The organism is Amycolatopsis sp. PS_44_ISF1, assembly GCF_032335455.1.
Taxonomy (GTDB): domain Bacteria; phylum Actinomycetota; class Actinomycetes; order Mycobacteriales; family Pseudonocardiaceae; genus Amycolatopsis.
This window is the reverse complement of the sequence record NZ_JANUXO010000002.1, coordinates 2407355-2521399: the sequence shown is the minus strand read 5'-3', so window position 1 is coordinate 2521399 and position 114045 is coordinate 2407355. Positions and strand designations below refer to the sequence as shown.

104 protein-coding genes and 7 pseudogenes (2 of these 111 only partly in view) are annotated in these 114045 nt (G+C 72.0%); 72 read left to right on the top strand and 39 right to left on the bottom strand.

Annotated elements, in window-relative coordinates:
* Positions 1–85, bottom strand: partial view of a sensor histidine kinase gene (locus NYF13_RS25480; protein WP_315660164.1) — the start only. 1046 nt of this gene lie to the left of the window's left edge; only the first 85 of its 1131 coding nucleotides appear in the window; the start codon lies at positions 83–85; its stop codon lies off the left edge, out of view.
* 600 nt (positions 86–685) lie between these two features.
* Here NYF13_RS25480 and NYF13_RS25475 point away from each other — a divergent pair.
* Complete coding sequence (locus tag NYF13_RS25475; RefSeq protein WP_315660163.1) at positions 686–1729, top strand: DUF4192 domain-containing protein; 1044 nt, start codon at positions 686–688, stop codon at positions 1727–1729.
* A gap of 5 nt (positions 1730–1734) precedes the next feature.
* Here NYF13_RS25475 and galE read toward each other — a convergent pair whose 3' ends face one another.
* The 3 genes from galE to NYF13_RS25460 form a co-directional block, all read right to left on the bottom strand.
* Positions 1735–2715 (bottom strand): UDP-glucose 4-epimerase GalE, encoded by a 981-nt coding sequence (gene galE, locus NYF13_RS25470; RefSeq protein WP_315660162.1) that lies wholly within the window; start codon positions 2713–2715, stop codon positions 1735–1737.
* 363 nt (positions 2716–3078) lie between these two features.
* A complete protein-coding gene (galK, locus tag NYF13_RS25465) occupies positions 3079–4263 on the bottom strand; it encodes a galactokinase (RefSeq protein ID WP_315660161.1) in 1185 nt (394 codons plus the stop codon).
* A complete protein-coding gene (locus NYF13_RS25460) occupies positions 4260–4982 on the bottom strand; it encodes a metal-dependent transcriptional regulator (protein WP_315660160.1) in 723 nt (240 codons plus the stop codon). Before NYF13_RS25460 ends, galK begins: the two co-directional genes overlap by 4 nt.
* Before the next feature lie 109 nt (positions 4983–5091).
* On the opposite strand from NYF13_RS25460, the gene NYF13_RS25455 reads away from it, so the two are divergent.
* From NYF13_RS25455 to NYF13_RS25445, 3 genes are all read left to right on the top strand, one after another.
* Positions 5092–5931, top strand: a complete 840-nt coding sequence (locus NYF13_RS25455) for a sulfurtransferase (RefSeq protein ID WP_315660428.1) — start codon at positions 5092–5094, stop codon at positions 5929–5931.
* A gap of 296 nt (positions 5932–6227) precedes the next feature.
* A complete protein-coding gene (locus NYF13_RS25450) occupies positions 6228–7400 on the top strand; it encodes an acetoin utilization protein AcuC (RefSeq protein WP_315660159.1) in 1173 nt (390 codons plus the stop codon).
* Between the two features lie 473 nt (positions 7401–7873).
* Complete coding sequence (locus tag NYF13_RS25445; protein ID WP_315660158.1) at positions 7874–10552, top strand: GNAT family N-acetyltransferase; 2679 nt, start codon at positions 7874–7876, stop codon at positions 10550–10552.
* A gap of 133 nt (positions 10553–10685) precedes the next feature.
* Here the strand turns inward: NYF13_RS25445 and NYF13_RS25440 are convergent, their stop codons facing one another.
* The gene (locus NYF13_RS25440; RefSeq protein ID WP_315660157.1) at positions 10686–12056 is read right to left on the bottom strand and encodes an EAL domain-containing protein; all 1371 of its coding nucleotides are present in this window, start codon (positions 12054–12056) and stop codon (positions 10686–10688) included.
* Between the two features lie 112 nt (positions 12057–12168).
* Between NYF13_RS25440 and NYF13_RS25435 the strand changes: the two genes are divergently transcribed.
* Both NYF13_RS25435 and NYF13_RS25430 read left to right on the top strand, forming a co-directional pair.
* Positions 12169–12633, top strand: coding sequence for a helix-turn-helix domain-containing protein (locus NYF13_RS25435; RefSeq protein ID WP_396287710.1), 465 nt, complete (start codon positions 12169–12171; stop codon positions 12631–12633).
* A 145-nt stretch (positions 12634–12778) separates the two neighbouring features.
* Positions 12779–12919, top strand: coding sequence for a hypothetical protein (locus tag NYF13_RS25430; RefSeq protein ID WP_315660155.1), 141 nt, complete (start codon positions 12779–12781; stop codon positions 12917–12919).
* Between the two features lie 106 nt (positions 12920–13025).
* Here the strand turns inward: NYF13_RS25430 and NYF13_RS25425 are convergent, their stop codons facing one another.
* Positions 13026–13739, bottom strand: coding sequence for a hypothetical protein (locus NYF13_RS25425; RefSeq protein ID WP_315660154.1), 714 nt, complete (start codon positions 13737–13739; stop codon positions 13026–13028).
* A 104-nt stretch (positions 13740–13843) separates the two neighbouring features.
* Here NYF13_RS25425 and NYF13_RS25420 point away from each other — a divergent pair, with 104 nt between their 5' ends.
* Positions 13844–14464 carry a TetR/AcrR family transcriptional regulator C-terminal domain-containing protein gene (locus tag NYF13_RS25420; protein WP_315660153.1) on the top strand — a complete coding sequence of 207 codons (621 nt, stop codon included), beginning with the start codon at positions 13844–13846 and terminating at the stop codon, positions 14462–14464.
* On the opposite strand, the gene NYF13_RS25415 is transcribed toward NYF13_RS25420, so the two are convergent.
* Positions 14461–14943, bottom strand: coding sequence for a hypothetical protein (locus NYF13_RS25415; protein WP_315660152.1), 483 nt, complete (start codon positions 14941–14943; stop codon positions 14461–14463). The genes NYF13_RS25420 and NYF13_RS25415 overlap by 4 nt on opposite strands.
* Positions 14944–15013: 70 nt before the next feature.
* Here NYF13_RS25415 and NYF13_RS25410 point away from each other — a divergent pair, with 70 nt between their 5' ends.
* The 3 genes from NYF13_RS25410 to NYF13_RS25400 all read left to right on the top strand — a co-directional run bounded on the left by NYF13_RS25410 (position 15014) and on the right by NYF13_RS25400 (position 17976).
* Positions 15014–16261: an aminotransferase class I/II-fold pyridoxal phosphate-dependent enzyme gene (locus NYF13_RS25410; protein ID WP_315660151.1), complete on the top strand. Its 1248-nt coding sequence runs from the start codon at positions 15014–15016 to the stop codon at positions 16259–16261.
* A 67-nt stretch (positions 16262–16328) separates the two neighbouring features.
* Positions 16329–17435, top strand: coding sequence for an FAD-dependent monooxygenase (locus NYF13_RS25405; protein ID WP_315660150.1), 1107 nt, complete (start codon positions 16329–16331; stop codon positions 17433–17435).
* A gap of 40 nt (positions 17436–17475) precedes the next feature.
* Positions 17476–17976, top strand: a complete 501-nt coding sequence (locus tag NYF13_RS25400; RefSeq protein WP_315660149.1) for a YbjQ family protein — start codon at positions 17476–17478, stop codon at positions 17974–17976.
* 60 nt (positions 17977–18036) lie between these two features.
* Here NYF13_RS25400 and NYF13_RS25395 read toward each other — a convergent pair whose 3' ends face one another.
* A complete protein-coding gene (locus NYF13_RS25395; protein ID WP_315660148.1) occupies positions 18037–19833 on the bottom strand; it encodes a long-chain fatty acid--CoA ligase in 1797 nt (598 codons plus the stop codon).
* Positions 19834–19945: 112 nt separating this feature from the next.
* On the opposite strand from NYF13_RS25395, the gene NYF13_RS25390 reads away from it, so the two are divergent.
* The 7 genes from NYF13_RS25390 to NYF13_RS25360 all read left to right on the top strand — a co-directional run bounded on the left by NYF13_RS25390 (position 19946) and on the right by NYF13_RS25360 (position 25123).
* Entirely contained in the window at positions 19946–20371 is a 426-nt protein-coding gene (locus tag NYF13_RS25390) for a polyketide cyclase / dehydrase and lipid transport (protein WP_315660147.1), read from the top strand.
* A gap of 9 nt (positions 20372–20380) precedes the next feature.
* On the top strand, positions 20381–21175 hold the full coding sequence (locus tag NYF13_RS25385) for a metallophosphoesterase (protein ID WP_315660146.1): 795 nt from the start codon (positions 20381–20383) through the stop codon (positions 21173–21175).
* A 27-nt stretch (positions 21176–21202) separates the two neighbouring features.
* Positions 21203–21646: an SRPBCC family protein gene (locus NYF13_RS25380; RefSeq protein WP_315660145.1), complete on the top strand. Its 444-nt coding sequence runs from the start codon at positions 21203–21205 to the stop codon at positions 21644–21646.
* A 9-nt stretch (positions 21647–21655) separates the two neighbouring features.
* Positions 21656–22834 carry an ArsA family ATPase gene (locus NYF13_RS25375; RefSeq protein ID WP_315660144.1) on the top strand — a complete coding sequence of 393 codons (1179 nt, stop codon included), beginning with the start codon at positions 21656–21658 and terminating at the stop codon, positions 22832–22834.
* Between the two features lie 65 nt (positions 22835–22899).
* Complete coding sequence (locus NYF13_RS25370) at positions 22900–23265, top strand: hypothetical protein (protein ID WP_315660427.1); 366 nt, start codon at positions 22900–22902, stop codon at positions 23263–23265.
* A gap of 15 nt (positions 23266–23280) precedes the next feature.
* Positions 23281–24240 carry an ROK family protein gene (locus tag NYF13_RS25365; protein ID WP_315660426.1) on the top strand — a complete coding sequence of 320 codons (960 nt, stop codon included), beginning with the start codon at positions 23281–23283 and terminating at the stop codon, positions 24238–24240.
* A 4-nt stretch (positions 24241–24244) separates the two neighbouring features.
* The gene (locus tag NYF13_RS25360; RefSeq protein WP_315660143.1) at positions 24245–25123 is read left to right on the top strand and encodes an NUDIX domain-containing protein; all 879 of its coding nucleotides are present in this window, start codon (positions 24245–24247) and stop codon (positions 25121–25123) included.
* Between the two features lies 1 nt (position 25124).
* Here the strand turns inward: NYF13_RS25360 and NYF13_RS25355 are convergent, their stop codons facing one another.
* From NYF13_RS25355 to NYF13_RS25345, 3 genes are read right to left on the bottom strand one after another with little or no spacing between them, the layout of a single operon-like run.
* The gene (locus NYF13_RS25355; protein WP_315660142.1) at positions 25125–26261 is read right to left on the bottom strand and encodes a glutamate--cysteine ligase; all 1137 of its coding nucleotides are present in this window, start codon (positions 26259–26261) and stop codon (positions 25125–25127) included.
* A gap of 10 nt (positions 26262–26271) precedes the next feature.
* Positions 26272–26781, bottom strand: a complete 510-nt coding sequence (locus NYF13_RS25350) for a hypothetical protein (protein WP_315660141.1) — start codon at positions 26779–26781, stop codon at positions 26272–26274.
* Positions 26778–27545: an alpha/beta fold hydrolase gene (locus tag NYF13_RS25345; RefSeq protein ID WP_315660425.1), complete on the bottom strand. Its 768-nt coding sequence runs from the start codon at positions 27543–27545 to the stop codon at positions 26778–26780. Before NYF13_RS25345 ends, NYF13_RS25350 begins: the two co-directional genes overlap by 4 nt.
* Before the next feature lie 220 nt (positions 27546–27765).
* Here NYF13_RS25345 and NYF13_RS25340 point away from each other — a divergent pair, with 220 nt between their 5' ends.
* Together NYF13_RS25340 and NYF13_RS25335 are read left to right on the top strand one after the other, a co-directional pair.
* Positions 27766–28527, top strand: coding sequence for a lysophospholipid acyltransferase family protein (locus NYF13_RS25340; RefSeq protein WP_315660140.1), 762 nt, complete (start codon positions 27766–27768; stop codon positions 28525–28527).
* A 76-nt stretch (positions 28528–28603) separates the two neighbouring features.
* The gene (locus tag NYF13_RS25335; RefSeq protein WP_315660139.1) at positions 28604–29092 is read left to right on the top strand and encodes a polyadenylate-specific 3'-exoribonuclease AS; all 489 of its coding nucleotides are present in this window, start codon (positions 28604–28606) and stop codon (positions 29090–29092) included.
* 182 nt (positions 29093–29274) lie between these two features.
* On the opposite strand, the gene NYF13_RS25330 is transcribed toward NYF13_RS25335, so the two are convergent.
* Positions 29275–30321: a 3-deoxy-7-phosphoheptulonate synthase gene (locus tag NYF13_RS25330; protein WP_315660424.1), complete on the bottom strand. Its 1047-nt coding sequence runs from the start codon at positions 30319–30321 to the stop codon at positions 29275–29277.
* Between the two features lie 384 nt (positions 30322–30705).
* Between NYF13_RS25330 and NYF13_RS25325 the strand changes: the two genes are divergently transcribed.
* Positions 30706–31731, top strand: coding sequence for a 6-phosphofructokinase (locus NYF13_RS25325; protein WP_315660138.1), 1026 nt, complete (start codon positions 30706–30708; stop codon positions 31729–31731).
* Positions 31732–32019: 288 nt separating this feature from the next.
* On the opposite strand, the gene NYF13_RS25320 is transcribed toward NYF13_RS25325, so the two are convergent.
* On the bottom strand, positions 32020–32346 hold the full coding sequence (locus NYF13_RS25320) for a metalloregulator ArsR/SmtB family transcription factor (protein ID WP_315660423.1): 327 nt from the start codon (positions 32344–32346) through the stop codon (positions 32020–32022).
* Positions 32347–32510: 164 nt separating this feature from the next.
* Here NYF13_RS25320 and NYF13_RS25315 point away from each other — a divergent pair, with 164 nt between their 5' ends.
* The 8 genes from NYF13_RS25315 (at position 32511) to NYF13_RS25280 (ending at position 42155) form a co-directional block, all read left to right on the top strand.
* The gene (locus NYF13_RS25315; protein WP_315660137.1) at positions 32511–33746 is read left to right on the top strand and encodes a glycoside hydrolase family 18 protein; all 1236 of its coding nucleotides are present in this window, start codon (positions 32511–32513) and stop codon (positions 33744–33746) included.
* A gap of 75 nt (positions 33747–33821) precedes the next feature.
* Positions 33822–34487 (top strand): DUF2461 domain-containing protein, encoded by a 666-nt coding sequence (locus tag NYF13_RS25310; RefSeq protein WP_315660136.1) that lies wholly within the window; start codon positions 33822–33824, stop codon positions 34485–34487.
* 150 nt (positions 34488–34637) lie between these two features.
* Positions 34638–36062: a pyruvate kinase gene (gene pyk, locus NYF13_RS25305; protein ID WP_315660135.1), complete on the top strand. Its 1425-nt coding sequence runs from the start codon at positions 34638–34640 to the stop codon at positions 36060–36062.
* Positions 36063–36098: 36 nt separating this feature from the next.
* Positions 36099–36998 carry an acyl-CoA thioesterase II gene (gene tesB / locus NYF13_RS25300; RefSeq protein WP_315660134.1) on the top strand — a complete coding sequence of 300 codons (900 nt, stop codon included), beginning with the start codon at positions 36099–36101 and terminating at the stop codon, positions 36996–36998.
* 480 nt (positions 36999–37478) lie between these two features.
* On the top strand, positions 37479–38384 hold the full coding sequence (locus tag NYF13_RS25295) for a helix-turn-helix transcriptional regulator (protein WP_315660133.1): 906 nt from the start codon (positions 37479–37481) through the stop codon (positions 38382–38384).
* An 11-nt stretch (positions 38385–38395) separates the two neighbouring features.
* A complete protein-coding gene (locus tag NYF13_RS25290) occupies positions 38396–38605 on the top strand; it encodes a DUF397 domain-containing protein (RefSeq protein WP_315660132.1) in 210 nt (69 codons plus the stop codon).
* Positions 38606–38794: 189 nt separating this feature from the next.
* The gene (locus NYF13_RS25285) at positions 38795–39004 is read left to right on the top strand and encodes a hypothetical protein (RefSeq protein WP_315660131.1); all 210 of its coding nucleotides are present in this window, start codon (positions 38795–38797) and stop codon (positions 39002–39004) included.
* A 106-nt stretch (positions 39005–39110) separates the two neighbouring features.
* The gene (locus NYF13_RS25280; RefSeq protein WP_315660130.1) at positions 39111–42155 is read left to right on the top strand and encodes an AAA family ATPase; all 3045 of its coding nucleotides are present in this window, start codon (positions 39111–39113) and stop codon (positions 42153–42155) included.
* Positions 42156–42204: 49 nt separating this feature from the next.
* Here the strand turns inward: NYF13_RS25280 and NYF13_RS25275 are convergent, their stop codons facing one another.
* The 3 genes from NYF13_RS25275 to NYF13_RS25265 form a co-directional block, all read right to left on the bottom strand.
* Positions 42205–43827: a succinic semialdehyde dehydrogenase gene (locus NYF13_RS25275; RefSeq protein ID WP_315660129.1), complete on the bottom strand. Its 1623-nt coding sequence runs from the start codon at positions 43825–43827 to the stop codon at positions 42205–42207.
* Positions 43828–43905: 78 nt separating this feature from the next.
* Positions 43906–44610: a hypothetical protein gene (locus NYF13_RS25270; protein ID WP_315660128.1), complete on the bottom strand. Its 705-nt coding sequence runs from the start codon at positions 44608–44610 to the stop codon at positions 43906–43908.
* A gap of 83 nt (positions 44611–44693) precedes the next feature.
* Positions 44694–45314 carry a TetR/AcrR family transcriptional regulator gene (locus tag NYF13_RS25265; RefSeq protein ID WP_315660127.1) on the bottom strand — a complete coding sequence of 207 codons (621 nt, stop codon included), beginning with the start codon at positions 45312–45314 and terminating at the stop codon, positions 44694–44696.
* Between the two features lie 121 nt (positions 45315–45435).
* On the opposite strand from NYF13_RS25265, the gene NYF13_RS25260 reads away from it, so the two are divergent.
* Entirely contained in the window at positions 45436–46587 is a 1152-nt protein-coding gene (locus NYF13_RS25260) for an acyl-CoA dehydrogenase family protein (protein WP_315660126.1), read from the top strand.
* Between the two features lie 34 nt (positions 46588–46621).
* Complete coding sequence (locus NYF13_RS25255) at positions 46622–47764, top strand: CaiB/BaiF CoA-transferase family protein (protein ID WP_315660125.1); 1143 nt, start codon at positions 46622–46624, stop codon at positions 47762–47764.
* Between the two features lie 43 nt (positions 47765–47807).
* Here the strand turns inward: NYF13_RS25255 and NYF13_RS25250 are convergent, their stop codons facing one another.
* Positions 47808–48326 (bottom strand): GNAT family protein, encoded by a 519-nt coding sequence (locus NYF13_RS25250; RefSeq protein ID WP_315660124.1) that lies wholly within the window; start codon positions 48324–48326, stop codon positions 47808–47810.
* Between the two features lie 207 nt (positions 48327–48533).
* On the opposite strand from NYF13_RS25250, the gene NYF13_RS25245 reads away from it, so the two are divergent.
* From NYF13_RS25245 to NYF13_RS25225, 5 genes are all read left to right on the top strand, one after another.
* Entirely contained in the window at positions 48534–48701 is a 168-nt protein-coding gene (locus tag NYF13_RS25245; RefSeq protein ID WP_315660123.1) for a hypothetical protein, read from the top strand.
* 317 nt (positions 48702–49018) lie between these two features.
* Positions 49019–49501: a helix-turn-helix transcriptional regulator gene (locus NYF13_RS25240; protein ID WP_315660122.1), complete on the top strand. Its 483-nt coding sequence runs from the start codon at positions 49019–49021 to the stop codon at positions 49499–49501.
* Between the two features lie 616 nt (positions 49502–50117).
* Positions 50118–51005 carry a lytic transglycosylase domain-containing protein gene (locus NYF13_RS25235; protein ID WP_396287647.1) on the top strand — a complete coding sequence of 296 codons (888 nt, stop codon included), beginning with the start codon at positions 50118–50120 and terminating at the stop codon, positions 51003–51005.
* A 304-nt stretch (positions 51006–51309) separates the two neighbouring features.
* A complete protein-coding gene (locus NYF13_RS25230) occupies positions 51310–51657 on the top strand; it encodes a hypothetical protein (RefSeq protein WP_315660421.1) in 348 nt (115 codons plus the stop codon).
* A 25-nt stretch (positions 51658–51682) separates the two neighbouring features.
* The gene (locus tag NYF13_RS25225; protein ID WP_315660121.1) at positions 51683–52033 is read left to right on the top strand and encodes a DUF3817 domain-containing protein; all 351 of its coding nucleotides are present in this window, start codon (positions 51683–51685) and stop codon (positions 52031–52033) included.
* A 7-nt stretch (positions 52034–52040) separates the two neighbouring features.
* Here NYF13_RS25225 and NYF13_RS25220 read toward each other — a convergent pair whose 3' ends face one another.
* Positions 52041–53636, bottom strand: coding sequence for a cation acetate symporter (locus NYF13_RS25220; protein ID WP_315660120.1), 1596 nt, complete (start codon positions 53634–53636; stop codon positions 52041–52043).
* Positions 53633–54055 (bottom strand): DUF485 domain-containing protein, encoded by a 423-nt coding sequence (locus tag NYF13_RS25215; protein ID WP_315660119.1) that lies wholly within the window; start codon positions 54053–54055, stop codon positions 53633–53635. Before NYF13_RS25215 ends, NYF13_RS25220 begins: the two co-directional genes overlap by 4 nt.
* A 976-nt stretch (positions 54056–55031) precedes the next feature.
* Between NYF13_RS25215 and NYF13_RS25210 the strand changes: the two genes are divergently transcribed.
* The 4 genes from NYF13_RS25210 to NYF13_RS25195 are packed head-to-tail and all read left to right on the top strand — an operon-like array spanning position 55032 to position 60768.
* Entirely contained in the window at positions 55032–58949 is a 3918-nt protein-coding gene (locus tag NYF13_RS25210) for a nitrate- and nitrite sensing domain-containing protein (protein WP_315660118.1), read from the top strand.
* Entirely contained in the window at positions 58946–59398 is a 453-nt protein-coding gene (locus NYF13_RS25205; RefSeq protein WP_315660117.1) for a roadblock/LC7 domain-containing protein, read from the top strand. The genes NYF13_RS25210 and NYF13_RS25205 overlap by 4 nt, the downstream gene beginning before the upstream one ends.
* A gap of 7 nt (positions 59399–59405) precedes the next feature.
* On the top strand, positions 59406–60176 hold the full coding sequence (locus NYF13_RS25200; RefSeq protein ID WP_315660116.1) for a DUF742 domain-containing protein: 771 nt from the start codon (positions 59406–59408) through the stop codon (positions 60174–60176).
* Complete coding sequence (locus tag NYF13_RS25195) at positions 60157–60768, top strand: ATP/GTP-binding protein (RefSeq protein ID WP_315660115.1); 612 nt, start codon at positions 60157–60159, stop codon at positions 60766–60768. The genes NYF13_RS25200 and NYF13_RS25195 overlap by 20 nt, the downstream gene beginning before the upstream one ends.
* Before the next feature lie 41 nt (positions 60769–60809).
* Here the strand turns inward: NYF13_RS25195 and NYF13_RS25190 are convergent, their stop codons facing one another.
* Positions 60810–61373, bottom strand: a complete 564-nt coding sequence (locus tag NYF13_RS25190) for a dihydrofolate reductase family protein (protein ID WP_315660114.1) — start codon at positions 61371–61373, stop codon at positions 60810–60812.
* Between the two features lie 183 nt (positions 61374–61556).
* Here NYF13_RS25190 and icmF point away from each other — a divergent pair, with 183 nt between their 5' ends.
* Positions 61557–64823, top strand: coding sequence for a fused isobutyryl-CoA mutase/GTPase IcmF (gene icmF / locus NYF13_RS25185; protein ID WP_315660113.1), 3267 nt, complete (start codon positions 61557–61559; stop codon positions 64821–64823).
* A 13-nt stretch (positions 64824–64836) separates the two neighbouring features.
* On the opposite strand, the gene NYF13_RS25180 is transcribed toward icmF, so the two are convergent.
* A complete protein-coding gene (locus NYF13_RS25180; RefSeq protein WP_315660112.1) occupies positions 64837–65544 on the bottom strand; it encodes a class I SAM-dependent methyltransferase in 708 nt (235 codons plus the stop codon).
* Between the two features lie 105 nt (positions 65545–65649).
* On the opposite strand from NYF13_RS25180, the gene NYF13_RS25175 reads away from it, so the two are divergent.
* The 3 genes from NYF13_RS25175 to NYF13_RS25165 are packed head-to-tail and all read left to right on the top strand — an operon-like array spanning position 65650 to position 68338.
* The gene (locus NYF13_RS25175) at positions 65650–66480 is read left to right on the top strand and encodes an LLM class F420-dependent oxidoreductase (RefSeq protein WP_315660111.1); all 831 of its coding nucleotides are present in this window, start codon (positions 65650–65652) and stop codon (positions 66478–66480) included.
* Between the two features lie 19 nt (positions 66481–66499).
* Positions 66500–67330, top strand: coding sequence for an LLM class F420-dependent oxidoreductase (locus tag NYF13_RS25170; RefSeq protein ID WP_315660110.1), 831 nt, complete (start codon positions 66500–66502; stop codon positions 67328–67330).
* Positions 67331–67345: 15 nt separating this feature from the next.
* A complete protein-coding gene (locus NYF13_RS25165) occupies positions 67346–68338 on the top strand; it encodes a TIGR03557 family F420-dependent LLM class oxidoreductase (protein ID WP_315660109.1) in 993 nt (330 codons plus the stop codon).
* 37 nt (positions 68339–68375) lie between these two features.
* On the opposite strand, the gene kstR is transcribed toward NYF13_RS25165, so the two are convergent.
* Positions 68376–69002 carry a cholesterol catabolism transcriptional regulator KstR gene (gene kstR, locus NYF13_RS25160; protein ID WP_315660108.1) on the bottom strand — a complete coding sequence of 209 codons (627 nt, stop codon included), beginning with the start codon at positions 69000–69002 and terminating at the stop codon, positions 68376–68378.
* A 506-nt stretch (positions 69003–69508) separates the two neighbouring features.
* Between kstR and NYF13_RS25155 the strand changes: the two genes are divergently transcribed.
* Together NYF13_RS25155 and NYF13_RS25150 are read left to right on the top strand one after the other, a co-directional pair.
* Entirely contained in the window at positions 69509–72247 is a 2739-nt protein-coding gene (locus NYF13_RS25155) for a DEAD/DEAH box helicase (protein ID WP_396287646.1), read from the top strand.
* 184 nt (positions 72248–72431) lie between these two features.
* On the top strand, positions 72432–72842 hold the full coding sequence (locus NYF13_RS25150; RefSeq protein WP_315660106.1) for a hypothetical protein: 411 nt from the start codon (positions 72432–72434) through the stop codon (positions 72840–72842).
* Positions 72843–73901: 1059 nt separating this feature from the next.
* On the opposite strand, the gene NYF13_RS25145 is transcribed toward NYF13_RS25150, so the two are convergent.
* Positions 73902–74555 carry a transcriptional regulator gene (locus NYF13_RS25145; RefSeq protein WP_315660420.1) on the bottom strand — a complete coding sequence of 218 codons (654 nt, stop codon included), beginning with the start codon at positions 74553–74555 and terminating at the stop codon, positions 73902–73904.
* A gap of 199 nt (positions 74556–74754) precedes the next feature.
* Here NYF13_RS25145 and folE point away from each other — a divergent pair, with 199 nt between their 5' ends.
* Positions 74755–75348 (top strand): GTP cyclohydrolase I FolE, encoded by a 594-nt coding sequence (folE, locus tag NYF13_RS25140; RefSeq protein WP_315660105.1) that lies wholly within the window; start codon positions 74755–74757, stop codon positions 75346–75348.
* Here the strand turns inward: folE and NYF13_RS25135 are convergent.
* Complete coding sequence (locus tag NYF13_RS25135) at positions 75329–76588, bottom strand: alpha/beta hydrolase (RefSeq protein WP_315660104.1); 1260 nt, start codon at positions 76586–76588, stop codon at positions 75329–75331. The genes folE and NYF13_RS25135 overlap by 20 nt on opposite strands.
* 58 nt (positions 76589–76646) lie before the next feature.
* On the opposite strand from NYF13_RS25135, the pseudogene NYF13_RS25130 reads away from it, so the two are divergent.
* The 4 genes and pseudogenes from NYF13_RS25130 to NYF13_RS25115 all read left to right on the top strand — a co-directional run bounded on the left by NYF13_RS25130 (position 76647) and on the right by NYF13_RS25115 (position 80041).
* Positions 76647–78041: pseudogene (locus NYF13_RS25130) on the top strand (wax ester/triacylglycerol synthase family O-acyltransferase).
* Between the two features lie 374 nt (positions 78042–78415).
* Positions 78416–78715 (top strand): annotated as a pseudogene (locus tag NYF13_RS25125) (hypothetical protein); the annotation flags it as partial.
* 252 nt (positions 78716–78967) lie between these two features.
* Positions 78968–79267: pseudogene (locus NYF13_RS25120) on the top strand (DUF5134 domain-containing protein); the annotation flags it as partial.
* A complete protein-coding gene (locus NYF13_RS25115) occupies positions 79265–80041 on the top strand; it encodes a DUF5134 domain-containing protein (protein ID WP_315660419.1) in 777 nt (258 codons plus the stop codon). The pseudogene NYF13_RS25120 and the gene NYF13_RS25115, both read left to right, overlap by 3 nt.
* Before the next feature lie 74 nt (positions 80042–80115).
* Here NYF13_RS25115 and NYF13_RS25110 read toward each other — a convergent pair whose 3' ends face one another.
* The 9 genes and pseudogenes from NYF13_RS25110 to NYF13_RS25070 all read right to left on the bottom strand — a co-directional run bounded on the left by NYF13_RS25110 (position 80116) and on the right by NYF13_RS25070 (position 87582).
* Positions 80116–80583 (bottom strand): riboflavin kinase, encoded by a 468-nt coding sequence (locus NYF13_RS25110; protein ID WP_315660102.1) that lies wholly within the window; start codon positions 80581–80583, stop codon positions 80116–80118.
* A gap of 61 nt (positions 80584–80644) precedes the next feature.
* Positions 80645–81505: a MaoC/PaaZ C-terminal domain-containing protein gene (locus NYF13_RS25105; protein WP_315660101.1), complete on the bottom strand. Its 861-nt coding sequence runs from the start codon at positions 81503–81505 to the stop codon at positions 80645–80647.
* 9 nt (positions 81506–81514) lie between these two features.
* Positions 81515–82550 (bottom strand): annotated as a pseudogene (locus tag NYF13_RS25100) (Rieske 2Fe-2S domain-containing protein).
* A 238-nt stretch (positions 82551–82788) separates the two neighbouring features.
* Positions 82789–83043: a Smr/MutS family protein gene (locus tag NYF13_RS25090; protein ID WP_315660100.1), complete on the bottom strand. Its 255-nt coding sequence runs from the start codon at positions 83041–83043 to the stop codon at positions 82789–82791.
* A 924-nt stretch (positions 83044–83967) separates the two neighbouring features.
* A complete protein-coding gene (locus tag NYF13_RS25085; RefSeq protein WP_396287645.1) occupies positions 83968–85038 on the bottom strand; it encodes an MBL fold metallo-hydrolase in 1071 nt (356 codons plus the stop codon).
* A gap of 10 nt (positions 85039–85048) precedes the next feature.
* On the bottom strand, positions 85049–86083 hold the full coding sequence (locus NYF13_RS25080; protein WP_315660099.1) for an acyl-CoA desaturase: 1035 nt from the start codon (positions 86081–86083) through the stop codon (positions 85049–85051).
* Between the two features lie 79 nt (positions 86084–86162).
* Entirely contained in the window at positions 86163–86609 is a 447-nt protein-coding gene (locus NYF13_RS36795; RefSeq protein WP_396287644.1) for an acyl-CoA dehydrogenase family protein, read from the bottom strand.
* Positions 86606–86920, bottom strand: coding sequence for a hypothetical protein (locus NYF13_RS36790; RefSeq protein ID WP_396287642.1), 315 nt, complete (start codon positions 86918–86920; stop codon positions 86606–86608). Before NYF13_RS36790 ends, NYF13_RS36795 begins: the two co-directional genes overlap by 4 nt.
* Positions 86921–87240: 320 nt before the next feature.
* Positions 87241–87582, bottom strand: a complete 342-nt coding sequence (locus NYF13_RS25070; RefSeq protein WP_396287709.1) for an acyl-CoA dehydrogenase family protein — start codon at positions 87580–87582, stop codon at positions 87241–87243.
* A 1158-nt stretch (positions 87583–88740) separates the two neighbouring features.
* Here NYF13_RS25070 and NYF13_RS25065 point away from each other — a divergent pair.
* From NYF13_RS25065 to NYF13_RS25045, 5 genes are all read left to right on the top strand, one after another.
* A complete protein-coding gene (locus tag NYF13_RS25065) occupies positions 88741–88905 on the top strand; it encodes a hypothetical protein (protein WP_315660097.1) in 165 nt (54 codons plus the stop codon).
* A 196-nt stretch (positions 88906–89101) separates the two neighbouring features.
* Positions 89102–89302 (top strand): hypothetical protein, encoded by a 201-nt coding sequence (locus NYF13_RS25060; RefSeq protein WP_315660096.1) that lies wholly within the window; start codon positions 89102–89104, stop codon positions 89300–89302.
* Positions 89299–90732 carry a sodium:solute symporter family protein gene (locus tag NYF13_RS25055; RefSeq protein WP_315660095.1) on the top strand — a complete coding sequence of 478 codons (1434 nt, stop codon included), beginning with the start codon at positions 89299–89301 and terminating at the stop codon, positions 90730–90732. Before NYF13_RS25060 ends, NYF13_RS25055 begins: the two co-directional genes overlap by 4 nt.
* Positions 90729–91931: an amidohydrolase family protein gene (locus NYF13_RS25050; protein WP_315660094.1), complete on the top strand. Its 1203-nt coding sequence runs from the start codon at positions 90729–90731 to the stop codon at positions 91929–91931. The genes NYF13_RS25055 and NYF13_RS25050 overlap by 4 nt, the downstream gene beginning before the upstream one ends.
* Positions 91932–91988: 57 nt before the next feature.
* Entirely contained in the window at positions 91989–93209 is a 1221-nt protein-coding gene (locus NYF13_RS25045; RefSeq protein WP_315660093.1) for a low temperature requirement protein A, read from the top strand.
* A gap of 361 nt (positions 93210–93570) precedes the next feature.
* Here NYF13_RS25045 and NYF13_RS25040 read toward each other — a convergent pair whose 3' ends face one another.
* Positions 93571–94365 carry an alpha/beta hydrolase gene (locus NYF13_RS25040; RefSeq protein WP_315660092.1) on the bottom strand — a complete coding sequence of 265 codons (795 nt, stop codon included), beginning with the start codon at positions 94363–94365 and terminating at the stop codon, positions 93571–93573.
* Between the two features lie 262 nt (positions 94366–94627).
* Between NYF13_RS25040 and NYF13_RS25035 the strand changes: the two are divergent.
* The 3 genes and pseudogenes from NYF13_RS25035 to NYF13_RS25025 form a co-directional block, all read left to right on the top strand.
* Positions 94628–94957 (top strand): annotated as a pseudogene (locus NYF13_RS25035) (short-chain dehydrogenase); the annotation flags it as partial.
* 147 nt (positions 94958–95104) lie between these two features.
* Positions 95105–95788 carry a DUF2306 domain-containing protein gene (locus NYF13_RS25030; RefSeq protein ID WP_315660091.1) on the top strand — a complete coding sequence of 228 codons (684 nt, stop codon included), beginning with the start codon at positions 95105–95107 and terminating at the stop codon, positions 95786–95788.
* Positions 95789–95842: 54 nt separating this feature from the next.
* Positions 95843–96328 (top strand): pyridoxamine 5'-phosphate oxidase family protein, encoded by a 486-nt coding sequence (locus NYF13_RS25025; protein WP_315660090.1) that lies wholly within the window; start codon positions 95843–95845, stop codon positions 96326–96328.
* A gap of 456 nt (positions 96329–96784) precedes the next feature.
* Here NYF13_RS25025 and NYF13_RS25020 read toward each other — a convergent pair whose 3' ends face one another.
* Entirely contained in the window at positions 96785–97147 is a 363-nt protein-coding gene (locus tag NYF13_RS25020) for a VOC family protein (RefSeq protein ID WP_315660089.1), read from the bottom strand.
* Between the two features lie 258 nt (positions 97148–97405).
* Here NYF13_RS25020 and NYF13_RS25015 point away from each other — a divergent pair.
* A pseudogene (locus NYF13_RS25015) lies at positions 97406–98220 on the top strand (cytochrome P450); the annotation flags it as partial.
* 216 nt (positions 98221–98436) lie between these two features.
* Complete coding sequence (locus NYF13_RS25010) at positions 98437–99462, top strand: YhjD/YihY/BrkB family envelope integrity protein (RefSeq protein WP_315660088.1); 1026 nt, start codon at positions 98437–98439, stop codon at positions 99460–99462.
* Between the two features lie 75 nt (positions 99463–99537).
* Here NYF13_RS25010 and NYF13_RS25005 read toward each other — a convergent pair.
* Both NYF13_RS25005 and NYF13_RS25000 read right to left on the bottom strand, forming a co-directional pair.
* Positions 99538–99947, bottom strand: a pseudogene (locus tag NYF13_RS25005) (thiolase C-terminal domain-containing protein); the annotation flags it as partial.
* A 217-nt stretch (positions 99948–100164) separates the two neighbouring features.
* Positions 100165–100971 (bottom strand): serine protease, encoded by an 807-nt coding sequence (locus NYF13_RS25000; protein WP_315660087.1) that lies wholly within the window; start codon positions 100969–100971, stop codon positions 100165–100167.
* A gap of 259 nt (positions 100972–101230) precedes the next feature.
* Between NYF13_RS25000 and NYF13_RS24995 the strand changes: the two genes are divergently transcribed.
* The 12 genes from NYF13_RS24995 to NYF13_RS24940 all read left to right on the top strand — a co-directional run bounded on the left by NYF13_RS24995 (position 101231) and on the right by NYF13_RS24940 (position 111336).
* Positions 101231–102022 (top strand): GntR family transcriptional regulator, encoded by a 792-nt coding sequence (locus NYF13_RS24995; protein ID WP_315660086.1) that lies wholly within the window; start codon positions 101231–101233, stop codon positions 102020–102022.
* Between the two features lie 147 nt (positions 102023–102169).
* Positions 102170–103285: a TIGR03364 family FAD-dependent oxidoreductase gene (locus NYF13_RS24990; RefSeq protein WP_315660085.1), complete on the top strand. Its 1116-nt coding sequence runs from the start codon at positions 102170–102172 to the stop codon at positions 103283–103285.
* A complete protein-coding gene (locus tag NYF13_RS24985) occupies positions 103282–103950 on the top strand; it encodes a phosphonatase-like hydrolase (RefSeq protein WP_315660084.1) in 669 nt (222 codons plus the stop codon). Before NYF13_RS24990 ends, NYF13_RS24985 begins: the two co-directional genes overlap by 4 nt.
* Positions 103951–103962: 12 nt before the next feature.
* Positions 103963–104997, top strand: coding sequence for a 2-aminoethylphosphonate ABC transporter substrate-binding protein (locus tag NYF13_RS24980; RefSeq protein ID WP_315660083.1), 1035 nt, complete (start codon positions 103963–103965; stop codon positions 104995–104997).
* A complete protein-coding gene (locus NYF13_RS24975; protein WP_315660082.1) occupies positions 104994–106064 on the top strand; it encodes an ABC transporter ATP-binding protein in 1071 nt (356 codons plus the stop codon). Before NYF13_RS24980 ends, NYF13_RS24975 begins: the two co-directional genes overlap by 4 nt.
* Positions 106061–106921 carry a 2-aminoethylphosphonate ABC transporter permease subunit gene (locus NYF13_RS24970; RefSeq protein WP_396287641.1) on the top strand — a complete coding sequence of 287 codons (861 nt, stop codon included), beginning with the start codon at positions 106061–106063 and terminating at the stop codon, positions 106919–106921. Before NYF13_RS24975 ends, NYF13_RS24970 begins: the two co-directional genes overlap by 4 nt.
* Entirely contained in the window at positions 106899–107690 is a 792-nt protein-coding gene (locus NYF13_RS24965) for an ABC transporter permease subunit (protein WP_315660081.1), read from the top strand. Before NYF13_RS24970 ends, NYF13_RS24965 begins: the two co-directional genes overlap by 23 nt.
* Positions 107691–107755: 65 nt before the next feature.
* Positions 107756–108244 carry a hypothetical protein gene (locus tag NYF13_RS24960; protein ID WP_315660080.1) on the top strand — a complete coding sequence of 163 codons (489 nt, stop codon included), beginning with the start codon at positions 107756–107758 and terminating at the stop codon, positions 108242–108244.
* 41 nt (positions 108245–108285) lie between these two features.
* Entirely contained in the window at positions 108286–108753 is a 468-nt protein-coding gene (locus tag NYF13_RS24955; RefSeq protein ID WP_315660079.1) for a hypothetical protein, read from the top strand.
* Between the two features lie 130 nt (positions 108754–108883).
* Entirely contained in the window at positions 108884–109327 is a 444-nt protein-coding gene (locus NYF13_RS24950; RefSeq protein WP_315660078.1) for an SRPBCC family protein, read from the top strand.
* Between the two features lie 138 nt (positions 109328–109465).
* Positions 109466–110911 (top strand): MFS transporter, encoded by a 1446-nt coding sequence (locus NYF13_RS24945; protein ID WP_315660077.1) that lies wholly within the window; start codon positions 109466–109468, stop codon positions 110909–110911.
* The gene (locus tag NYF13_RS24940; protein ID WP_315660076.1) at positions 110908–111336 is read left to right on the top strand and encodes a MarR family transcriptional regulator; all 429 of its coding nucleotides are present in this window, start codon (positions 110908–110910) and stop codon (positions 111334–111336) included. The genes NYF13_RS24945 and NYF13_RS24940 overlap by 4 nt, the downstream gene beginning before the upstream one ends.
* On the opposite strand, the gene NYF13_RS24935 is transcribed toward NYF13_RS24940, so the two are convergent.
* Together NYF13_RS24935 and NYF13_RS24930 are read right to left on the bottom strand one after the other, a co-directional pair.
* Positions 111323–112990, bottom strand: coding sequence for a fumarate hydratase (locus NYF13_RS24935; RefSeq protein ID WP_315660075.1), 1668 nt, complete (start codon positions 112988–112990; stop codon positions 111323–111325). The genes NYF13_RS24940 and NYF13_RS24935 overlap by 14 nt on opposite strands.
* 659 nt (positions 112991–113649) lie before the next feature.
* Positions 113650–114045, bottom strand: partial view of a sigma-70 family RNA polymerase sigma factor gene (locus tag NYF13_RS24930; protein ID WP_315660074.1) — the 3' portion only. The gene runs 642 nt beyond the window's last position; the window shows 396 of its 1038 coding nt (coding positions 643–1038); its start codon lies beyond the right edge, outside the window; the stop codon is at positions 113650–113652.

The following is a 114045-nucleotide window of genomic DNA, read 5'->3' as shown; positions in this document are numbered from 1 at the left end:
GAAACGCGATCAGCCCCCACCGCAACCACCCCAGCGGCCCGATCCGCAACCGTCCCGCCGCGGCGGTGATGGTGTCCTCGTCCATGGTCCTCCCCGGGTGCCTGTAGGGGAATGTACTGGGCGGGTCCGACTACGTCGCGCAACACAACATCCACGGCTGCTCGCACCGGCCGTCGGGTGCTCGGCCCGCTTCGCTCGATCAAGCTCTCCCAGCCTGCGAATCTCCAGCCCGGTCCGCCGTTCTCGGCCGCCCGGTCACCCGGCCACCCGGCCACCTGGCCACCCAGCCGCCCGGCCACCATGCCGCCCGGCCGCCCGGCCACCTGGCCGCCCAGGCACCCGGTCGCCCCGTCCTACCGTGCAGGCCACTCACCTCACCCCGCTCAGCCCGGCCCCATTCCATCCGCACTGCCCCCGCGGATCGCCCCATCCACCGGCCATCGCCCTTAGCCCACCGCCCACCACCTGGCCACCGGCTACCAGTCACCGGCCCCCAGCCACTTGATCCCCAGCCCTTGGCTCCCGTCGCAAAGGGCCAGCCACCCTACCCCTCCCCACCGACAGAACCCCGCCCCGCCAGCGCGTCTTCCCCCAGTTGTCCACACCGCCCCTCCCCGCCCCGGACCTGTCCACAGATTCCCGGCCACCCCACATTCGCCCCGATTTCCACCGCACAGTGGAGGTCGTGACCACCTCGACCCCGCCCGGCTCGGCCCGGCCCGTTCTCACCGATCCCGCCCAGCTGATCGCCGCGCTCCCGTACCTGCTCGGGTTCACGCCCACCGACTCACTCGTCCTGCTCGGGCACCGCCCGCCCGGCACCGGCATCGGCCTCGTCCTGCGGGCGGACCTGCCACCTCAGGACCTGTTCGCGTACCAGGCTGACGCGCTCGCCCCGCGCTTCCGGGCCGCAGCCCACATCGGTGTCACCGCCGTCGTCGTCGGTGGCCACGCCGGTCCCGACGGGCGGCCACCCTTCGCGGCGTTCGTCACCCAGCTCCAGCGGGCGCTGGCCGAACAGGACCTGCGCCTGCTCCATCCACTGTGGACGGCCGCGATCGAGGAGGACGCGCCGTGGTCCTGTTACCGCGACGAGGAGTGCGGTGGCCTTCTTCCGGACCCTCGTGGCACGGTCATCGCCGCCGCGACCACGAGAGCGGGTCTCGTGTCGTTCCCGAGCCGGGAGCACGTGGCTGCATTGCTGGAGCCGCGTTCACCGGAGGCGATCGTCCGCCGCACCGCGCTGCTCGGGCGCTTGGAAGGGCCACCCGGGGCCACCGAAGACCTGGTCTCCGCAGCCACTGCGGAAGTCCGCGCCGCGTTCGAGCGAAGACGGAGCGGCGTCGAGTACATCGACGACGAGCAGGCGGTGCGCCTCGCGCATGCCCTGACGATCAAGCCGGTGCGCGACGCCTGCCTTGCCCTGGCATCTCCGCCGGGCACCGAGGTGGCCCTGGACGCGGAAGCGCTGTGGCTCTCGCTCGTTCAGGAACTGCCCCCGCCCCACCGGGCCGAGCCCGCTTCCCTGCTCGCCTACACGGCTTTGCTCCGGGGCGAGGGCGCGCTGGCCGGGATGGCCCTGGAGAACGCCCTGGAGGCGAGCCCCGGCCATTTGGTCGCCAGGCTGCTGTACGCGGCGTGGAACCGCGGCATCGACCCCGCGCGGCTCGGGGGTCTCGGGGCCAGGTCCGAAGTGGACCTCGGCCTCGAGGACGCCGGGGCGGGGTGAGCGGGTCAGGACTTCCGGGCGCGGGTGAATTCCCAGGCGTCGGAGACGATGCCGGTGAGGTCGGTGCGCACCGGCTTCCAGCCGAGTTCCGCACCGGCCTTTTCGCTGGAGGCGACGAGCACGGACGGGTCGCCGGCCCGGCGCGGAGCCACGACGGCCGGGATCGGGTGGCCGGTCACCTTCCGGCAGGCCTCGACGACCTCGAGCACCGAGAATCCGGTGCCGCTGCCCAGGTTGTAGATCCGGTGCTCACCGGCCGTGGCGTGGGCCAGGGCCAGTTGGTGGGCGTCGGCGAGGTCGACGACGTGGATGTAGTCGCGGACGGCCGTGCTGTCCGGCGTCGGGTAGTCGTCGCCGTAGATGGAGATGTGTTCGCGGTCGCCGGTGGCGACCTGGAGGACGAGGGGGATGAGGTGGGTTTCGGTGGTGTGCCGCTCGCCGAACGCGTCGTACGCGCCCGCGACGTTGAAGTAGCGCAAGCTGACGGCGGCCAGGCCGTGGGCGCGCGCGAAGCTGGTGATGGCGTGGTCGATCGCGAGCTTGGACGCACCGTAGGTGTTGGTCGGCTGCGTCGGCGCGGTCTCCGGGATCGGCGAAGACTCCGGCTCGCCGTACGTGGCGGCGGTGGAAGAGAACACCAGGCGCGGGGTGCCGTTGGCCTTCATGGCCTCGAGCAGACGCAGCGAGGTGACGACATTGCCTTCCCAGTACTTCGCCGGATCCGTCATCGACTCGCCGACCAGCGACTTCGCGGCGAAGTGCAGCACGCCGTCGAAGCCTTCGCCGAGGATGTCGGCGGCCACCGCGGCGGCGTCGCCCTGGATGAAGCGGGCTTCGGGGTGCACGGCGTCGGCGTGCCCGGTGGACAGGTCGTCCACGACGGTGACCTGGTGACCGGCCTCGATGAGCCGCGCGGCGCACACACTGCCCACGTACCCGGCGCCACCCGTGACGATCAGTTTCAGGGGGCTCTGCTGGTCGGTCACGTCGTGGCCTTTCTGCTGAGGATGGTGACTGCGCGGCACAGTCTTCCCTTACTGCGACGCGACCGGCCGCCCGGGGTTGCCACGATCGGAGCAGCACCGGCCGGTGCCGTCGAAAACGGCCGCCGGACGCTTTGGCCAGGAAGGGCTACGGCCGAGCCACCCCCTCGTACGAGCTGCGCGAGGGGACGCTGGTCGCGCGGCGCGTGCCGCCCCAGCGGTTCCGCGTCCCGTCGTGCTCTCACCGAGAACCATCGGCGAGAGCGGCGCGAAATCGCCGGGTGGACGGTCTCAGCCGAGTGGCTACCGGCTGAGCGGCCCACGACCGAGTGGAGGGAGATCGTGCCCCGCCGACCCCGCCGTGGGTCAGACCTCGTCGCGGCCAGCGCCCCGGGACGGGACGGCCGTGAACGTCCGCGGGCGGCGGAGACCGGCCGATTCGAACGCGGCCTCCACCGCGGAGCGAACCGTCTCCAAGTCGGCCTCACGCACCAGCGCGATGGCCGAGCCGCCGAAGCCGCCGCCGGTCATGCGGGCGCCCAGCGCACCGGCGGTGCGGGCGGAGTCGACCGCGAGGTCGAGTTCGGCGGTGGAGATGCGGTAGTCGTCGCGCATGCTGACGTGCGAGGCGTCGAGGTACGGGCCGATCTCGGCCAGCTTGCCCTGGCGCAGCTGGGCGACCACGTCGAGCACCCGCTGGTTCTCGGTGACCACGTGGCGCACCAGGGGGGCCAGCTCGTCCGGAAGCTGGGCCAGCGCGGCGGGCAGGCCTTCGAGCGTCACGTCGCGCAGAGCCTTGACGCCGAGCAGTTCGGCGGCGCGCTCGGTGCCGCGGCGGCGTTCGCCGTAGCCGCCTTCGGCGTGGGAGTGCTTGGTGCGGGTGTCCATGATCAGGATCCGTACGCCCGCCTCGGCCAGCGGGAACGGGACCTGCTCCATCTCGCCCGAGCGGACGTCGAGGAACAGCACGCACGACTCGGTGCAGCACAGCGAGGCCGTCTGGTCGAGGAGGCCGGTGGGGGCGCCGACGAAGTCGTTCTCGGAGCGCTGCACCCACCGGGCGATCTTCGATCGGTCCGGGGTCTCGGCCGGGTCGCTGCCGACCTCCACGCCGGCCAGGCCCAGCAGGGCCAGCGTCACGGCGCACTCCAGCGCGTGCGAAGAGGACAGGCCCGCACCGGAGGGCACGTCGCCGGCGATGACCAGGTCGGCGCCCGCGGCGTAACCCTGGTCGCGCAGCACCCAGGCGACGCCGGCGGGGTAGGCCGCCCAGCCCGGGACGGACCCGGGTTCGAGCGACGCGATCTCGAGCGGGCCGGACTGCTGGAGCTGCCCATCGTCGCCGAGGGTGGCGACGTTCAGCACCCCGTCTTCGCGCGGTGCGCCGGCCGCGGCCAGGCGGTGGGGCAGGGCGAAGGGCAGCACGAACCCGTCGTTGTAGTCGGTGTGCTCGCCGATCAGGTTGACCCGTCCGGGCGCGGACCAGACCCCGGCCGGGGCCCGGCCGTGGATCCGGTGGAACGCTTCGGCCGCTTCGGTGGCGGGGCTCACCTGGCCTGCGCCAGCACCGCGTGCAGGGCCGAGGTGGCGACCTGCGCGCTGCACTCCGTGCCGGTGACCTCGATCGTCACGCTGCCGCCGTGGGCCCTGCCGATCCGGACGCGGCCGCCGGGCACGATGCCGACGGACTTGAGCTCGGTCATCAGCGACTCGTCGAGCTGGACGTGCTCGGCGATCCGCTTGATCTCGACGTCGCCACCGCCGGTGCGGGCGAACTCGTCGAGCCGCACCAGGTCCGGTTCCGGCGGCGGGGCCGGGTCGCCGTCGCCCAGCTTGTCGAGGCCGGGGATCGGGTTGCCGTACGGCGAGGTGGTCGGGTGGTCGAGCAGCTGGACCAGCTTGCGCTCCACCGCCTCGCTCATCACGTGCTCCCAGCGGCAGGCTTCGGTGTGGACGTGCTCCCACTCGAGGCCGATGACGTCGACGAGGAGGCGCTCGGCCAGGCGGTGCTTGCGCATCACGGCGATGGCCAGCTCACGGCCGTGGTCGGTCAGCTGCAGGTGCCGGTCGTCGGCGACGACGACCAGCCCGTCGCGCTCCATCCTGGCCACGGTCTGGCTCACGGTCGGGCCGCTCTGCTGCAGCCGTTCCGCGATGCGGGCCCGCAGCGGGACGACACCCTCTTCTTCGAGCTCGTAAATCGTACGCAAGTACATCTCGGTGGTGTCGATGAGATCGTTCACGCTGTCCCCTTCGTCCGCGTAGCTCATCGTAGTCGTTGGCCCCGACAGCGACGGCACGCCTCGGCGTAACAAGTCACCGGTGAGGAAAAGTCCGGGCCTGCTGCGCGGGAACGGCCCGGACCTGCAGGATGGGGGCATGCGCCCGTTGATCACCCCTGCCGCGCTCGCCGCCTCGCCCGCGGGGGAGCGCCCGGCCGTGCTGGACGTCCGCTGGCGGCTCGGCGGCCCGCCCGGTGCCGAGTCCTACCGCGAGGGGCACCTGCCCGGCGCGGTGTTCGTGGACCTGGACACCGCGCTCGCCGCACCCCCCGGCGAAGGTGGCCGGCACCCCTTGCCCGATCCGGCCGATCTTCAGCGTGAGCTGCGGAAAGCCGGGATTCGTTCGGACCGTCCGGTCGTGGTTTACGACGACGCCGACGGCTCGGTCGCGGCGCGCGCCTGGTGGCTGCTGCGCTGGGCCGGGCACTGGGACGTCGCGGTGCTCGACGGTGGTTACGCAGCGTGGCTGGCCGAGGGCGGTGAGGTGACCACCGAGACCGCTGTCCCTGAACCGGGTGATATCGAGGTGGCGCCGGGCGGTATGCCGGTGCTTTCCGCGGACGAGGCAGCGGTGCTGGCGCGCGAAGGCGTCTTGTTCGATGCCCGTGCGAAGGCGCGCTATGCGGGTGAGACCGAGCCGGTCGATCCGCGCGCCGGTCACATTCCCGGGGCGGTCAACGCGCCCTCCGCGGAGCACCTCGGCGCGGACGGCCGCTGGCGTACCCCGGCGGACCTCGCCGAACGGTTCGCCGCCCTGGGCCTCCGCGACGGCGCCCCGGTCGGCGCCTACTGCGGCTCCGGCGTCACGGCTTCGTCCGTGGTGCTGGCGCTGGAGGTTGCGGGCCGTGCTGAACCGGCGGCGCTGTACCCGGGCTCGTGGTCGCACTGGTCCCGCGACCCCGAGCGCCCCGCCGCGACCGGGCACGAACCGGGCTGAGGGTTTCCGCCAGCGCCCTGACCGAGGCCGGAGCGGGCAGCTCGCGGACACTGCGTCCGGGGTCGCTCTCGCTGCGGCGTGGGCGACGGGAGAAAAAGACAGAGCTGCGGCTGGCCACGCGGCCGGAACCGGTGTTCCCTGCGGCCGGGAGCCGGGAGCCGGGAGCCGGGAGCCGGGAGCCGGGAGCCGGGAGCCGGGAGCCGGGAGCCGGGAGCCGGGAGCCGGGAGCCGGGAGCCGGGAGCCGGGTGGTCACGGAGGGCGGCTGACCAGCCTCTGCCCCAGTACAGTGCGGGACATGGCTTCGCCTGCTGTCGTCTGGGATTCCGCGCTGCTGGGGTACGACCTCGGTGGTGACCATCCGTTCAACCCCGTCCGGTTGGAGCTCACGGTGCGGCTGGCGACCGGGCTCGGGGTGCTGGACGGGGTGGAGCTGCTCGTGCCGTCCGCGGCGGGGGACGAGGAACTGCTGCGGGTGCACGCGCCCGAGTACCTCGCCGCCGTGCGGGAGGCACCGTCGGCCGGGTGGGACGTCGGGCACGGGCTGGGGACGCAGGACAACCCCGTGTTCAGCGGGATGCACGACGCGTCCGCGCTGGTGGTCGGGTCGACGCTGCTGGCGGCGCGCAAGATCGCCGGCGGGGAGGTCAAGCGGGCGGTGAACGTCGCGGGCGGGCTGCACCACGCGATGCGCGACCGCGCGGCCGGGTTCTGCGTCTACAACGACTGCGCGGTCGCCATCTCCTGGCTGCTCGACCACGGCTTCGACCGCATCGCCTACGTCGACACCGACGTGCACCACGGAGACGGGGTCCAAGCCGCCTTCTACGACGACCCGCGCGTGCTCACCGTCTCGCTCCACCAGCACCCGTTCACGCTCTGGCCGGGCACCGGCTACTCCGCCGAGACCGGCAGCGGCCGGGCCGCCGGCACCGCGGTGAACGTGCCGTTGCCGCCGCACACGCGCGATCCCGGGTGGCTGCGGGCGTTCAACGCCGTGGTGCCTTCCCTGCTCGCCGGGTTCGAGCCGCAGATCCTGGTCACGCAGTGCGGGGTCGACTCGCACGAGGAAGACCCGCTGGCCGACCTCTCCCTCTCCGTCGACGGGCACCGCACGATCTACGCCGCCTTGCGCGATCTCGCGGAGACCTACGCGGGCGGGCGCTGGCTGGCCGTCGGCGGGGGCGGGTACCAGCTGATCCGCGTGGTCCCGCGGTCCTGGACGCACCTGATCGCGACGGTGCTGGACCGCGACGTCGCGCCGGAGACCCCGCTGCCGCCGGAGTGGGTCGCCGCCGTCACGCGCGCCGCGCCGGACGCGGAGATCCCGCGCACCATGACCGACGACCGGGACACGACGTTCAAGCCCTGGGGCGACGACGCCGACGAACCCGTGGACATCGCGATCCGCGACACCCGCCGCGCCGTCTTCCCGCTGCACGGGCTGGACCCGGACGATCCGAGGGATTGACCATGCCCGAAGACCACACCACACCGGCCGGGAAAGACACGCCGGACAGCCCTGGCGGTGCCTCCTCATCCGGCCACCTGGCCGACAGCCCCGCCGCCACGGGCGAAGGTGGCCATGACTCCGCGGCCGACAGCTCCCCTGCCACAGGCGAGGGTGGCCATGGCTCCGCGGCCGACAGCTTCGCTGCCACGGGCGAGGGTGGCCGAGACCCCGCGGCGCACAGCCCCGCGGCGACCCCTGGGCACAGCCGTGGCTCCGCGGCCGACAGCGCCGCCGTCACGGGCGATGGTGGCCGAAGCACCGCGGCCGACAGCCCCGCCGCCACGGGCGGGGGCGGCCGAAGCCCCGCAGCCGACAGCCCTGCGGCGGCCGGTGGAGGTGGCCGAAGCTCCGCAGCCGGTGACCCCGCCGCTACGAGAGACGGCGGCCAGAGCCCCGCGTCCGACGCTCCAGGCGAAGGGGGCCGCAACGGCTTGCGCGACCCGTTCGACTACCCGCGCGATTGGGAGGCCGACGTCGTGCTCTCCGACGGGGGCACGGTGCACCTGCGGCCGGTCGTGCCGAGTGACGCCGACGGGCTGGTGGCCCTGCACGGGCGGCTTTCCGAGCGCACGCGCTACTTCCGGTACTTCGGCGCGTACCCGCGCATCCCGCCGCGGGACCTGGTGCGGTTCTCCACCGTCGACCACCACGACCGGGTCGCGTTCGCGGCGCTGCTGGGGGACGACATCGTGGCGGTGGGGCGGTACGAGCGGCTCGACCAGGGGCCTTCGGCCGAGGTGGCGTTCCTGGTGGACGACCGTCATCAGGGGCGCGGGCTCGGCTCGATCCTGCTGGAGCACCTGGCCGCGGCCGCGTCGGAGAGCGGGCTGCGGCGGTTCGTCGCCGAGGTGCTGAGCGAGAACGCCGCGATGGTGCGGGTGTTCCGCGACGCCGGTTACCAGGTCAGCCGCGCGATCGAGGAGGGCGTGCTGCACCTGGAGTTCGACATCGACCCGACGGAGGAGTCGCTGGCCGTCGCGCGGTCGCGGGAGCAGGCGGCCGAGGCGCGCAGTGTGCACAACCTGCTGCACCCGGGGTCGGTCGCGGTGATCGGCGCGTCCACCGACCACGCCAAGGTCGGCCACGTCGCGTTCCGGAACCTGCTCGCCGCCGACTTCACCGGCACGGTCTACCCGGTCAACCCCGTGCACCGCTCGGTCCGCGGCGTGCGGGCCTACGCCTCCGTGCTCGACATCCCGGACCCGGTCGACCTCGCGCTGGTCGCCGTGCCGGCCGAGGCGGTCGAGTCCGTGCTGGACGCCTGCCTGGCCAAGGGCGTGAAGACGCTGCTGATCGTCTCCGGTGGCTTCGCCGAGTCCGGTCCGCTGGGGCTGCACGCGGAGCTGCGGCTGGTCGGCGAGGCCCGCGCGCACGGAATGCGCGTGGTCGGGCCGAACGCGCTCGGCGTGCTCAACACCGCGACCGGGGTCCGGCTCAACGCCACCCTCGCGCCCGTCCTGCCGAAACGCGGCCGCACCGGCTTCTTCTGCCAGTCCGGCGCGCTCGGTACGGCGATCCTGGCCGACGCTGGAGCCCGCGGGCTCGGGCTGTCCACCTTCGTCTCGGCGGGCAACCGCGCCGACGTCTCGGGCAACGACCTGCTGCAGTACTGGGAGACCGACCCGGACACCGATCTCGTGCTGCTGTACCTGGAATCGTTCGGCAACCCGCGCAAGTTCGCCCGGCTGGCCCGGCGGCTGGGGCGCAGCAAGCCGATCGTCGCGGTCAAGTCCGGGCGGCACGCGGTGCGGCCGCAACTGGCGGCGACTTCGGCGGAGGTCGACGAAGCGAGCGTGCAGGCGCTGTTCGAGCAGGCCGGTGTCGTACGCGTCGAATCGCTCGCGCAGCTCTTCGACACGGCGCTGGTGTTCGCGCACCAGCCGCTGCCGGCCGGGCCGCGGATCGGGATCGTCGGCAACTCCAGCGCCATCGGGCTGCTGGCCGCCGACACCGCGCGCTCGCAGGGACTGAAGCTGGCCTTCGACCCGGTCGACATCGGCCCTCAGGCCGGGCCGGAGGAGTTCGCCGCGGCGGTGCGCGAAGCGCTGGTCTCGCCCGACACCGACGCGTTGATCGCCGTGTTCGCCCCGCCCGTCGCCATCCCGGGCACGGCGTACGCGCGGGCGTTGCGCGAAGCGGTGGTGGAGCTGAAGCCGAGCAAGCCGATCGTCTCGACCTTCCTCGCCGCGGAGGGCGTGCCGGACGAACTGGCCCTGATGTCGGACGACGGCGTGCCGACGCGCGGTTCGATCCCTTCCTACTCCAGCCCGGAGCGGGCGGTGGACGCGCTGGCCCGCGTCGTCCGGTACGCCGCCTGGCGCCAGCGGCCGCAGGGCGCGCTGGTGCGCCCGGGCGGGATGCACGTCGAGCAGGCGCAGGAGCTGGTGCGGGAACTGTTGGCCGAAGCCGGCGGCCGTTCGGCCCTGCTCTCCGACGAGGACGTGGTGCGCCTGCTCGGCTGCTACGGCGTGCACGTGGTCCCGTTCCGCGTGGTGTCCACTGTGGACGAGGCCGTGGCCGTGGCCGCCGGGCTCGGCTACCCGGTCACGCTCAAGGCCGTCGACGAGCGGCTGCGCGGACGGCCGGACCTGGCCGGCGTGCGGCTGGACCTGACTTCGGCGGACTCGGTGCGCATTGCCTACCGGGATCTGTGCGAGGTTTCCGGCGACGAGGACGTGTACGTGCAGCGGATGGCGCCGAAGGGCCTCTCGTGCGTGATCGGGCTGCAGGACGACCCGTCCTTCGGCACGCTCGTTTCGTTCGGGCTGTCCGGGCTGGTCAGCACACTGCTGGGGGACCGGGCCTACCGCGCGGTGCCGCTGACCGACGTGGACGCGGCGACGCTCATCCGCGAACCCCGCACCTCACCGCTGCTCACCGGCTACCGCGGCGACGAGCCCGCGGACCTGGCCGCGCTGCAGGACATGGTGCAGCGGGTGGCCGCGCTGGCCGAGGACAACCCGGAGGTCCGCTCGCTCGCGCTGGACCCGATCCTGGCCTCACCGGACGGGGCCTTCGTGGCGAACGCCCGGATGGTGCTGGGCCCGCCGCCCACCCGCCCGGACACCGGCCCGCGCCGCCTGCGCCACATCACGCCGGCCGACGCTTGACCGCTCACGAGCAGAGCATCCAGCTTCAGCAGGTGCCGGGTAGCACCGTCGCCGGTGCACTCCGGCCGCTTCGCCGCGGTGAAGCAGCTATGCACGGGGTGATCGACGTCGAGACCGGCTCCGCCGGGCAAGTTCATCCCATCGGGTAGTTGCGGCCGGCCCAGACCTCCGCCTCCTCGGCCGTGGCGTGCAGGGGCAGGTAGGGCCCGGAGCCCACGACCACCCCGATGCCGGACAGCAGCCGCGCGTGCTCCTCGGAGAGCACGCCGTGCGCGCCGACCTTGATGTCCAGCTCCTCGGCCCGCTCGACGAGCTGCCGGATGGCGCGCACGGCCTCCGCGGGCGGTTCGTCGACCTCCAGCGCGTCGATCATCGCGCCGGTGAGCATCACGGCCGGCGCGGGCACCGCGAGGGCGGGCAGCAGCTCCAGCTCGGCCAGACCGGTGATGTCGACGACGAACACCACCCCGGCCCGGGCCAGCTCGCCGAGCGAGTCGAGCAGTTCCCCGCGATCGTCGACCAGGGACGGTGCGTCCGTGCAGAGCATGAGGTGGCGGTGGCCGAGGTCGTTGCGGGCCAGCTCGTCTTCGACGATGCGCACCAGGTCGCCGTCGATGGCCATCCGGCGCGGCAGGGTCAGGCAGACCATCGGCGCGGCGTCGGCGAAGCGGGCCCGCCAGCCGCCCGCGGCACGCAGCGATTCGGCCAGCAGGTACCGGCCGAGCGCCACCGTCATCCCGGTCGTCTCGGCCAGCGGGAAGAACTGCTCGGCGCGCAGTTCCCCCAGCACCGGGTGGTGCCAGCGCAGGACGGCGTTGAGCGAGGTGGCGATGGCCCCGTCCGGCAGCACCACGTGCGGGCGGTAGACCACGGTCAGCTCGCCCGAGTCCAGTGCGCCGGCGATCCCGCAGGCGAGCCGGTACCGCCGGCCGTCCCCGATCGCGGACACCGGGTCGGACAGGACCCAGCGCGTGTGCCCGAGTTCCTTGGCCCGGCGCAGGGCGATCTGCGCCGACCGGACCGCGCCGGCCGGGCGTCCGGCAGTGTCGGTGTCGGTGTCAATGTTGGTGTCGGTCAGGAAAGCGCCGATGCTCGCGCTGAGCCCCACGCCCACTCCGTCGACGTACACCGGCTTCGCCAGGTCGCCGAGGATCCGTTCGGCCAGTTCCTCGACCGCGGCCGGGAGGTAGGCACCGCGCAGGGCGATCGCCAGCACGTCCCCGGGCAGGTGGGCGAACAACGCCTGGTGGCCCCGGAACGTCGCGCGCAGGGTGCGGGCCGCGCCGGCGAGCACCTCGTCGGCCGCGTCGAAGCCGAGACCCTCGCGGACCACGGCGAACCCGTCGAGGTCCACCAGCAGCAGGGCGACCTGGGGACCGGCCGAATCGAGCAGCTCCGCCAGCCCGGACTCGAAACCGGCCCGGCCGGGGAGTCCGGGCAGCGGTTCGTCCTCCGGGTCGTGCACCAGGCCGGCCGGGCCCGACGGGACGAGACGGTCCGGCACTGGGTGGCCACCTCCTTCACGGTGATCTGGCCGAGGCACCCCGGAGAATAACGCCCGGGCTAGTGTGGAGATACGCCCGGCCGAGGCAGGCGTCGCACGGAGAGGAACGATGGTGCAGCTGGACCCAGGGGCCTACCAGCGGATGCTCGGGGAGGAACTCCGGCGTCTGCGCGAGCGGCGCGGGCTGACCCGCCGGGACCTCAACCACCGGCTGCACAGCGGGCTTTCGCTCCAGACGCTCGCCACCTACGAGCTCGGCACCCGGCAGTGCTCCGTGGTTCGCCTGATCGAGCTGTGCCTCGCGCTGGAGGAGCCGCCGGACCGGCTGCTGGCCCGGGTCGGCGACCGGTACTTCGGCGGATCGGAGTCCGGCGGGGTGCGGATCGACCTGCGCCGGGTGGTCGAGGCCACCCACCCGGACCTGGCCCCGTTCCGCCGCTGGGCCGCGGGCCGGCTGGCCGAGGCCGGCGCGCCGGAGGAGGTGCGGCTGGACCCGCCGGCCCTCGACCGGCTCGCGGAGCTGTGCGGGCTGAGCACCGAGGACCTGGTGACCCGGATCCGGTCATTGTCCGAATAGGACGGTCGCGGAGGTCCGCTGCGGCGGTGGACCACGCAACGACGTCCCGGCCGGTGCTCGTGCTACCGGCCTACGCACGGCCGGGGAGCTTCACACACGCGCTGGCCGAACGACCCGGTACGCCCGGACCGGAGCCGGGCACCCGGTGCTGACCGCCGAAGCGCCCTACACCAGCAGAACCCGCGCGGAGGATTTCCTCGCCGCGGAGCCGGACCCGCTGATCCGCCGGCACCGCGAGGAACTGCACACCCCGGCCGGACTGGTCGCCGTGCAGCCGAACTGGTGAGGCAAACCCCCGCGATCCTCAGCGGCTGGCTCGCCGCCGCGGGGGAGGCCCTGCGCTCGCTCGGCGGGCGCCGAGTCTTCCGGGATCCTGTTGTGCCGCAGTCCTTTCACCCCTTGCGAGCGAACCCGGGCAGCACACCCACCCGCAGCCCGGCCGGGTGGACCAGGTCGCGGTCCGGGTGGAGCCACCGGTGGCCCACGGCCCAGGTCAGTGCGCCCAGGACGAAGCCGTAGACCGAGACCAGGCCGTGGCCGTTGTCCTGGACGAACCACATGGCCAGGCCGAGGGCCACGACGGCGATCGCGGTCAGGCGTTGCTTCGGGACGCGGGTGCGGATCAGCAGGGGGGCGGCGAGGGTCGCGCCGAGGAAGTAGGTGGCGCCGGAGCTGCCCGCGAAGTTGCGGGGGTCGACCGGACCGGCGGCGAGGCCGAGCAGCGCGTCGATGTGGTGCGGCAGCAGGATTCCGGCCAGGAAGAGGAGCAGGGCGAGCGGCCGGCCCCAGAACCATTCGGCCAGCGCGGCGATCACGGCGAGCGTGGCGAGGTTCCACGCGGCCCCGGCCACGCCGCCGTTCTGCAGGAACACCGCCGTGAGCACGCGCCACCAGCCCGCCCGGGAGGGGTCGCTGTCGAGCGCGTCCCCCGCGCCCGGCCAGCACAGCTGGAGCACCACGCCGGCCACCGCCAGCCCGGTCAGGGCGACCGCGAGCCAGGGCATCCGCCGGTTCGGGACGGTGTCCCGGCCGAGAAGGGTCAGCCCGGAGGCGGCGATCAGGATCAGCAGCAGCGCCGTGGTCAGGTTGAAGACGATCGCGTCCATGGTGAAACCCCAGTTTTTGAACAGTGTTCGAATCGGTCTGGACGGCAGTCTAGCTCGGTCGGGGCCAATTTCAAACAGTGTTCGAAAACTGGTAGGCTGTCATGGTGAAGCTCACTGCGGCCCGCATCGTGGAGGCGAGCATGGCGGTGTTCCACGAGGTCGGGTACGCGGGCCTGTCGATGCGCCAGGTGGCCGACCGGCTCGGGGTGCACGCGGGCAGCCTCTACTACCACGTCCGGGACAAGAACGCCCTGCTCTGCCTGATGGCCGATCGCGTCGCCCAGCAGGCCAGTGACGAGGGCGCCACGGCGCTGGCGGCGCTGCCGCCGGACGCGCCCTGGCCGGACCGGATCGTCGCGCAGGCCGGCGCGTTGAGGCAGGCGCTCCTGCGCCACCCCGGCGGCGCGGTGCTGCTGGCAGGCAGCCCGCGCACGCTCAGCCCGGCCGCGCTGGGCCTGATGGAACGGCTGTTGCGGACGCTGGCCGAAGCCGGGGTCCCGGCCGGGCCGCGGGCCATCGCGGCGGACGCGATCCTGAGCCACGTCACCGGATTCGTGCTGCAGGAGCAGGCCGAACCCGGCACGCCGGAGGTGCGCGAGGCGGACATCGCGGCGCTGGCCGAGCGGTTTCCCCTGACCTTCACCGAGGCCGGGGCCGCCACCCCGGAGGAGAAGTTCGCTGGTGCCGTCCGGCTGCTGTGCCGGGCCCTCGGGGACGGTGCCTAGCCGTCCCAGACCCCGGCCCCCTGGCGCAGCACGGTCACCGGCGCCGGTGCCTCCGACGGCCACAGGTCGAGCACGTACCGCAAGTGCGCGCCGTACTCGAAGTCGTTCCACTCCGCGTCCGGCGGCCCACTCTCCACATAGGACACGCGTACGCGGTGGCGCCCCGGCGCGGCGGGCAGCCGGTGCTGCCGGCCCGGGGAGTCCGTGGGCCCGGCGATGGTGAACGCGCCGCCGCGCGAGTCCAGATCGGCCTCGACCACGTGCCCGGCTGCTTCGTCGAGGGCGGGCCGGGCGGGGTGCACGGTCACCTCCACCTCGACCAGGTCCGAGCGCGCGGTGGCCACGGCCAGGGAGAACGGTTCGACCGCGATCCGGTGGGAGGTCACGGCTTCGGCGGTCCAGCCGCCGTCGCCCGGCACCCAGGCCGAGGTGTCGCGAACGGAGAACTGACGCTGGTCGGCATGAACCACGAGACGCACGCGCACCACGCTAGACCCTGGACAGGGGGTCACCCGAAATGGTATCGACGCGCGGTTTAGCGTGGTGCCCATGACCACTGCTCCCGTCGACGTCGACACCGCCCGCCGCGACTACGCGGCGCTCGTCGACCGCGGCCTCTCCCTCGACATCACCCGCGGCAAGCCGTCCCCCCGGCAGCTCGACCTCTCCGCGGACCTGCTCACGCTGCCGGACGGCCGGTACCGGGCCGAGGACGGCACGGACACCCGCAACTACGGTGGCGGCGCCAAGGGCCTGCCGGAGCTGCGCCGGGTGTTCGCCGAGGCGTTGCAGGTCCCGGTGGACCAGTTGCTCGCCGTGGGCAACTCGAGCCTGGAGCTGATGCACGACGCCGTGGTGCAGTCGCTGCTCAGCGTGCTGCCGGGCGGCGAGCGCCGGTGGGCCGACGAGCCGCGCGTGGCGATGCTCTGCCCGGTCCCGGGGTACGACCGCCACTTCCACCTGGCCCAGCGGTTCGGCATCGAGCTCATGCCGGTGCCGATGACCGAGTCCGGCCCGGACCTGGACGTGGTCGAGCGGCTCGCCGCCGGGGACGCGGGGATCAAGGGCATCTGGTGCGTGCCGAAGTACTCGAACCCGACCGGCGTCACCTTCTCCGACGAGACCGTGCGCCGGCTGGCCACGATGACCACGGCGGCGCCGGACTTCCGGATCTTCTGGGACAACGCCTACGCCGTGCACCACCTGACCGAGCACGAGCCGGCCCTGGCCGACGTGCTCGCGCTGTGCGCCGAAGCGGGCAACGCCGACCGCGCGTTCGTCTTCGGCTCCACCTCCAAGATCACCCTGGCCGGGGCCGGCGTCGGCTTCTTCGGCGCCTCGCCGGCCAACATCGCGTGGTGGTCCGGGCTGGCCGCCAAGCGCACCATCGGACCGGACAAGGTGAACCAGCTCCGGCACGCGCAGTTCCTCGGCGACGCCGAGGGCGTGCGCGCCCACATGCGCAAGCACGCGGAGATCCTGGCGCCGAAGTTCGCCGCGGTCGACCGGATCCTGACCGAGGAGCTGGACGGCTCCGGGCTGGCGACCTGGACCCGGCCGGCCGGCGGGTACTTCATCACGCTGACCGCGCCCGAGGGCACCGCCAAGGAGATCGTGCGGCTGGCCAAGGAGGCGGGCGTCGCGCTGACCCCGGCCGGGGCCACGCACCCGTACGGCGACGACCCGGCCGACGCGGTGATCCGGATCGCCCCGTCGTTCCCGGAGATCGCCGAGCTGGAGGAAGCCGTCCGCGGACTGGTGGTCTGCCTGCGCCTCGCGGTCGCGCAGCGCGCCTGAGCGGAGTCCGGGCCGCCGCCGTTCGCTAGGGTCGGTGGCGGCACGGACTTCTCCCGGAGGGACACACATGCGGGTTCTGGTCGCCGGCGGCGGCATCGCCGGCACGGTCACGGCGATGGCCCTGCACCGCGCGGGTCACGAGGCCGCGGTCTTCGAGGCCCATCCGTCCGGCGGGGCGGACGCGGGGGCGTTCCTCACCGTGATGCACAACGGCATGGACGCCCTGCGCGCGATCGAGGCCGACGGACCGGTGGTCGACGCGTCGTTCGCCGCGCTCGGCATCGAGGTGGTCGGGCCCCAGGGCGAAACCGCGGGCCCGCAGTCCTTCGACGACACCGGGCGTGACGGCCCGCGCACGCTCACCCGCGCCGCGTTCTACCGCGTGCTGCAGGAAGAAGCGGGGCGACGCGGCATCCCCGTCGCCCACGGGCGCCGGCTGGTCGCGGTCAAGACGGGCCCGGACGGGGTCCTCGTCACCTTCGCCGACGGCTCCACCGAGTCCGGCGACATCCTGGTCGGCGCGGACGGTCTCCGGTCGGCCGTCCGCACCCGGATCGACCCGGAGGCCGACGAGCCGCGGTTCACCGGACTCACCGTCGTCTACGGCTACACCCGGGCCGAAGGACTGCCCGCCGCCCCGGGCCTCTACCGGATGATCCGCGGCAGCCGGGCCGGCTTCGGCTACACCACGGCGCCGGACGGGGCCACGTTCTGGTTCGCCCGCATCCAGGAAGCCGAGCGCTCGCGCGAAGAACTGGCGTCGGTCACCCCGCAGCAGTGGCGGGAGTTCGCGCACGAGCGGTTCGCGGGCGACCCGCTGCCGTGCGCGGACATCATCGCGGCCACCGGCGACGAGGTCTTCGGCGACCACTCCTACGACGTGCCGACCACCCGGCTCTGGTCCACCGGGCGGATGGTGCTGGTCGGCGACGCGGCCCACGCGGCCTCGCCTTCGGCCGGACAGGGCGCTTCGATGGCGCTGGAGGACAGCGTGGTGCTCGCGCTGTGCCTGCGGGACCTGCCGGACGCGCCCTCGGCCTTCCTCGCCTACGAGCGGTTGCGCCGCGCCCGGGTGGAGAAGCTGGTGGCGGCGAGCGCGGGCCAGGACGTCGGCGAGGAGCGGGGCTGGGCCTACCGGCACCACATCGACTGGAACGCGCGGATCACTTCCTGAACCGCGGGTGCGCGGGCGCCGGGCTGGCTACGATGCGCGCATGACTCAACCCGCGCCCCCGCAGCAGTTCCCGATCCTGCTCTCGACCATGAACGATCTGCCCGGTTACCGCGTGGTCCGCGTGTTCGGCGAGGTCTTCGGGCTGACCGTGCGCAGCCGCAACATGTTCTCGAACCTCGGCGCCGGCTTCAAGGCCATGGCCGGCGGTGAGCTGAAGGGCCTTTCGAAGCTGCTTTCGGACTCGCGTTACGAGGCGCTGCACCGGCTTTCGCAGGAGGCCATGCAGCACGGGGCGAACGCGGTGCTCGCGTTGCGCTTCGACTGCAACGAGATCGCCCAGACGGCCAGCGAGATCGCCGCGTACGGCACGGCGGTCTACGTGGTCCCCGAAGGCGGCCAGCAGCCCCCGGCCGCCCAGTCGCAGCACGCCCAGTCGCAGCACGCCCAGCCCCAGCACGCGCAGTCACAGCACGCCCAGCCGCAGCCGGGCCAGCCGCAACAGCAGCAGTTCCCGCCGCCGCAGAACTTCCCGCAGGGCTGAATCCCGGCCGAAAATAAGGTGGCCTCCCGAACTGGGAGGCCACCTTATTTTCGGACCGGGCTACTTCCGGTACAGCGCTTCGATGTCCCCGGCGTAGTTCTTGCTCACCACGTTGCGCTTGAGCTTCATGCTCGGCGTGATCTCGCCGCCGGCCTCGGTGAAGTCCTTGGTCAGCACGGTGAACTTCTTGATCGACTCGGCGTGCGAGACCTGCTTGTTGGCCTCGTCCACCGCGGCCTGGATCTCCCCGCGCAGGTCCTCGTCGGCGGCCAGATCGGCGACGGTGGCGTCCGCGGGCTTGCCGTGCCGGCTCTTCCAGGACGGGAAGTACTCCTCGTCGATGGTCACCAGCGCGCCGATGAACGGCCGCTGGTCGCCCACCACCATGGCCTGGCTGATCAGCGGCGAGGCCTTGATCGTGTCCTCCAGCCCGGACGGCGCCACGTTCTTGCCGCCCGCGGTGACGATGATCTCCTTCTTGCGCCCGGTGATCTTCAGGAAGCCGTCGGCGTCCAGCTCGCCCAGATCGCCGGTGTGGAACCAGCCGTCGGTGAGCGATTCGGCCGAGGCCTCGGCGTTGTTGTGGTACGCGCCGAACACCACTCCGCCCTTGACCAGGATCTCGCCGTCTTCGGCGATGCGCACCGAGTTGCCGGCCACCGGCTTGCCGACCGTGCCGACGCGGAACGCGGTCTTGGTGTTCACGTTCGCCGCCGCGGAGGTCTCGGTCAGCCCGTAGCCCTCGAACACCGGCACGCCGATGCCGCGGAAGAAGTGGGCCAGCCGCGCGCCCAGCGGGGCCCCGCCGGACACCGCCGCGACGCACCGGCCGCCCAGCGCCGCGCGCAACTTGCTGTACACGAGCTTGTCGAACAGCAGGTGCTTGGCGCGCAGGCCGAACCCGGCGCCGCCGCCGTCGAGCGCCTCGCTGTACTCGACCGCGACCGCCTCGGCCGCGTCGAAGATCTTGCCCTTGCCCTCGCCGTGCGCCTTCTGCTTGGCCGAGTTGTAGACCTTCTCGAACACCCGCGGCACGGCGACCACGAAGGTGGGGCGGAAGGTGCCCAGGTCCGGCACCAGGTTCTTGACGTCCGGGGTGTGCCCCAGGGTGACCCGGGCCGAGAGCGCGGTGACGGCGATGGCGCGGGCCAGGATGTGGGCCAGCGGCAGGAAGCACAGCAGGGAGTTGCCCTGCTCCATCAGCTCCGGGAACGCCTCGATGTCGGCCCGGATCTCGGTCAGCAGGTTGCGGTGGGTCAGCTCGACGCCCTTGGGCCGCCCGGTGGTGCCCGAGGTGTAGACGATGGTGGCCAGCTCGCCCGCGGAGACGGCGCGGCGGCGGGCGTGCAGGTCCTCGTCGGAGACCTCGGCGCCCAGCGCGGTCAGCTCGTCGACGGCCGGGGAGCCGCCCTCGATCTGCCAGGTCAGCTCCAGCCCGCTCAGCCGGTCGCGGACCTGGTCGACGGCGCCGCGGTGCTCCTCGGTCTCCACGATCACGGCCCGGGCGGCGGAGTCCGAGAGGATCCAGTGCACCTGCTCGGGCGAGGAGGTCTCGTAGATCGGCACGGTGACCGCGCCGGCGGCCCAGATCGCGAAGTCGATCAGGGTCCACTCGTAGCGGGTCTTGGACATCAGGGCGACCCGGTCGCCGGGTCCGACGCCGGCCCCGGCCAGGCCCTTCGCGACCGCGGCGACCTGGTCGGCGAAGTCCTTCGCGGTCACGTCGAGCCAGCTGCCTTCGACCTGGCGGCGGAAGCTGACGACGTCGGAGAACCGCTCGGCGTTCGCCCAGACGACATCGGCCAGGTTCTCGTCGTCGGTCACCGGCTTCCCGGCGGGGGCGCTGTATTCGCGCACGTGGACCTCCGTGTTCGACGCGTGCGGTTACCCGCCGGTCAACTTAGCTTGTCGTAGACCTTAAGACCACGCCGCGGCGGACCGACGGACGAGGTCGTGACATTCTGCGCCGGTGAACCCCGGACCACCCGCACTGGATCTCGTGGACGAGACCTTCATCGTGGTGCCCCCGAGCACGGTCGCCGCGGCCTTCGCCGACCCGGCCGCCTGGCGGCGGTACTGGCCGGACCTGTCCCTGCAGGTCTACACCGACCGGGGGGACGAGGGCCTGCGCTGGACCGTCACCGGCGCGCTCGTCGGTACGATGGAGGTCTGGCTGGAACCCGTGCTCGACGGCACCGTGCTGCACTACTTCCTGCGGGCGACGCCCGCCGGTCCCCGTGGGCTGAGCCCGCGCGGGCTGCGTCGTGAGTTCGACCACCGCGCCCGCGCGGCGAAGGAACTCGCCCTGGGCCTCAAGGACGTCCTCGAGGACGGGCGCGAGCCCGGGACCCCGCCCCAGTGGCACCCTCAGGGGCACCAGGAAACCGAGGACTAGGAGGGTCTCGTGCGGGTTCACGTCGTCTCGGACGTGCACGGCAACGCCGATGCGCTCAAGCGCGCCGGTGAGGGCGCGGACGCGCTGGTCGTGCTGGGCGACCTGCTCGACTTCGTCGACTACCGCGAGCACGACAAGGGCATCATGGGCGCCCTGTTCGGGCCCGAGCGGGTGGGCGAGTTCGCGCGGCTGCGCCGGGAGGGCACCCGGGACGAGACCGTCGCGTTCTCCCGCACGCTCTGGGCCACCCTGGACGACCCGGCCGCGGCCGTCGAGGAGGCCGTGCGCAGCCAGTACGCCACCCTGTTCGCCGCGATGACCGCGCCCACCTACGCCACCCCGGGCAACGTCGACACGCCCGCCCTGTGGCCCGAGTTCTCCGGCTCCGGCGTCGAGGTGCTCGACGGGGCGGTGGCCACCATCGGCGGACTGCGGTTCGGCTTCGTCGGCGGCGCGGTGCTGCCCGAGGGCGTGGTGCCCCGGCCCCGCGCGGGTGCGGCCTGGCGCCCCTACCTGCGGGCCCGCGAGGAGTTCGACGAGTCCGTGGCCCGGCTCGACCGGGTCGACGTGCTCTGCACCCACATCCCGCCCGCGGTCGCCGACCTGACCTACGACGTGGTGGCCCGGCGCGCCGAGCTGGGCTCGCGGGCGCTGCTGGAGCTGATCCACGAGCAGCAGCCGCGGTGGTCGCTGTTCGGCCACGTGCACCAGCCGCTGGCCGCGCGCCGGCGGCTCGGGCGCACCGAGTGCCGCAACGTCGGCCACTTCAAGGAGACCGGGCAGCCCTACGTGCTGCGCTGGTGAAGACGCTCTCCGGTTACGCTTCGTCCCATGGCCGAGCAGTCCACGCAGTCCATCGAGGTCGACGCCGAGCCCGCCCGGGTGCTGGCGGTGATCGCCGACTTCCCCGCCTACCCCGAGTGGGCCAAGGCGGTCCGTGAGGCCGAGGTGCTCGGCACCGACGGGGCCGGGCGCGCGAAGCAGGTGAAGCTCACCCTCGACGCCGGCCCGATCAAGGACGTCTACACCCTCGAGTACGACTGGGACGCCACCGGCCTCGGCGTGAGCTGGCACCTGGTCAAGGGCCAGATGCAGAAGGCGCAGAACGGCCGGTACGCGCTGGAGGCCCTCTCCGGCGGCCGCACGAAGGTGACCTACACGCTGGCGGTGGAGCTGGCGCTGCCGATGATCGGGCTGTTGCGGCGCAAGGCGGAGAAGATGGTCATGGACACCGCCCTCAAGGAGCTCAAGAAGCGGGCCGAAGGCGGGGAGTAGGGCAGACGCATGCGGATCCTGCTGTTCACCGGCAAGGGGGGTGTCGGGAAGACCACGCTCGCCGCGGCCACCGCCACCGCGCTCGCCGGGCGCGGCGGGAAGACGCTGGTCGTCTCCACCGACCCGGCGCACTCGCTCGGCGACGCCTTCGGCCGCCCGCTCGGCCCCGAGCCGGCCGAAGTGGACGTCGCCCCCGGCACCGCCGCGGTGGCCCACCGGCTCTCGGCGGTGCAGGTCGACTCGCGTTCACTGGCCGACCGCACCTGGGACGAGCTGCGCGGGCAGTTGCGCGCCACGCTGGCCGGGGTGGGCCTCGACGCGCTGGACGCCGAGGAGCTGACCGTGCTGCCGGGGGTCGACGAGCTGCTCGCGCTGACCGAGGTGCAGCGCCTGGCCGAGCACGGTCCGTGGGACACGGTGGTGGTCGACTGCGGCCCGACCGCCGAGACGCTGCGGCTGCTCGCGCTGCCCGAGGCGGTCTCCGGCTACCTGCGGAGGGCGTACGGCTGGAAGGCGGGCCGGCGCGGCCGCACCGCGGACTCGGTGGACCGCCTCGGCGCCCACCTGGAGTCGCTGCGCGCGCTGCTCACCGACCCGGTCGTCACCACGGTGCGGCTGGTGCTGACCCCGGAACGGGTGGTGGTCGCCGAGACCCGCCGCACCCTCAGCTCGCTGGCCCTGCGCGGGATCGCGGTGGACGGGCTGATCGCGAACCGGCTGATGCCCGCGCCCGGCTTCTGGCGGGGTTCGGCCGCCGCCTGGCTGCGCACCCGGCGGACCCAGCAGGACGCGGTGCTGGCCGAGCTGGCGGCGGCCGGTTTCGGCCCGCGGGAGCTGGCGCGGGTCGAGCACCGGGCCAGTGAGCCGGTGGGCGCGCGGGCGCTGGCCGAGCTGGCCGAAGAACTCTACGGCGGGCGGGATCCCTTGGCGGGCAACGGAAAGCCCATTACCCCGCTGCTCCGGATCAGCGACGCGGAAGACGGCTTCCGGCTGCGCGTCGCCATTCCGCTGGAGCCGGCCTCGGAGGTGGACCTCGCCCGGGTCGAGGACGACCTGGCGATCACCGTCGACGGCTTCCGCCGGCTCATCGCGCTGCCGGAACCGCTGCGGCCGTGCCGGATCACCGGCGCGGAATCCGACGCCGAGGGCCTGGTGGTCAGTCTGGCCGGGAACCGGGGACCCGGGTGAGCGACCAGGACGGACCCGGCGCCGAGGGGCCGCGGCTGGCCGAGGAGGTCCGCCTGCTGGCCGAGATGCTGGTGGAGCGGGCCGCGCCGTGGCTCGAAGGGGTGGTCTCGGCCGGGCACGGCGGTGACGAGTCCCACGAAGCGGCCGCCGGGGGCGGTTCGCCGTGCGGCTGGTGCCCGCTGTGTGCGATCGTCGCCGTCGTGCGAGGTGAGCGCCCGGAGTTCGCCGCCCGGGTGCTGGAGCAGCTGGCCCAGCTGGTGGCGCTGCTGCGGGCGGTGCTCGCCGACCGGTGGGAGCCGGACGGGGGTGTGCACATGCCGGGCTTCCGGCCCGCCCCGCGCCCGGCGCCGGCCCGCGAGCCGGGAGTGGCCCGGGTGCAGCACATCGCCGTCCGCAGGCGGGAAGAGTGGCGGCCGGAGCAGGAGAGCTGAGTGCTGACGATAGGGGTGGACGTCGGGGGCACGAGTGTGCGCGCCGGCGTCGTGGACGAGCGGGGTTCGCTGCTGGACACCGCGCGGGTCGGGACGCCGAGTGCGGAGGACGCGCTCGAAGACGCCATCGCGGGCGTCGTGGAGGACCTGCGCAACCGGCACGACGTCGCGGCGGTCGGGCTGGCCGTGGCCGGCTTCGTCACGCGCGACCGCCGTTCGGTGATGTTCGCGCCGCACCTGGCCTGGCGGGACGCGCCGGTGGCCGACCGGATCGCCAAGCGCGTGGGCCTGCCGGTGACGCTGGAGCACGACGTGAACTCGGCCGTGGTCGGCGAGCACCGCTTCGGCGCCGCGCGCGGGGCGAAGGTGGCGGCGCTGGTCGCGCTGGGCACCGGCATCGGGGCCGGGCTGCTGCTCGACGGTGAGATCTACCGCGGCGCCCACGGCGTGGCCCCCGAGCTGGGCCACCTGACCGTGGTGCCCGGCGGCCGCGCCTGCCCGTGCGGGAAGTACGGCTGCTGGGAGCGCTACTGCAGCGGTACCGCGCTGGCCGCGACGGCGGTGGAGCTGCTCGCCCGCCACCCCGGCCGGTCGACGGTGCTCTCCCGCGAGCTCGCGGGCGACCCGGGCTCGGTCACCGGCCGCCGGGTGGCCGGCGCCGCCCGCGACGGCGACCCGATCGCCCTGCGGGCCATGGCCGAGCTGGCCAAGTGGCTCGGCGAGGGCCTGGCCCTGGTGGCGGACGTGTTCGACCCGGAGATCATCGTGATCGGCGGTGGGGTCTCGGAGTCCGCGCCGCTGTTCCTCGACGAGGCCCGCGAGCACTACGCGGGGGCGATCACCGGCGCCCGCTACCGGCCGCTGGCCCGCATCCGCACCGCGCACCTCGGCGACGACACGGCGATCGTCGGCGCCGCCGCGCTGGCCGTGGACGCCGCGAAGGCTCCCGGAGCCGAAGTCGGTGTGACAGGCTGAAGGCGTGACGCCGAAGACCGCCAACCGCTTCGTGCGGTGCACCGCCTGCGGCCGGCTGCACTGGGGCGCGTTCGGCGCGGCCGGGCTGCTGCTCTCGGACCCCGCCCGCGGCGTGCTGCTGCAGCGGCGGGCCTGGTGGGTGCACAACGGGGGCACCTGGGCCCTGCCCGGCGGTGCGCTGGAAGTGGGCGAGACCGTGCGCGAGGCCGCGGCGCGTGAGGCGTGGGAAGAGGCCGACGTGGAGAAGTCCGCGTTTCGCGCGTTGTCCGCTTCGGTGCTCGACCACCAGGTCTGGCGCTACACCACGGTGCTGGGCGTCGCCGACAGCTCGCTCGAAGCGAAGGTGGCGAACCAGGAGAGCGCGGAGATGCGTTGGGTGGAGCCCGAAGCCGTCGCGGACCTGCCGCTGCACCGGGACTTCGCCGTTTCGTGGCCTCTCCTGCGCGCGCAGCTGGGCCGGGAGCTGGTCCTGGTGGTCGACGCCGCGAACGTGGTCGGCTCCCGCCCCGACGGCTGGTGGCGCGACCGCCACGGCGCGGCCGAGCGCCTGCGCGACCGCTTGGTGAAACCGGCTGAGCTGGGCCTGCCGGACCCGGTCGCGGGCCTCGGCGCCGGCCCGGAGTGGACCTGGTGGCCCCGGGTGGTGCTGGTGGTCGAAGGCCAGGCCCGCGGTGTGCCCCCGGTGCCGGCCGTGCACGTGGTACCCGCCGAGACCGACGGCGACTCGAAGATCGTGGAGGTCACGGCTTCGGCCCGCGTCCGCCCGGACGACCACGTGGTGGTGGTGACCGCCGACCGCGGCCTGCGGGACCGCGTCACGGCTCTCGGTGCGTCGGTGATCGGGCCTGGAGCCCTGCTGCGCCACCTCGACCGCTACGCCTGACTCAGCGGGCGATGCCGTCCCGCATCTCGGCGACCAGCGAAGCCACCACGGCCTTGAGCGAGCCGTTGTGCTGCTCGGCCACCGCCCGCTGCCGCAGGTAGCTCGGCCCGCGGGCCAGGATGGTTTCGACGTCGCGCAGTTCGGCCACGCAGTCCAGGCGGCGGGCGACCGGTTCGAGCCGGTCCAGCAGGTCGGCCAGGTCGTCGGTGACCAGCCGCTCGCGGCCGGCGGCGTCGAGGATGACGATCGCGTCGATGCCGTACCGGGCGGCGCGCCACTTGTTCTCCTGGACGTGCCAGGGCGGCAGCGTCGGCAGGCGCTCGCCGTCGTCGAGGCGGGTGCTGAAGTCCTCCACCAGGCACTGCGTCAGCGCCGAGACGGCGCCGACCTCCTCCAGCGTCGGCAGTCCGTCGCACACGCGCATCTCGATCGTGCCGAAGTGCGGGGCCGGGCGGATGTCCCAGCGGATCTCGGAGAAGTGGTCGATCACCCCGGTGACGAACATGTCGTCCACGTACCGCTCCAGCTCGGCCCATTCGGCGAACTGGAACGGCAGCCCGGCGGTCGGCAGCTGCTGGAACATCAGCGCCCGGTTGGACGCGTACCCGGTGTCCTCGGCGCCCCAGTACGGCGAGGAGGCCGAGAGGGCCTGCAGGTGCGGCGCGTAGTTCAGCATCGCGTCGAGCACCGGCAGCGCCTTGTCCCGGTGGTCCAGGCCGACGTGCACGTGGACGCCGTAGATCAGCATCTGCCGGCCCCACCAGCGGGTGCGGTCGATCAGCTTGGCGTAGCGCTCCCGGTCGGTCACCTTCTGCTGGTACCAGGTGGAGAACGGGTGGGTGCCGGCCGAGAACAGCTCCACGCCCAGCGGGTCGGTGACCCCGTGCACCACTTCGAGCGAGGCGGACAGGTCGGCCTTCAGCTCGGCCACGGTGGTGCAGACCCCGGAGATCACCTCGATGGTGTTGAGCAGCAGCTCCTGCTTGATCTTCGGGTGCTCGTCGGCCCCGTCCGGGCGCACCTGGTCGAGGATCCGCTCGGCGACCGAGGCCAGTTCGCCGCTGCGCCGGTCCACCAGCGCCAGTTCCCACTCCGCGCCGATCGTCGAACGGCGTGAGGGGGTGAAGTCGATCCGCATGCCCGCCCGGTCAGACCTGGGCGCCGTTGTGCGGGTCGGCGCCGGGCGGCGGGCCCTGGCGCACGCGCAGCAGCAGGAGCGCGATCGCCGTGGCGAGCGCGAGGATGCCCAGCGGCATGGACAGCGAGGGGCTGACGCCGATCAGGTTGGGCACGATCAGCAGCAGCAGGCCGACCACGAAGAACAGCAGGACCACGAACGCGCCCTTGCGCGGGCGGGGCAGCGGCGGCGGCTCCGGCGGGACGAAGTGCTCGTCGTCCCCGGCCGGGTCGTCGGAGAACATGGTGGCGTCCCAGCTCGTGCCCCCGCTGCGCCAGCCTTCCCCCGGCTCCGCCGGTTTCTCCGGCTTCGCGGGCGGCGGCGGGCTGCTGTCGGAGGGCCGCTCGGCCGCCGGGTCCGCGGCGGCCTCCGGCGCGTCCGCGGTGAACACGCCCACGCCTTCGGCCCGCAGGTCCGCCACGATCTCGGCGAAGGTCGCGTCGACGTCCTCGGGGCCGTCCGCGCCTTTCCCCCTGCTCATCGGTAACCCCCCTGTCCCGCCCGCGTCGCCCGGGCGAAGTCGACACTGCGGCTGAAGATCAGTTCCGCGTCGTTGTCCTGGGTCGCGACGTGGAAGCTGTGCTCCAGCACCACTTCGGTGACGTCCGTGCTGGCGATCCCGGCCAGCACGATCTGCGCGTTCTCGGGTTCTACGACGTGGTCGACCCGGGAGTGCAGCAGCAGCACCGGCTGCGTGACCCGGCCCAGGTCGGCGCGCACCAGGCGCCACAGCCGGGCCAGGCTGGCCGCGGCGCGCACCGGTGTGCGCGGGTAGGCCAGCTCGGTCTCGCCCGGCTTGGCGATGTCGTTGGCGATCGCGGGCACCGACGGGACCAGGGGCGCGAGCAGCGGCAGCAGCTTCGTGTCCCACCCGAGCCGGGTGACCGACGGGTTGACCAGCACGATCCCGGCGATCCGGTCGCCGAACTCCTCGGCCAGCCGCAACGTCAGCGTGCCACCCATGGACAGGCCGCCGACGTACACCGTCTCGCAGGTGGACAGCAGGGCGAGCAGCTCCTCGCGGACCGCGCCGTACCAGTCCGGCCAGGTGGTCCGGTTGAGGTCCTGCCAGCGGGTGCCGTGGCCGGGCAGCAGCGGGCAGCGGACCTCGAACCCGGCTTCGGCCAGGTGGCGGCCCCAGGCGCGCAGCCCCGCCGGCGTTCCGGTGAAGCCGTGGCAGAGCAGGAACCCGGCCCCGGACGAACCGGTGTGGGCGAACGGTTCCGCGCCGGCGAGCACGCCCATGGCGAACGCCTTCCGATCGAAGCTGTGTAGGTCTTCCATGCTCTCACGCTCGCGCGGTGTTGTGGGGCCCCGGCCGCTGCCCGCGGGCACCGGCCGGGGCTGTGAGATCGGTCGCTGCCCGGCAGCGGCCCCCGGCCTCGCATTGTGCGCGGAGCACCCGGTTTCGTAGTCTTGGCGACTGAGAACTCGGACGTCGGGCCACGGGAAGGACAAGAGCGCGGTGCTGTACTGGCTCATGAAGTTCGTGTTCATCGGTCCGCTGCTCAAGACGCTGTGGCCGACCAAGGTCGTCGGCGCCGAGAACATCCCCGAGACCGGCGGCGTGATCCTGGCCGGCAACCACCTCGCCGTGGCCGACTCGTTCTTCATGCCGCTGCGGGTCAAGCGCAAGGTCACCTTCCCGGCCAAGTCGGAGTACTTCACCGAGCCGGGGATCAAGGGCCGGCTCAAGAAGTGGTTCTTCACCGGCGTCGGCCAGATCCCGATCGACCGCTCCGGCGGCAACGCCGCGCAGGCCGCGCTCGACACCGCCATCCGCTTGGTCCGCGAGGGCCACCTGCTCGGCATCTACCCCGAGGGCACGCGCTCGCCCGACGGCCGGCTGTACAAGGGCAAGACCGGCGTCGCCCGGATCGCCCTGGAATCGCGCGGACTGGTGGTGCCGGTGGCCATGGTCGGCACCGACAAGGTCAACCCGATCGGCTCCAAGATGTGGTGGCCGCGCCGCCTGGAGATCCGCTTCGGCACGCCGCTGGACTTCTCCCGCTACGACGGCCTGGCCGGTGACCGCTTCATCGAGCGCTCGATCACCGACGAGATCATGTACGCCCTGATGGAGCTCTCCGGTCAGGAGTACGTGGACATCTACGCGGCGAAGGCCAAGGAGCTGCTGGCCGCCGAAGCCGCCGGGATCCGCCCGAAGGTGCCGGCGCAGCCGTCCGCCCGGGACGCGGCCCGGGTGCCGGAGAGCAAGGCGGGCTAGCCCGTCCCGCCGCGATCCGCTTCCTCCCGCCACCGCCCTCGGCCGGGCCCCTTCGCGGCGCTGCTAGTTTTCCGCAGTGCGTTTTTTCTATGACACCGAGTTCATCGAGGACGGCGTGACCATCGACCTGGTGTCGATCGGTGTCGTTGACGAGCGCGGCCGCGAGTTCTACGCCGTGTCGACCGACTTCGACCCGGGCAAGGCCGGTCCCTGGGTCCGGGACAACGTGCTGCCGAAGCTGCCTTCGCCGGCCGATCCGGCCTGGCGCAGCCGGGAGCAGATCCGGACCGACCTGCTGGAGTTCTTCGGCAAGCCACCGGGCGGCATCGAGCTGTGGGCCTGGTTCGCCGCCTACGACCACGTCGCCTTGGCGCAACTGTGGGGCCCGATGCCCGCGCTGCCGCGCCAGCTACCGCGCTTCACCCGCGACCTGCGCCAGCGCTGGGAGGACGCGAACAAGCCCAAGCTCCCCGCCGCCCCCACCGACCAGCACGACGCGCTGGCCGACGCCCGGCACAACCACCAGCGCTGGGACGTGATCGAGGCGGCCTTCCACCGCCGCTGAGCTTTGCGGGACCGTCTGCAGGGGTGTCCCGGGCTGTCTTGGCGGGCTTCCGCCGTGGGGGAGGGGAGCCGCAGCGCGTCGTTCGTTCGCCGGTTTCGTGGCGCCGGTCCGGATGCCGGGCCTGGTCGCGGCCGCGAAGGCGTGGTTGCGCACCCGGCTCGGGCGCCCGCCGCGCCGCGCGGTCAGCGGCGGGCGCGGACAGCGGCGGCCAGCGTGTCGAGCAGATCGGTGGTCGAGTCCCAGTCCAGGCAGGCGTCGGTGATCGACTGGCCGTAGGCCAGCTCCGCGCCCCGGCCCAGCACGAGCTCCTGGCGCCCGGCGGTCAGGAAGCTCTCCATCATCAGCCCGGCGATCCCGCGCTCGCCCGCGGCGATCCGCCCGGCCAGCTCGGTCACGACCTCGCCTTGGCGGACGTGGTCCTTCCCGCTGTTGCCGTGGCTGGCGTCGACGATCACGCGCTCCGGCAGGCCCGCCTTCGCCAGCCGCTCCAGCGTCTCGGTCACCGAGGCCGGGTCGTAATTGGGGCCGGCCGAGCTGCCGCGCAGGATGACGTGGCAGTCCGGGTTGCCCGAGGTGGTCAGCAGCGCCGCGAGCCCGTCGACGGTGATGCCGGGGAACACGTGCGAAGCCGCGGCCGCGCGGGTGGCGTCGACCGCCACCTGGATGTCGCCCTCGGTCGAGTTCTTGATCCCCACCGGCATCGACAGCGCGCTGCACAGCTGCCGGTGCACCTGGCTCGCCGCCGTGCGCGCGCCGATCGAGCCCCAGCTCACCACGTCCGCGATGTACTGCGGCGTGATCGGGTCCAGGAACTCGCAGCCCACCGGCAGGCCGAGCGCCGACACGTCGAGCAGCAGCCGGCGGGCCAGCCGCAGGCCCTTGTTCACGGCGAAGGTGCCGTCCAGGTCCGGGTCGTTGATCAGGCCCTTCCAGCCCAGCGTGGTGCGCGGCTTCTCGAAGTACACGCGCATCACGATGTGGAGTTCGCCCCGCAGCCGCCCGGCCTGGGCGGCCAGCTTGCGGGCGTAGTCGAGCGCGGCCTCCGGGTCGTGCACCGAGCACGGGCCGACGACCACGACGAGCCGGTCGTCACGCCCGTCGAGGATGTCCACGGTCGCCCGGCGCCCGGTCCGCACGACCTCGGCCACGGCGGGGTCCACGGGGTGGTCCTCGCGGAGCATCGCGGGGGAGATGAGTGGGCTGATCGAGGTGGTGCGCCGGGCGTCCAGCCCACCGGCGTCCGGCTCGCCGGAACTCGGCCCGGCAGGACTCGGCCCGGCAGGACTCGGTACGGCAGGATTCGGTGCGGAAGTGGTCGGTGCGGGGGAGTTCACGGGTGGTTCCTTCCTGGAACACCGACCCGCGCAAGAATTCGCCGAGCCGGTGGAAGATCCGGCTCGGGCGGTGGTGGTCAGCGCAGGTTCACGCCGCCGGGCCCACCCGGGGCCGGCTTCGCAAACCAGGAATAGCGCTGCACGGGGTCAACCTAGCACAGGCTCGGGCCCGGACCGATTCGCCAGGTGGTACGGGCTGCACCGATCCAGACGAGAGCCGCTACCCTGGCGGCGAAATGTGACTGCAATCTCCACGTGACGAAAAGACGGAGGCTCGAGATGCGTGTCGGTGTGCTGACGGGTGGCGGGGACTGCCCGGGCCTGAACGCGGTGATCCGCGCGGTGGTCCGCAAGGGCATCGAGGTGCACGGCTGGGAGTTCGTCGGCTTCCGCAACGGGTGGCAGGGCCCGATCACCGGCGACAGCCGGCCGCTGGGCCTCGACGACGTCGAAGACATCCTCACCCGCGGCGGCACGATCCTGCGCTCTTCGCGGACCAACCCGTACAAGGTCGAGGGCGGGGTCGACAAGATCAAGGCCGTGCTGGCCGAGCAGCAGATCGACGCGCTGATCGCGATCGGCGGCGAGGACACCCTCGGGGTCGCGAAGCGGCTGACCGACGACGGCATCGGCGTCGTCGGCGTGCCCAAGACGATCGACAACGACCTGGGCGCCACCGACTACACCTTCGGCTTCGACACCGCGGTGGCCATCGCGACCGAGGCGATCGACCGGCTGCACACCACCGCGGAGTCGCACCACCGCGCGCTCGTGGTCGAGGTCATGGGCCGGCACGCGGGCTGGATCGCGCTGCACTCCGGCCTGGCCGGCGGCGCGAGCGTGATCCTGGTGCCGGAGCGCGAGTTCTCCGTCGACCAGGTGGTGGAATGGGTCGAGCGCCGGTTCGAGCGCGAGTACGCGCCGATCATCGTGGTCGCCGAGGGCGCGCTGCCCGAGGGTGGCAAGGAGAAGCTGCTGACCGGGGAGAAGGACGCCTTCGGCCACGTCCGCCTGGGCGGCATCGGCACCTGGCTGGCCGACGAGATCGCGCACCGCACCGGCAAGGAGTCCCGCGCCGTGGTGCTCGGGCACGTGCAGCGCGGCGGCACGCCGACCGCGTACGACCGCGTGCTCGCCACGCGCTTCGGCCTGCACGCGGTGGACGCGGTGGCCGACGGCGACTTCGGCGTGATGGTGGCGCTGAAGGGCACCGACATCGCCCGCGTGAAGCTGTCCGAGGCGACGGCGGAGCTGAAGACCGTGCCCCTCGAGCGTTACCAGGAGGCCGAGGTCTTCTTCGGCTGAGCCCGGCCCGTGGGTGGGGTGGGGCGGCCCCACCTCACCCACGGGAGCGCACGGTTTCGCCGGGCTCGGACGCACTGTCCATTTTCGACTTCTTCCGGCCTTTTTTCGCCGCGACCCGGAGCGGCTGTATCAAGTCCTCTGTGGACGCGGGGCGGCGGACCACCGCAGCTCGCCCCACCCCGGCCACCCCCGGCCACACGGACACCTTCGCGGGCGACCCCCAGGGCGTCCGCTCCGGCACCCCGCCCTCGCCACGGACCGGTGGCTGCCCGGACCGGTAGCGGTGGGTCAGCCCCCGTCCCCATCCCCGTCCGGCTCGGTCCGGTCCAGGTGCCGCTCCAGCGCGTCGAGCCGGCCGGACCAGAACCGGCGGTACGGGGCGAGCCAGGCGTCGACCTCGGCCAGCGGTTCGGGGCGCAGCCGGTAGCAGCGGCGCTGGGCCGCGACCCGCACCGTGACCAGTCCCGCCTCCCGCAGCACCCGCAGGTGCTTGGACACCGCGGGCTGGCTGAGCTCGAGCTCCTCGACCAGCTCGCCGACCGACCGTTCGCCGTCGCGGAGCAGGTCGAGGATCGAGCGGCGGCGGGGCTCGGCCAGCACGTCGAAGGTGGGCATCACCCCGGAAATGTGCCGCGGGCCGTACATGTCTGTCAAGGCATGTGCGAATTGCCGGGTATGAACTATGGACTGGACCATTGACCTAATGGTCTAGTCCACTTACGGTGTGACCGTCCCCACTCTGCCCCGTCACCTGGTGTGACTCCCCGAAGGAGCCCGGCATGGTTGGTCTGAGAAGGAAGAACCTCCTGTCCCTGATCGGCACGGTGGGCGTCGCGCTCGCCGGCCTCGCCCTCGTCGCGCCGGCCGCGCCCGCCGACGCGGCCCGGGCGCCCGCGAGCGCGCAGGCCTCCGTGGGCAAGGTCGTCGGCTACTTCACCGATTGGGGGGTCTACGACCGCAACTACCACGTCAAGAACATCGAGACCTCCGGCTCGGCGGCGAAGCTGACGCACATCAACTACGCGTTCGGCAACGTCACCAACGGTGGCTGCGCGATCGGCGACGCCTACGCCGATTACCAGAAGACCTACGACGCCGCGGGCAGTGTCGACGGCGTCGCCGACACCTGGGACCAGCCGCTCGCGGGCAGCTTCAACCAGCTGAAGAAGCTCAAGGCCAAGCACCCCGGGTTGAAGGTGATCTGGTCCTTCGGCGGCTGGAGCTGGTCCGGTGGCTTCGGCCAGGCCGCGCAGAACCCGGCCGCCTTCGCCAACTCCTGCTACAACCTGGTCAACGACCCCCGCTGGGCCGGCCTGTTCGACGGCATCGACCTCGACTGGGAGTACCCGAACGCCTGCGGGCTCAGCTGCGACAGCAGCGGCGCGGCGGCGTTCAAGAACGTGATGGCGGCGATGCGCGCCAAGTTCGGCGCCTCGAAGCTGGTCACCGCGGCCATCACCGCCGACGGCACCAACGGCGGCAAGATCGACGCCGCCGACTACGCGGGCGCCGCGCAGTACGTCGACTGGTACAACGTGATGACCTACGACTACTTCGGCGCGTTCAACGCCCAGGGCCCGACCGCCCCGCACTCGCCGCTGACCTCCTACGCGGGCATCCCGACCGCGGGATTCTACTCCGACGCGGCCATCCAGAAGCTCAAGAGCAAGGGCGTCCCGGCGTCGAAACTGCTGCTGGGCATCGGGTTCTACGGCCGCGGCTGGACCGGCGTCACCCAGTCCGCGCCGGGTGGCACCGCCACCGGGCCGGCGCCGGGCAAGTACGAGCCGGGCATCGAGGACTACAAGGTGCTCAAGAGCAGCTGCCCCTCGACCGGCACGGTCGCCGGCACCGCGTACGCCAAGTGCGGCTCGAACTGGTGGAGCTACGACACCCCGGCCACCATCGGCGGCAAGGTGAGCTACGCCAAGACCCAGGGCCTCGGCGGCGCCATGGTCTGGGAGCTCTCCGGCGACACCACCGGTGGCGAGCTGATCACGGCCGTCGCCAGGTGACGACCCGGTGCGCACCGGCGGTGCCGGTGCGCACCGGCACCGGGGCCGTCGGTGCCCCGGTTTATCGTGCTCCGGGTGAAGTTCACCGGATTCGGGGAGTACGCCGTCGATTTCTACGACGGGCTGGAGGCCGACAACTCCAAGTCCTACTGGGACCAGAACGTGGCCGTCTACCAGGCCGACGTGCGGGCGCCGATGGAGGCGCTGCTCAAGGAGCTGGCGCCGGAGTTCGGCCCCGGGTTCGGCGAGGGCAAGGTGTTCCGGCCCTACCGCGACGTGCGGTTCGCCAAGGACAAGACCCCGTACAAGACCCACTGCGGCGGGGTGCTGGAGGCCGGCCGCGGCGGCGGCGCGTACTACGTGGAGCTGGGCCCGGCCGGGTTGCGCGTCGGCGGCGGCTGCTTCTACCTGGCCTCGGACCAGCTCGCGCGGTTCCGGGCCGCGGTCGACACCGAGCTGCACGGTCCGGAGCTGGAGAAGATCCTGGCTCGGCTGCGCCGCGGCGGCTGGGAGGTCGAGGGCGACCGGCTCAAGTCCCGTCCGCGCGGCTTCGCCGAGGACCACCCGCGCATCGACCTGCTGCGGTACCGCTCGGTCTACGCGGCCCGCACCTGGGAGCCGGCCGACTTCCTGCACGAGCGGGAGGCGCTGGAGCGCGTGCGCAAGGCGTGGCGGCAGGTGCGGGCGTTCAACGAATGGGCGCGCGACCACGTCGGGCCCAGCGAGCAGCCCCGGCGGTGAACCCGGCCCCGACCAGGGCGCAGTCACGATCCGGGCCTGCCGCCGCCGGCCGGGCGGCGGGCTCCGGCCCGCCGGGTTTCTGAACCGTTCCCCTGAACTTTTCGGTATCGGTACAGACGTGGGCGGGACGAGGGACTACTCTCAACGAACGTGAGCCGACGCGCGAAGATCGTTTGTACACTGGGCCCCGCCACCTCCACCCCGGAGAAGATGCGGGCACTCGTCGATGCCGGGATGGACGTCGCGAGGATGAACTTCAGCCACGGAAGCCACAGCGACCACAAGCAGGTCTACGACCTGGTCCGGTCCGCCGCGGCCGAGAGCGGCCGGGCGGTGGGCATCCTGGCCGACCTGCAGGGCCCGAAGATCCGCCTGGGCACCTTCGCCAACGGCGCGGTCGAGTGGCAGAACGGCGACATCGTCCGCATCACCGTCGAGGACGTCGCCGGCACCCACGACCGGGTCTCCACCACCTACAAGGGGCTGGCCCGCGACGCCAAGCCGGGCGACCGGCTGCTGGTCGACGACGGCAAGGTCGGCCTCGTGGTCCAGGGGGTCGAGGGCCCGGACGTGGTGTGCGAGGTGACCGAGGGCGGCCCGGTCAGCAACAACAAGGGCGTTTCGCTGCCCGGCATGGACGTGTCGGTGCCGGCCCTGTCCGAGAAGGACATCGAGGACCTCGAGTTCGCGTTGCAGCTGGGCGTGGACTTCATCGCGTTGTCCTTCGTGCGCTCCCCGGCCGACATCGACCTGGTGCACCAGGTGATGGACCGCGTCGGCAAGGGCCGGCTGCCGGTGGTGGCCAAGATCGAGAAGCCCGAGGCGGTCTACAACCTCGAGGCGATCGTGCTGGCGTTCGACGCGGTGATGGTCGCCCGCGGCGACCTCGGCGTCGAACTGCCGCTGGAGCAGGTTCCGCTGGTGCAGAAGCGCGCCATCCAGATCTGCCGGGAGAACGCGAAGCCGGTCATCGTCGCGACGCAGATGCTCGAGTCGATGATCACCAACTCGCGCCCCACCCGCGCGGAGGCCTCCGACGTCGCGAACGCGGTGCTCGACGGTGCCGACGCGCTGATGCTCTCCGGTGAGACCAGCGTCGGGCGGTACGCGATCGAGGTCGTGCAGACCATGGGCCGGATCATCGAGGCGGTCGAGACCGACTCGCCGGTCGTGCCGCCGCTGACCCACGTGCCGCGCACCAAGCGCGGGGTGATCTCCTACGCCGCCCGCGACATCGGCGAGCGGCTGAACGCCAAGGCGCTGGTGGCCTTCACCCAGTCCGGTGACACGGTCCGGCGGCTGGCCCGGCTGCACACCCGGCTGCCGCTGCTGGCGTTCACGCCGGAGGAGTGCGTGCGCAGCCAGCTGTCGATGACCTGGGGGACGAACACCCAGATCGTGCCGCGGGTGGACTCCACCGACCAGATGATCCAGCAGGTCGACCACAAGATGCTGGAGATGGGCAAGTACCAGCGCGGCGACCTGGTGGTCATCGTGGCCGGTTCCCCGCCCGGGACCGTGGGCTCGACCAACCTGATCCACGTGCACCGCCTCGGTGAAGACGACCACGCGTAAGGGACGGGGCCCGGGCCCGCCGTCTAGGGTTCGGGCATGACTGAAATGGCCAGGAAGGCCGCCACCGGGCTGGACGAAAGCCGCGGTGGTGGCGGGCAGCCGGTGCTCGACCGGCTGGTCGCGCTGCTCGACCTGGAGAAGATCGAAGAGAACTACTACCGCGGCGTCTCGCCCGCGCACTCGCCGGTCCGCGTGTTCGGCGGGCAGGTCGCGGGGCAGGCGCTGGTCGCGGCCGGGCGCACGGTGCCGGACGAGCGCCGGGTGCACTCGCTGCACGCGTACTTCATCCGCGGCGGCGACCCGAGCGTGCCGATCGTCTACGAGGTCGACCGGATCCGGGACGGCCGCTCGTTCACCACCCGGCGGGTGGTCGCCGTCCAGCACGGCAAGGCGATCTTCTCGCTGTCCGCCTCGTTCCAGAAGGACGAGGACGGCGTCGGGCACGCCGACGCCATGCCGGACGTGCCGGCCCCGGAGACGTTGCCGACCTTCCACGAGCGCGTCGAGGGCCTGGGCCTGAGGTTCACCGACCGGCCGCGCCCGATCGACGTGCGCTACGTGAACGAGCCGCCGTGGGTCACCCGCGAGACCGGGGAACGGCCGGCCACCAACCGCGTCTGGATGCGCGCCGACGGCACCCTGCCGGACCAGCAGCTGCTGCACGTCTGCGTACTCGCCTACGCCTCCGACATGACCCTGCTCGACTCGGTCCTCGCGCGCCACGGCGTGTACTGGGACGACAAGAACGTGCTCGGCGTCAGCCTCGACCACGCGTTGTGGTTCCACCGGCCGTTCCGGGCCGACGACTGGCTGCTCTACGACTGCGCCTCGCCGAACGCGGCCGGGGCTCGCGGGCTGGCCACCGGCCGGTTCTTCGCCCAGGACGGCACGCTCGTCGCGACCGTGGTCCAGGAGGGCCTGCTGCGGGTCCGGTGACGGCACCGCGCCCGGGTGGACGGGGCGGCCCGGGGAAATGTGGTGATACCGAGAGTGTGCCGCCCGCGGGGCTGCGGGAAATGAGCCACGCTTCCGGGTGAGTAAAAGGGGCAGAAAAAGCACGGGGCCACGGATTGCGGCCGGGATGGAAGGTGCCCGGGACCGGTCGGGGGACAGCCCCGGGCACCCTCCGCCGGAAACGCCCGCGCACTTCGTTCAGCGTCTCCGGCTGGTCTTCGTCTACCCTGCTCAGGGGGCCGGACCGGTCTTCGCCGGCCGGCCGCGCCGCCGATCCGGGAACGGCTCCCGCGAGCACGATGTCAGACTACGAGCGCACTCTGCAAATTGCAGGATGGAACTCGGCCTGAAGTCGGGCACCCCGCAGGGTTAATGCGTCACCGGGTACGCGGTCGGCTGGTTAGATATGTGGTGCGGGCAAAGGCGCGCGCGACGGGGGAAGACGGATCCGGAGGTGCTGTCGTGGCGAGAGGACAGGGACCCACCGTCCGCCGCCGGAGGCTCGCGAGCGAGCTGCGGCGGCTCCGTGAGGCCGCCGACCTCACCATCGACGAGGTGGGCGAGAAGCTGGAGTGCTCGGCCTCGAAGGTCAGCCGCATCGAAACCGGCCACGTCGGTGTCACCCCGCGAGACGCCCGGGACATGCTGGCGCTGTACGGGATCACCGGTGACGAGCAGGAGGCGCTGGTCCAGCTGGCCCGCGAAGCGCGCAAGCGCGGGTGGTGGCACGCCTACAACGAGGTGTTCACCGGCACCTTCGTCGGGCTCGAGGCCGATGCCAGCTCGCTGCGCGCGTTCCAGGCGCTGCTGGTGCCCGGGCTGCTGCAGACCGAGCGGTACGCGCACGCGGTGATCCGGGCGCTGCGGCCGGACGCGGAGGACGCCGAGATCCGGCGCCGCGTGGCCGCGCGGATGGCGCGCCAGGAACTGCTGAGCGACACCCCGCCGGTGGAGTACTGGGCGGTGGTCGACGAGGCCGTGCTGCACCGCGTGGTGGACGGGCCCGAGGTGATGGCCGAGCAGCTCCACCGGATCGTCGCCGACGCCGAGAAGCCCAATGTCACCGTTCAGGTGGTGCCCTTCGGCGCCGGGGCCCACCCCGGGATGGAAGGCCCGTTCCTGATCATGGGCTTCCCCGAGCAGGCCGACCCCGACGTCGTCTACGTCGACGACAGCACCTCCAGCGGCCTGTACCTGGAGGAACCCTTTGACGTCCGGCGCTACGCGCTGATGTTCGACCATTTGCGCGCAGCCGCGCTGAAACCGGACGACTCGGTCGACCTGATCGCCGAGGCAGCCGGCCGGTTCGCCGAACAGGCGGTCCGGCCGGGCGCAGCGCCCACCACCGGGAACCGACGAAACAGTTAGGAAGTGGGGTTATGACTCCGGACGCAGGCCTCTCTGGGGCTCAGTGGCGTAAGAGCAGTTACAGCGGCGGCGGCAACGACTGCGTCGAAATCGCCTTCGTCGACGGCGGCGCCGCAGTGCGCGACTCCAAGGAACCCGAAGGGGGTGCCTTCCGCCTCCCCGCCTCGGGGTGGCAGGGGCTGCTGGCGACGGTGCGCGCCGGCGGCCCGTCGCGCGGCTGAACCTTTCCACGGACGACCCCTTACCCCCGCCGACCTGGTCGGCGATGTGGGTAAGGGGTCGTTCGCCGTCCAGGCCTGGGTGATCACCCGATGCCCGCGTCCACCCCTCAGGACGACGGTGGGTGTCACCGGGGAAGGCCGCTGCACGAGCGGCCGTCCCCGAACGAGGCAACCGGAGGGGACCGAACCATGAGTGATCTGTACCTGGACGCAGTGCGCGCCGAAGTGGCGTACCGGGTCGACGAACTGCAGCGGACCCGGAACGCCGGAGGCCGGCCACCGGCGCACCGCGCCGTGCGCTGGCTGCGCACCCACCGGCTGACCAGCTTGGACGTACCCGAGCAGTCCCGCCGCGAGGCCGCCCGGCCGTCCTCCGGGCTCGGCTCCGGAAGCCGTTGAGCCCATGACCGCTGCCTGGCCTGTGACCGGGGGTCGGCGGGATGAGACCGGGCTCATGAAACCGTCGGGGGAAACCAGGCCGAAACTGTCGGTGGGGTGGACGAGAATGCCTCTCGTGCCCCGCCTTGGCTCCGGAATCCCGCTGGTCGCCCGCACGCACGAGATGCGGCGGCTGCGCAGTGCCTTCGCCCGCGCCGGCCGGCGCGAGGCGGGGGCCGTGCTGGTCTCCGGCGATGCCGGGGTGGGCAAGACCCGGCTGCTGACCGCGCTGGGCGAGCACGTCACCGCGGCCGGTGCGCTGGTGCTCACCGGCCGGTGCATCGACGTGCGCGACGGCGGCCTGCCGTACCTGCCGTTCGCCGAGGCGCTGGCCCCGCTCGGGTCCTCGGCCGATCCGCTGGTGTCGGCCGCGGTGCGGGCCCGGCCCGCGCTGGCCCGGCTGCTGCCGCAGAGCGGCGAGCCCGAGCCGGCCGCGGCGGGCGAGCACGGGCAGGTTTCGGCCAACGAGCGCGAGGCGATGCGCCGGCCGCGCCCGGAACAGGACCTCGGCCAGCTGCAGCTGTTCGACGCGGTGCTGGGGGTGCTGACCGAGGTCGCCGAGTCGCGGCCGGTGGTGGTCCTGCTGGAGGACCTGCACTGGGCCGACTCCTCGACCCGCAACCTGCTGTCGTTCCTGCTCAGCCGGCTGCGCGCGCAGCGGCTGCTGGTGGTCGGCAGCTACCGGGAGGAGGACGTGCACCGCCGGCACCCGTTGCGTGGGCTGCTCTCCGAGCTGGTCCGGCTGCCCACCGTCGAGCAGGTCGCGCTGACCCCGTTCGGGCCGGCCGACGCGCGGGCGTTCGTCGAGGCGCTGGCCGACGAACCGCTGGCCCCCGAGGTGGTGGCCGACATCGTCGCGCGGTCCGAGGGCAACCCGTTCTTCGCCGAGGAGCTGCTGGCCACCAGCACCGACCGCCGCGATCTGCCGGCCGGGCTGGCGGAGGTGCTGCTGGCCCGGCTGGAGCGCTTCCCGGCCGAGACCCGACGGGTGCTGCGGGTGGTCTCGGTGGCCAACGAGCCGGTGTCGCACGGCGCGCTCACCGCGGTCTCGGGCCTGGGCGAGCTGGAGCTGGACGAGGTGCTGCGCGAGGCCGTGCAGCACCACGTGCTGGTGATCGAGGGCGGCAGCTACGTGTTCCGGCACGCCCTGCTGCAGGAAGCGGTGTACGGCGACCTGCTGCCGGGAGAGCGCACGCGGATGCACTCGGCGTACGCGGCGCGGATCCTGGCGGTGCCGCAGGGCCGCGGGCACGACGCGAAGCTGGCGTTCCACAGCCTGGAGAGCCGGGACCTGGTCACCGCCCTGCCCGCGCTGCTGCGCGCCATGGACGAGGCGGAGAAGCTGGGCGCACCCGGCGCCGCACTGCGGCACGCCGAGCAGGCACTGTCCATTTGGGACGCGGTACCGGCCGAAGGCCGTCCCGAAGGCGTCGATGAGCTGAAGCTGCTGCACGAGGCTTCGTACTTCGCCGGCACCTCGGGCGAGCCGGAGCGGGCCGCGGCGTTCGCGCGCTCGGCCACCGAGGCGCTGCGGCCGGACACGTCACCGGACCGCGCGGCCAAGGTGTGGCGGAGGCTGGCCGAGGCGCTGAACGTGCTGGAGGGCCGGCTGGACGAGGCCCTGGCCGCCATGGACCGGGCCTGGGAGCTGGTCGAGGACAGCGAGCCCAGCATCACCCGGGCCTGGGTGCTGGCCACCCGCGCCGGGTTCCAGCGGGCGATCGACCAGCCGGAGGAGGCGCTGGACAACGCGCTCACGGCGGTCGCGGACGCACGGGTGGCCGGGAGCGTCGGGGCCGAGGCGTCCGCGCTGATCACCCTCGGCACCCTGGCCGATTCGGCCGGCGACCCCGAGGAAGCGCGGCACCGGCTGCTCCAGGCCATTGGCAAGGCGCACAACGGAAAGGCGCTCAACGTCGAGCTCCGCGGGATGTACTTCCTGGCGTTGAGCTACGACGACCAGGCCGAGCTGGCCGAGGCGCTGGTCCACGCGAAGCGCGGCGTCGAGCGGGCCGAGGAGAGCGGGCTCGCCTGGAGCTCGTACGGGCTGGAGCTGCGCGCGCGGCACCTGTACCTGCGCTACCTGGCGGGGGACTGGCCGGCCGAGGACGCGGCCGGGCGCGCGGGCCGGGGCGTGTCGAGCGCGGTGGCGGCGCGGATCCTGGCCAACTGGATGCTGTTCCTGGTGGCCCGCGGCCGGTTCGAGGACGCGGCGAAGCTGCTGCCCGGGCTGCGGCGGAACTGGTCCGCCGACATCCAGATCGCCCTGTCGGCCGGAGACGCGGAGATCGAGCTGGCCACCTGGCGTGGTCAGCACCAGGAGGCAGCGCGCATCGCCGAGGAACTGCTCGACTGGCTCGACCAGGTGGAGCCGTCGCTGCTGGGCGGAATCCGGATCGCCGCGCTGGGGCTGGCCTCGGCGATCACCGGGGCGTCCGCCGCGCGGGCCCACGGCGACCAGGCGAAGGCCGGTCAGCTCACCGAGCTCGGCCGCCGGCTGCTCGAACGCGGCCGTAAATCCGCGAAGGAGGGGTCGCCGCGCTCGGGCACGCTCGGCCCGGAAGGACGCGCGTGGCTCGCCCGCGCCGAAGCCTGGGGCAGCGCCCTCGACGGCCCTCTCGACCCGGCGCTCTGGGCCGCCGCGGCCGAGGCGTTCGGCTACGGCGCGGTGTACGAGCAGGCGATCTGCCGCTGGCACCAGGCCGAGGCCCTGATGGCCGGCGGGGACCCGGCCGCGGCCGTGATCCCGCTGGAAGCCGCCCACGACCTCGCCGACCGGCTGGACGCGCTGCCGTTGCGCGAGGCCGTCCGCGACCTCGCGCGCCGCGCGCGGCTGGACCTCCCGGGCCTCGACCCGGCCGCACCGCACCCCGGGCCCCGGGCGATCACCGACCCCCTGACCGAGCGCGAGCGCGACGTACTGGAGCGGGTGGCCCTGGGCCGCACCAACCGCCAGGTCGGGGAAGAGCTCTACATCAGCGAGAAGACGGTGAGCGTGCACCTGTCACGAGTGATGGCGAAGCTGGGCGCGGGCCGACGCGCGGAAGCCGTCGCCATCGCCTACGACCGAGGTCTGCTTTCCGCCCCCGCGGGCCCGCCACCGAAGGACTGACGCCGGGCCCGCACAGCACCGAAGGGGCCGGCCAGCTCGGCGCAGAAGGTCAACGCCAGGGGATGCGGCGCAGCAGCTTCATGCTCGCGGTCATCATCCGCGCCCACGCCGCACCCGGAACCCACCGTGGTGGGCGCAGGGCCAGGCCGCGCTGCAGGGCGATCGACTGCGTCTCGGTGTACCTCAGCAGGCCCTCGGCGCCGTTGCGGCGGCCGGCGCCGGATTCCTTCATCCCGCCCATCGGCACGCCGACACTGCCGAAGGTCGCGGCGTAGCCCTCGTTGATGTTCACCGTGCCGGCCTTCAGCCGGGCCGCGACCTCCCAGCCGGCGCGGCCGTTGCGGGACCAGACGCTGGCGTTGAGCCCGAACGGGGTGTCGTTGGCCCGCTCGATGGCCTCGTTGACGTCGGTGTAACCGTAGATCGAGACCACCGGCCCGAACGTCTCGTCGGCGAACGGCGCCATCCCGGCCGTGACACCGGTGAGCACGGTCGGCTCGTAGAACAGCGGGCCGAGGTCCGGTCGCGCCCGGCCGCCGGTGAGCACCCGGGCGCCCTTGGCCCGGGCGTCTTCGACGTGCGCGGTGACGGTCTCCAGCTGGCTCTCCGAAGTCAGCGAGCCCATCTGCGCGCCGTAGCCGAGGGTGCCGCCGAGCTTCAGGGCGGCCGTGCGGGCGACGAACGCCCGGGTGAACTCCTCGCGGACGCTTTCGTGCACGTAGATCCGCTCCACCGAGACGCACAGCTGACCGGCCGAGGAGAAGCACGCGGTGACGGCGCCGGTCGCGGCCTTGGCCAGGTCCGCGTCCGGCAGCACGACCATCGGGTTCTTGCCGCCCAGCTCCAGGGAGTAGCCGGTCAGCCGCGGGGCGATCCGCCCGGCCAGCTCCCGGCCGGTCGGGGTGGAGCCGGTGAAGCAGAGGTAGTCGCACTCCTCGACCAGTGCGGTGCCGATGACCGAGCCCCGCCCGAGCACCACCTGCCACAGCCCGGCCGGCAGGCCCGCCTCCTCGGCCAGCTCCTGCAGCCACAACGCGGACAGCGCGGTCTGGTTGTCCGGCTTCTGCACCACGGCGTTGCCCGCGGCCAGCGCGGGGAGGGCGTCCATCGCGGTCAGCGCCAGCGGGTAGTTCCAGGGCGAGATGATCCCGACGACCCCCTTGGGGTGGTGCAGCTCGCCGGCCTTGGTCAGCCCGGGGATCACCCCGGCGCCGCGCCGGGGCGCGAGGATCCGGGCGCTGTGCTTGCCGTAGTAGGCCGCGACCAGCGCGGTGGCGCTGACCTCGTCGAAGGCGTCGATCCGGGCCTTGCCCGCCTCCACCTGCACCAGGTCGAGGGCCTCGGACTGGCGGTCGAGGACCAGGTCGTGCAGCCGGATGAGGAAGCGCTGCCGGTCCGCGGCCGGGCGCGCGGCCCAGTCTCGCTGCTCCTCGCGCGCGGCGGCGAAGGCGGCGCGCACCTCGGCGTCGGTGGCCTGGGGGAGCGTCGTGACCGGCAGACCGGTGAAGGGCGCGCGCATCCGGACGGGGGCCGAGTCCGCGCCGCCGGTCACCCGGGCCACGAGGCGGGCGGCGCGGTCCGCGGTGGGAGCGCCGTCGACACCCCCGATGGTCGCCGGTGGCGCCTCGCCGGGCGCCTGGCCGCTGACGTTCGCCGATGTCGTACTGGTCATGGCGTCTCCGTTCGGACCGGTGTTACCGACGAGTAAACCATACCGGCGGTATGGCCCGGCCCGAAAAAATTGCGAGCATTATTCGGATAATCGGGCGGGTGGCCTCGCCGGAGGCGGAAAGGGCTGGGGCACCGGCTCGTCGTGGGTGCGTGGAGGCGGACCGGGGTTCTCCCGAGCCGGCGACGGTGGGCCCGGGCGGTCGGACCTCGGCTCGACCGGCCGCGGGCGGCGGCCGGACAGCAGGGCTGCGCCGAGCGTGGCCAGGGCGACGATCCCGCCCGCCAGCAGCACCCAGAACCCGGTCCCGCTGGAGTAGTGCAGTTCGGTCAGGCCGGACGGCCGGTTGTAGCTCAGCGTCGCGGAGACCTCCATGCCGATCACCCACACCGCGGCCACCACCCCCGCGCTCCCGGCGACCAGCGCGCCGCGACCCATGGTGCGGGCTCGCGTCAGCGCCCCGGCCGCACCGGCGAGCAGCACGACGCACGCGACGGCCAGCGGGATGCCGTAGTGGGCGACGTGGGTGGTCGCGTAGTAGGCGCGCTCGGCGGGGTCCGGCTCGATGTCGAACAGCCGCGTCCACGCCGTGACGGACTGGGAAGCCTGGACCCGGCGGCCCGAGGACTCCTGGTAGGCCCAGATCGGCAGGAACGAGCCGGTGAGCACCAGCACGGCGGACAACGCCCCGAGCACCGCCGAGAGCATCCGCGCCAGCTCGCCGGGATCGACCGGATCCACCGGCGCCACCGGCACGGCCGGACGCGGCGGGGGCAGGCTGCTCATCGAGGGCCTCCTCGGCCGGGGCACGGACCGGCCGCAGCGATTGCACCACGAAATCCTGCCCCGGATAAGGCGGACGCCGGGGTTCAGCCCGTCGCGGCGTCGGAATAGAGCAGCACCGCGATGCGCTTCCACTCCTCCAGTAGCTGGCGGCGGCGGTGCGGGTCGCCGCCGAGCTCGGCGTCCAGGGCCAGGCCGCGGGTGAGGTTGACGGTGAGCCAGAAGAGCATTTCCGCCCGCTCCTTCGGCAGTTCCCCGGCGACCTGGCTGATCTGCGCGAGGGTGGCCCGGCCCAGCGCGCGGTCCACGGGCCGGATCGCGGCGCGCAGCTCCGGGTCGGTGCGCGCGGCGACCCACAGCTCGGTGACCGCGGTGGACAGCGTGCCCGAGTAGCCCGTCCACAGCAGGTCGATGGCCGCGGCGACGCCGGACGAGCCGCCGGGCAGGCGGCCGAGCGAGGCGGCCAGCTCACCGCGCAGCCGGTTGGTCAGGTGCTCCACGGCGGCGGCCATCAGCTCCGCCTTGGTGGCGAAGTGGTGCTGCACCGCGCCCTTCGACACCCCGGCCCGGGCGCAGATCTCCTGCACCGAAGCCCGGGAGTAGCCGATTTCGACCAGGCACTCGATGGTCGCGTCCAGCAGGGCGGTCCGCGTCCGCTCCCGGCGTTGCGCCTGGGTGCGATGCGGCTTCGCCGCGACCTCGGTCATCGGGGACTCCCAGCTTCGGCCGCCGGCCCGGTACTTTACGTACAGGACTGAACGGATGTACATTCCGGATGGAACTTACCTTTCCCGCGTCATGTTTTCCAGTCCCGCAGGAGGCGTCGCCGTGCCGTTGCAGATCCAGAAGAGCTCGTGGAGCAGCACCGAACTCGAAGACTTCCGGGAGCTCGCCCGTACCTTCATGCAGAAGGAATTGGTGCCGAACCAGGAGCGCTGGGCCGCGGAGAAGAAGCTCGACCGCGAGCTCTGGACGCGAGCGGGCGAGGTCGGGCTGCTCGCGCTGTCCATCCCCGAGGAGTACGGCGGTGGCGGCGGCACGTTCGCCCACGAGGCCGTGCTCTACGAGGAGCAGGCGCGGTGCGGGGACAGCGCCTGGGGCGTGACCGTCCACAACGGAATCGTGGCGCACTACCTGCTGGCTTACGCCGCGGAGGAGCGCAAGCGCGAGTGGCTGCCCAAGTTCGCCAGCGGCGAGTTCGTCGGCGCCGTCGCCATGACCGAGCCGGGCACGGGCTCGGACCTGCAGAGCATCAAGACCCGCGCGGTCCGCGACGGCGACCACTACGTGATCAACGGCGCCAAGACCTTCATCACCAACGGCTACCACGCCGACCTCGTGGTGGTCGCCTGCAAGACCGACCCCGACGCCGGCGCGCAGGGCGTCTCGCTGATCGCGGTCGAGACCGACACCCCGGGCTTCCGCCGCGGCCGCGTGCTCGACAAGGTCGGACTGAAGGGCCAGGACACCGCCGAGCTGTTCTTCGACGACGTCCGCGTGCCCGCCGCGAACCTGCTCGGCGACGCCGAAGGCCAGGGCTTCGTCCAGCTCATGCTGCAACTGCCCCAGGAACGGCTGATCATCGCCGTGACCGCGGTGGCCGGCATGGAGGCCGCGATCGACCTGACCCTCCAGTACACCAAGGAGCGCACCGCGTTCGGCCGGCCGATCTTCGCCTTCCAGAACACCAAGTTCACCCTGGCCGAGGCCGCGACCGAGGCGGCGGTGGCGCGCGCGTTCCTCGACCAGTGCATCGAACGGCACCTCAAGGGCGAGCTCGACGTGCAGGGCGCGGCGATGGCGAAGCTGTGGACCACCGAACGGGTCAACAAGGTGGTGGACGACTGCCTGCAGCTGTTCGGCGGCTACGGCTACATGACCGAGTACCCGATCGCGCGCGCGTGGGCCGACGTCCGGATCTCGCGGATCTTCGGCGGCACCAGCGAAATCATGAAGGAGATCATCTCCCGCACGCTCTGATTCCCGTGGCCGCGCAAGGAAAGGACATGCCGAAGTGAAGACTGGTCCCCTCGCCGGGCTGAAGGTGGTGGAGCTGGCCGGGCTCGCGCCCGCGCCGTTCGCCTGCATGGTGCTGGCCGACCTCGGCGCCGACGTGGTCCGCGTGGACCGCGCGACCCCCGGGGCCGACGTCCTCGGCCTGCCGAACGACCCGCTGGCCCGCGGGCGGCGCACCATCGGCCTCAACACCAAGACCCCGGAAGGGGTCGAGCTGGTGCTGAAGCTGGCCGAGACGGCCGACGTGCTGATCGAGGGCTTCCGGCCAGGGGTGATGGAGCGGATGGGCCTCGGCCCCGCGCAGGTGCACGCGCGCAACCCGCGGCTGGTCTACGGCCGGATGACCGGCTGGGGCCAGGACGGCCCGCTCGCGCAGGCGGCCGGCCACGACATCAACTACGTCGGCATCGCCGGCGCGCTCGAGCCGATCGGCCGCGCCGGCGAGCGGCCGGTGCCGCCGCTCAACCTGGTCGGCGACTTCGGCGGCGGCGGGCTGATGCTCGCCATGGGCGTGCTGGCCGCGCTGCACGAGCGCACCGCTTCGGGCCGGGGTCAGGTGGTGGACGCGTCGATGGTCGAGGGCGCGGCGCTGCTCACCACGAGCCTGCACGGCATGCGCGCGGCCGGCGTCTGGCCGGGGGAGCGCGGCGACAACCTGCTCGACGGCGGTGCCCCGTTCTACGACACCTACGAAACCGCGGACGGGAAGTACGTGGCGATCGGCGCGATCGAGATGCGGTTCTGGGGCGACCTGGTCAAGGTGCTCGGCCTCGAACGCGAAGACCTGCCGGTGCACGTGGACAAGAGCAAGTGGCCGCAGCTACGGAAGATCCTCGCCGATGCAGTGGCGCGCTTTCCACGTGACGAGCTGCTCGCGCGCGCGGAGGGCACGGACGCCTGCCTGACGCCGGTGCTGTCGCCGTGGGAGGCCGCTTCGCACCCGCAGAACGCGGCTCGCGGCACCTTCGTCGACATCGGCGGCACCGTGCAGCCCGCCCCGGCGCCCCGGTTCGACCGCACCCCGCCCGCCATCCCGGAGGCGCCGCACGAGAAGGGCGCCGACACCGAGGAGGTGCTGGCCGAGCTGGGCTTCGATGCGGATGGGCTGGCGGGCCTGCGTGCGGCGGGCGCGATCGCCTGAACCGCCGGCGAGGGTCCAGGCGGCTCAGCACCGGCCTGAACCCTCACAAGTCCGCGCGAACGACCGCGTACAGCACGCTGTCGCGCCACTCACCGTCTCGGAAGTTGAAACCACGAAGCACGCCTTCGCGGGTGAAGCCGGCCTTCTCCAGCGAGCGCTGCTCCGCCCGGTTGGCGATTTCGGTGGTGGCCTCGACGCGGTTGAGCTGCGTGTGGGCGAACAGGTAGCGCACCAGCAGGCGCTGCGCTTCCGTGCCGTGGCCGTGCCCGCGGGCTTCCGGCAGCAGGACCAGCCCGATGTTCCAGCAGAACGAGCTGGGGCCGGTCCGCGAGCGGTGCCATGAGACCAGCCCGAGCACGCGGCCGCCCAGCGTGGGGACGAGCATGCCGCGGTCGGTGCCGAGCATGCCGTCCTCGCGCCAGCGGCGCCGGAGGAAACCGGGGTCGTGCCAGCCGAACCACTGGTACTCGCCCGCGGTGGCCGGGTCGTTGGTCAGCGCTTCGAGGGTCCCGAGGTCCGATTCGAGGACCGGCCGCAGCGCGACTGTCTCGCCTTCGTCCATCGCCGGAGCGTATCCGGATGCCGACACACCACTTCGGACTCACTCGATAGTGAGCGCCGTCACTCTCCCGGGTCCGGCCGGGCCCGGCTCGGCCGATCACCGGGTCCTGGGGGCCGGTCGTCACTAGAGTGGGGTGACCGTGCGGGGCGCCCGCGGGTCACGGCCGGCTTCCGCAGCGGGAGCCGGCGGAATGGAGCGGACTGAGCCATGTCGAACGGCCTGAAGATCTTCGTCGTCGTCGGAGTGGTCGCGCTCGTGCTGTTCTTCCTGATCACGCAGCCCACGCAGTCGGCCGACATGGTGCACCGCGTGCTCGGCTGGCTCAAGGAGGGCGCGGAAGCCATCGTGACCTTCTTCAAGGCCCTTTTCGCCTGATAACCCTCCGTGTCCGTCGGCTGATGGTGACACGTTGTCACCGCTTCCCGGGATGCGGTCGTCACGCTCGACCATCCGGGTGGATTGGTCCCAAAAACGGCCTGGTCGCGGAATTAGAGCGAGCCTGGGTATGGCGGAACGAGCACCCTCGGCCCTACGGTGCTCACATTGCGTGATCAGCCGGTTCTCCGGTCCCTCGGGAACCAGGCGAAAGCGGGGGATTTCCCCGCCCGATCACGCGAGTGGGTGCAAGTCGTGAACGCGCAACGGGGCCGGCGCTCAGGGCCGGCCCGTCGGGGACCAATGAGGAGGCAGGGATGACCGGAGATCCCGGAGTGGACGCGTTGATCCGGCAGTGGGCCGCGGAACGCGAGCGGACTCCCGAGGAGCAGGAGGTCGACCGCATCGCGTCCGCCTGGCTGGCCGACGCGCCTTCCGCCCCGCCCGGCATCCCGGGCCAGCGGGCCCGGTCCGGCTCCTCGCGCTGGGCCCAGGTCGACGCGGCCGACCCGGGTTACCTCGACGCCATGCGCGTCCGCCTGCCCGAGGTCCCCGACGAGCTGCTCGTGGCCGCCGCCGGCTGGTGGCAGATGGTCGGCGACGTCGCCGAAGCCGAACTCTGGTGGGACGCCGGCCTCAGCCCGCTCGACCAGCGGGCCCTCGACTACCGGGCGGCGGGTCTCGCCCCCTCGGACCTGAGCCGCCGCCTCGGCCCGATGACCGTGCTCCAGCACCTCCGCCGCGGCAGCGCCCCGGCCTGGTGCGTCGCCCGCCTGGCCCGCCAGCAGAAGTCGGCCTGACCGCCCGGGCCGACCCGGGCGGCCGGTTCGGCCGGGCCGGTCGCCGCCGTTACGGCCGCAATCGCGAACTGCCCTGACCGGCGGCCGGTGGGCCGGATCGATCGGTCGGCGCGGGGCACCAGGCCGGGTTTTCCACGAAGCCGTTCGGCGGTTTCGGCCGGGCCGATCGGCGCCCGTGGTGCACCGGGCTCGCCCGGCCGCCCGGCGGGAAGCGTCGTCATGCGGCAGCGGCTCGGCCGGCACCGGACGCCGCGAAGAACCCCGGCCCGCAGCGTCCGAAGCCCGGCCCGCCACCCAGTCCGGCCCGGCCATCGCGTCCGGACCCCGGCCAACTCCGGACCCCGGCACCGGACCAGTCCCGGCACCGAACCCGGCAGCGGCTCGGCTGGCACCGGACGCCGCGAAGAACCCCGGCCCGGCCATCGCGTCCGGACCCCGGCCAACTCCGGACCAGTCCCGGCGCCGGACCCGGGACCGGCTTGGCGGCCCGGCCCGGAAATGCCACCACGGCCGGGTGAACCGGCGGGGCTCGCCCGATCCGCGGCTCCGCGTAACGCTAACCTTCGCGGGCTCGTTGTGTGATCGAACGACCGCCACGCTGGAGGACCTGAGTTTCGTGCCGAGCACCGGACAGACCGAGGACCGAGCCGTCACCCCGGCCGCGCCGGGATCGGCCCGCGCCCGGCCCGGGGTGGCCGTGGCCGTGCGGCTGGCGGTGGTGATCGTGGTGCTCGCCGTGGCCGGCGGGGGCGTCTGGCTGGTCACCCGGGCCTCAGCGCCGGTGGCCGGCCCGACCACCACCGACATCCCGGCGCTCAGCGTCAAGGCCGCCGACGTGAAGCCCGGTTCGATCGTGCCGGTCAGCGCCGTGGCCGCGGGTGGTGCCGGTGAGGGCACCGCGCCGCCGGCGGACCGGCCCCCGGGCGGCGACCCGCTCGACGAGTGGGCGAAGAAGGTTTCCCGGACCACCGGCATCCCGGCGCGGGCGCTGCACGCGTACGGCAACGCCGAACTGGCCCTGCGCTCAGCCGAGCCGGGCTGCCGCATCTCGTGGGCGACCCTCGCCGGCATCGGCCGCATCGAGTCCGACCACGGCCAGTACGGCGGAGCGGTGCTCGGCGCCGACGGGCGGCCGTCCAAGCCGATCATCGGCGTCCCGCTCGACGGCTCCAGCGGCGTCCGCGCGATCAGCGACACCGACGGCGGCCGCTTCGACGGGGACCCGGTGGCCGACCGCGCGGTCGGCCCGATGCAGTTCATCCCCGGCACCTGGCGCAAATGGGCCTCCGACGGCAACGGCGACGGCCTCGGCGACCCCCAGCAGATCGACGACGCCGCGCTCGCCGCGGCCCGCTACCTCTGCACGGGCGGACGCGACATGGCGACGCCGGCCGGCTGGTGGTCGGGCATCCTGTCGTACAACAACTCCACCGAGTACGCGCAGAAGGTGTTCGGCCTCGCCGACGGGTACGCCAAGGGCGCCCAGAAGGCACAGGCGGGATAAGAAAGGCGCAGACGCGCGGACGACGTAAAGGCGCGGGCGCGGGGTGGCACCACCGGCGCCTAGGTCGGCGAAGCGCTCCGCCGATGCCGCCCCCGGACTCCGCCGCCGATCGGCGGGTGGTGCCACCACATTCCTCCCGGGCGTCCGGAGCGGGTGTGAAATCCGTGCGAAACCCGTGGTCAGCCCATGAGAGGCGGGCCACGGGTGACGCGCCTCGGCGGCCGGTCGCCGCATTCCCAGTGCTAGCGTCTCACCCGTGCCAGCGAACTCCGGCCCGGCCGCGTCCCCGCTCGGGCGCCGGCTCATGATCGCCGCGACGTGCCTCGTGAGCCTGGCGTTGTGCTGCGGGCTGGCCTGGTGGCAGTGGGACCGGTTCATGTCCGCGAGCGGCACCTTCCAGAACCTGGGCTACGTGCTGCAGTGGCCGTTGTTCGGCCTGTTCCCGGCCTTCATGTTCTGGCGCATCAAGAAGCTGCGCGAACGCGAGGAGGCCGAGCGGGCCGGGGCCCGGCCCGAGCCGGCCGCGACGGCCGTGCCCGAGCCGAGGCGGGCCCCGGTGCGCCGCCTGGCCGTCGTTACCGAAGAGGACGCCGAACTCGCCGCGTACAACAGCTACCTGCGCGAGCTGCACGCCCGCGACCAGCACTCCTGAACACCGCCGAAGTGAGGACCAGACCATGACCACCAGCACCGAGGGTGCCGAGAAGACCCGTCCGGCCTCGCTGTCCGGCCCGCTGCTGCGCTTTCGCGTCAGCGCCTACGTGACCGGCGTCGGCCTCCTCGCGCTGTGCGCGACGATGGTGATCGAGTACGGCTTCGGCAACGCCACCCCGGCCGCCGTCTACTCGCCGATCCACGGCGTGCTCTACATGATCTACCTGGTGCTCACCATCGATCTGGCGATCAAAGCCCGCTGGTCGATCAAGAGCACGGTGCTGGTCCTGCTGGCCGGCTGCGTCCCGTTCGTCTCGTTCTTGGTCGAGCGCCGGGTGACCCGCCGCGTGCAGGCCGGCCAGGACGTCTTCTGACCCCGCCTCAGGACCCGATCCCGGTCAGCGACCGGACCTCCATCTCCGCGTGCTTGGCCTTGTCGGCCTTCGAACGGCCGGCGAAGGTGCCGATCGCGCCGCACAGGAACGAGAACGGGATCGAGGCCAGGCCCGGGTTCTTCAGCGGGAACCAGTGGAAGTCCAGGCTCGGGAAGATCGCGTCGGGCGCCCCGGAGACCACCGGCGAGAACAGCACCAGCAGCAGGCAGGCGGTCAGCCCGCCGTAGATGCTCCACAGCGTGCCGGTGGTGTTGAACCGCTTCCAGAACAGCGAGTACAGCAGCGTCGAGAGGTTCGCCGACGCCGCGACGGCCAGGGCCAGCGCGACCAGGAACGCGATGTTCTGCCCGTTGACCAGGATGCCGCCCAGGATCGCGAGCACGCCGACCACCAGCGCGGTCAGCCGGGCCACCCGCACCTCGGAGGCCGGTTCCGCCTTGCCGCGCTTGACGATGTTCGCGTAGACGTCGTGGGCGAAGGAGGCGGACGCGGTGATGGTCAGGCCCGCGACCACGGCCAGGATGGTGGCGAACGCGACCGCGGACACGATGCCCAGCAGCAGCGTGCCGCCGATGTGCAGGGCCAGCAGCGGGGCCGCGGAGTTCTCGCCGCCGGGCGCGCTCTTGATCTCGTCCGCGCCCACCAGCGCCGCCGCGCCGAAGCCGATCACCAGCGTGCACAGGTAGAACACGAACATGCACGCGGTGGCCCAGACCACCGAGCGGCGGGCCTCGCGGGCGTTCGGCACGGTGTAGAAGCGCATCAGCACGTGTGGCAGCGAGGCGATGCCGAGCACCAGGGCCAGCGACAGCGACACGAAGTCGAGCTTGGTGGTGCCGCTCTGCCCGTACGAGCCGCCGGGCTCGAGCAGCTGCCGGCCCATCGGGCTGCGGTCGGTCGCCGCGGTCAGCAGGCGCGAGAAGTTGAAGCCGTACTTGCCGAACAGGAACACGGTGATCAGCGTGGCGGCGATCAGCAGGATGCTCGCCTTGATGATCTGCACCCAGGTGGTGCCCTTCATCCCGCCGACCAGCACGTAGATCACCATGACCAGGCCGACCACGGCGATCACCAGCGCCTGGCCCAGGCGGGAGTGCACGTCCAGCAGCAGCGCGACCAGCCCACCGGCACCGGCCATCTGCGCCAGCATGTAGAAGAACGAGATGACCAGGGTCGAGGTCGCGGAGGCGGCGCGCACCGGGCGCTGGCGCATGCGGAAGCTCAGCACGTCGCCCATGGTGAACCGGCCGGTGTTGCGCAGCAGCTCGGCGATCAGCAGCAGGTCGACCAGCCAGGCCACCAGGAAGCCGATGGAGTAGAGGAAGCCGTCGTAGCCGTGGATCGCGATGGCGCCGGCGATGCCGAGGAACGAGGCGGCCGAAAGGAAGTCGCCCGAGAGCGCGACGCCGTTCTGCCGGCCGGTGAAGGCGCTGTCGGCCGCGTAATAATCGGCGGTCGAGGTCCGCTGACCCCGGTTGCCCGCCCGGTAGACCACGTACAGGGTGATCGCGACGAACAGCGCGAACACCCCGGTGTTCACGAGCGGGTTGCTGGCGGAGGTGCTTTCGGCCAGAACGGTCACTGCTGGGCTCCTTCCGTCGCGGCGGCCCGGGTCCTGAGCTCGGCGACCTTCGGGTCGACGTGGCGGTCGGCGAACCGGACGTAGGCCAGGGTGATCAGGGCGGTGGTCGCGAACTGCGCCAGCCCGAGCAGCATGCCCACGTTGACCAGGCCGAACACCGGGGTGCTCATGAACCCGCCGGCGTAGGCGGCCAGCACCACGTAGGTCAGGTACCAGACGAAGAAGCCGATGCTCATCGGGAAGACGAACCCGCGGAACCGCCGCCGCAGGGCGCGGAACTCCGGGCTGCGCTGGATCGAGTCGTAGTCCGGGCCGGCCGGGGTGGCCGGGGCCGCGCCGTCGGTGGCGAACAGGGCCGGCAGCCGGCCGGTCTCGTCGAGCGGGTGGCTCGCCGAGGGGGGCCGAGTGACGTCGTGCATGGGTGCCTCCGGCAACTTGCGTCCGCGAGCGGGGCCGGGCCGGTGCCCCTCGTCCGAGTGGCACCCGGTCTGCTCTTGCGGACAGGGAGGCGGTCATCGTAACGACGTCCGGGGGCATCGGAAAAAGCCGGTTCCGCAAGCGGGTTCCGGAATTCCTTTAACCGTCGGAAATACGGGAAAACGGTCGCCCGGACTTTGATCACGGGCAGATCACTCGGAATAGTGGAGGTGTTGTCACCCGGCGTCGCCCCTGCTCCGGATGGCTGCGGCGAATGGTTGAGTAGCGCCGGGTGGTCACCCGGAACAGCTACCCGCGGTAGCGGCCGGAAGGCCGGTGCTGGCCCGCCCCGGTCCGGGTCGCCGAGGGGGCGGCGGAGGATTCCCAGGCCAGCGGGGGGTCCCGAAAGAAATCACCGGGTCGGGCGGCGAGTCGCAACCGCACCACAACATCGGGTTCATCTTCGTCCTTGACCCACTCGATGGGGGCACGCAGCGTAGGTCTCCGGAAGGATCCGACTACGCTGCGTGGGCTAATCGGGTGACGTCCGGATGCCGAGTGCCGGTCCAACCGGTAACGGGAATTCCCCGTCGCCGCCCCGGCTCGGCGAATCGGGACGGCCGAACCGGGAGCCCGGCGCCTTTTCCCTGGTCAGCCCCTCGAAGTGGAAGGGAATTACGGTGGTCCGGATTGGTGTACGATTCTTTGGCCCAGCTGACCGCAGCGATCGATAGGCACAGACAAGTTGATCTCGACCACCCGCGTGCAGTACGCAACTTGCGCCATGCACGTGCAAAGTCCCGGGAACCACGGTTCCCGGCGCAGGGGTGACCGGTCGGCTCCGCCGTGCCTTCCCGGGGTCGTTCGCGCGGGTCGGCGGAAAACCGTGGATCGCGCCGGGAGCCCCGGAAGCCGTCGACGGGTCGCCACGACGCCGGACAGGGAGTCACTTTCGTGACCAGTGCAGGAGAAGGCCAGGTGCCTGTGGGGAAACTGCTCGGCCGCCCGCCCCGGCGGTCGCGGTGGTCCGCGGTCCGGCGCGCGGTGCTGGGCTGGCGGGACTGGAGCCTGGCGGTCAAGCTCTCGGCCGTCACGCTGGTCCCCATCGTGCTCGCGCTGGTGCTCGGGATCACCGCCATCGCCGGTCAGGTCGGCCGCTCGGACGACTACGACCGGATCGACCGACTGGTCGGGCTGAGCGCCCAACTGCGCTCGCTCACCGACGGTCTGCAGCGCGAGCGCACCCTGACCGCCCGGCAGCTGATCGCCGGCTCGGCCGGGGTGACGCCGGAGCTGAAGGCCGCCCGCGCGGCTACCGACGCCGCGGTCGAGCCCTTCACCACGGCCGCGGGCCGCATCGGCTCCGACGAGTCCAGCGTGTCCGGTGCGGTGAACTCGGCGACCGCGCAGGTCAACGAGATCACGGTGATCCGCCAGCAGGTCGGTGCCGGTCTGCTGGACGCGGCCGAGGCCGTCAGCGACTACAACGCCGTGACCACCGCGCTGGTCGCCGCCGACACCGCGGTGGCCGCGGGCGCCAGCGCCGACGCGCTGGGCGGCACCCCGAACGCGCTGCACGACCTCGAGGCGGCCAAGGAACAGGCCTCGGTCACCCAGTCGCTGATCGCGTTCGGCATCTCCCGCGGCACCCTGCCCGCGCAGCAGCTTTCCGACGTCCGCGACGCGGAGCTGCGCTTCGACGACCGGATGGACGACTTCAGCGCCGCCGCCACCGCGCCGCAGCGCCAGGACCTCGACAGCACGCTCAAGCCCGGCTCCTCCTACGACCGCAAGCGCATGGTCGGCCGGGCGCTGGGCGAGCAGGGCTCGTCGAGCGACGACGCGCTGCGCGGGCTGTCGGCGCCGGCGTGGAACAGCGCCTCCGACGCCGTGGTGAACCAGCTCTCCGAGGTGAGCAAGCGGCTCGGCGCGCAGGCCTCGGACGCCTCGGCCGCACTCGTCGAGGACGCCAGCAGCTCGGCCGGTCTGCTGGCCGTGCTGCTGTTCGCCGCGCTGGTGGTGGCCGCCGCCGTCGTCTTCCTGATCACCCGCCAGCTGCTCCGCTCGCTGTCCACCCTGCGCCGCAGCGCGCTCGACGTCGCCGAGAAGGAGCTGCCGGCCGCGGTCCGCAACATCCAGGAGGGCCGCTCGCAGAGCATCGAGGTCGCGCCGGTGCCGGTGCACGTGCACGACGAGGTCGGCGAGGTGGCGCGGGCCTTCGAGCAGGTGCACAGCCAGGCGTTGCGGCTCGCGACCGAGCAGGCGGCGATGCGCGCCGGCTACAGCAGCGTGTTCGTCAACCTGTCGCGGCGCAGCCAGAGCCTGGTGCAGCGGCAACTACAGCTGATCGAGCGGCTGGAGCGCGACGAGGAGGACGCCGACCAGCTCGCCACGCTGTTCCAGCTCGACCACCTCGCCACCCGGATGCGGCGCAACAACGAGAACCTGATGGTGCTCTCCGGCGCCGAGCCGGGCCGCCGCTCCGGGCAGCCGGTGAGCGCGCACGACGTGCTGCGCGCCGCGGTCTCGGAGATCGAGCAGTACCAGCGGGTTTCGGTGCAGCAGCCGCCCGCGGTGAAGATCGTCGGGTTCGCCGCCGGCGACGTGCAGCGCCTGGTGGCCGAGCTGCTCGACAACGCCACCGCGTTCTCCGCGCCGGAGACCCAGGTGACGGTCGCGACCCGGCTGGCCGAGGACGGCTCGATCAACGTCGACATCCTCGACAAGGGCATCGGCATGAACGAGTACGAGGTGGTGGAGGCCAACAGCCGGCTCACCGAGGCCGGTTCGGTCGACCTCGCCACCTCGCGCCGGATGGGCCTGTTCGTGGTCGGCCGCCTGGCCGGGCGCCACCGCATCGGCGTCTCGCTGCACGGCGGCAAGGACATCGTCGGCGTGCGCGCCACCGTGGTGGTCCCGCCCGAGCTGGTGATGACCGGCGCCGTGGTCGACCACGCGCCGCACACCGGTCCGCTGAAGAGCGTCGCCGCCCCGCCGGTGAGCCCGGGCGGGCTGCCGCGGCGCCAGCGCCCGGTCAACGGTTCGGCCCGCCCCGGCGCGGTGCCGTTCCAGCCGGGCGGTGGCGACGACCACGAGCTGTGGCCCTCCTCGGGTGACCTCGCGGGCTACGCCAACGGGCAGCAGGCCGCCCCGGGCGTGCGTCCGCCGTCGGATCTCGAAATCTCCGGAACGGCGCTGTTCAGCCCGATTCCGCGGGAGGACGGCCCGCCGTCGCTGCCGCAGGTCCCGCCGCCGCGGCCGGAACCGGCTGCGTCCGGGACCTCCGAGCCCGGGACCTCCGGGATCACCGAGTCCACCGAGGCCACCGAGATCACCGAGCCGGTCGAGCCCCCGGCCGAGCCCTCGGGGTCGGAGGGACGGCGCCAGGGCGAGCTGCCTTCGGGCAAGGACCTGTTCTCCGCCAACGGAACCACCCTGAGCGACTGGTGGAACCAGGCCGCGCAGCAGGTGCCCGAGGTCCCGCCGCCCTCGGCCAGCGAGACGACGATCGAGACCACGCCGATCTTCGACGAGATGCTCTCGGTCTGGTTCCGCTCACCGGTTCCCGCCGCCGACCCGCCGGAGGCCCAGGACGCCGAGGAAGCCGGGGAGCCCGGGGAGTCCGGGGCCGCGCCCGCCGGGACGGACGCCGCAGCGGGAACGGTCCCGGTCACCACGCCGGAGCAGGACGAGCGCAACTGGGACTTCGCCAGCGACGAGAACTGGCGCACCGTCCAGGCGGTGTCGCAGGTCGAGCCGACCGCGTTCACCCCGTCCGGGCTGCCGCGCCGCCGTCGCGGTGAGCAGCTCATGCCGGGCAGCGCCACGTCCGATCCGGTGGCGGCCGAACCCTCGGCCAAGCCGGAGCTGCCGGTGCGCGACGCGTCGGACGTGCGCGGACGGCTGAGCAGCTTCCAGCGCGGAGTCACGCGAGGCCGCCAGGAGAGCCGGGGACTCGCCGGACCCCCGGTGGCCGCCGGGTCCGAGCCGCCGGTCGAGCCCGGCCCGCCGGACCGGCCGGTCGAAACCGCACCGGCGCCGGGTCTGGGCGCACAGGCACTCGAACGGCTCGACGGCACCGGTAGCACCGGCGACACCATCGGTACCGGCAGCGCCACCGATGCGGCCGGGTCCCCGGTCACGGGGCGGCTCGACTCGCCGGACGCCACCACGGACGGCACTTCGGGCTCGGATGCCGCACCGGCCGGACCCCGGCCGGACGCAACCGGACCCACCGGAGCCCGGCCGGACGCGGCCGGTTCCGCCCCGGCTCCCGGGCACGACGACTTCCCGTCCTCCGCGGACCGGGCCGGCGCCGGGCCGGACGCCCCGCCGGTGCCCGATCCCGAGCAGACCCAGCAGTTCGCGCGCCCGCAGGCCGCCGTGAACGGGTTCGCCCCGCCGGACCCCGATCCCGGACCCCCGGGCGGGCTGCCGTCCCGGCGCCCGGGAGCGGAGGCGCCCGGCCGCCCCGCCGGTCCGCCGGCCGAACTGCCCGCCCGCCGTCCGGCGGCCACCGACGTGCCGCCCGGACCGCAGGCGGACGGACCGCGGGACCTGCCGTCCTCCGTGCCCGGAATCCTGGGCACTTCGCCGGGTACGCCTGATTCGGAGTGGGATTTCGGATCGGACGAAGGGTGGCGAGCGGTGGAAGCGGTGTCCCAGTCGGCACCCGCTCTGTTCACTTCGGCAGGATTGCCCCGGCGCCGTCGGGGGGAGCAGCTGCTTCCCGGCAGCGCCCCGCCGCCCTCCGGGTCGGCGGGCCCCCGTCCGGCCCGCGACGCGCACGACGTGCGTGGCCGCCTGAGCAGTTTCCAGCAGGGCATCCAGCGTGGCCGGCACCGCACCGCGCAGGCTGCCGCCGAGACCAACCACGAAACACTGGAGGGTGAATGACCTCGCCGAGTACGGCCCAGCCGCAGCAGAACCAGTTCGGCTGGCTGGTGAACGACTTCGCCGAGCGCGTCCCGGGGGTCGCGCACGCGGTGGTGGTCTCCGCGGACGGACTGCTGCTCACCGCCTCCAACCGGCTGCCGCTCGACCGCGCCGACCAGCTCGCCGCCGTGGCGTCCGGGCTGGTCAGCCTGACCCAGGGCGCGGCCCGCTGCTTCGAAGCGGGCGCGGTCAGCGAGACCGTGGTCGAGATGGAGCTCGGCATCATGGTCCTGATGTCGATCAGCGACGGCTCCTGCCTGGCGATCCTGGCCGCGCCGAACTGCGACATCGGCCAGGTCGCCTACGAGATGACCATGCTGGTCGACCGGGTCGGGCAGATCCTCACCCCGGAACTTCGCGCGCAGCTGCAGGGCTTGGGTGGCTCGCTGATCGGCGAACCGGTGGGATGATCTGGCGATGAGCACGGGGTCCGGATCGTCCGGCGAAGAACCGGGAGAGGGTGGCGAGCCTCCGCGCGCGGGGGCTGCCGGTGCTGCCCGCGACGACGGTACGTTCGCCGACGTCCTCAACGGCTTCAGCCTGGATTCCGGCCGCTCCCGCCGCAAGCGCCGCAAGACCGGCAAAGAGTCCCAGGAGTCCCAGCCCCCCGAACCCCCGGCCGCCGCAGCGCACGCGGCCGCGGCACCGCCGGCGGTACCACCGCCGGCCGAGATAGGAGACCGTGTGACCTCTCTAGTCTCTCCACCGGGCAGCACCGACGCGGACGGGCCCAGGCCGGGCGGGCTCTTCGACCCCGGGCCGCCCAGCGGCGAATTCGTGCTGCCCCCGCAGTTCGGCCGGCCGCAGCGGCCCGAACGGGTGGACCCAGCCGAAGAGACCGCGATCGTCCGGCCGTACGCTCTCACCGGTGGCCGGACCCGGGCGAACTACGCGCTCGAACTGGAGACCCTGGTCTCCACCAAGGACCAGGCCGCTGCCGGGGGGTTCCCCCCCGCGGTGGCGGAGCAGGTCGAGAGCTTCTCGATCATGGAAGAGTGCCGGACCCCGCGCTCGGTCGCCGAGATCGCGGCGGCCCTGCGGGTGCCACTGGGGGTAGCCCGGGTGCTGATCAGCGACGCGGCGGACGCGGGGCTGGTCACGGTGCACCGGACGATCACCGGCAATGACGGCGCCGAAGCACACTTGATGTTGATGGAAAGGGTTTTGAGTGGACTCCGTCGGCTTTAAGGCACCGCGGGACACCGCGCCCCCGACCATGACATCGGCGAAGATCGTGGTGGCGGGCGGCTTCGGCGCGGGCAAAACGACGTTCGTGGGATCGGTGTCGGAGATCGTGCCGCTCACCACCGAGGCGATGATGACCGACGCGAGCCGCGGCATCGACAACCTCGACCAGACCCCGAACAAGACGACCACCACGGTCGCCATGGACTTCGGCCGCGTGTCGCTCGACGCCGACCTGATCCTCTACCTGTTCGGCACCCCCGGGCAGCAGCGGTTCTGGTTCATGTGGGACGACCTGGTGCGAGGGGCGATCGGCGCGGTGGTGCTGGCCGACACCCGCCGGCTGGCGGACTCGTTCGCGCCGATCGACTTCTTCGAGGACCGCGGCCTGCCCTACATCGTCGGCGTCAATACCTTCGACGGGGTGCTGGAGCACGACATCGACGACGTGCGCGAGGCGCTGTCGATCGACCCGAACATCCCGATCGTCCGCTGCGACGCCCGGGACCGCGAGTCGACCAAGCAGACGCTGATCACGCTGGTCGAGTACGCCATGCGGCAGTGGATCGCCCTCCGGGCGGCCAAGGCCCGCTGACCGCGGCCGCCGGGTCACCGGATCGGTGACCCGGCGCGGTCTCAGCCCGCGGACCGCCGGTAGCGCAGCAGCACCGCGCGGCCGTCGAACACCCGGGATTCGACCAGCTCCAGCCCGAACCGCTCGGTGCCCACGGCGAACGGGCGCTTGTCCCCGCCCAGCACCAGGGGGTGGACGAAGACCTGGTACTCGTCGATCAGCCCCAGCCGGCTCAGCTCGGCCGGCAGGGCGGCCCCGCCGTTGAGCAGGATGTCCTTCCCGTGGGCGGCTTTCAGCGTGGCCACCTCTTCGGCCAAGTCCCCGCTGAGCACCCGCGTGTTCCAGTCCGCCCCGGTCAACGTGCGCGAGAAGACGACTTTCGGCATCCTCAGCCATATCGGCGCGAACGCGCGGCCGTGCGGGTCGTCGAGGGCCTCCTCCGTCGGCCAGTAGCCGGCCATCATCTCCCACACCCGCCGCCCGTAGGCCAGCACCGCGCTCCGCCCGGTCAGCGCCTCGCTGTGGGCGGAGAGCTCCGGCCCCATCGGCGCCCAGTCGAACTCCCCGCGTGGACCCTCGGCGCAGCCGTCGAGGGAGACGTGGACCTGGTAGACGAGTTCACCCATGGCATTTACCCTTTCCCGATTCCGGCGCCTCGGTCCGGCGCCTTCACCCGGGGGTCGGAACCGGACACCCGAACCGGACACCGGAACCGGAAGTCTTCCCGGCCTCGTCCGCCGGCCGGGCTGAGATCGGTGTTACCCGGGGTCCGGGTTTTCAATAGTAGGAAGTCCAAGTATTTTGAAGGCATGACCAGCGACCTGTACCGTCCGGTGAACCCGGTCCGGTTCGTGACCGCGTCCAGCCTGTTCGACGGGCACGACGCCTCGATCAACATCATGCGGCGGATCCTGCAGTCGCAGGGGGCCGAGGTGGTGCACCTGGGGCACAACCGCTCGGTCGACGAGGTGGCCACCGCCGCCATCGCCGAGGACGTGCAGGGCATCGCCGTCTCGGCCTACCAGGGCGGGCACGTCGAGTACTTCAGCTACCTGGTGGAGCTGCTGGCCGAGCGCGGCGCCGGGCACATCAAGGTGTTCGGCGGCGGGGGCGGGGTGATCGTCCGCGAGGAGATCGACCTGCTGCACGCCCGCGGGGTGACCCGGATCTTCTCGCCCGAGGACGGCTACGAGATGGGTCTGCCGGGCATGATCAACTTCATGATCCGGGCCTGCGACGCCGACCTTTCGGCGCAGCCGCCCGGGTCGGTGGACGAACTGCTCTCCGGCGACATCCCGGCGCTGGCGCGCGTGATCACGCTGCTGCAGCGCGGGAACCTGCCCGGCGGATGGCTCGAGGCCATCGAGGAGGCGGCGAAGCAGCGCTCCGTGCCGGTGCTCGGCATCACCGGCACCGGCGGTTCCGGCAAGTCCTCGCTCACCGACGAGCTGATCCGCCGCTTCCGCCTGGACCAGGAGGACAAGCTGCGGATCGCGGTGCTCGCGGTGGACCCGTCGCGGCGCAAGGGCGGAGGAGCGCTGCTGGGCGATCGCATCCGGATGAACTGCCTCGACCCCGGGCCCGCCGGGCCGGGGGGCAACGGCACCGCCCCGGTGTACTTCCGTTCGCTCGCCACCCGCACCACGGTCGGTGAGATCCCGGCCGGGCTGCGCGAGGCGATCCTGGCCTGCCAGGCCGCGGGGCACGACCTGGTGATCGTGGAGACTCCGGGCATCGGCCAGGGCGACGCCGGCATCGTCGAGTACGTGGACGAGTCGCTGTACGTGATGACGCCGGAGTTCGGTGCCGCGTCGCAGCTGGAGAAGATCGACATGCTCGACTTCGCCGACGTGGTCGCGATCAACAAGTTCGAGCGCCGCGGCGCCGAGGACGCGCGGCGCGACGTCGCCCGCCAGCTCGTGCGCAACCGCGAGGACTTCTCCTCCGGGCCCGACGACATGCCGGTGTACGGCACGAGCGCGGCGAAGTTCAACGACGACGGCGTCACCGCGTTGTACCAGCACCTGCGCGACCGGCTGGCTGGGCAGGGGCTTTCGGTCTCGGCCGGGGTGCTGCCATCGGTCGGGGGCAAGGTCTCCACCGACGCCAGCACGGTCATCCCGGGCAACCGCGCGCGCTACCTCGCGGAAATCGCCGACACCCTGCGCGGCTACCACGAGAAGACCGCGCAGCAGGTCGAGGCCGTCCGCAAGCGCGGCCACCTGGCCGCGGCCAAGGTGGCGCTGTCCGAAGTGGACGCCTCGACCGACGCGCTCGACGGGCTGCTGGCCGCGGCCGAGTCCGATGTGGACGGCGAGACGACCAGGCTGCTCGAACGCTTCGAAGCGCTGGCCGCGCAGTACCGCGAGGACGAGCTCGTGGTCAAGATCCGGGACAAGGAGCTGCGCACGCAGCTGTGGCGCGACACGCTCTCGGGCAACCGCATCCCGCGCGTGGCCCTGCCGCGCTACACCGAGCCCGGCGAGCTGCTTTCGTTCCTGCGCCGTGAGCACCTGCCCGGGTACTTCCCCTACACCGCCGGGGTCTTCCCGTTCAAGCGCGAAGGCGAGGACCCGGCGCGCATGTTCGCCGGCGAGGGCGACGCGCAGCGCACCAACCGGCGGTTCAAGCTGCTGTCGGCCGACTCCGAGGCCAAGCGGCTGTCCACGGCGTTCGACTCGGTCACCCTCTACGGCCACGACCCGGACACCCGCCCGGACATCTACGGCAAGGTCGGCACCTCCGGGGTCTCCATCGCCACGCTGGAGGACATGAAGGACCTCTATGACGGCTTCGACCTCACCGCGCCGAGCACCTCGGTGTCGATGACGATCAACGGGCCGGCGCCGACGATCCTCGCCTTCTTCCTGAACACGGCGATCGACCAGCGGGTCGAGGCGTTCGAGGCCGAGCACGGGCGCGAGCCGTCCGCGGACGAGCACGCCGAGCTGACCGCGTGGGCGCTGAAGAACGTGCGCGGCACCGTGCAGGCCGACATCCTCAAGGAGGACCAGGGCCAGAACACCTGCATCTTCTCCACCGAGTTCAGCCTGCGCATGATGGCCGACGTCCAGGAGTGGTTCATCGAGAAGGCGGTGCGCAACTTCTACTCGGTGTCGATCTCCGGCTACCACATCGCCGAGGCCGGGGCGAACCCGATCTCGCAGCTCGCCTTCACGCTGTCCAACGGCTTCACCTACGTCGAGTCCTACCTCGCGCGCGGGATGGACATCGACGACTTCGCGCCGAACCTGTCGTTCTTCTTCTCCAACGGCATGGACGCCGAGTACTCCGTGCTCGGCCGGGTGGCGCGGCGGATCTGGGCCGTGGCCATGCGCGAGCGCTACGGCGCGAACGAGCGTTCGCAGAAGCTGAAGTACCACGTGCAGACCTCGGGCCGCTCGCTGCACGCGCAGGAGATGAGCTTCAACGACATCCGCACCACCCTGCAGGCTCTCTGCGCCCTCTACGACAACGCGAACTCCCTGCACACCAACGCGTTCGACGAGGCGGTGACCACGCCGAGCGAATCCTCGGTGCGCCGCGCGATGGCCATCCAGATGATCATCAACAAGGAGTGGGGCCTGTCGAAGAACGAGAACCCGCTCCAGGGCTCGTTCGTCGTCGACGAGCTGACCGAACTGGTCGAAGAGGCGGTGCTGCTGGAGTTCGACCGGATCTCCGAGCGCGGCGGCGTGCTCGGCGCGATGGAGACCGGCTACCAGCGCGGCCGGATCCAGGACGAGTCGATCCTCTACGAGCGCAAGAAGCACGACGGCTCGCTGCCGATCGTCGGCGTGAACACCTTCCGCAACCCGCACGAGGGCGAAGAGGACGTCGAGGTCGAACTGGCCCGGGCGACCGAGGACGAGAAGAAGTCCCAGCTCGACCGGCTGGCCGACTTCCAGCACCGCCACCAGGTGGAGGCCCAGGACGCGCTCAAGGCGCTCCGTGCGGCCGCCACCCGGGGCGGCAACCTGTTCGGCGTGCTGATGGACGCTGCCCGGGTGTGCTCGCTCGGCCAGATCACCGACGCGTTCTTCGAGGTCGGCGGTCAGTACCGGCGCAACGTCTGAGGCCTCGGCCGGGTCAAGCGCGTTCGGCGGCCAGGTACCAGACCGGCGCGCGGACCCGGCCGTCCTCGTCCACTTCCAGCGCGTCGAGCGTGGCGGGGTCGAACGCGGCATCCGGGTCGAAGGCCTCGACGGTTTCCTTCATGCGCGCGCGGGTCACCGCCGTCGTGTAGAGCGCCGGCTCCAGGCCGGTGATCCGCCAGCCGCCCGCGCCGACCGTCTCGCGCAGGTTCCGCTCGCTGATCCGGAACGGCGCGGGGAAGCCGTCCGGCAGCACGTCGGAGAAGCAGAACAGGTGCAGGCGCGCGCCGGGCCGCGTGGCCCGGACCAGCGCCGCGACGTAATCGCGGCGCTGGTTCTCGTCCAGGCAGTGGTAGAGCGCGCTGTCGAGGACCGTGTCGAAGCGGTCTTCCAGGCCGTCCAGCCGGGTGGCGTCGGCGACCTGGAAGGTGACGTCGAGCCCCTTGACCGCCACCCGCTCCCGGGCCCGCCGGACGGCCGTCTCGGAGCCGTCGACCCCGGTCACGCGGTGGCCGCGGGAAGCGAGGAACGCCGCGTTCTCGCCGAGCCCGCTGCCCACGTCGAGCACCTCGCCGCGGAAGCCGCCCGATCCCTCCAGCTCGACCAGGGCCGGCTGCGGGGCCTGGATGTCCCACGGCATGCCGGCGCCGATCGAGCTCCGCCCCTGGTAGAGCTGCTCGAAGTCGAGGTTCTGCAAGCCCATTCCCGCGCTCCTTTTCAACGGTCGATGATTTCCACTGTGAAGCCGATCCGGTGAGGTGTCAACCACCGGGGGAATACCGGAGCCGGATGCCGGGTAGAACCAGGCATGGACTTCGGGATCTCCACGTTCGTGACCGATGAGGGCATCCGCCCCGACGTGCTGGGCGAGGCATTGGAGGAGCGCGGTTTCGCCTCGCTGTTCCTGGCGGAGCACTCGCACATCCCGGCCGGCCGCCAATCGCCCTACCCGGGCGGGGGCGAGCTGCCACGGGTGTACTACCGGACGCTCGACCCGTTCGTGGCGCTGACCGCGGCCGCGGCGCGCACCAGCGAACTGGTCCTCGGCACCGGCATCGCGCTGCTGATCCAGCGCGACGTGCTCCACACCGCGAAGGAGGTCGCCTCGCTCGACCTGGTCTCGAACGGGCGGGTCGCGTTCGGCGTCGGCGTGGGCTGGAACCGCGAGGAGATGGCCAACCACGGCACCGACCCGACCACCCGCGGCGCACTGATGGACGAGCAGATCGAGGCGCTCAAGGCCATCTGGACCAGCGAGCGGGCCGAGTACCACGGTGAGCACGTCAGCTTCGACCCGATCTTCGCCTGGCCGAAGCCGGTGCAGCAGCCGCACCCGCCGGTCTACATCGGCGGCGAGAGCCCGGCCGCGCTGCGGCGGCTGGCCCGGCACGGGGACGGCTGGCTGCCGCGCTCGTCCACCCCCGGCGACGAGATCCGGCGGGTCCGCGACTGGCTCGGTGAGCAGGGCCGCGAGAACGTGCCGTTCACCGTGTTCGGCGGCGCCGCGGACGAGGACGTGATCCGGCGCATGGCCGAGGCCGGCGTGGAGCACTACACGTTCATGCTGCCCACCCGGCCCGAGGCCGAGACGCTCGCCGCGCTCGACGACCTCGCCCGGCTGGCGGCGGCGCACCGGTGAACCGTGGTTCGATGAGCGCATGAAGTTCGGGATCTTCACCTTCGTCACCGACCAGGGCATCCGGCCGGACCGGCTGGCCCGCGGCGTCGAGCTGCGCGGGTTCGACTCGCTGTTCGTCGGTGAGCACTCGCACATCCCGGCCGACCGGAGCTCGCCCTACCCAGCCGGGGGCGAGCTGCCCCCGCAGTACTACCGGATGTATGACCCGTTCGTGGCCCTCGGTGCGGCCGCCACGGTCACGACCACGCTGCTGCTGGGCACCGGCGTCGTGCTGCTCGCGCAACGCGACCCGATCCAGACCGCGAAGGAGGTCGCCTCCCTCGACCACCTCTCCGGCGGCCGGGTGCTCCTGGGCGTGGGCGCGGGCTGGAACCTGGAGGAGATGCGCGACCACGGCACCGACCCGGCGACCCGCGGCCGGCTGCTGGACGAGCGGCTGGACGCGATGAGGGAGCTGTGGACGGCGGACGAGGCCACCTTCCACGGCGAGTTCACCGACTTCGACCGCGCCATCGCGTGGCCGAAGCCGGTGCAGCAGCCGGGACCGCCGATCTACGTCGGCGGCAACAGCCGCTTCGCCGCGCGCCGGGCGCACCGGCACGGCGGGGTGTGGATGCCGAATTCGGTCGGCGTGCCCGAGAACGTGGCCCCGCTGGTGGCGATGCGGGACGAGTTCGCGCCCGGCACCCCGCTGTCGATGTACACCGTGGGCAGCAAGAACCGCGCTTTGCTCGACGCCTACGCCGAGGCGGGCGTGGAGAGCATCACGTTCCTGGTCGGCGCGCATCCGGAGGCGCCGACCCTGAGCCGGCTGGACCACCTGGCCAAGATCGTCGAAGAGTATCGGTGAAGGAGCGGAAATCGCGTGAGTGACGTGCAAATCGGCCTGGCGGCGGCGCTGGAGCAGTTCTCGCCGCGGGAGTCGATCCGGTTGGCGAAGGCCGCGGAGGAGCGGGGCTTCTCCGGGCAGATGGCGGCGGACCACTTCCAGCCGTGGGTCCCGCAACAGGGTGAGGCCTCGTTCGTGTGGAGCGTGCTGGCCTCGCTGGCCGAGAACACCACGGGCGACCTGGGGCCGGGCGTGACCTGCCCGTCGTTCCGGCTGCACCCGGCGATGGTCGCGCAGGCCGCGGCCACCCTGGAGGCCACCTACCCCGGACGCACCTGGCTGGGCATCGGGTCCGGTGAGGCGCTCAACGAGCACATCATCAGCGGCTACTGGCCGGAGGCGCCCGAGCGCGTGCGGCGGATGTTCGAGGCGCTGGAGGTGATCCGGAAGCTGTTCACCGGCAAGGACGTCAAGCACAACGGCGAGTTCTTCAAGCTGCACACCACCCGCCTGTGGACGCTGCCCGACGGCCCGCCGCCGCCGGTGTACATCGCCTCGGCCGGCCCGTACACCTCGCGCAAGACCGGCGAGCTGGCCGACGGGCTGATCACGCCGGGCGCGTCGATCGACAAGCTGGGCGGGATCATCGAGAACTTCAACGCGGGCGCGAAGAAGGCCGGCAAGGACCCGGACGAGATGCCGAAGCTGCTGCAGGTGCACCTGTCCTGGGCCGAGGACGACGAGACGGCGTGGGCCAACGCGATGGACCAGTGGCCCAACGGCGGGATGAAGTTCCCGAAGGCCGACGTGCGCTCGCCGTTCGACTTCCAGCAGATGGCGAAGCTGGTGCGCCGCGAGGACTTCGAGGGCCGCATGGTCGTCTCCTCCGATCCGGACGTGCACCGCGCCGCGCTGCAGAAGTACGTGGACGCCGGCTTCAACCGGATCTACATCCACAACGTGGGCCGCAACCAGGACGCGTTCCTCGACACCTTCGGCCGGGAAGTGCTGCCGAAGCTGAGCGCCTGAGCTCAGAGGAGGGGCCTGCGGTGCGCCGCGGGCCCCTTCACTCGCCCAAGAGCAGGTGGACCGAGAGCTCCAGCCGGTTCGCGACGTCGGCCGCGGAAGCCCGGCGGGTCACCCAGGCCACCAGGCTGGCCATCCAGACGTCGCCGACCACGTGGAAGATGTCGCGGTCGGCGCCGGTCGGCTCCTCGATCCCCAGGGCCCGCGCGAACATCTCCTCCAGCTGCCGCCCGACCAACTCCACCTCGGCGGCGGCGGAGGTGTCGGCGAACATGAAGGCGCGCACCATCGCCTCGGTCAGGTGCGGGTCGCGCTGCATCAGCCGGGTGGTGCGGCCCAGCACGAACAGCAGCCGCTGCGCGGGGGTCTCGCCCGGGATCGCGGTGCGCTCCAGCGTTTCCTGCGCCCGCTCGAACTGCCGGGCCAGGCCGGACACGAGCAGGTGGACTTTCGACGGGAAGTAGCGGTACAGCGTGCCTAGCGCGACGTCGGCCTTCTCGGCCACGGACCGCATCTGCACGGCGTCGTACCCGCCCTTGGACGCGAGCGCCAGGGTCGCGTCGATGATGCGGCGGCGGCGGTCGCGCTGCGCCGCGGACCCGACTTCGTCGCCGATCGAGCCGAGCCCGTTCGACCGGGCCTTCGCCGCTTTTGCCTTGCCCGGCATCGGCACTCTCCTCCAGGTCCGGAACTCGTTCCAGTTCTGGGGTGAGCGTACTTCTCCTGGTGAAACGTTCATCTGGGGACACGCTGGCCGTGGAACTGAAACACGTTCTATAACCGGAATTGGTCCCGTACCCGCGCGAAGAACCGATGCCGGTCGCGCTCACCGAGGAACAGGCCGCGGCGATCCACGACTGGGCCGCCACCTCGCGACCCGGGGGCTCCGGCGGGTTCGGTCCGGGTGGTGCAGTGGCTGGGCGGGGTGCAGCACCGGCAGAAGGTGGCGGAGTTCGCGCCGGAGCTGGGGGGACCGCTCGCGCTGGAGTCCGGGGGGAGGAGTCGCACGAGTTCCTGCGCAGCCGGTGCCTCTCCATCGCAGGCGGTACAACGCAACTCCTGCGCACCACCGCGGCCGAACTGCTGCTCGGCCTGCCGCGCTGACGGGTCGCGAACGGGACTTCCGCCCCGCCGTCGCGCGTTTTGTCGGACCCCTGGCCTACGGTGCTGGGCGTGGAGTTCGGCACGCGCACCCAGGCCACCTACGTCCCGTCGGATCCGCCGCGGGACGGGGTGCTGGCGCTCTGGGGAGACGAGGTCGCGGGAGACACCGCGATCGAGCTGGTGCTGCCCTCGGGCGGGAAGTTCTCGCGCACCAAGGTTTCCGCGCGCCTGGTGCCGCTCACCCAGGCCATTCCGCGGCTGCTCGTGGTGCCGGAGGACGCCGGCCCGTCGCTGTCCGCGTGGTCGGCGGCGGTCAACGCCGGGGTCGACCTGGTCGCGCGCGGGCGGCTGCGGCCCGCCCTCGGCCCGGCCGGGGCCGGCTCGTGGCGCGTCGGTCCGCTCGACGCGGCGGACGAGGCGCGGCTGCGGGACCTGGCCGTCGCGCTGCCGCCGGAGGCCCACGCACTGCCGCTGTCCGGCGTCAAGCGCATCCGGCTGCACTCACCGGAGTCGCTGGTCCGCGCGCTCTGGGACGCGGCGGCCGACGTGCTCGTGCCCAGCCCCTCGGCACCGGTCGGGGCGGGTGGTCCGGGCTTCGCCGAGCCCGGGGCCACGCCGATCGGCCCGGCCGGGTTCACCGAGCTGGAGGCCCGGAGCCCGCACGGCGCCCAGCTCATCCTGCGGATCGAGGCGCGCGAAGGTGAGGAGCCGGAGTTCGCCGGGGTGCTCGCCGTCCGGTCCACTGTGGATCCAAGTCTGGTCGTAGAGGCTGCGACCCTTTGGGACGCAGCGGAAGCCGTGCTGCACCGGCTTGGTGAGCAGGTCGAGACCCAGCTGCTGCTGGGCCTGCGCCGCGGTGCGCGGGCCTGGGCGCCGCTGGGCCGGGTGCTGTCCGAACCGGCGCCCACCGAGCTGGCGTTGACCGGCGAAGAGCTCGTCGAACTGCTCACCGGCGGCAGCCGCGAGCTGGGCGGCGCCGGCATCGAGGTGCTGTGGCCGAAGGATCTGTTCGCCGGTGAGCTGAAGGCGAAGGCGAGCGCCGCCCCGGCCCCGGCGAGCGAAGGCGGTCCGGCGTTCCCGTTGAGCGGGCTGCTGAAGTTCCAGTGGCGGCTGAGCCTCGGCGGTGCGGAGCTGACCGAAGAGGAGGTCGCGGAGCTGGCCGAGGCCAAACGCCCGCTGGTGCGGCTGCGGGGGCAGTGGGTGCAGCTCGATCCGTTCCTGCTGGCCCGGCTACGCGCACGCCGCACTCGCGAGCTGACCGGGGCCGAGGCGCTCGCCGCCGCGCTGACCGGCGAGCTGGAGGTGGACGGTGAGCCGGTCGAGTTCGCGGCGCAGCCCGCGCTGGCCGGGCTGGTGGAGCGGTTGCGGGAGCGGGAGCCCGATCCGGTCGCGCCACCGCCGGGACTGACCGCGACCCTACGCCCGTACCAGTTGGCCGGTCTGGGCTGGCTGGCCACGATGACCGGGCTGGGCTTGGGCGCCTGCCTGGCCGACGACATGGGGCTGGGCAAGACGGTCCAGCTCATCGCGCTGCACCTGCACCGCCGCCCGCTCGGCGCGGGCCCGACGCTGGTGCTGTGCCCGACGTCGCTGCTCGGCAACTGGGAGCGCGAGTTCGCGAGGTTCGCGCCGGGCGTGCCGGTGCGGCGGTTCCACGGCGGCGGCCGTCACCTCGAGGGGCTGGCCGCCGATGAAGTGGTGCTGGCCACCTACGGCGTGCTGCGCCGCGATCGCCAGCCGCTGTCCGAAGTGGACTGGGGTCTGGTCGCGGCGGACGAGGCCCAGCACGTGAAGAACCCGTTGTCCGCCACGGCGAAAGAGCTGCGGAAGGTGCCCGCGGCCGCGCGCGTGGCCCTCACCGGCACCCCGGTGGAGAACCGGCTGACCGAACTGTGGTCCCTGGTGGACTGGACCACGCCGGGCCTGCTCGGCCCGCTGGAACGGTTCCGCCGCACCGTCGCCCGGCCGATCGAGCGCGACCGCGACCCGGCGGCGACCGAGCGGCTGCCCACCACCGTCCGCCCGTTCCTGCTGCGCCGCCGCAAGACCGACCCGGATATCGCGCCGGAGCTGCCGCGCAAGACCGAGACCGACCGGTTCGTCCCGCTGACCGCCGAGCAGACCACGCTGTACGAGGCGGTGGTGCGGGAGAACCTGGCCCGGATCCGCGAGTCCCAGGGCGTGCAGCGGCGGGGCCAGGTGCTCAAGCTGCTGACCGGGCTGAAGCAGATCTGCAACCATCCGGCGCAGTTCCTGAAAGAGCACGGCGGTGTGCTGTCCGGTCGCTCGGGCAAGCTCGCCGCGCTCGAGGAACTGCTCGACGTGATCCTTGACGAGGGCGACAGCGTGCTGGTGTTCAGCCAGTACGTGCGGTTGTGCCGGCTGCTCGAGGCGCGGCTGGCCGAGCGCGGGCTGCCCGCGGAGCTGCTGTCCGGCGAAGTGGGGCCGAAGCGCCGGGACGAGATGGTGGCGCGGTTCCAGGCCGGGGAGGTGCCGGTGTTGCTGGTGTCGCTCAAGGCCGGCGGCGTCGGGCTCAACCTGACCCGGGCCACGCACGTGATCCACTACGACCGCTGGTGGAACCCGGCGGTCGAGGACCAGGCGACCGACCGGGCGTACCGCATCGGCCAGGACCGGCCGGTGCAGGTCCACCGCCTGATCGCCGAGGGCACGCTGGAGGAGCGCATCGCCACCGTGCTGGAGTCGAAGCGCGGGCTGGCCGACGCCGTGGTCGGCGCGGGGGAGACCTGGATCACGGAACTGTCGGACGCCCAGATCGCCCACCTCGTCCGCCTCGGCGGCGACTGATGCCGCCCCGCCGGACGTTCGGCCGTACCTGGTGGGCGACCCTGAAACATCGCGTGAGCGTGGACCCGAACCGCCTCCTGCGCGGGCACACGTATACGCGGAAGGGCCCGGTCAGCGAGCCGGGCTTCGACGCGGGCGAGGTGACAGCGCGAGCGCGCGGGAGCCGTACCGGGTGAGGATCCGCATGCGCGAGCTCATCCCGGAGGAATGGGGGATGCTGCCGGACCGCGCCGGCCGTCGCCTGGACCACGCCGCGACCCTGCTCGATGGCGAACTTCCGAAAGACCTGGCCGCCCCAGCCCGCGCCGATCTCCTGCCCGGCCCCGGCGACCTGTGCCCCCGCTGCTCGTGCCCGGCCCCGGCCACCCCGTGCCGACAACTTGCCGCGGTCTACTACCTGGTCGCCGACGAGGTGAACGCCTATCCGTTCGTGCTGTTCGAACTCCAAGGCCGCCCCCGCACCGAAATCCCGACCGCCCTCCGCGCCCACCGCCCGCACTTCGACACCCACCCGCTCACTAAACCCGGGCCTGACTCCGCACCGGGCCCACTCCCGCCGCATCGCCGCCCGGCCGCTCGCCGAACCCGGGCCTGACCCCGCACCGGGCCTACTCCCGCCGGTCGTTGCCCGGCCGCTCGCCGAACCCACCGGACCCGCGCCTGACCCTGCACCGGGCCTACTCTGGCCGGATCGGCGCCCTGCCTACCCTGCTCCCGCTTCCCCCAGACCGGGCCCGCCCGCTCTGCTGGACACACCCCTACCCCCAGCACGGGCTGGACGGCAACTGCCTTCACTACCCTGTCCGCCGACGCCGCATCACTGGCTCGCGAACTGCCGACCGGCGCTCTGTCCCTCGGTTCACCGCCTATTTCGCACCCTTCTGGCGCGGCAGCCGTTTCATCGGCTTCCACCTCCTCAGCCGCTTCGCCTGCTTCCACCCCTCGGCGATTTCGCCTGCATCCGACCCAGCGCCCGCTTCTGGTTCGTCGGTTGCATTGCTGGCTCGTGGCACACCGACTGCTCCGCCTGCTTCCGACCCGGCTGCTGCTTCGCCTGCTTCTAGCCTGGCGGTTGCTTCGCTGGCCCCTGCCGCGGCGCCCAGCTTCACCCGCTGCTTGCCCGGCTGCTGCTTCGCTGGCGTGTGACCTGTCGCCCGCTTCGCGCGCCTCTGGCCGGGCGGGCGTTTCGTCCGCGCCTGGCACACCAGCCGCTTCGCGCACCTTTGGCCTACCAGCCGCCTCGCCCACCCTGGGCCCGTCACCCTCCGCGCGAGCTCACCACCCGTAAGCCAGACCGACCACCATTGACCTCACTTTCGACGAGGACCTGGCCCAGTGCGCTGCCCGCCTGGCCGTCGGGCTTCCGGCTCTCGCCGCTGGGGCCGACGTACCGCTCAAGGAGCTTTCCGCGTGGGTCCACGCCTGGCGCGAAGCCGTTCGATCCGGCTTGGCCGCGTCGCGTGACACCTGGGCCCCGCCCGTCGCGGCGCGCCGATCCGGCCGAGGTGGACTCGTCGGAGCCCGTGAAAATCTGGCGAAACCGCATCACCCAGGGATCACTGCAACTCCGCTACGGCCGCGACCACCGCTTCCTCCGCTCCGGTCGCCACTGGGCTCTGGACAGGCCGGCCGCCGCCCAATTGCTGGACCTGGCTCACCCGCCCGGTGAGACGGGGTGAGTCCCGCGCAGTTCCACACAGCACCCGCCAGTGCGTGGCGCCGTCAGCGCCGCCTCGACGTGGGACACCTGCAAGCCCGCGACGACTCCGGTCACGAAGGCTCGGGTGACTCCGCACACCAGGTCCGGAGCCTGGGCCGCGAGCGGGTGAAACGGGCAATTGCGCAGCCCCACCCGGGTGGGGGTGTCGCGGCTGGGCTCGAACCCGTGGCGGGTCAGCACGGTCTCGGCGAAGGTCAGTCCGCGCTCGGGGCCGAGGCGCCCCGGGCGGGCGTCGACGCGTTCGGCCGTACCGAACTCCGCGCCCCGGTCGGCGGCCACGCGCAGGGTCGCCTGGCGAGCGGTTTCGCCTTCGCGCTCCGTGATCACGGCGCCGAGTAGGATGTCGGCGAGCAGGTCCGGGCGGCGGGGCGGAATGGTGATGGTGAAGTCGGTGGCGGCGGGCTCGTAGACCTTCGGCGTGCGGCCCACCTTGCGGACCCCGCCGACCGCCTCGTAGCGGGCGCTCAGCAGACCGGCGTCCACGAGCTTGTCCAGGTGGAACGCGGCGAGCTTACGCGAGATGCCGACCGACGCTGCGGCCTCGTCCCGGCTGACCGGGCGCCGCGCGGAGCGGATGAACGCGTACATCCCGCGGCGCAGGTCTTCCTCCAACGCCGCCACGGCCCGGATCGCCGGGACGGCGGGCTCAGTTGTCACCCCTCCCACGATAACTCCCAAGAACGTGTCCACAAGTGGCGGCACCCACATCTGAGCTGGGTTTCTTGACCCCACCGTCCGGTAAGGCAAAGATTCCTGGGCGAAAGCTCGAAGAATCGAGGACCTGCCCATGAGCTCCGCTCTCCACGTCGTCCACGAACCCGACCCCGGCATCGACCTCGCCGCCGCCGAACGCGCGGCGGGTGAGTTCCTGCGGGCGCTCGGCGTCAGCCTCGAGTCGGAGAGCCTCCGGGGCACGCCCGGGCGCATGGCCCGCGCCTACGCGGAGATGTTCACCCCGCGCCCGTTCGACCTCACCACGTTCCCCAACGACGAGGGCTACGACGAGCTGGTGCTGGCCCGCGACATCCCGGTGCGCTCGGTGTGCGAGCACCACCTGCTGCCCTTCACCGGCGTCGCGCACGTGGGTTACCTGCCGGGCGAGCGGATCCTGGGCCTGTCGAAGCTGGCGCGCGTGGTCGAGCACTTCGCGTGCCGCCCGCAGGTGCAGGAGCGCCTGACCAAGCAGGTCGCCGGCTGGCTTTCCGAGCAGCTCGGCCCGAAGGGCGTCGGCGTGGTGATCGAGGCGGAGCATTCGTGCATGAGCCAGCGCGGCGTGCTGGCCACCGGGTCCAGCACTGTCACCTCGGCCCTGCTGGGCACGCTGCGCGAGGACGCGCGCTCGCGTCAGGAGTTCTTCGCCCTCACCGGCGTGAACAAGTAGTCTTCGCGGCCCAGGCCCGGTAGGTGTGGTCGAGGAACCGCTCCACCCCGCGGACCACGTGCGCGCTGCGAATCGACGGGAACACGTCGAACGCGTGCTGCGCGCCCGCCAGCTCCGCGTAGGCCACCGGCTGCCGCGACACCGAGCGGAGGCGTCCGACGAATTCGCGGGCCTCCTCCACCGGCACCAGCGAATCGTTCCGGCCGTGGATCACGAAGAACGGCGGGGCTGCGTCGGACACGCGGTCCAGCGGCGAGGCGGCGATGTAGTCGTCGAGGTAGTTCACCGGATCGCGGTCGGCGGCGAAGACGCGGCGCGCGAGCAGGCCTTCCAGCCGGTACTTGCTTTCCACGGCGCCACTAGTGGCGGCGATGTCGTAGACGCCGTAATGCGGCGCGCACGCTTGCACGCTCGTGTCCACTTCGGTGAAGCCCGGCTGCAGGTCCGGGTCGTTCTGGCTCAGCGCGAGCAGCGCGGCCATGTGCCCTCCGGCCGAGCCGCCGGTGACGGCGACGAAACCCGGGTCGCCGCCGTAGTCCGCGATGTTCTCGCGGATCCAGGCCAGTGATCGCTTCGCCGCGACGATGTGCGCGGGCCAGCGGTTCTTCGGCGCCAGCGGGTAGTTGATCGCGACGCAGATCCAGCCGCGGCGCGCGAGGTGGCGCATCAGGGGCTGGCCCTGCTCGTCCTTGGTGCCGATCGTCCACGCGCCGCCGTGCACCTGCAGCAGCACCGGGGCGCCGGTCACCGGCTCGCGGGGGCGGAAGACGTCCAGCAGGAAGCGCTTGCCACCCGCCGCGTACGGGATGTCCCGCTCGCGCACGACGTCCGGGTCGAGGCCGCGGAACGGCAGCGCCAGCTGGCCCCACGGCGTCGCGAGGTCGCGCGGGCTCGGCGGGTGGGCCAGCCGTGAGCTGTAGTCCGGGCCGAGTGCCTCGGTCAGCGCCGTCTCGACCTCGCCGCGGGCCTGCTGCGCGGTGGCGACCAACGCGCCGAGCCCGGCGGCGGAAAGCGCGGCGAGCGCGAGGCCGGCACGGTCGCGCGGGGAACGCAGGCCGTGGCGCGCGAGGTGCTGCGCGGTGTCGGCGAGGGTGAGGCCGAGCAGGTGCGGCGCCAGCTCGTCGGTCAGCCACGCGCCGAAGAACACCGGGATCGAGGTGGACCGCAGCCGCGGCGGGCGCAGCGCGAGGGCGGTGAGACCGAGCTGCACCGCCCGGCGGGTCAGGAAGTTCGGCTTCACCACCGCGATGCTACCTGCGCGGTCCGCTCCCGGCCGCGTTCTGCCTTACGCTGGCGGCATGCAGAGACTGAGCGGGCTGGACGCGAGTTTCCTCTACCTGGAGACGCCTTCGCAGGTCCTGCACGTCTGCGCCCTGCTCGTGCTGGACGGCTCCACCATCCCCGGCGGCTACTCGTTCGCGGAGGTCAAGCGGCGGCTGGCCGAACGCGTCGCGCTGATCCCGGCATTCCGCCGCAAACTCCACAACCCGCTCTGGAACCTCAGCCACCCGGTGTGGGTCGAAGACGAGGACTTCGACCTCGACCACCACGTGCACCGCATCGGCGTGCCGTCACCGGGCGACGACCGTGAGCTGGCCGAGCTGTGCGCGCACATCGCGGGCCAGCGCCTGGATCGCGCGTACCCGCTGTGGCAGCTCTACGTGCTCGAAGGCCGGTCGAACGGCCAGGTCGCGGTGCTGCTCAAAATGCACCACGCCAGCGTCGACGGCGTCGGCGGCGCCAGCCTGATTACCTACCTGGCCGGGCCGGAGCCCGACGCCCCGCTGCCCGAGATCCCGCGCGAGGAGCAGAACAACGGCCTGCCCACGCCGGTGGCCATGCTGCGCGAGAGCGTGGAATCGGTGGCCCGGCGCCCGCTCGAAATGGCGCGGCTGCTGCCCGAGCTGGTGGAGCTGATGCCGCGCTGGATTGGCAAAGCGTTGCGCGGCAAGGGAATGCCCGTTCCGTTCACCGCGCCGCGGACCTCGCTCAACGGTACCATCACCGGCCACCGCTCGGTCGCGTTCGCCCAGATCTAGCTCGCGGACGTCAAGCGGGTGAAGAACGCCTTCGGCGTCACGGTGAACGACGTGGTGCTGGCACTCGTCTCCGGAGCGCTGCGGCAATTCCTGCTCGGCCGCGGCGAACTGCCGGAGGACCCCCTGGTGGCCACCGTGCCGGTCTCGGTGCACGAACGCACCGAGCGGGATCACGGCAGCAACAAGGTGTCCGCGTTCTTCGCTTCGCTGCCCACGCACCTGGGCGACCCGGCGGCGCGGGTGTTCTTCCTGGCCGAGGCGAACCGGCTGGCCAAGGACCACCACCACGACATCGACGCCGACATGCTCGCCGACTGGGCCCAGTTCTCCCCGGCGACGGTGTTCGGCCTCGGCGTGCGCGCCTACTCGTCGCTGCGGCTGGCCGAGCGCCACCCGGTGGTGCACAACCTGATCATCTCCAACGTCCCCGGTCCGCCGGTGCCGCTGTACCTGCTCGGCGCGCACGTCACCGGCCTGTACCCGCTCGGCCCGGTCTTCCACGGCGCCGGACTGAACGTCACGGTACTGTCCAACGCGGGCAAGGTCGGCGTCGGCCTGCTCGGGGCCAAGGAGCTGGTGAAGGACCTGTGGCCGCTGGCCGAAGCCCTGCCGGAGGCGCTGGACGAACTACTGGAGGCCGCCCCGGAGAGCTAGCCGCCCTGTCGTAGCCGGGTTGGAGCGCGCTGCGCCGCCGGTAACCCGGCTGGACGAAGCTGGTGCTCGCCCGCTGCCGCCGTCGCCTGCGGTTCGAAGGATCTCTTCCTCAACATCCTCACCGGTGGTCGCCCGCGAGAGTCGGGAGATCGAACTGGCCGTGTCCGCTGTGGACAGTCTGGGTGAGCACCTGACGGGCACGGTTTTCCGGAGGTGCTTCGTGACGTTCTCGCAGGAGATGGCCCTCGCCGGGATCGGCGCGACGGATTCTTCAAGGCATCAGGACGCAGTGAGCTCAGACCGGCGGCGGAGCGCGTGAACCAAGCGCTGGTGGACGCGGCCACCAACCCGCACGCCTGATCCCACGGCCGGCCGAGCACCCAGCCTCGTGCTGGGTCGCCGAGCCGCTGCACCTGCTGGACTGCTGTCAGGAGAGAGACGTCCGCGTCGCGCTGGTCGCCACCTCGGTGAACCGGCCACGCGACCTGCGCCTCCCGCTGAACCCGCACGACGGCCAGTTGGGTGAGGCATACCTCCACGGCATGAACGGCATCGCCGAGGCCGCCCGCCCAGTGCGCGGCACGGCCGTGAACCAGGTCGCGTCCGCGTCGGCGGTGCTGGTCACGGCAGGTACCGGTGTCAAGACCAGCGGCCTGGTCTTGACCGGGGACTGAGCGCTGCTCCGGGCTGTGGGCTGATCTGACCGGAGATCGAGCCGTGCTACGGGCCGTCCGCTTGGCGTGCTGCCGGTAAATCTTGCGGGGCAACGGCTTTCACCCCTCTGCGGGCTGGCGCACTCCGGCCCCCGGATGCCACGGTGGAACCCCCGCCCGCGACCACGGAGTGAGACGATCAGTGACTGTCCAACGGTCCTGCCCGGATTTCTACTCCCCAGCACGTTCGGCCCGCCTTCGGTGAACCCGTTGGTGGTGGTGGCCTGGCTGCTTACCGCAGTTTTCGCGCTGCTGATCCTGCCGTGCGCCCGCCGCCTGGCCCGCCTGGACTACGTGCGGCTGGGCCCCGAAGCCCGCCACGGCGACCTGGCCGAGCTGCTCCTCGTGATTGCCATGGCCGCCATGCTGTCCCCGATCGGCGCCCCGATCCCCGCCGCCGGCTGGCAGGCCGTCCTGGCCCTCACGACGAGCTGGTTCGCGGTTTCCTGGTGGCGTTCCCGCTCCACCCCGCCCACGACCACCCGGCGCGGTCGTCGGCCGTTGGCCGCGGTGCCGTTCGGAGGCGGGGTTTCACCCATCCGTGGGGCCAAATCACGCCCGCTCGCTTCTTTGGGTGAGACAGACCCGACGACTCCGGTGGGCGAGCCAAACTTAGCTGTTCTGCTAGCCGGGTTCGGTCGGTCTGCTCGGGCCGCTGCGCTCGTTCCCGCCGAACTTGGCCAGCCCGGCTTGCCTGTCGCGCCGATCGTGCCCGACCAGTCCGGCTTGCCTGATGTGCCGATCGTGTCCGGCCGACCCGGCTTGCCCGGCGCGCCGATCGTGCCCGACCAGCCCGACCAGCCCGACCAGCCCGACCAGCCTGACTTGCTTGATGCGCCGATCGTGTCTGATCCACCTGTTGTGTCAGTTGCCCCTGATCAGCCCGGCTTATCCAATGCACCGGCGGAGCCCAGCCAGTCCGCCCCACCCAGCCCCGTGCACCATCCCCGACCCCGCCCTGCCGACCCGGGCGCCGCCGCCTCCCCGCACCCCTCGGCCTGCGGTCACCACGCGCTCTCCGCAGCCGCGATGCTCTACATGATCACCGCGATGCCGCACGGTGACCTGGTCCACGGCCCCTGGCTCATCATGTCCACCATGGACACCAGACTCGCCCTCCCGGCTCTCGCGGTCGTGGGCGCCGTCTACTTCGCCGCCGACGCCGTCCGGTCAGGTTTCCTGGCCGCTCGCACTCGTGGCCAGCTTTCGCCGGGGGGCACCTCCCGCACTGTGTGCCGTGCCGTGATGGGTGCGGGCATGGGGTACATGCTGCTCGCCGCGATCTGACGGAGCCGAAGGCCGGCGCACCGGACCCGGCGATCGGCCCAGCGGAGCCGCCGCTCCGTACCCGAAGCGGAGGATCAGCCGAAGCGCCGGACTTCGCCGTCCGGCGGCGGTGAGCCCAAGGCCGGCAGCAGGGCCGTCGGGTGACCGGCGACCCACTCGCGCGCCGCGGCCACGTCGAGGGCCAGCGCCTCGATCAAGGCTTCCGCCGACGGGTACTTCTCCTGGTCTCGCAGGTGTCGGCCAAGCCACACGGTGAGCGTCTCGCCGTACAGGTCGTCGGCGAAGTCCAGCAAGTGGGCCTCGACGAGCCGGTATCCGTCGGCCCCGTAGTACGTCGGGCGGCGGCCCACCGAGACGGCCGCGGCCACGAAAGTCCCGCTCGCTCGCTCCACCCAGCCCGCCCACACGCCGTCGCCGACCTGCCCGCTCTGGTCGCGCAGGGCGATGTTCGCCGTGGGGAACCCGAGTTCGCGGCCGCGTTTGTCACCCGGTTCCACCGGGCCGCGTACCACGAAGAAGGTGCCGTCGTGCTCGTCCGACATCCCGCCGTCCCGTCGTGTGCGAGGTTTCCGTCCTCCGCTCACGGTATCCCGGACGACGTGGTCAGCGGGGTACGAGCACTGTGTCGGACAGCACAGGCGCGTCCTCCCGTTCGGGTGCGGTGGTGGTGACCAGCAGCCGGTCGTCTTCGCGCCACACCCGCGTCCGCAGCCGCTCACCAGGGAAGACGACACCGGCGAATTTCGCGCCGAACGTCCTGACCTGCCCGGGGTCACCGTCGAGGAACGCGTCGATCAGCGACTTCGCCACCACTCCGTACGTGCAGAGGCCGTGCAGGATCGGCCGGTCGAAACCCGCCGCCCGGGCGAACGCGGGGTTGGCGTGCAGCGGGTTCCGGTCGCCGCACAGCCGGTACAGAAGCGCTTGCTGCGGCAGTGTCTGGGTCTCCAGCACGACGTCGGGCTCGCGGTCCGGCCAGTCGATCCGGTCGGCCGGCCCGCGCCGGCCGCCGAACCCGCCCTCGCCGCGGGCGAAGATGCTCGACCTCGCCGTCCACAGTGGATTCCCGTCCTCGGCGGTCACCTCGGTCTGCTGCACCAGCACGGCGGCCTTGCCCTTGTCGAACACGTCCACGATGCGCGTGCGCGCCACCGCTTTGCCCGTCACCGGGATCGGCTGGTGCAGCTCGATCTCCTGCCTACCGTGCAATACCCTGGCCAGGTCGATGTCCACCCCGGGGAACTTCAGCTTCGGCGGCTCGTAGGTGCGCAGGTTCACCGCGACGGTTGCGAACGTCGGGATCACCCGCAGCTCCTCCTCGTAGGTGTAGCGCAGCTCGCGCTTGTCGATCGGGTCCGCACCCGCGCCGAGCGCCAGGTGGTACAGCAGCACTTCCGACGGCGTCCAGCCGAACTCCAGTTCGCCGAGATCGGCGCCGACGGCCAGCGCGGGGTCGATGGGCACGGGCTCTCCCTACTCGTAACTGACGGAAACCTCGTCGGTCAACGGTACCGACTGACAGGCCAGCACTATCCCGTCGGCGATGTCCTCGGCGTCCAGGATCTCGTAGTTCAGCATTTTCACCTCGCCGCCGCCCAGCCGGCACGCGCTGCACTGTCCTTTCTGACACAAGTACGGCGCGTCCAGCCCCTGCTCGAGCAGACGATCGAGCAGCTTCCGAGACCGTGCCCACGCGAGCTGCCGCGTCTCGCCATCGAGGCTGACGGTCAGTTGCGTGATACCCGCGTCGACCGGCTCGGACGCCGGCTCCGTCACCTCGACCTCGACCTCGAACGGATTTCCGTGGGTGAAGCAGATTCTTGAATTGTTGATCATGTTCGATGGGTTGAAGTATGAAGCTCCGAGCGCGGCAGGTCTCCTCGTCGCCGTAGTTCGACGCCATGTCCAAGTCCGGGCGGCCTTTGATGTGGAGGCACTGCGTGGCGACGTGGCCCTGAGGGACGTTCTCGAAGTACGCCGGGTAGGCGTGGCGGATCCAGAAGAAGTACGCCATTTCCACGACGTTATCGATGATCTCGCGGCAGTCGGCGCTGTCCATCAGGATGGAGTTCCAGGTCTGGTCGCGGAACGCGCCGTCGACGCGCGGCACCACTAGGTGGTCCGGCGGCGGGTTGCCCTCGGGGTCGTGCCTGACCAGCAGTTGCCGGTTCTCCTCCAGCACCCGCCACGTCCGGGTTCGCGCCCGCAACGGAACCCTCTTGGCATAGGGGATCAAGACACTCTTGCCACTGCCGCTCCACCGCCAGTCGTGGAACGGGCAGGTGATCTCGTCGCCCTTGAACGAGCCCCGGGAGAGGTCACCGCTCATGTGCCGACAGTATCTGTCGAGCACGTGCAGCTTGCCCGCCAGATAGGAGAAGACGACCAGCTTCGTGCCGAACGGGTTGAGGGCGTGCGGGTTTCCGTCGCGGAAGGTGTCGGCGAGCCTCAGGCAGCGCCAGCCGCGGGCGAACCGCGCGGGCGGCGCAGCGGCGTCGATGATGCAGATGGTGTTGAATCCCTGCGTCTGTGGCTTCGCTGCCTGCCTCTCGAGCCGATCCGATCTTCGTTCGCCAGCCGCTCGGCCGCGAGGTAACCGACCACCATCGGGCGCCTGACCGGGCTGGGGGAGGCGTCGGACGCTCGTCCGCTGCTGCTTCATCGCGATCGCTACACCGTGACGGAGCCGGTGCAGGAAGCGCTCACGACGCTGATGCTGTGGCCTCGCCCGGACGACTGGCTGTAGGTCACTTCCAGCGGAAGTGCACGAATACCCGGCCGAAGTTGTCCTTGTCCTTCTCGATCCGGTGGTAGAGCGCCTTCACGTCCTTGCGCTCCAGGAAACGCAGGACGTGCTTCTTCAGCTGGCCGGAACCCTTGCCGGGAATGATTTCGACCAGCGGCGCCTTCTTCGCCACGGCCTCGTCGATGATCGACTGCAGGGCGCGGTCGATCTCGCCACCGCGGTTGTAGATGTCGTGCAGGTCGAGTTTCAGCTTCATGGCCCCCAGCCTGCCACCTGGAACCACCGTTCCGCGGTTCGTGCGTGGCACCACCGCTGGAACGGCCCATCGGATTACCAGCGTACGGGCGAAATCGGTGCACTCCGGTGGTTTGTCCAACGATCTGGACAAGAGCGGTCCGGGTGCCCGCACCGTCGGCGGGCGCGTCCTGCTCTCGCCAGCCCGCATTCTTTTCTCGGGCGGCTGGCTGGGCTCCGTGGCTGGGGGTGACCATGGCCAGTCGGAACTGCTTGGCGCGCGGAGCTGCGCACAGCTCGGGTGCGTCTTCCTGAGTCAGGATTGGCAGTTCCGCGGACGGCAGGGGTGAGATGGAGCCGCTCGGCCTTCGGACCTCAGAGCTGCCGTGCCGACATTCGCCAACGACGAGCGAGCCGGCGCCGGGAAGTCCACATCGGACATCAGTCTTCTGTGGATCGTTAGTTATGCTGGCAAATCGTTTAACAGTAGGGAAATTTTCTATCTCATGGATTGTTCGACTAGTGCCGATCTGGTGAACGCCCGGCGCTGAGGCGGCGCAAAGCGAAGTGGTGTATGAGTGCATGGCATCACTCTATCGACATCAACTCGAACATGTGTTCGCACGATGGGGTGATCATCTGGGTGGATGCCGGAAACGGTGGGTCCGGCGCGCTAACTTCGAAATCACCACGAATAACGACTGTCCCGGCGCGCACTCCAGCGCCGATCATCACCAGAACTGGCCTCCTGCGAAGAAGATGAATGACGATCGCACACTAAGCGAAGGAGGTTGAGATGAACACCATGGTTCGAAACGCCGCGCCGGGACGATCTCGCGGCGCTTCCGGTCCGGGTTGTTCCGGTGTTTCGACTGGCCCAGTCAGGCTACGTCCTCAGTGCAGGCCTGCAAGAACGTACTGGTGGATCGGCGAAAGCCCGTGCCGGTCAGGCCAGCGTTTGCCACCAGCCGTCCACGGTCGGTGGGTTCGCGACGTTGAGCCGTTCGCCCGGCTTCGGGACGGCGAGCGCAAGGTCATTGGCCTTGGCCTCGTGCCACACCCGGTCGGCGGGTTCGGTCCAGGGGTGCATGGCGAGCGAAAACGTCGCCCAGTGCACCGGCACGAGCAGGCCACCTTGCACGTCCATGTGGGCGGCGACGCCTTCTTCCGGGGTCATGTGGATGTCAGGCCACTGCGGGGCGTAAGCGCCGATCTGGATCAGCGTGGCGTCGAACGGGCCGTGCTCTTCACCGATCTTCGCGAAACCGTCGAAGTAACCGGTGTCGCCACTGTAGAAGACACGATGCCGGGGACCGGCGATGACCCACGACGTCCACAGAGTGCTGTCGTTGCCGATCCCGCGACCGGAAAAGTGCTGCGCCGGCGTGGCGGTGAAACGGATGCCCCCGACCTCGGCCCCCTCGTTCCAGTCGAGCTCCACGATCCGCGAACTAGGCACACGCCATCGCTCGAGGTGCGCGCCGACACCCAGCGGAACGAGGAAGGGCGCGTCCTGGGTGGTGAGCAGTTCGCGGACAGTGGCGAGATCGAGATGGTCGTAGTGGTCGTGGGAGATCACGATCGCGTCCACCCGCCCGACCGAGGCCAGCGGCACCGGTGGTGCGTGCAGCCGTCGCGGTCCAGCGAACGCGGCGGGCGAAACCCGGTCGCTCCACACCGGATCGCACAGTACGCGGGTGCCGTCGATCTCCACGAGCGTGGACGCGTGGCCGAACCAGGTCAGGTAGACGCCATCGGTGGACTCCGCGGCCGGCTGCGCGACCAGGGGTACTTCACCGCCGGGCTTGCGCAGCGCCCGGTTCTCGCCCAGGAACAGCTCCCGCAGGATGCTGCCCGCGGCGGAGGCCGAAGGCGACGCACGGGTGGGGGAGGTGTTGTGGAACACCCCGTCGGCGAACTGGGGTGACCGGCGCATGCGCTCGGCTCGTGCGCCGGTGGCCTTCGCGCCGAAGGCCACCGGGAAATCGCTGAGCGCGGAGACCGTCTTACTCACCATGTCCCCGAGTCTACGAACGCTTCCTGAGAGGAGCCCCAGTTTCATGCAGGTGGGTGAGTGCTTGCCGGTAGGAGTCCACCAGGCCGGTCTGCCGGTAGGGAACGCCGAGCTCGGTGCAGTAGTCCTGCACGATCGGCTGGGCCCGGCGCAGGTGCACCGAAGGCATGCTCGGGAACAGGTGGTGCTCGATCTGGTAGTTCAGCCCGCCCATCGCGACGTCGATCACCGCGCCGCCACGGACGTTGCGTGAGGTGAGCACCTGTTTGCGCAGGAAATCGAGTTCGGGACGGCCGGTGAGCGTCGGCATGCCCTTGTGGTTCGGGGCGAAGATCGACCCCATGTAGACCCCCCAGACGCCTTGGTGAACAGCGAAGAACAGCAGGGCCAGACCCGGCGGGAGGACGAGGAACAGAGCCGACAGGTAGACGACGAAGTGTGTCGCGAGCAGCACGGCCTCGATCCAGCGGCCACGCAGGCCTGGCTTGGCCACCGCGCGGATGCCCGACCAGTGCAGGTTCAGTCCTTCGAGGGTGAGCAGCGGGAAGAGCAGGAAGGCCTGGTATCGCCCGATGAACCGGGGCACGCCGCGGCTGGCGCGGGCCTGGTCCTTCGACCAGACGAGGATGTCCGGGTCGACGTCGGGGTCAAGCTCCTCGTGGTTGGGGTTCGCGTGGTGGCGGGTGTGCTTGTCCATCCACCACCCGTAGCTCATGCCGACACCGAGGTTGCCGGCGATGCGACCGGCGATTTCGGTCGGGCGGCGGGTGCGGAACACCTGGCGGTGGGCGAGGTCGTGCGAGAGCAGGGCGATCTGACCGAACATGAAGGCCTGGAACGCCGCGATCGCGAGCTGCCACCACGAGTCGCCGAGCAGCGCGAACGCCACCCAGCCGCCGGCGAACAATGCGGTCACGAGAGTGATCCGGAACGTGTAGTAGCCGGGGCGTCGCGTGAGCAGACCGGCGTCGGCGATCCGCCGGGACAAGCGGGCGAAATCGCTGCCGGCACCGGCCGGGGCGGGCTGGACGAGGTTCTCTGTGGTCACCTCGTCGAGTCTTTCGGCGATCCGGGTGGGGCAGAACCCTGCACACCCGAGGACCGGCGCGGGGGCTGTCCCCACCCCCTTAGGGGTGGACGCGGGAGAGGTGGTGATGCGGTGGGCCGAGCAACTGCGCCGTCGCGTGTGCGCGCTTGAGGTAGCGGTGCACGGGATGTTCGCAGGTGACGGCAATGCCACCGGGTAACTGGATCATTTCGGCGGCCACGGTCGTGAGGGCCTTGCTGCAATGCACTTTTGCCACAACTACCAGACGGGGCGAGTCGGGCGCGGCGTAGGCGGCCGAGCGTGCGGTCTCGACCAGGACGTACAAGTCGGTTATGCGGTGCTTGAGGGCCTGGAAGCTCCCGATCGCGCGGCTGAACTGCTCTCGTCGCAGTGCGTAGTCCACAGTGAGCTCCTGGGCTCGTGTGGCGGCGGCTTGTTCGGCGGCGAGGACAGCGCAGGCGACGTCTCGTGCCCGGTCGAGGTCGACGGGGCCGAGCAGCCGGACCGGGACCTGGTCGAGGGTCACCGTGGCCAGGCTGCGGGTCTTATCCATGCCGTGACGGCTGCGCATCGGACACCGGAGCCGGTCGGGTCGACCTCGAATAGAGTGGGGTCGTCGGCGGTCGTCGCGGCGACCAGGAGCACGGTGGCCTCGGTGGCCTCGGTGGCCTCGGTGGCCTCGGTGGCCTCGGTGGCCTCGGTGGCGTCGAGGACGTAGTGCGCGCTCCCGTTGATGCTGTCTTCTCGAGCGCTGACTGCCGGGTGCTGCGGGCCCCAATGGTCCTCGGCGCCGGTCCAGGCCAGCGCGGCGACGGCACCCTCGGCCAGCTGAGGCATGAGCCGGATGCACGTCCGATCGTTGCGGGTGGTGAAGAGCGCCGTCGTGACGAGCACTGTGGAGCCGAGGAACGGCGCATCGGCCAGAGGGCGCGACCGAGTTCTTCAGCCACGATCTGTACCTCTACGATGCCGGGGCCGCCGAAGCGGTTAGGCACCGTCAGGGCGGCGACGCCGATCTGGGTGCATAGGGCGGTCCAGGGCTCGGTCTCGCGTTCGAGCAGCCTGTGCACGGTGGCACGCAGCTGGTCCTGTTCCGGGGTGAAGGTCACCGTGCGATCGCCGCCAGAACTTGGTTGCGGGGGTGCCCTAGGCGGTGGTCAGAGCGCGGACGCAGGTTGCCGCAGGCCGAGCGGGTGTTCAGCGGTGTAGTCGATCTCACCGTGGACCTCAAGTGTGGTGCGTGCGGACAGGTGGGCGGCATCGTCGCAGGCGACCTTGGCGGCGGAGACGGCGGTGGGGTCGGTGGTGGCGGCGACGCCGTGGAGGAGAGGCCGGGCCGGTTCCAGGGCGCTGGACACTTCGGAGAGCAGGTGGTTGACCGTCTGGAACCGGCCGATCTCGGCGCTGTACTGGCGGCGTTGGTCGGCGTGGGCGACGGGCACCTCCAGCAACCGGCGACCGGAGTCCAGGAGTTGGGCCATGGTGAGGAGAGCGCCCAGGTCGAAAGCGCGGTCCGGACCCAGTACCGGATTGAACTCGTGGCCGGGGACGGGCTCGAACAGACGGCGTCAGGGATCGAGCGAGGTAAGGGTGAAGCCGCGTAGGTAAGCGCTGTCGACGAACAGCGGATGTCGGCGTCCAGGGCGTATGGGAGATGAGGAGAAAGCTGAGAAACGAGGGTTTTATTGGCGGCGGGGAAGCTCGTATCGGGGGCGGAGGAGCGGCGAGTCCGCTTTGAGAGGCTGGGGTGGTCAGGGCCGTAGCTCCCTGTCGGTGAGGTGGCGCCAGATTTTTCAGGCCGGGGACGTGATCGCCGTTCGCCCAGGCTCGGTTGGCCTTGTCACCGTCCTGAGTGGACAGTAGGGCGCCTTGGGAGGCGGTGGACGCCTTCTGCTTGGGGGACAACGCGAATTTCACCGATCGCCTTTCGGCAGGCCGAGCAGGCTTTCCGCGACGATTGTGCGCTGGATTTGGTGCCTGGAGGGCGCGCGAGTGGTCGTCAGCGGCCGCCGAGAGCGGTGTGTGCGCGAGGCGGCTGAGGAACTGGGTGGCACCGAGGACCGGAACTCGATTGGAACCCTGGCGGCGTCGTCCACCGGCTAGGAAGTGTCCTGTAAGTGATCTAGCTGCGGTCAGGTTGAATTGTCGACATAATTGGTCGAGGTGGGTTGACGGATAGAGCGTGGGAAGTGATCGAGCCGCTGCTGCCACCGGTGCAGGGCGGTGGCGGGATCACCATCACGTCATCAACTCGATCCTGGGGAAACTTCGCACCGGAGCACCGTGGCGGTTGTGGGCCGAGGACGGCACCTGGAACCGGATCCTTGACTGGGTGATCGTCCAAGACGACGCCGTTGGCGATCTGGAGTGGATCAGCTCGGTCGGCTCCAGCGTGGCGTGGGCGTACCAGCACGCCGCGGGCGCCCGGAAAAGGGGATGCAGTGACCAGGTCGAAGCCCTCGACGGAGAGGGGACTCTGCCGGTGCCGCGGCGGACTGAGTACGAAGATCCATCCGGCTGACGAAAGCCGTGGCCTGCCGATGCGGTTCCTGATCACCGCGGGCCAAGCCGGGGATAACCCGCAGTTGCCGCCGCTGCTGGACGGGATCAGCGTCGGCTGGATCGGGTCAGGGCGTCCGCGGTGACGGCCGGAGACGGTGATCGCGGACAAGGCGTATTCGTATCCTGCGGCCCACTGGGTAAAGCAGGACCGGCGGATCGGCTTCGTCAGCCCGGAGCGCGATGGCCAGCTCGGCCGCCGCGCGACCAAGGGATCTTGCAGCGGCCGACCACCGGTCGTCGACGCGCAGGTCGACAAGTAGTGCAACGTGGTCGAACGGTGCTTCAACCGGCTCAGGCAGGTTCGTGACCTGGTTACCCGGCTGCGCCACACGCGCCGCCCACTATCGGACCGAACTCATCATCGCCGCGATCATGGTCAGGCTCCGATGATTCAGAGGACAGCTCCCAGGGGCCGGCCGGCCTGCCGACGGCTTGCGATTCTGGCAGCGTGGGCGCATGCGCAGCTACCACCTTCCGCCGGTCCTCCCGGTGATCGCACTGGTTCTGATGCCGTTCCTGTCGTTCGTCAACTCCGCCGGACTATGGCTCGGGATGCCGAAGATGCTGGTGTGGGGTGGTTTCTGGTGCTTGATGTTCACCCCGGCCCTGCTGCTGTCCGAGCGGCTGCTGGCCCGCTCGGGGGAGGAGAGCCGATGATCCTGGCCTTCACCCTCGTCGGGATCGTGCTGATCGGCGTGCTCGGGTTCGTCGGGCGCCGCCGTCCCGCGGCGGACCTGGCCGAGTGGACGGTCGGCGGCCGCCGGTTCGGCGCGCTGACCATGTGGTTCCTGCAGGCGGGCGAGGTGTTCACCACCTTCACCTTCCTGGGCATGGCCGGGCTCGCCTTCTCCGGCGGCGTCGCGGCCATGTACGCGCTGCCGTACGTCCCGATCGCCTACGTGGTCCTGTTCTTCCTGGCCAAGCGGATCTGGGCGCTGGGCAAGGAGCGGGGCTACCTGACTCAGGGCGACTTCCTCGAAGACCGCTTTTCCAGCCGCGCGCTCGGCACGGTCTCGGCCGTGCTGGGCGTGATCTTCGTGCTGCCCTACCTGCAACTGCAGATCACCGGGCTCGGCCTGATCGTCCGGCTGGTCACCGGCGACACGGCGTCGGGCAACCTCAGCATGGTGGCGGGCAGCGTGCTGGTCGTGGCGTTCGTGTTGTGGGCCGGGCTGCGCGGGGTCGCGGCGACCTCGTACTTCAAGGACGCGATCATGCTGGTGGTGCTGGTCGTGCTGATCATCGCCGTGCCGGCGCACTTCGCGGGCGGGGTGTCCGGGGTGTTCCACAAGATCGAGCAGCTGCACCCGGAGAAGCTGGTGATCCACGCGGGCGCGAACGACCGGACCTGGTTCGTCACCAGCATGCTGGTCAGCGCGATCGGCGTCGGCCTGATGACGCTGCCGCACACCTGGCCCGCGCTGATGTCCGCGCGCGACCCGAAGGTGCTGCGCCGCAACTACGCCTGGATGCCGGTGTACGAGCTGTGCCTGCTGCTGCCGATGATCATCGGGTTCGCCGCGATCCTGGTGGTGCCCCGGGGCAGCGACCCGAACGGCGTGCTGCTGACGCTGAGCAAGGACGCGCTGCCCGGCTGGGTCACCGGGCTCGTGGTGGTCGCCGCCACGGCCACCGCGATGGTGCCCGCGGCCGGCATCCTGATCGGCATCTCCTCGCTGGTCGCGCGCAACATCGCGCGGGTGCGCGGGGAGCGCAGGCAGTTCTGGATCAACCACGGCACGGTGGTCCTGGCCAGCGCGCTGGCCTTGGTGCTCGGCATCTTCCGCCCGGACCTGCTGGCGAACCTGCTGCTGCTGACCTACTCCGGCTCGGTCCAGCTCGCCCCGGCCAACCTGCTCGGCTTCCTGAAGAAGGTGCCGGTGGGCAAGGTGCCGGTGTTCGCCGGGCTGATCGCGGGCGAGGTCGTGGTGATCTGGCTGACCTTCTTCGACACCGGCCTCGCGGGCACGGTCAACGTCGGCCTGATCGGCCTCGCCGTGAACCTCGTGGTGCTCGCGGCCACGGCAGCCCTGGAACGTGCGTTCGCGCGTCCCGCCACCCCCGAACGTGAAGGAGAACCAGCGTGACCAGGACGGTGTTCACCGGCGGCTCGGTCTTCGACGGCACCGGCGCCGCGCCCGCCGAAGCGGATGTGGTGATCGAGGACGGCCGTATCGTCGACGTCGGTCTCGGGCTCGATGGCGACCGCTCGGTCGACTGCGCCGGCTCCACGCTGCTGCCCGGTCTGTTCGACTGCCACGTGCACGTGACGATGTCCGACATCGGGCTGCTGCCGCGGGTGCAGAAGCCGTTCTCGTACCAGTTCTACGAGGCGGCGCGGAACCTGTGGACGACGCTCAAGCTCGGCATCACCACGGTGCGCGACGCGGCCGGGGCCGACCTCGGCATCAAGCAGGCGGTCGACGACGGCCTGATCCCCGGCCCGCGGTTGAAGATCTCGATCGGCCTGATCAGCACGACCGGCGGGCACGGTGACGGCTGGATGCCCTCCGGCCAGTGCGTGCCGAGCTTCCTGCCGCACCCCGGGCGGCCCGAGGCACTGGCCGACGGCCCGGACGAGATGCGCCGCGTCGCCCGGACGCTGCTGCGCGCGGGCGCGGACGTGCTCAAGGTGTGCACCACCGGCGGGGTGCTGTCGCCGCGTGACGATCCGCGGCACTCGCAGTTCACCCCGGCGGAGCTGGACGTGCTGGTCACCGAGGCCCGGATGCAGGGCCGCGAGGTGATGGCGCACGCGCAGGGCGCGGAAGGGGTGAAGAATGCCGTGCGAGCCGGTATCCGCTCCATCGAGCACGGCATCTACCTCGACGACGAGGCGATCGAGCTGATGCTGGCCAACGGCACCTGGCTGGTGCCGACGCTGGTGGCGCCGGTGAGCGTGATCCGGGCCGCCGAGCAGGGCGTGGCGCTGCCGGACGCGGTGGTACGGAAAGCGAAGCAGGTCACGGAGGCGCACGCGGATTCCGTGCGCCGCGCCGTCGCCGCGGGGGTCCGCGTCGCGATGGGCACCGACAGCGGCGTCGGCCCGCACGGGAGCAACCTGGAGGAGCTGGAGCTGATGCGCTCGTGCGGCATGAGCGCTTCCGACGTGCTGGTGGCGGCCACCTCCTCGGCCGCGAACCTGCTCGGCCTGGACGGTGACCTGGGGCGGCTGGCCCCCGGCCACCGCGCGGACCTCGTCGTGGTGGCCGGGGACCCGTACGACTTCCCCGCGCTGGCCGGGAACGTGCGGGAGGTCTGGCAGGACGGCGTGCGCGCCGTGTGAGCGATGGTGCCCACCGGCCCCGGTGGCCCCGGGACACCGGCCGCTAGGGTCGCCGCTGTGAGCGAGAAACCGGAGGAACCGGCCGAAGAGCGGCACGCGTCCTGGCTGGAGCTGTTCTTCGACCTGGTGGCCGTGGCCGGGGTGGGCCAGCTCTCCCACCTGGTGCACGGCAGCACCTCGTGGGCGGACGTCGGGCTGTACGTGGTGTGCTTCCTGGCCTTCTGGACGGCCTGGATGTGCTTCACGGTGTACGGCAACGTGGCCGGTGGAGCCGCACGGACCATGCCGGTGCTGCTGGCGATGGCGGGCCTGGTCGTGATGGCCGCTTCGGTGACGGGTGTGCACGGTGACCACGCGAAGGTCTTCGCGCTCGCCTACATCGCGGTGCGGGTGCTGTCGGACCGGGTCTGGGAGAACCGGCGCGAGGGCCCCCGGGTGCTGGTCGACTGGCCGGTGGCGCAGCTGGGCTTCGGCGTGACGCCGTGGGTGGCGTCGCTCTGGACGCCCGAACCGTGGCGGTACTGGCTGTGGGCGCTGGGGGTGCTGATCGACCTGCTGGTCACCTTCACCCTTTCCGGCGACCGGCTGGCGCTGAATCTCGAAGCCAAGATGTCGTCCCGGCGCGCCCCGGCCGTCCCGGCGACCGCCGCGCACCTGGACACGGCGCACTTCGGCGAGCGCCTCGGCCTGTTCACGATCATCGTGCTCGGCGAGGGCGTGCTGACGGTGACCGACGCGATGGCCGAGACCCCCGACTGGAACGGCCCCCTGCTCTGGACGGCGTTCGCCGCGCTGGCCGTGCTCGCGACGCTGTGGAGCGCCGCGCTGCGCGAGGGCAACGGCGGCATCCCCTACCTCGCCGCCGACCGGCTCAAGCCACGGGTGCTGCTGCCGCTGCACTGCCTGGTCGCGGGCCTGTTGGCGGCCTTCGCGAGCGGCCTCGGCGACGCCGTCGAGGCGGTCGGGCACGAGCATCTGGAGCCCAGCACGCGCTGGCTGCTAGCGGGCTGCGTGGCGGCGCTGGCGGTGATCGGAGCGCTGTGCGGACTCCGTTCGGGACGCCACGCCTGGTGGGCGGTGGTGGTGCTGGCTCCAGGCCTGGCGCTGCCCGCGGTGATCGCCTTCTCCGGCGGCGGCCTGGCCCCGGCCCGGGTGCTGTGGCTCCTGGTGCTGGCGGCGGGCGCGGGGCTGAGCGGATGGTTCTTCGACCGGCGGAAACACCGGCACCACCGAAACCGCCGGACGGACGAGGCGGAACGGGTGCTGCGGCTGGATTAGCCGGGCGACACTCCCCGGTTGCTGGGGTTGCTGGGGTTGCTGGGGTTGCTGGGGTTGCTGGGTGGACCACGCCCGACCTCGCCGGTCGGGTGGGGAGTGACCTGACGGGTCCGGTGGCCGTGGAAGCGTGGGGCCTTCGGGTGTTTCCCGCCGGGCGTGTCTGCGAGCCGAGGTCGGGTGGCTCGTGTGGGTTATTCCGACCGGAACCGTGCGCATCGGGCCCGGCGGCCACCAGTTCCAGCGCAGCCGGACCGAAGAGCACGCCGGATACCGGCTCGGCAAGACCGCTTCCGGACGATCTCCACCCGAAGCGCCCCGTCGGGAGCCGCACTTCCGGCTCCTGGCGAGGTCCGGCCGGACCTCATCCGCCGGTCAGCAGCTCCCGCAGAGCTGCCGCGAACTTCGCCGGCATTCGCTGCGGTGCCAGGTGCGAGCCCGGCACCTCGGCGAACGGCAGTCCCAGCTCCAGCGCCAGGATCCGCGCCGGCTGGTAGTGGTACCGGCCCCGGCTGCCCTCGCCGGCTACCGGCAGGATCTCGGTGCTCGCGCGGCGCAGGGCGCGCAGGTCGGGCAGGTAGTCGAAGAAGTCGGTCAGCTCGCGGTCGAACAGGCGGATCCAGTCGGCTTCGTTCGGCAGCCGGAGGTTCGGCAGGTCGGGCAGGGCGGCCCCGGCGATGGCGTCGGCGAAGCGGGTCACCGCGCCCATCAGGTCACCCGAACGGGCCAGCCGCACCTGTTCGGCGGCGGCCTCCAGCCAGCCGGTGGCATCGGGCATGAGCTGGATCGCGGGGGGCTCGTGCGCGACCAGCACGCTCACCCGCTCCGGGTGCCGCGCCACCAGGTCCAGCCCGATCAGCGCCCCCGCGCTGGTGCCGAACACCGGGACCGTCGCCGCGCCGACGTGGTCGAGCACCGCGAGCGCGTCGTCGGCCTGCCGCGACACCGGTACCGGGCCGGTGGTGGTGTCGGTGCTGGCGAAGTGGCCACGGCGGTCGTAGGTGACCACGGTGTGGTCGGTCTCCAGCTGCTTGCGCAGCGCGCGGTAGGCGTCGCCCGAGCCGGTCCCGCCCGGGATGAGCAGCAGCAGCGGGCCCGTCCCGCCGACGCGGACCTGGAGCTCGCCCTCCGTGACCGGGCACCGGCTTTCCGGGATCATGCAATGAAGTCAAGCACAGGACCCGGCGCCGAGGCGGCGCAGGACCGCCTCCGCGCCGGTCACGATCGACTCGATCAGCGCGGCCACCGGGGGCAGCTCGCGCATCAGCCCGGCGACCTGCCCGGCCGCCGGCACCCCGGCCGCGCGGTCGTCGTCGACCAGGCCCGCGCAGCAACACCGGGATGTTCGCCGCCATCAGTACCTGCGCCCAGTCCCGGCCGCCTTTTCGACGCATCCGCACGTCCTCCCGCAGCAGCGCGAGCGGTACGGCGTGACGGTGAACGCCATCGCCACGGCGGCCCGCACGCGGAAGACCGAGGCGGCGCTCGACCTGGCCGCTCCCGAGGACGGCTTCGACGCGATAGCCCCGGCGAACGTTTCTCCGTTGATGGCGTGGCTGGGCTCGGCGGAGTCCGCGGGCGTCACCGGCCGGGAGTTCGAAGTGGACGGTGGCCGCGTCGGCCTGGTGTGGGACAAGGGCGCGCGGTGCGAGTCGGCGGACTTGGTTCCGGTGGTAGCGGAATTGCTGGCCGCAGGCAAAAATCCGGAGCCGGTGTACGAACCTCGAACCGGCCGGGTCCGGTATGCCTAGTGTGACGGGTGCCTAGGTCTCCGTCCCGGCCGGTTGGGCATTCGCCGATGTTGACCGGGCGGCGCGGCGCGTGGGTAACTGAGCCGGTCAACCGCGCCGATCGTTCGCGGGTCTTCGGTGTCCTGGCCTGGGTAGGGGAGTTTCCGCATGTCCGCTTCTGTTCTTTCACCGGCGGTCCGCCGCCGGTGGTGGTGGTTCCTGTGGGGGCTACTCGCCCTGTCGGCGATCGGTATTGCGGCCTACTTCGTGCCGCCCTACCTGACCGGGGGCTCGGCCGTGCCGATCGATCGGGCCATCGTCGGGTACTACGCGAGCCTGGTGGTGCACGCGCTGCCGGCGGGGTTGACGCTGGTCATCGGGCCGTGGCAGTTCGTTCCGAAGCTGCGGGCCCGGTTCCCTCGGCTGCACCGGGTGCTGGGGCGGGTGTACCTGATCTCGGTGGTGGCGGCCTCGATGGCCGCCGCGTACGCCGCTGCGGTCACCGAAAGTGGTTTCGCCCTGCAGGTCGCGTTCTACATCTTGATCGTGGCCTGGTTGTACACGGCGGTGCAGGCTTACCGGACGATCCGTCGCCGTGAGATCGCGTTGCACCGGATCTGGATGGTGCGCAACTACGCGCTGACGTTCGCGGCGGTGACGCTGCGGGTGTACCTGCTGGTGAGCATGCAGGTGTTTCCTTCGGTGCCGTTCCCGGAGCTGTACACCGCGAGCGCCTGGGCGGGAGTGCTGGGCAACGTGGTGGTGGCGGAGTACTTCATCGTCCAGCGGACCTTGCGACCGCTGGCCCGCCGTCGCGCGGCGGTCGCGGAGACGCCGCAGCCGGTGGGGTAGCGGCCGTGCTCGCCGGTCGGCTTTTTTGTCGGTGGCGGGTGCCACACTTCCGTCATGGCTACTTGGCAAGAGTTCGCGGCGGCGGCCCCGTCGCTGGCAGAGCGGGTGCACCGGCGTTTCGCTTCCGCGGAGACCCACATCCTGGCCACCCTGCGCCGTGACGGCTCACCTCGCGTCAGCGGTTCGGAGGTGGATTTCCGCGAGGGCTCGGTCTACCTCGGTTCGATGCTCGACGCGGTCAAGGCCCGCGATCTCCGCCGTGACGGCCGCTTCGCCCTCCACGCCGCTCCCGGCGACCCAGCCGCAGGCGGCGACGCGAAGCTCGCGGGCGTGGCCACGGAGGTGACAGATCCGGCATCACTGGCCCAGGCCGAGGCCGTGGCCGGGGGGAGCCACCTGTTCCACCTTGACGTCCGAGAGGCGGTTATGACCTGGGTGGAGGGGAACACGTTGTTCGCCGAGTCCTGGCAGCCGGGAAGGGGCTTGGTGCGGTTCGCCCGTCCGGACAACGGTCCGGTGGTGCGCACGGAGCTGGACTGACGGGGGTGCTCGAGGACCGGAGCGCCCGGTGAGCTGAGGGGCGGGGGTGACTTGAGGGGAAAGGTGTGCTTTACGGGGAGCTGGGTCGCGGGAGGCGGCTGTGAGGGGAGTCGGACTGCGGCAGGCGGCGATGAGGGGAATCGGGTTGTGGCAGGTGGCGGTGAGGGAGGCCGGACTGCGTGAGGTGGCGGTGAGGGAGGCCGGACTGCGTGAGGTGGCGGTGAGGGAGGCCGGACTGCGTGAGGTGGCGGTGAGGGAGGCCGGACTGCGTGAGGTGGCGGTGAGGGAAGCCGGATTGTGGGTTGAAGCGGCGAAGGGAGCCGGGCCGCGGGATGGAGCGGCGAGGGTAGTCGGGTCGTGGGGGAGGTGCGCTGCCGGAAGCCGTCTCGGTGGGGGAGGCCACAGGAGGTAATGCCGCGGAGGTCCCGTCGCGGGAAGGAACGCCCGGGGCTGAGATCAGGGTTGGGTCCAGAGGCAGAACGGGTGTCCGTCCGGGTCGAGGTAGACCCGGACGTGCTCCTGCGGCTGGAAGTCCGCGAGCCGGGCGCCCGCGGCCTCGGCCCGCGCGGCGGCTTCGGCGAGGTCGTCGGCTTCGAAGTCGAGGTGCAGCATCATCTGCTGGTCCCCGGTCCGGGCCGGCCAGGCTGGGGGCACGTGGCCGGTTTCGAGCTGGAAGGACAGGCCGGGACCGCCGCCGTCGGGACGGAGGGTGACCCAGCCGGGCTCGTCCGTGCCGATCGGCCAGCCGAGCAAGGCCTGGTAGAACGCGGCCAGCGCGCGCGGATCCGGAGTGCCCACAACGGTCGAGGTCAACCTCATCCAGTCAGTTTAGGCAGAACAGGCAACTCCTTGCGCCTGGTCCGGTGGGGCGCCGCCCGGGGCTCGGTCCGGTCGGCCTGCCGGACGCGCCCGTCTGGGTCGGTTACCTGGCCGGACCGGCCGTGCGAAACAGCCGCCTTGGTGGATTTGATTCGGTCGTGCGGGCCGGTCGGCCTGGCTGGTTCGGTCATGCGGGGCCAGTCAGTTCGGTGGGTTCGGATTTGTGAACCAGTCGGCTCGATGGGGTCGGTTATGGGAGAGCGTATCGTCACCAAAGCTCGTAGAAAGGGCGAAGCGACTTCGTCACCGACGTCGCGTGCGAGTTGCCGTTGCAGGCGGTCGCGGAGCTGATCGGCGTGCCGCAGGAGGACCGGCTCCGGATCTCGACTGGTCCAACCAGATAGTGGCCTACGAGGTTCCCAAGTACGAGCTCGAGCCGATCACCGCTTCGGCCGAGATCGTCGGCTACACCTGGAACATGGCCGAGCAGCGCCGCCGGTGCCCGATGGACGACATCGTCACCAGGCTCGTGCAGTCCGATGTCGACGGGGAGGCGCTCGGCTCCGAAAAGTTCGGTTTCTTCGTCATCCTGCTGGCGTCGCGGGCAACGAGACCACGCGCAACGCCATCACCCGCGGCATGAAGGCCTTCCTCGGCCACCCGGGCCAAGGGGCGCGCTACCGTGAGGAGCGGCCGAAGACGGTGCCAGACGAGATCGTCCGCTGGTCCACGCCGGTGGTCGCGTTCCAGCGCAGCGCCACCCGCGACACCGAGCTGGGCGGCGCGCACATCGCCGGGGCGACTGGGTCGGCCTGTTCTACAGCTCGGCCAACTTCGATCCCGACGTGTTCGACGAGCCCGAGTGCTCTGACGTGTTCCGCGCGGACAACCCGCACGTCGGCTTCGGCAGTACGGGCTCGCACTACTGCGTCGGCGCGAACCTGGCCCGGCTGGAGATCGACCTGATCTTCTCGGCCATCGCCGAGGTGACGCCCGGTACTACCGAGGCCGCGCCTCCGGAACGGCTGCGCTCGAGCTGGCTTAACGGCATCAAGCACTACCAGGTCCGCTATGGCCGAGCCCCCGGGCACCAGCGGTACTGCGGCCACCGGGACGGCGGTGCGGGGTGCGGTGGCGGCCATTGCGTCGCCGGTGGCGGCGATGCGCTCGGTCCGGTAGCGACCGCGGCCGAGTCCCGGTGAGTACAGAGACGACGGTGACCACAGACGGCCCCGGGGTTGACGCGTGTTCGGTGGGACAAACCGGGTCGCGCTGGGTAGACAAGCACCGTGAAGCGTTCCCCTGACCGTTCCGGGCCCAGCCGCTGGGCCCGTGCGCGAGCCCGGTACCGGTGGCTCGACCACCTGGCCCGGGCCACCAACCGGTACATCGACTACGGCGGCTACCACTACGTCGCTTCGATCACCTACTTCAGCCTGCTTTCGCTGGTGCCGCTGCTGATGCTGTCCTCTTCGGCCGCCGGCTTTGTGCTGGCGACCCAGCCCCAGTTGCTCGGCTCGCTGGTCAGCGCGATCTCCGGCACTCTGCCGGGCTCGCTGGGCACCCAGGCCACCCAGCTGCTGACCAAGTTCGTGGAGCAGCGCACCGGCGTCGGCCTCGCCGGACTGGTCGTCGGCCTGTACTCGGGCTGGAACTGGATGAACGCGCTGCGGGACGCGCTCACCGCCATGTACGGCCAGAACCGCTCGGACCAGCCGCTGCTGCGCACCATCCTGATGGACGTGCTTGCGCTACTCGGCCTGGCCGCCGCGCTGGTGGTGTCCTTCACGATCAGCGTGTCCGGTACTGCGGTCGGCCGCTACCTGCTGGGGCTGGTCGGGGTCACCGACCGGAGCTGGGGGCACACCGTGCTCTCGGCGGCGTCGGTGCCGCTGGCCCTGCTCGCGGACTGGATGGTCTTCCTCTGGGTGCTGACGCGGCTGCCGCGCGAACGGGTCGGCTGGCGCAGCGCGATGCGCGGGGCGGTCGCCGCGGCCCTCGGCTTCGAGCTGCTGAAACAGGCCGGTGGCTTCTACCTGAGCCTGATCAGCAACTCGCCCTCGGGCGTGGCCTTCGGCTCGGTAATCGGCCTGCTGTTCTTCATCTCCCTGATCGCCCGGATGCTGATCTACATCACCTCGTGGACGGCCACGGCCGGGGACGCCCCGCACCAGCCGGTCCCGCCGCCCTCGCCGACCACCCTGCGGCCGGTGATCGCGCCGAAGCCGAACAGCGCCGGGCCCGCCGCGCTCGGGATGGTCGCCGGGGTGCTGGGCACCCTGTTCGCGTTGCGCGGCCGTCGCCGGGACCGCTGAACCACGGCCCGGGCCGGGTCCCTTCAACCAGCCGTTGGCGCGGGTGCGGGGGCCTGGCCCGGCGGTTCCGGCGCCGGGCTTGCCTGCCCCGGCCACTCGGAGGCTGACGTACCGCGAGCCGTCGCCGTAGGCGTGGCCGAGGGTAATCCGCGGGTCCTCCACCTGGTGGCCGCCGCACCGGTCCATCACTTGCTGGGCCGCATTGGCGAAGCGCAGTGTCCCGGACGCGCCGATCGGGGTGGACGAGAGCACGCCGCCGGAGGGGTTGACCGGTAGGCGGCCGCCGTTTCGCCCGCTTTCGTCACCTTCCAGCCTCGGTCCTAGGCGGCGAAGCCGAGGTTCCCCAGCCGCATCGGCTCGAACCAGGAGAACGGCACATAGATCTCGGCGACGTCCACTTCGGACAGTGGGTCGCTGATCCCGGCCCCGCGCCCCAGCGCTGCGGCGGCGTTCCGGGCAGCCTGCGGGCTCACCTGGTCGCGCCCGGGTCGCCGCGGCGCATCCACGCCTCGGATGGCCCGGCGGTGGTGGCCATGCCGGTGGGGCAGATCGTCGGCCGGAGGGACCGGGTTCGGCCGGTGGCCCAGGTGATCGCCGAGCTGGGGAGCGGGTACGGGGAAGCGCTGGGGCGGTCTGGGGCGGTGGGGAAAGACCCGGTGGGTGGCTGTGCCGGTGCTGATCGGCACAGCCACCCACCCGGTGCTAGATCTTCGAAGCGGCCGAGGCGATCGCGCTCGCGAAGCTGCTGACCTCGGTGTACACGCCGGGGGCGTGCGCGCGGGCGCAGCCGATGCCCCAGCTGGTGATGCCGACCTGGACCCAGGCGTTGGTGTTGTCCCGGCGGAACATCGGGCCGCCCGAGTCGCCCTGGCAGGTGTCGACCCCGCCGGATTCGACGTTGCCCGCGCAGATCTCGGCGTTGGCGATCAGGCCGCTGTACTCGCCGCCCTGGGCCTTGCAGGTGGCGTCGCTGACGAACGGGACCTGGGTCTTGAGCAGGTACCGCTGCTGCGCCCCGCCCTCGGTGGCGGCGCCCCAGCCGGCCACGGTGAACGTGCCGCTGTTGTTCGCGGAGGTGGAGGCGATGGGCAGCGTGGTGGCCCCGGAGACCGGCGCGGCCAGCTTGATCAGCGCCCAGTCGCCGCCGGTCGTGTCGTAGGTGGGGGACCGGTAGACGTAGGTGGACTTGACCTTCTTGGCGCTGGAGCTCTGCAGGTCGACCACGCCGGTGGTGGCGGTGATCGAGGTGTTCGAGCCGGTGCGGTCGACGCAGTGGGCGGCGGTGAGCACGATCTGCGAGGTGTACAGCGCGCCGCCGCAGCCCATCGACAGCCGGACCATCCAGGGGAACTCCCCCTGCGCGGCGCGGCTGCCGCCGATCACCTGCGTGCCGTCGGTCGAAGGCGGCGGTGCGGCGTCGGCGGGCGCCGCCAGCCCGGCCAGCGCGGTCGCCGCGGCGACCCCGAGCGTGGCGTTTTTGAGCAGGGTGAACCATCTCTTGCGAGCCAAGGGATTCGTCCTTCCGGTGTCCACAGTGGATCTCGGGCGACTGCGGGGGAAGCGGAGAGTGCTGCTTCGACTACACCAGAGCCGGAACAACCGGACAACCAACTTTCTTCGGATCTTTCCGGCCCCGAAGCCGATCGCGCCGAGCGCCGCGGCTACGCCGAGTGGTCACGCGGAGTCGTCCGGCGGAGGCGATCGCCCGTTCGGGCGGTTCCACCGGTGGTGGACCACGGGTCGCCCGGCTCCCCTAGGCTGGGGACTCGTGCCCACCCCATCGCCGTCACCTTCGCCGCCGCTCGCCCGTCTCTCCGCTGATGGGGCGGTGCGGGACGGCATCCCCGAACACGGACGGGTCCCGCGGTACTACGCGGTGAAGGTCGAGCTCCTCGCGGCGATCGCCGAGCTGGGCGAAGGCGCGGTGCTGCCGGCCGAGCGCGAGCTGTGTGAACGTTTCGGCGTCTCGCGCGCCACGGTGCGCCAGGCCGTCAGCGAGCTGGTGCTCGAAGGCCGCCTCAGCCGTCGGCAGGGAAGCGGCACCTACGTCGCGCCGCCGAAGCTGGTGCAGCCGCTCGCGCTGGTCAGCTACACCGAGGGGTTGCGACGCCAGGGCATCGAGCCGGGCCGCACGCTGATCTCGCTGGAACGCCGCGCCGCCGGCACCGGGCTGGCCGCCGATCTGCGGATCGAACCGGCCGACGAGGTCATCCACATCGAACGGGTGCTGCTCGCCGACGCCGAACGGGTCGGGCTGGAGTCGACCTACCTGCGCGCGTCGCGGTTCCCGACGCTGCTGGAGGTCTTCGACCCGGAGCAGTCGCTCTACGCCTGCTTGCGCGAGCAGCTCGGCGTGGTGTTCGACGGCGCCGAGGAGCGGGTGGAGACGGTGCTGGCCACCCCGCGCGAGGCGCTGCTGATCGGCACCAACCCGGCGCTGCCGATGCTGCTCATGCACCGCGTCTCCTGGGGCCCGGACGGCGAGCCGTTCGAGCGCGTCCGCTCGCTCTTCCGCGGCGACCGGTTGAGCTTCGTGACCCGACTGGGCCGGGTGGACTGACGGCGACAGCTTCCCGCCCGGCAACGGGACCACTCCGACTCTTGATAACGGAATGGTAACTCGTCCGATCCACTATTCGAGGTCGGTTCACCCCGAGTTCGCCGGGCGGCCAGGCGGTGTTGACGGTGGCCCGCGAGCGTGGCGGCCGTGCGAATCCTCATAGTGGGCGGCGGCGTGCTGGGCACCCTGCACGCCTGGGCGGCGGTCGAACGCGGTCATCAAGTGGTCCAGCTGGAGCGGGAGGCCGAAGCGCGCGGCGCGTCGGTGCGGAACTTCGGGCTGGTCTGGGTCGGCGGCCGGGCCGCGGGCGACGAGCTGGCGACGGCCGTGCGGGCGCGGCGGCACTGGGAGCGGATCGGCGAGCGGGTGCCGGATCTGGGCTTCCGGGCCAACGGCTCGCTCACGCTGGTCCGCACCGAAGCGGAGCTGGCCGTCGCGCGGGAGGCGGCGGAAAGCCCGGACGCCTCACGCGGGTTCAAGCTGCTCGACGCGGCCGAGGCGCGGGAGCTGAACCCCGCGTTGCGCGGCGACTTCCTGGGCGCGCTGTGGTGCGAGCGCGACGCCGCTGTCGAGCCGCGGAGGGCGCAGCCCGCGCTTCGCGTCGCACTGACCGCGACGGGCCGCTACACCTGGCGACCCGGTCGTGAGGTTCGCTCGCTCACCTCGAACGGCGTGGTCGACGACCACGGCGAGCGGCACGAGGGTGATGTGGTGCTGCTCTGCACCGGCGCGTGGCTCGGCGGCCTGGTCCGCGAGATCGCCGGTGAGCTACCGGTCCGTCGCGTGCGGCTTCAGATGGCGCAGACCGAGCCGCTCGGCGAAGCGCTCACCACCACCGTCGCCGACGCCGACAGCTTCCGCTACTACCCGGCCTACCGCGGCCCCGCGCTCGACGGGCTCGCCGCCGGCCAGCCGCAGGGCGACATCGCCGCCGGGCACGCCCTGCAACTGCTCATGGTGCAGCGGCTCGACGGCTCGCTGACCATCGGCGACACGCACGAGTACACCCAGCCGTTCGGCTTCGACGTCACCGAAGAGCCCTACGACCACCTCGCCGAGACGGCCGCCGCGCTGCTCGGCCGCCCGCTGCCGAGGATCCGCCGCCGCTGGGCCGGGGTGTACGCGCAAGCGACCGGCGAGGACGCGATCGTGCACCGGGAACGCCTGGCGGACAACGCCTTCCTCGTCACCGGCCCGGGCGGGCGGGGCATGACCTGCGCCCCGGCCATCGCCGAGGACACGGCCGGGGAGCTGGGCCTGTGACCCCCGAGCTGGTGGTGCTGGACCTGGCCGGCACCACGGTGGTGGACGGCGGGCTGGTCGTGCGGGCCTTCACCGCGGCGATCGGCTCGGCCGGAGTGTCCGAAGAGGACAGCCGGTTCCCGGGCATGCTGGCCTACGTCCACGAGACGATGGGCCAGTCGAAGATCACCGTCTTCCGCGCGCTGCTCGGTGACGAGGCGGCCGCGCAGGCGGCGAACGCCGAGTTCGAGCGCGCCTACGGCCGGCTGGTCGCGGCGGGGGAGTGCACCCCGGTCGACGGTGCCGAGGAGGTGATCCGCGCGCTGCGCCGGGACGGGGTCAAGGTCGCCTTCGGCACCGGGTTCGCCCCGGCCACGCAGGCGGCCGTCCTCGGCGCCCTGGGCTGGCGCGAACTGGCCGACCTCGCGCTCGCCCCGGGCGCCGGCGTGCGCGGCCGCCCGTTCCCCGACCTGGTCCTGGCCGCGGCGCTGCGGCTCGGGGTGTCCGACGTGCGGCGGATCGCCGTCGCCGGGGACACCCCGTCCGACGTCCGCTCGGGGCTGGCCGCGGGCGCGTCCGTGGTCGCGGGCGTGCTGACCGGCGCGGGCACCCGTGAAGACCTCGAAGCGGCCGGCGCCACCCACGTCCTCGATTCCGTGCGCGACCTCCCCTCCCTGCTGGACTGAAGGAGCACCCCCATGAAGACCCCCAAGCCCGTGGCGTTCGCGCTCGCCGCCGGACTGCTCGGCCTGCTCGCGGCCTGCGGCGGCACCGGCGGCGCGGCGGCGGACGGCAAGACCGTCACCGTGTACACAGTGGACGGACTGGAGGACTGGTACGCCGCCCGGTTCGCCGAGTTCCGGCAGCAGACCGGCATCACCGTGCGGGTGGTCACGGCCGGCTCCGGCGAGGTCGCCTCGCGCGTGGAGCAGGAGAAGGCCCACACGCAGGCCGACGTGCTGGTCACGCTGCCGCCGTTCATCCAGCAGGCGGCGAGCCAGGGCGTGCTCGCCCCGTCCTCGCCGCAGGGTGCCGACCAGGTGCCGGCTGCGCAGAAGGACCCGCAGGGCCGGTACTTCGCGATGATGGACAACTACGTCAGTTTCATCTACAACCCGCAGCAGGCCCGGCCCGCGCCGAAGACGTGGGACGACCTGCTCGACCCGAAGTACCGCGGCCGGCTCCAGTACTCCACGCCCGGTGAGGCCGGCGACGGCACCGCCGTGCTGCTCCAGTTGCAGCACGTGTTCGGCGACCAGGGCGCGCTCGACTACCTGGGCCGGCTGCAGGCGAACAACGTCGGGCCGTCCTCCTCGACCGGAAAGCTGCAGCCGAAGGTGGCCAAGGGCGAACTGCTGGTGGCCAACGGCGACCTACAGATGAACCTGGCCGAGATCGGCAAGAGCGGCGGCTTCGACGTCTTCTTCCCGGCGGACGCGCGGGGCCGCCGCTCGACCTTCGCGGTCCCGTACGAGGCCGGTCTGGTCGCGAACGCCCCGCACGCGGACAACGCCAGGGAGCTGCTGGACTTCCTCTTCTCCCCGGCCACCCAGGCCAGGGCGGCCGACGCCTTCGGCCTCCCGGCCCGCGCCGACGTCCGGGCCACCGGCGCGAACGCGGACCGGATCAAGGCCGCGATGAGCGGGGTCGAGGTCTGGTCACCGGACTGGGCCGCGGTGCTGGGCCGCCTCGACGCGGACCTGGCCGCCTACCGCAAGGCCGTCGGCCGATGAGCGCGGCGGTCGAGTTCCGCGGGGTTTCGGTCCGCTTCGGGTCGACGCAAGCGCTTGCGGCCCTGGACCTGACCGTGGCCCGAGGGGAGACCCTGGCCCTGCTGGGCCCGTCCGGCTCGGGCAAGTCGACCGCGCTCCGGGCGCTGGCCGGGTTCGTCCGGCCCAGCTCCGGGCGGGTGCTGCTGGACGGCCGGGACGTCACCGACCGGCCACCGCACCAGCGCGGGCTCGGGGTGGTGGTGCAGAGCTACGCGCTGTTCCCGCACCAGCGGGTGGCCGGCAACGTGGCCTTCGGGCTCAAGGCCCACGGGCTGGGCCGGGCCGAGGTGGCCCGGCGGGTGGCCGAGGTGCTGGGGCTGGTGGGCATGGGCGCGTTCGCCCGCCGCTACCCGCGCGAGCTCTCCGGCGGGCAGCAGCAGCGGGTGGCGCTGGCCCGCGCGCTGGCGATCCGGCCCGGGGTGCTGCTGCTGGACGAGCCGCTGTCGGCTTTGGATGCCGCCCTGCGCGAGGAGATGATCGCCGAGCTGCTGCGGCTGCGCGCGGAGCTGCCGGACACCACGATGATCCACGTCACCCACGACCAGGCCGAGGCGCTCGCGCTGGCCGACCGGATCGCGGTGCTGCGCGAGGCGCGGCTGGTCGAGCTGGGCCCGAGCGAGCAGCTCTACCGACGCCCGGCCAGCGGGTTCACCGCGAGTTTCCTCGGCGGGGCGAACCTGGTGCCGGTCGAACTGGTCCGGTTCGGCGGCGCGGGCACCGCGGTCGTCCGCCTCGGCGGGCGCGAGCTTTCGGCCGAGACCACCGGCGCGCTCGGCGAGGGCCGGGCAGTGGCGCTCGGCGTGCGGCCGCACCGCGTCGGGGTGGGCGCACCGGGGCCGCACGCGTGGCCCGCTTCGGTCCGCGCGGTGCAGTGGCGCGGCAGCGGTTACCGGCTCGACCTGCACCTGCCCGCCGCGGACTGCGAGCTGCGGGCCGAGGTGCCCGACGGGCCCGCCCTGCCCGCCGTGGGCGACGCGGTGGGAGTGTCCATTCCGGACGGCTGCCCGTTGCTGGACGTGGGCGCGTGACCGGGCTCCTGCTCGACGTCGCCGCCCCGGTGCGGGCCGGGCGCCCGGCGCGGGCCCGCCGCGCCGGGCTGTGGTGGCTGCTCCCGCCGGTGGTCGTGCTGCTCGGCTTCTTCGGCTACCCGCTGGTGCTGGTGGCGGTGCAGTCGTTCACCTCGAAGTCCGGCGAGCTCACGCTCTCGGTCTGGGGCGAGGTGCTGGGCTCGGCCGAGTTCCGGGACGCGGCCGGGCCGACCGTGCTGCTCGCGCTCGGCTCGGCGGCCGGCTGCCTGCTGCTCGGCACGTTCCTGGCGCTGGCGGTGGCGTTCGTGCCGTTCCCGGGCGCCCGCGGGCTGGCGCGGGTGGTCGACACGCTGCCGGCCTTCCCGTCGTTCCTGATCGCCCTCGCGTTCACCTTCCTCTACGGCAGCGCGGGCCTGCTCGGCGCCGGGGGCTTCCTGTACTCGCCGTGGGGCGTGCTGCTGGCCGAGGTCACCTTCTACACGCCGTTCGTGATGCGCCCGGCGCTCGCGGCGTTCGGCCAGGTGCCCGCGGCGCAGCTGGAGGTCGCGGCGAGCCTCGGCGCGCGGCCGGGCCGGGTGCTGCGCCAGGTGGTGCTGCCGGAGGCGCGGCCGGCCCTGGCTTCGGGGACCTGCCTGGTGCTGCTGCTGACCGTGAACGAGTTCGGCATCGTGGCCTTCCTCGGCGCCAAGGGGGTTTCGACCCTGCCGGTGCTGATCTACGGCAAGGCCATCGTGACCTTCGACTTCCCGGCCGCGTCCGTGGTCGCGGTGGTCGACGTGGTGTTGTCACTGGTGCTCTACGCGGGGCACCGCCGGGCTGTGGGAGGAGGCCGCCGTGCTGCTGTGGACCAGGCGTAGCCGGTTGCTGCTGTGGCTGGTCGCCGGAGTGGTGTTCGCCGTGGTGGTCGCGGCCCCGCTGGTGATGATCGGGCTGGCGTCCTTCGCCGGGCACTGGACCGGCGTGCTGCCCGGCGGTTTCACGGTGTCCCACTACCGCGAAGCGTTGTCGGGCGAGACTTTCGCGAGTCTTTCGGTGAGCGTGCAGACCGGGGTGATCGCGTCCGCGGCGGCGGTGCTGCTCGGGACCTGGGCGGCGCTGGCGGCCGACGGCGCTCCGGCCCGGGTGCGCCGGGCCGTGGGCGCGCTGTTCCACCTGCCGATCGCGGTGCCTTCGGTGGTGCTGGGGCTGGCCCTGCTGGTCGCGTTCAGCCGGCCGCCGCTGGCGTTCAACGGCACCCGGTGGATCGTGCTGACCGCGCACCTGGTGCTCCTGCTGCCCTTCGCCCACAGCACGGTCTCGGCCGCGCTGGCCCGGGTGGACCCGGGGCTGGCGCAGGTGGCGGCCAGCCTCGGCGCGCGGCCGGCGCGGGTGCTGCTGCGCGTCCGGATCCCGGTGCTGCTGCCCGCGATGACCGCTTCGGCCGGTCTCGCGCTGGCCATGTCGATGGGGGAGCTGGGCGCCACGATGATGCTGTACCCGCCGGACTGGCGGACGCTGCCGGCCGGGGTGTTCGCCCTGACCGACCGCGGGCAGGTGTTCCTGGCCTCGGCCGGCACCGTGGTGTTGCTGGTGGTGACCCTGGCCGGGGTGGTGCTGCTGGGCCTCGGGCGCGGCCGCGCCCGCTGAACGGGTTCCGGTCCGCCGCGTGCAACCGTTCGGGACCCCGGTTCCGTCCGCAGGGTATGCGCACAATGGCGAAAGTCCTGGGTACGAGCGTTTTGCTGCTCTCGGTGGCGGCTTGTGGCGGGCAGCCCGGTCCGGGCGCCCCCGCACCGTCCACCCCGGCGGCGCCGGCGCCGGGGTCGTCTTCCCCGCTCCCGGCGCCGCCGCCCTCGCCGTCCGGCCCGGCGCAGGGCCGGCCGACGCAGGGCGTGCCGCCGGGCGACACGGCCCCGGCTCCGGGCCAGGTCGACGCTTCGGCGCTGCCGGCCGGCTACCCCCACGACCTCACGCTCGCCGAAGGCGGCAAGGTCGTGGTGATCCAGGCCGAGGAGGGCGGCTGCGACAAGATCTCCGCCCGCGCCGGGGAGCAGACGGCCGAGCAGGCGGTGGTGCTGGTGACCGTGACCAAGGCGCCGCGCGGCCAGATGTGCCCGATGCACATCAAGGAGGCGTCGCTGCCGGTGCCGCTGGAGCAGCCGCTGGGCGGGCGGAAGCTGGTTCTGCGCCCCGGATCCTGATCGCGTGCAACCCGTGGCCGCGCCGGTTCCGTCCTCACCGCATGAGGCACTTGACGAAGCTGGTCGGCACGGGCCTGATCCTCTTGACGGTGACGGCCTGTGGCGGACCGGAAACGATGGCCACCGCACCCGGCGCACCGAGCGGCACCACAGCCACCACCCCGCCGTCCGCCCCGGGCAAACCCCAGCTCCACCTGCCGCCGGGGCGCACCCCGGTGGCGGACGGCCAGGTCGACGGCACGGCGCTGCCCCAGGACTTCCCGCGCCAGGTCTACACGGCGGACGGCGGCCGGACGATCACCCTGCGCGCCGAAGAGGGCGGTTGCCAGCACGCGCTCGGTCAGGCGGTCGAGCAGACCGCGCAGCGCGTGGTCCTCGATCTGAGCGAGACCAAGGCGCAGACCGGGCAGATGTGCACGATGGACCTGCGGTACCCGTACATCTCGGTGCCGCTGTCCGCCCCGCTGGGCGGCCGCGCAGTGGTGCTGAAGCAGTCCACGCCGCGCTGAGCCCCCCTTCGCGGTTGCCGGAAGACTCGTGGTCGGGGGGCCTTCCGGCGACCGGGCCGCGCAGAGGTGTCCGACACCTCTGCGCGGCTCATCTCCCGCCGGCGCGCCCGAGGCCCTAGTCTCAGCGCCCATGGGAACACGCCAGGTTTCGCGCACCGCGGTGGTCGCCGCGTCGCCCGAGCAGCTCTTCGAACTGCTCGCCGACCCCGCCAAACACCCGCTGATCGACGGCTCCGGCACGGTCCGCGCCCACCGCGACGGCGGCCCGGACCGCCTTTCGCTGGGCGCGCGGTTCGGCATGGACATGAAGATGGGCGCCCCCTACAAGATCCAGAACACCGTGGTGGAGTTCGAAGAGAACCGGCTGATCGCGTGGCGGCACTTCATGGGCCACCGCTGGCGCTGGCGGCTCGAGCCCCTGGGGGACGGCCGGACCGAGGTGACCGAGACCTTCGACTGGTCGACGGCCAAGTCGCCGCTGGCCATCCAGCTCGCCGGGTTCCCGAAGAAGAACACGCGGGGGATCGAGCGGACGCTGGAGCGGCTGAAGGGCATGTTCCCCGGCCGATCCTGAAACCGGGGAGCGGAACGCACCGCTTTGCCGCGTGAAGTCCGCTTCGCGGCGTGACCTGCGCTGCGTTCGCCCGGCCGCCCGGACAGTTAGTTGTAGTGTGCTAAATGTTATAGCTCTACAACTACTTGCGGGGGGACCGTGCCCGAGCTGAGCCACCGGCGACGGCAGGCGGTGCTGGCCGTCTGCTGCCTGAGCCTGTTCATCGTCGGGCTCGACAACACGATCGTGAACCTGGCGCTGCCGTCCATCCAGCAGGACCTCGGGGCGTCGGTCTCGAGTCTGCAGTGGACGATCGACGCCTACACCCTGGTGCTGGCCAGCCTGCTGATGCTGTCCGGGTCCACGGCGGACCGGCTGGGCCGGCGGCGGACGTTCCAGACCGGGCTGGTGCTCTTCGGCCTCGGCTCGCTGCTGTGCGGGGTCGCGCCGAGCATCGGGCTGCTCATCGCGTTCCGGGCGGTGCAGGCGGTTGGCGGCTCGATGCTGAACCCGGTGGCGATGTCCATCATCACCAACACCTTCACCGAGCCGAAGGAGCGGGCGCGGGCGATCGGCGTCTGGGGCGGGGTGGTCGGGCTGAGCATGGCGGTCGGCCCGGTGGTCGGCGGCGCGCTGGTCGGCCCGTTCGGCTGGCGCTCGATCTTCTGGATCAACGTGCCCGTGGCGGTCGCCGCCGTGGTGCTCACCGCGCTGCTGGTGCCGGAGTCGCGGGCGCCGCGGGCGCGGCGGATCGACCCCGTGGGCCAGTTGCTCGTGATCGTCCTGCTGGCCGGGCTGACCTACGGCATCATCGAAGGCCGCGAAGCGGGCTACGGCTCGCCGCGGATCCTGGGCGTGTTCGCGGTGGCCCTGCTCGCGTTGGCGGTGCTGGTGCCCTACGAGCGGCGGCGCCGGGATCCGTTGCTGGAGCTGAAGTTCTTCCGCAGCGTGCCGTTCTCCGGGGCGACGGTGATCGCGATCTCCGCGATGGCCGGGCTGTCCGGGTTCCTCTTCGTCAACTCGCTCTACCTGCAGGACGCCCGCGGCTACAGCGCGCTCCACGCGGGCCTGCTGACCCTGCCGATGGCCGTGATGACCGCGGTGTTCGCGCCGATCTCGGGCCGACTGGTCGGCACGCGCGGCGCCCGGCTGCCGCTGGTCGTGGCCGGCGCGGGCATCGCGGTGGGCGCCGCGATCCTGGCCTGGGCCACCCAGGCCCCGTCCGGGTGGCCGCTGATGGCCGGCTACGTGGTCTTCGGCCTCGGTTTCGGCCTGGTCAACGCGCCGATCACCAACGCCGCGGTGTCCGGTATGCCGCGCGCGCAGGCCGGGGTCGCGGCCGGGATCGCGTCGACGAGCCGCCAGGTCGGCGCGTCGTTCGGCGTCGCGGTGATCGGCACGGTGGTCACCGCCCGGGTGCACGGCCCGTTCCGCACCGGCTTCGCGGCGGCCAGCTCGGTGGGCTGGTGGGTGATCGCCGGCTGCGGGCTGGTGGTGCTGGCGCTCGGCCTGGTCACCACCAGCGGCTGGGCCCGCGCCACCGCCGCCCGGGTGGCCGCGGGACTCGAGGACGAGCCCAGCCCCGGCCTGGTGCCGGCCCGGTGAGCGACCCGGCGGCCGTGCGCGCCTGGGCCCGGATGCGTTCGCTGGTGCTGGAGCAGCACGACCGCCGCCGGGCGGTCGGTGACGCGCTCGGCCTGAGCTTCGTCAAGGTCAAGGCCCTCTACCGGCTGGCCGAGGCGCCGATGACCATGGGCGAGCTGACCGGGTGGCTCGCCACCGACCCGCCGTACACCACGCTGGTGGTGGACGACCTGGTCGGACGCGGGCTGGCGGTCCGCGAACCGCATCCCGGAGACCGGCGCAGCCGGGTGGTCACCCTCACCCCGGCCGGTTGTGCAGCGGCCGAGCTGGCTCTGGGCATCCTGGAGGAGCCGCCCGCGGCCATGCTCGCCCTGCCCCCCGGCGAACTCGCCGCCCTCGACCGCGTCCTGGCCCGGCTGACCGGGCGCGGGGTCAGTGGAAGCTGATCTGCAGCACGGGCTCGCCGGTGGTGGCGAAGAAGTCGTTGCCCTTGTCGTCGATGACGATGAAGGCCGGGAAGTCCTCGACCTCGATCCGCCACACCGCTTCCATGCCCAGCTCGGCGTATTCGAGCACGTCGACCTGCTTGATGCAGTCCTGGGCCAGCCGGGCGGCCGGCCCGCCGATCGAGCCGAGGTAGAAGCCGCCGTGCGCCTGGCAGGCGGCGGTGACCTGCTTCGAGCGGTTGCCCTTGGCCAGCATCACCAGCGAGCCGCCCGCGGCCTGGAACTGCTCGACGTAGGAGTCCATCCGCCCGGCCGTGGTCGGGCCGAACGAACCGGACGCGTAACCCTCCGGTGTCTTGGCCGGGCCCGCGTAGTACACCGGGTGGTCGCGCAGGTACTGCGGTAGCTGCTCACCCGCGTCGAGGCGCTCGGCGATCTTCGCGTGCGCGATGTCGCGGGCCACCACCAGCGGGCCGCTCAGCGAGAGCCGCGTCTTCACCGGAAGCTGCGAGAGCTGCGCGCGGATCTCGGCCATCGGCCGGTTGAGGTCGACGGGCACGACCTCGTCGGACAGGTCCTCCCCGGTCACCTCGGGCAGGAACCGGGCCGGGTCGCGCTCGAGCTGCTCGATGAACACCCCGTCGGCGGTGATCTTGGCCTTGGCCTGGCGGTCGGCCGAGCAGGACACCGCGATGCCCACCGGGCAGGAGGCGCCGTGGCGCGGCAGCCGGATCACCCGCACGTCGTGGCAGAAGTACTTGCCGCCGAACTGCGCGCCGATGCCGAACTGCCGGGTCATCTCCAGCACCTGCTGCTCCAGGTCGGGGTCGCGGAACGCGTGGCCGAGCTCCGAGCCCGCCTGCGGCAGGGTGTCGAGGTAGCGGGCGGAGGCGAGCTTGGCGACCTTCAGGGTGAACTCCGCCGACATGCCGCCGACCACGATGGCCAGGTGGTACGGCGGGCAGGCCGCGGTGCCGAGCCCGCGCAGCTTCTCGTCCAGGAACCGGGCGAGCCGCTTCGGGTTCAGCACGGCCTTGGTCTCCTGGAACAGGAAGGTCTTGTTCGCGCTGCCGCCGCCCTTGGCCATGAACAGGAACTCATACGTCGGCTCCGACGCCCCGCCGGGGCTGTCGCGGTGGTACAGCTCGATCTGCGCGGGGAGGTTGGACCCGGTGTTGCGCTCCTCCCAGAAGTTCAGCGGAGCCATCTGCGAGTACCGCAGGTTCAGTTCCTGGTAGGCGTCGAAGATGCCCCGCGACAGCGCGCGCTCGTCGTCACCGCCGGTGAGCACGCCCTCGGAGCGCTTGCCGATCACGATCGCGGTACCGGTGTCCTGGCACATGGGCAGCACCCCGCCGGCCGAGATGGCGGCGTTGCGCAGCAGGTCCATCGCGACGAACCGGTCGTTGCCGCTGGCTTCGGGGTCGTCCACGATGGCCCGCAGCTGGGCCAGGTGTGACGTGCGCAACAGGTGCTGGATGTCGGTGACGGCGGTGCGCGCGAGGGTGGTCAGCGCGGCCGGCTCGACCCGCAGGAACGTGCGCCCGGCGGCTTCGACGACCTCGACGCCGTCGGCGGTGACCAGCCGGTACTCGGTGGTGGCGTCCTTGCCGAGCGGCAGGACTTCGGTGTGCTGAAACGTGGTGGACGGCACAGCCAGGCTCCTTTGCCCTGAACGGAATCCGACCACGGTACTCAGCGCGGACCGCGCGCCCGGCACACCCCGCGGGCCCGTGTGGTCCAGAGCACGGCTGAAGGGGTGGCACTGAGGGGCGGCACTGAGAGGGACGGCGCTGAGGCGGCGGCACGGAGGGGGGCGGCACTGAGAGGGGCGGCGCTGGGGGGCGGCACTGCGGCAGACGACACGGAGGAACCGTCCGCCCGGCTTGGTTCGGGAGGCCGGGCCCACCCCGACGGACCCGACCTCCCGGGGAAGGCGGACGGATGCGCACGCACCCGCACCGCGTGGCTCAGACCTGGTGGCCCAGTCCCGGTGACTCGGTCCCGCTAACTGCAGACCCGGCGTCCGCTCGTCCCGGCCGGACGCCGCCACCGGCGACCCCTACCCACGACATTGTCGTGGTGCGGGTCATAAGTCAACGCGGCCGAACGGGTGTCACCGCGCCTGGTCGTTCCCACGTCCACGGGTGGTCGAACCCGAACTCGGCCCAGCGGTCGCGAATGATCGCCGAACGCAACCCGATCATCACCGAATCGCGACCTGACCAGGGGAAAGCGACGACCGGAGACTCGGGGAGCGATCCTCAGGGGCACCTGGTCCGGGTCGAGCATCGCTCGACCCGGACCCCCGGATCAGCTCGCGTACGCGCGCAACCGCTCGGCCCGCTCGCCCTGGCGCAGCTTGGACATGACCTCGCGCTCGATCTGGCGCACGCGCTCGCGGGAGAGCCCGAAGTGCTTGCCGATCTGGTCGAGGGTGCGGGGCTGTCCGTCGTCGAGGCCGTAGCGCAGCCGGATCACGTGCTGCTCGCGGTCGTCCAGCGTCGCGAGCACGCGGCGCAGGTCGTCCTGGAGCAGGCCCGAGATCACCGCGCTCTCGGCGTCGGTGGCCTCGGAGTCTTCGATGAAGTCGCCCAGCGGGGCGTCCTCTTCGGTGCCGACCGGCATGTCCAGGCTCACCGGGTCACGAGAGTGGTCGAGCAGGTCGGAGATCTTGTGCGCCGGGATGCCGGACTCGGCCGCCAGCTC

Bases quoted from the DNA above. Each gene is read 5' to 3' on its own strand.
- NYF13_RS25460 (WP_315660160.1), bottom strand. From the start codon at position 4,982: ATGAGCTACGCGGACGAAGGGGACAGCGTGAACGATCTCATCGACACC.
- NYF13_RS25455 (WP_315660428.1), top strand. From the start codon at position 5,092: ATGCGCCCGTTGATCACCCCTGCCGCGCTCGCCGCCTCGCCCGCGGGG.
- NYF13_RS25450 (WP_315660159.1), top strand. From the start codon at position 6,228: ATGGCTTCGCCTGCTGTCGTCTGGGATTCCGCGCTGCTGGGGTACGAC.
- NYF13_RS25425 (WP_315660154.1), bottom strand. From the start codon at position 13,739: ATGGACGCGATCGTCTTCAACCTGACCACGGCGCTGCTGCTGATCCTG.
- NYF13_RS25410 (WP_315660151.1), top strand. From the start codon at position 15,014: ATGACCACTGCTCCCGTCGACGTCGACACCGCCCGCCGCGACTACGCG.
- NYF13_RS25405 (WP_315660150.1), top strand. From the start codon at position 16,329: ATGCGGGTTCTGGTCGCCGGCGGCGGCATCGCCGGCACGGTCACGGCG.
- NYF13_RS25400 (WP_315660149.1), top strand. From the start codon at position 17,476: ATGACTCAACCCGCGCCCCCGCAGCAGTTCCCGATCCTGCTCTCGACC.
- NYF13_RS25380 (WP_315660145.1), top strand. From the start codon at position 21,203: ATGGCCGAGCAGTCCACGCAGTCCATCGAGGTCGACGCCGAGCCCGCC.
- NYF13_RS25375 (WP_315660144.1), top strand. From the start codon at position 21,656: ATGCGGATCCTGCTGTTCACCGGCAAGGGGGGTGTCGGGAAGACCACG.
- NYF13_RS25370 (WP_315660427.1), top strand. From the start codon at position 22,900: ATGCTGGTGGAGCGGGCCGCGCCGTGGCTCGAAGGGGTGGTCTCGGCC.
- NYF13_RS25355 (WP_315660142.1), bottom strand. From the start codon at position 26,261: ATGCGGATCGACTTCACCCCCTCACGCCGTTCGACGATCGGCGCGGAG.
- NYF13_RS25350 (WP_315660141.1), bottom strand. From the start codon at position 26,781: ATGAGCAGGGGGAAAGGCGCGGACGGCCCCGAGGACGTCGACGCGACC.
- NYF13_RS25345 (WP_315660425.1), bottom strand. From the start codon at position 27,545: ATGGGCGTGCTCGCCGGCGCGGAACCGTTCGCCCACACCGGTTCGTCC.
- NYF13_RS25325 (WP_315660138.1), top strand. From the start codon at position 30,706: ATGCGTGTCGGTGTGCTGACGGGTGGCGGGGACTGCCCGGGCCTGAAC.
- NYF13_RS25320 (WP_315660423.1), bottom strand. From the start codon at position 32,346: ATGCCCACCTTCGACGTGCTGGCCGAGCCCCGCCGCCGCTCGATCCTC.
- NYF13_RS25315 (WP_315660137.1), top strand. From the start codon at position 32,511: ATGGTTGGTCTGAGAAGGAAGAACCTCCTGTCCCTGATCGGCACGGTG.
- tesB (WP_315660134.1), top strand. From the start codon at position 36,099: ATGACTGAAATGGCCAGGAAGGCCGCCACCGGGCTGGACGAAAGCCGC.
- NYF13_RS25290 (WP_315660132.1), top strand. From the start codon at position 38,396: ATGACTCCGGACGCAGGCCTCTCTGGGGCTCAGTGGCGTAAGAGCAGT.
- NYF13_RS25285 (WP_315660131.1), top strand. From the start codon at position 38,795: ATGAGTGATCTGTACCTGGACGCAGTGCGCGCCGAAGTGGCGTACCGG.
- NYF13_RS25280 (WP_315660130.1), top strand. From the start codon at position 39,111: ATGCCTCTCGTGCCCCGCCTTGGCTCCGGAATCCCGCTGGTCGCCCGC.
- NYF13_RS25275 (WP_315660129.1), bottom strand. From the start codon at position 43,827: ATGACCAGTACGACATCGGCGAACGTCAGCGGCCAGGCGCCCGGCGAG.
- NYF13_RS25270 (WP_315660128.1), bottom strand. From the start codon at position 44,610: ATGAGCAGCCTGCCCCCGCCGCGTCCGGCCGTGCCGGTGGCGCCGGTG.
- NYF13_RS25265 (WP_315660127.1), bottom strand. From the start codon at position 45,314: ATGACCGAGGTCGCGGCGAAGCCGCATCGCACCCAGGCGCAACGCCGG.
- NYF13_RS25250 (WP_315660124.1), bottom strand. From the start codon at position 48,326: ATGGACGAAGGCGAGACAGTCGCGCTGCGGCCGGTCCTCGAATCGGAC.
- NYF13_RS25245 (WP_315660123.1), top strand. From the start codon at position 48,534: ATGTCGAACGGCCTGAAGATCTTCGTCGTCGTCGGAGTGGTCGCGCTC.
- NYF13_RS25240 (WP_315660122.1), top strand. From the start codon at position 49,019: ATGACCGGAGATCCCGGAGTGGACGCGTTGATCCGGCAGTGGGCCGCG.
- NYF13_RS25230 (WP_315660421.1), top strand. From the start codon at position 51,310: ATGATCGCCGCGACGTGCCTCGTGAGCCTGGCGTTGTGCTGCGGGCTG.
- NYF13_RS25225 (WP_315660121.1), top strand. From the start codon at position 51,683: ATGACCACCAGCACCGAGGGTGCCGAGAAGACCCGTCCGGCCTCGCTG.
- NYF13_RS25215 (WP_315660119.1), bottom strand. From the start codon at position 54,055: ATGCACGACGTCACTCGGCCCCCCTCGGCGAGCCACCCGCTCGACGAG.
- NYF13_RS25205 (WP_315660117.1), top strand. From the start codon at position 58,946: ATGACCTCGCCGAGTACGGCCCAGCCGCAGCAGAACCAGTTCGGCTGG.
- NYF13_RS25200 (WP_315660116.1), top strand. From the start codon at position 59,406: ATGAGCACGGGGTCCGGATCGTCCGGCGAAGAACCGGGAGAGGGTGGC.
- NYF13_RS25190 (WP_315660114.1), bottom strand. From the start codon at position 61,373: ATGGGTGAACTCGTCTACCAGGTCCACGTCTCCCTCGACGGCTGCGCC.
- icmF (WP_315660113.1), top strand. From the start codon at position 61,557: ATGACCAGCGACCTGTACCGTCCGGTGAACCCGGTCCGGTTCGTGACC.
- NYF13_RS25180 (WP_315660112.1), bottom strand. From the start codon at position 65,544: ATGGGCTTGCAGAACCTCGACTTCGAGCAGCTCTACCAGGGGCGGAGC.
- NYF13_RS25175 (WP_315660111.1), top strand. From the start codon at position 65,650: ATGGACTTCGGGATCTCCACGTTCGTGACCGATGAGGGCATCCGCCCC.
- NYF13_RS25170 (WP_315660110.1), top strand. From the start codon at position 66,500: ATGAAGTTCGGGATCTTCACCTTCGTCACCGACCAGGGCATCCGGCCG.
- kstR (WP_315660108.1), bottom strand. From the start codon at position 69,002: ATGCCGGGCAAGGCAAAAGCGGCGAAGGCCCGGTCGAACGGGCTCGGC.
- NYF13_RS25150 (WP_315660106.1), top strand. From the start codon at position 72,432: ATGCGCGAGCTCATCCCGGAGGAATGGGGGATGCTGCCGGACCGCGCC.
- NYF13_RS25145 (WP_315660420.1), bottom strand. From the start codon at position 74,555: ATGTACGCGTTCATCCGCTCCGCGCGGCGCCCGGTCAGCCGGGACGAG.
- folE (WP_315660105.1), top strand. From the start codon at position 74,755: ATGAGCTCCGCTCTCCACGTCGTCCACGAACCCGACCCCGGCATCGAC.
- NYF13_RS25110 (WP_315660102.1), bottom strand. From the start codon at position 80,583: ATGTCGGACGAGCACGACGGCACCTTCTTCGTGGTACGCGGCCCGGTG.
- NYF13_RS25090 (WP_315660100.1), bottom strand. From the start codon at position 83,043: ATGAAGCTGAAACTCGACCTGCACGACATCTACAACCGCGGTGGCGAG.
- NYF13_RS25085 (WP_396287645.1), bottom strand. From the start codon at position 85,038: ATGGTGAGTAAGACGGTCTCCGCGCTCAGCGATTTCCCGGTGGCCTTC.
- NYF13_RS36790 (WP_396287642.1), bottom strand. From the start codon at position 86,920: ATGCCTCAGCTGGCCGAGGGTGCCGTCGCCGCGCTGGCCTGGACCGGC.
- NYF13_RS25060 (WP_315660096.1), top strand. From the start codon at position 89,102: ATGCGCAGCTACCACCTTCCGCCGGTCCTCCCGGTGATCGCACTGGTT.
- NYF13_RS25055 (WP_315660095.1), top strand. From the start codon at position 89,299: ATGATCCTGGCCTTCACCCTCGTCGGGATCGTGCTGATCGGCGTGCTC.
- NYF13_RS25040 (WP_315660092.1), bottom strand. From the start codon at position 94,365: ATGATCCCGGAAAGCCGGTGCCCGGTCACGGAGGGCGAGCTCCAGGTC.
- NYF13_RS25030 (WP_315660091.1), top strand. From the start codon at position 95,105: ATGTCCGCTTCTGTTCTTTCACCGGCGGTCCGCCGCCGGTGGTGGTGG.
- NYF13_RS25025 (WP_315660090.1), top strand. From the start codon at position 95,843: ATGGCTACTTGGCAAGAGTTCGCGGCGGCGGCCCCGTCGCTGGCAGAG.
- NYF13_RS25020 (WP_315660089.1), bottom strand. From the start codon at position 97,147: ATGAGGTTGACCTCGACCGTTGTGGGCACTCCGGATCCGCGCGCGCTG.
- NYF13_RS24980 (WP_315660083.1), top strand. From the start codon at position 103,963: ATGAAGACCCCCAAGCCCGTGGCGTTCGCGCTCGCCGCCGGACTGCTC.
- NYF13_RS24975 (WP_315660082.1), top strand. From the start codon at position 104,994: ATGAGCGCGGCGGTCGAGTTCCGCGGGGTTTCGGTCCGCTTCGGGTCG.
- NYF13_RS24960 (WP_315660080.1), top strand. From the start codon at position 107,756: ATGGCGAAAGTCCTGGGTACGAGCGTTTTGCTGCTCTCGGTGGCGGCT.
- NYF13_RS24955 (WP_315660079.1), top strand. From the start codon at position 108,286: ATGAGGCACTTGACGAAGCTGGTCGGCACGGGCCTGATCCTCTTGACG.
- NYF13_RS24950 (WP_315660078.1), top strand. From the start codon at position 108,884: ATGGGAACACGCCAGGTTTCGCGCACCGCGGTGGTCGCCGCGTCGCCC.